103 protein-coding genes and 1 pseudogene (2 of these 104 running past the window's edge) are annotated in these 112718 nt (G+C 73.5%); 39 read left to right on the top strand and 65 right to left on the bottom strand.

The features are described 5' to 3' along the window. From AB0469_RS21315 to AB0469_RS21270, 10 genes are all read left to right on the top strand, one after another. On the top strand, positions 1-231 hold the 3' portion of the coding sequence (locus AB0469_RS21315) for a TetR family transcriptional regulator (RefSeq protein WP_366452980.1). 582 nt of this gene lie to the left of the window's left edge; the window shows 231 of its 813 coding nt (coding positions 583-813); its start codon lies beyond the left edge, outside the window; the stop codon is at positions 229-231. A gap of 418 nt (positions 232-649) precedes the next feature. After that, positions 650-1987: a crotonyl-CoA carboxylase/reductase gene (gene ccrA / locus AB0469_RS21310; RefSeq protein WP_366452979.1), complete on the top strand. Its 1338-nt coding sequence runs from the start codon at positions 650-652 to the stop codon at positions 1985-1987. A 30-nt stretch (positions 1988-2017) separates the two neighbouring features. Beyond that, on the top strand, positions 2018-4087 hold the full coding sequence (locus AB0469_RS21305) for a protein meaA (protein ID WP_366452978.1): 2070 nt from the start codon (positions 2018-2020) through the stop codon (positions 4085-4087). Continuing rightward, entirely contained in the window at positions 4084-5058 is a 975-nt protein-coding gene (locus AB0469_RS21300; protein ID WP_366452977.1) for a CoA ester lyase, read from the top strand. The genes AB0469_RS21305 and AB0469_RS21300 overlap by 4 nt, the downstream gene beginning before the upstream one ends. 5 nt (positions 5059-5063) lie before the next feature. After that, positions 5064-5576, top strand: coding sequence for a MaoC family dehydratase (locus tag AB0469_RS21295; RefSeq protein ID WP_366452976.1), 513 nt, complete (start codon positions 5064-5066; stop codon positions 5574-5576). Positions 5577-5578: 2 nt separating this feature from the next. Continuing rightward, entirely contained in the window at positions 5579-6784 is a 1206-nt protein-coding gene (locus tag AB0469_RS21290; protein ID WP_362146470.1) for an acyl-CoA dehydrogenase family protein, read from the top strand. A gap of 186 nt (positions 6785-6970) precedes the next feature. Beyond that, a complete protein-coding gene (locus AB0469_RS21285) occupies positions 6971-7627 on the top strand; it encodes a phosphatidylserine decarboxylase (RefSeq protein ID WP_366452975.1) in 657 nt (218 codons plus the stop codon). Then, positions 7614-8474: a CDP-diacylglycerol--serine O-phosphatidyltransferase gene (pssA, locus tag AB0469_RS21280; protein WP_237293154.1), complete on the top strand. Its 861-nt coding sequence runs from the start codon at positions 7614-7616 to the stop codon at positions 8472-8474. The genes AB0469_RS21285 and pssA overlap by 14 nt, the downstream gene beginning before the upstream one ends. A 403-nt stretch (positions 8475-8877) precedes the next feature. Beyond that, positions 8878-10428, top strand: coding sequence for an AlkA N-terminal domain-containing protein (locus tag AB0469_RS21275; protein WP_366452974.1), 1551 nt, complete (start codon positions 8878-8880; stop codon positions 10426-10428). Then, positions 10425-10931, top strand: coding sequence for a methylated-DNA--[protein]-cysteine S-methyltransferase (locus tag AB0469_RS21270; RefSeq protein ID WP_366452973.1), 507 nt, complete (start codon positions 10425-10427; stop codon positions 10929-10931). Before AB0469_RS21275 ends, AB0469_RS21270 begins: the two co-directional genes overlap by 4 nt. A gap of 3 nt (positions 10932-10934) precedes the next feature. On the opposite strand, the gene AB0469_RS21265 is transcribed toward AB0469_RS21270, so the two are convergent. The 3 genes from AB0469_RS21265 to AB0469_RS21255 are packed head-to-tail and all read right to left on the bottom strand — an operon-like array spanning position 10935 to position 13689. After that, positions 10935-11363 carry a hypothetical protein gene (locus AB0469_RS21265; protein WP_366452972.1) on the bottom strand — a complete coding sequence of 143 codons (429 nt, stop codon included), beginning with the start codon at positions 11361-11363 and terminating at the stop codon, positions 10935-10937. A gap of 55 nt (positions 11364-11418) precedes the next feature. Further along, a complete protein-coding gene (locus AB0469_RS21260; RefSeq protein WP_366452971.1) occupies positions 11419-11919 on the bottom strand; it encodes an NUDIX hydrolase in 501 nt (166 codons plus the stop codon). Between the two features lie 51 nt (positions 11920-11970). Then, positions 11971-13689 (bottom strand): BCCT family transporter, encoded by a 1719-nt coding sequence (locus tag AB0469_RS21255; RefSeq protein WP_366452970.1) that lies wholly within the window; start codon positions 13687-13689, stop codon positions 11971-11973. 143 nt (positions 13690-13832) lie between these two features. On the opposite strand from AB0469_RS21255, the gene AB0469_RS21250 reads away from it, so the two are divergent. Continuing rightward, positions 13833-14981 (top strand): glycerate kinase, encoded by a 1149-nt coding sequence (locus tag AB0469_RS21250; protein WP_366452969.1) that lies wholly within the window; start codon positions 13833-13835, stop codon positions 14979-14981. Between the two features lie 84 nt (positions 14982-15065). Here AB0469_RS21250 and AB0469_RS21245 read toward each other — a convergent pair whose 3' ends face one another. Next, positions 15066-15662 (bottom strand): cysteine hydrolase family protein, encoded by a 597-nt coding sequence (locus tag AB0469_RS21245; RefSeq protein ID WP_366452968.1) that lies wholly within the window; start codon positions 15660-15662, stop codon positions 15066-15068. 113 nt (positions 15663-15775) lie between these two features. On the opposite strand from AB0469_RS21245, the gene AB0469_RS21240 reads away from it, so the two are divergent. Next, on the top strand, positions 15776-16762 hold the full coding sequence (locus tag AB0469_RS21240; protein ID WP_366452967.1) for a helix-turn-helix domain-containing protein: 987 nt from the start codon (positions 15776-15778) through the stop codon (positions 16760-16762). Then, positions 16759-19563 (top strand): SpoIIE family protein phosphatase, encoded by a 2805-nt coding sequence (locus AB0469_RS21235; RefSeq protein WP_366452966.1) that lies wholly within the window; start codon positions 16759-16761, stop codon positions 19561-19563. The genes AB0469_RS21240 and AB0469_RS21235 overlap by 4 nt, the downstream gene beginning before the upstream one ends. A gap of 14 nt (positions 19564-19577) precedes the next feature. On the opposite strand, the gene AB0469_RS21230 is transcribed toward AB0469_RS21235, so the two are convergent. The 7 genes from AB0469_RS21230 to AB0469_RS21200 form a co-directional block, all read right to left on the bottom strand. Further along, positions 19578-21638, bottom strand: a complete 2061-nt coding sequence (locus AB0469_RS21230; RefSeq protein ID WP_366452965.1) for a SpoIIE family protein phosphatase — start codon at positions 21636-21638, stop codon at positions 19578-19580. Positions 21639-21776: 138 nt separating this feature from the next. Beyond that, a complete protein-coding gene (locus AB0469_RS21225) occupies positions 21777-22262 on the bottom strand; it encodes a DUF3574 domain-containing protein (protein ID WP_366452964.1) in 486 nt (161 codons plus the stop codon). A gap of 86 nt (positions 22263-22348) precedes the next feature. Then, positions 22349-23263, bottom strand: a complete 915-nt coding sequence (locus AB0469_RS21220) for a DNA-binding protein (RefSeq protein WP_366452963.1) — start codon at positions 23261-23263, stop codon at positions 22349-22351. Then, on the bottom strand, positions 23260-24468 hold the full coding sequence (locus AB0469_RS21215; RefSeq protein ID WP_366452962.1) for an MAB_1171c family putative transporter: 1209 nt from the start codon (positions 24466-24468) through the stop codon (positions 23260-23262). Before AB0469_RS21215 ends, AB0469_RS21220 begins: the two co-directional genes overlap by 4 nt. Then, positions 24465-25097: a hypothetical protein gene (locus AB0469_RS21210; protein ID WP_366452961.1), complete on the bottom strand. Its 633-nt coding sequence runs from the start codon at positions 25095-25097 to the stop codon at positions 24465-24467. Before AB0469_RS21210 ends, AB0469_RS21215 begins: the two co-directional genes overlap by 4 nt. A 202-nt stretch (positions 25098-25299) precedes the next feature. Next, positions 25300-26496 (bottom strand): aromatic amino acid transaminase, encoded by a 1197-nt coding sequence (locus AB0469_RS21205; RefSeq protein WP_366452960.1) that lies wholly within the window; start codon positions 26494-26496, stop codon positions 25300-25302. After that, positions 26489-27496, bottom strand: a complete 1008-nt coding sequence (locus AB0469_RS21200) for a DMT family transporter (protein ID WP_366452959.1) — start codon at positions 27494-27496, stop codon at positions 26489-26491. The genes AB0469_RS21205 and AB0469_RS21200 overlap by 8 nt, the downstream gene beginning before the upstream one ends. A gap of 165 nt (positions 27497-27661) precedes the next feature. On the opposite strand from AB0469_RS21200, the gene AB0469_RS21195 reads away from it, so the two are divergent. Further along, positions 27662-28144, top strand: coding sequence for an Lrp/AsnC family transcriptional regulator (locus AB0469_RS21195; protein ID WP_366452958.1), 483 nt, complete (start codon positions 27662-27664; stop codon positions 28142-28144). Between the two features lie 11 nt (positions 28145-28155). On the opposite strand, the gene AB0469_RS21190 is transcribed toward AB0469_RS21195, so the two are convergent. Continuing rightward, on the bottom strand, positions 28156-29037 hold the full coding sequence (locus AB0469_RS21190; protein WP_366452957.1) for a LysR substrate-binding domain-containing protein: 882 nt from the start codon (positions 29035-29037) through the stop codon (positions 28156-28158). A gap of 89 nt (positions 29038-29126) precedes the next feature. On the opposite strand from AB0469_RS21190, the gene AB0469_RS21185 reads away from it, so the two are divergent. Further along, on the top strand, positions 29127-30728 hold the full coding sequence (locus AB0469_RS21185) for an AMP-binding protein (protein ID WP_366452956.1): 1602 nt from the start codon (positions 29127-29129) through the stop codon (positions 30726-30728). On the opposite strand, the gene AB0469_RS21180 is transcribed toward AB0469_RS21185, so the two are convergent. Next, positions 30719-31681 carry an aminoglycoside phosphotransferase family protein gene (locus tag AB0469_RS21180; RefSeq protein WP_366452955.1) on the bottom strand — a complete coding sequence of 321 codons (963 nt, stop codon included), beginning with the start codon at positions 31679-31681 and terminating at the stop codon, positions 30719-30721. The two genes, AB0469_RS21185 and AB0469_RS21180, sit on opposite strands and share 10 nt — an antisense overlap. A gap of 79 nt (positions 31682-31760) precedes the next feature. Here AB0469_RS21180 and AB0469_RS21175 point away from each other — a divergent pair, with 79 nt between their 5' ends. Then, the gene (locus AB0469_RS21175) at positions 31761-32522 is read left to right on the top strand and encodes a GNAT family N-acetyltransferase (protein ID WP_366452954.1); all 762 of its coding nucleotides are present in this window, start codon (positions 31761-31763) and stop codon (positions 32520-32522) included. On the opposite strand, the gene AB0469_RS21170 is transcribed toward AB0469_RS21175, so the two are convergent. After that, positions 32488-33612 carry a helix-turn-helix transcriptional regulator gene (locus AB0469_RS21170; protein ID WP_366452953.1) on the bottom strand — a complete coding sequence of 375 codons (1125 nt, stop codon included), beginning with the start codon at positions 33610-33612 and terminating at the stop codon, positions 32488-32490. The two genes, AB0469_RS21175 and AB0469_RS21170, sit on opposite strands and share 35 nt — an antisense overlap. Positions 33613-33797: 185 nt before the next feature. Between AB0469_RS21170 and AB0469_RS21165 the strand changes: the two genes are divergently transcribed. Then, positions 33798-34523, top strand: a complete 726-nt coding sequence (locus AB0469_RS21165) for a helix-turn-helix domain-containing protein (RefSeq protein WP_366452952.1) — start codon at positions 33798-33800, stop codon at positions 34521-34523. Here AB0469_RS21165 and AB0469_RS21160 read toward each other — a convergent pair. The 3 genes from AB0469_RS21160 to AB0469_RS21150 form a co-directional block, all read right to left on the bottom strand. Further along, on the bottom strand, positions 34520-35029 hold the full coding sequence (locus tag AB0469_RS21160; RefSeq protein ID WP_366452951.1) for an O-acetyl-ADP-ribose deacetylase: 510 nt from the start codon (positions 35027-35029) through the stop codon (positions 34520-34522). The two genes, AB0469_RS21165 and AB0469_RS21160, sit on opposite strands and share 4 nt — an antisense overlap. Beyond that, a complete protein-coding gene (locus AB0469_RS21155) occupies positions 35029-36447 on the bottom strand; it encodes an NAD(P)/FAD-dependent oxidoreductase (RefSeq protein ID WP_366452950.1) in 1419 nt (472 codons plus the stop codon). Before AB0469_RS21155 ends, AB0469_RS21160 begins: the two co-directional genes overlap by 1 nt. A gap of 63 nt (positions 36448-36510) precedes the next feature. Beyond that, a complete protein-coding gene (locus tag AB0469_RS21150; protein WP_366452949.1) occupies positions 36511-37338 on the bottom strand; it encodes an inositol monophosphatase in 828 nt (275 codons plus the stop codon). Between the two features lie 186 nt (positions 37339-37524). Here AB0469_RS21150 and AB0469_RS21145 point away from each other — a divergent pair, with 186 nt between their 5' ends. After that, on the top strand, positions 37525-38535 hold the full coding sequence (locus tag AB0469_RS21145) for a glutathione S-transferase C-terminal domain-containing protein (RefSeq protein WP_366452948.1): 1011 nt from the start codon (positions 37525-37527) through the stop codon (positions 38533-38535). Positions 38536-38577: 42 nt separating this feature from the next. Here the strand turns inward: AB0469_RS21145 and AB0469_RS21140 are convergent, their stop codons facing one another. From AB0469_RS21140 to AB0469_RS21115, 6 genes are all read right to left on the bottom strand, one after another. Beyond that, positions 38578-39591 carry a TIGR03842 family LLM class F420-dependent oxidoreductase gene (locus AB0469_RS21140; RefSeq protein WP_366452947.1) on the bottom strand — a complete coding sequence of 338 codons (1014 nt, stop codon included), beginning with the start codon at positions 39589-39591 and terminating at the stop codon, positions 38578-38580. A gap of 56 nt (positions 39592-39647) precedes the next feature. Continuing rightward, positions 39648-41048: a dihydropyrimidinase gene (gene hydA, locus AB0469_RS21135; protein ID WP_366452946.1), complete on the bottom strand. Its 1401-nt coding sequence runs from the start codon at positions 41046-41048 to the stop codon at positions 39648-39650. 9 nt (positions 41049-41057) lie between these two features. Continuing rightward, positions 41058-42353: an aspartate aminotransferase family protein gene (locus AB0469_RS21130; protein ID WP_366452945.1), complete on the bottom strand. Its 1296-nt coding sequence runs from the start codon at positions 42351-42353 to the stop codon at positions 41058-41060. Next, complete coding sequence (locus AB0469_RS21125; protein WP_366452944.1) at positions 42350-43192, bottom strand: nitrilase-related carbon-nitrogen hydrolase; 843 nt, start codon at positions 43190-43192, stop codon at positions 42350-42352. Before AB0469_RS21125 ends, AB0469_RS21130 begins: the two co-directional genes overlap by 4 nt. A 517-nt stretch (positions 43193-43709) precedes the next feature. Beyond that, positions 43710-45443: a hypothetical protein gene (locus AB0469_RS21120; RefSeq protein WP_366452942.1), complete on the bottom strand. Its 1734-nt coding sequence runs from the start codon at positions 45441-45443 to the stop codon at positions 43710-43712. Positions 45444-45546: 103 nt separating this feature from the next. Further along, positions 45547-45798, bottom strand: coding sequence for a helix-turn-helix transcriptional regulator (locus AB0469_RS21115; protein WP_366452941.1), 252 nt, complete (start codon positions 45796-45798; stop codon positions 45547-45549). Positions 45799-45862: 64 nt separating this feature from the next. Here AB0469_RS21115 and map point away from each other — a divergent pair, with 64 nt between their 5' ends. Further along, complete coding sequence (map, locus tag AB0469_RS21110) at positions 45863-46621, top strand: type I methionyl aminopeptidase (protein WP_366452940.1); 759 nt, start codon at positions 45863-45865, stop codon at positions 46619-46621. Positions 46622-46666: 45 nt separating this feature from the next. Here map and ggt read toward each other — a convergent pair whose 3' ends face one another. Next, positions 46667-48466 (bottom strand): gamma-glutamyltransferase, encoded by a 1800-nt coding sequence (gene ggt, locus AB0469_RS21105; protein ID WP_366452939.1) that lies wholly within the window; start codon positions 48464-48466, stop codon positions 46667-46669. Positions 48467-48567: 101 nt separating this feature from the next. Here ggt and AB0469_RS21100 point away from each other — a divergent pair, with 101 nt between their 5' ends. Continuing rightward, positions 48568-49293: a hypothetical protein gene (locus AB0469_RS21100; RefSeq protein ID WP_366452938.1), complete on the top strand. Its 726-nt coding sequence runs from the start codon at positions 48568-48570 to the stop codon at positions 49291-49293. Here the strand turns inward: AB0469_RS21100 and AB0469_RS21095 are convergent. From AB0469_RS21095 to murJ, 5 genes are all read right to left on the bottom strand, one after another. Continuing rightward, positions 49253-50566: a cytochrome P450 gene (locus tag AB0469_RS21095; protein WP_366452937.1), complete on the bottom strand. Its 1314-nt coding sequence runs from the start codon at positions 50564-50566 to the stop codon at positions 49253-49255. The genes AB0469_RS21100 and AB0469_RS21095 overlap by 41 nt on opposite strands. An 81-nt stretch (positions 50567-50647) precedes the next feature. Beyond that, positions 50648-51157 (bottom strand): hypothetical protein, encoded by a 510-nt coding sequence (locus AB0469_RS21090; RefSeq protein ID WP_366452936.1) that lies wholly within the window; start codon positions 51155-51157, stop codon positions 50648-50650. Next, the gene (locus AB0469_RS21085) at positions 51154-52617 is read right to left on the bottom strand and encodes an ATP-binding protein (protein WP_366452935.1); all 1464 of its coding nucleotides are present in this window, start codon (positions 52615-52617) and stop codon (positions 51154-51156) included. Before AB0469_RS21085 ends, AB0469_RS21090 begins: the two co-directional genes overlap by 4 nt. Positions 52618-52626: 9 nt before the next feature. After that, positions 52627-53307, bottom strand: a complete 681-nt coding sequence (locus tag AB0469_RS21080; RefSeq protein WP_366452934.1) for a response regulator transcription factor — start codon at positions 53305-53307, stop codon at positions 52627-52629. Between the two features lie 41 nt (positions 53308-53348). Next, a complete protein-coding gene (gene murJ, locus AB0469_RS21075; protein ID WP_366452933.1) occupies positions 53349-54995 on the bottom strand; it encodes a murein biosynthesis integral membrane protein MurJ in 1647 nt (548 codons plus the stop codon). 333 nt (positions 54996-55328) lie between these two features. Here murJ and AB0469_RS21070 point away from each other — a divergent pair, with 333 nt between their 5' ends. Both AB0469_RS21070 and AB0469_RS21065 read left to right on the top strand, forming a co-directional pair. Further along, positions 55329-56558 carry an Ig-like domain-containing protein gene (locus AB0469_RS21070; RefSeq protein ID WP_366452932.1) on the top strand — a complete coding sequence of 410 codons (1230 nt, stop codon included), beginning with the start codon at positions 55329-55331 and terminating at the stop codon, positions 56556-56558. A 162-nt stretch (positions 56559-56720) separates the two neighbouring features. Beyond that, positions 56721-58307, top strand: a complete 1587-nt coding sequence (locus AB0469_RS21065) for an alpha/beta fold hydrolase (protein ID WP_366452931.1) — start codon at positions 56721-56723, stop codon at positions 58305-58307. 15 nt (positions 58308-58322) lie between these two features. On the opposite strand, the gene AB0469_RS21060 is transcribed toward AB0469_RS21065, so the two are convergent. The 12 genes from AB0469_RS21060 to AB0469_RS21005 form a co-directional block, all read right to left on the bottom strand. After that, positions 58323-59201, bottom strand: a complete 879-nt coding sequence (locus AB0469_RS21060; RefSeq protein WP_366452930.1) for an amino acid ABC transporter permease — start codon at positions 59199-59201, stop codon at positions 58323-58325. Further along, positions 59198-59842 (bottom strand): amino acid ABC transporter permease, encoded by a 645-nt coding sequence (locus AB0469_RS21055; protein ID WP_366452929.1) that lies wholly within the window; start codon positions 59840-59842, stop codon positions 59198-59200. Before AB0469_RS21055 ends, AB0469_RS21060 begins: the two co-directional genes overlap by 4 nt. A gap of 17 nt (positions 59843-59859) precedes the next feature. Beyond that, the gene (locus AB0469_RS21050; protein WP_366452928.1) at positions 59860-60768 is read right to left on the bottom strand and encodes a glutamate ABC transporter substrate-binding protein; all 909 of its coding nucleotides are present in this window, start codon (positions 60766-60768) and stop codon (positions 59860-59862) included. 12 nt (positions 60769-60780) lie between these two features. Continuing rightward, positions 60781-61524, bottom strand: coding sequence for an amino acid ABC transporter ATP-binding protein (locus AB0469_RS21045; RefSeq protein ID WP_366452927.1), 744 nt, complete (start codon positions 61522-61524; stop codon positions 60781-60783). A 126-nt stretch (positions 61525-61650) separates the two neighbouring features. Continuing rightward, complete coding sequence (locus AB0469_RS21040; protein WP_042810091.1) at positions 61651-62094, bottom strand: DUF6278 family protein; 444 nt, start codon at positions 62092-62094, stop codon at positions 61651-61653. 63 nt (positions 62095-62157) lie between these two features. Beyond that, positions 62158-62937, bottom strand: a complete 780-nt coding sequence (locus tag AB0469_RS21035; RefSeq protein ID WP_366452926.1) for an exodeoxyribonuclease III — start codon at positions 62935-62937, stop codon at positions 62158-62160. 30 nt (positions 62938-62967) lie between these two features. Beyond that, complete coding sequence (locus AB0469_RS21030; RefSeq protein ID WP_366452925.1) at positions 62968-63600, bottom strand: MBL fold metallo-hydrolase; 633 nt, start codon at positions 63598-63600, stop codon at positions 62968-62970. A gap of 24 nt (positions 63601-63624) precedes the next feature. Continuing rightward, the gene (locus AB0469_RS21025) at positions 63625-64215 is read right to left on the bottom strand and encodes a hypothetical protein (protein ID WP_366452924.1); all 591 of its coding nucleotides are present in this window, start codon (positions 64213-64215) and stop codon (positions 63625-63627) included. After that, positions 64212-65372: an ROK family glucokinase gene (locus AB0469_RS21020; protein ID WP_366452923.1), complete on the bottom strand. Its 1161-nt coding sequence runs from the start codon at positions 65370-65372 to the stop codon at positions 64212-64214. The genes AB0469_RS21025 and AB0469_RS21020 overlap by 4 nt, the downstream gene beginning before the upstream one ends. Continuing rightward, a complete protein-coding gene (locus AB0469_RS21015) occupies positions 65369-66217 on the bottom strand; it encodes an ATP-binding cassette domain-containing protein (protein ID WP_366452922.1) in 849 nt (282 codons plus the stop codon). The genes AB0469_RS21020 and AB0469_RS21015 overlap by 4 nt, the downstream gene beginning before the upstream one ends. Beyond that, positions 66214-67251, bottom strand: coding sequence for an ABC transporter permease (locus AB0469_RS21010; protein ID WP_366452921.1), 1038 nt, complete (start codon positions 67249-67251; stop codon positions 66214-66216). Before AB0469_RS21010 ends, AB0469_RS21015 begins: the two co-directional genes overlap by 4 nt. Continuing rightward, a complete protein-coding gene (locus AB0469_RS21005; protein WP_366452920.1) occupies positions 67248-68258 on the bottom strand; it encodes a sugar ABC transporter substrate-binding protein in 1011 nt (336 codons plus the stop codon). The genes AB0469_RS21010 and AB0469_RS21005 overlap by 4 nt, the downstream gene beginning before the upstream one ends. Positions 68259-68401: 143 nt before the next feature. Between AB0469_RS21005 and AB0469_RS21000 the strand changes: the two genes are divergently transcribed. Beyond that, the gene (locus tag AB0469_RS21000) at positions 68402-69406 is read left to right on the top strand and encodes a Gfo/Idh/MocA family oxidoreductase (RefSeq protein WP_366452919.1); all 1005 of its coding nucleotides are present in this window, start codon (positions 68402-68404) and stop codon (positions 69404-69406) included. Positions 69407-69602: 196 nt separating this feature from the next. Here the strand turns inward: AB0469_RS21000 and AB0469_RS20995 are convergent. Further along, a pseudogene (locus AB0469_RS20995) lies at positions 69603-70519 on the bottom strand (DMT family transporter). A 143-nt stretch (positions 70520-70662) separates the two neighbouring features. Beyond that, positions 70663-71280, bottom strand: coding sequence for a dihydrofolate reductase family protein (locus tag AB0469_RS20990; protein WP_366452918.1), 618 nt, complete (start codon positions 71278-71280; stop codon positions 70663-70665). A gap of 181 nt (positions 71281-71461) precedes the next feature. Here AB0469_RS20990 and AB0469_RS20985 point away from each other — a divergent pair, with 181 nt between their 5' ends. Next, positions 71462-72196 (top strand): SDR family oxidoreductase, encoded by a 735-nt coding sequence (locus AB0469_RS20985; RefSeq protein ID WP_366452916.1) that lies wholly within the window; start codon positions 71462-71464, stop codon positions 72194-72196. A 105-nt stretch (positions 72197-72301) separates the two neighbouring features. Here the strand turns inward: AB0469_RS20985 and alc are convergent, their stop codons facing one another. Further along, the gene (gene alc / locus AB0469_RS20980) at positions 72302-73414 is read right to left on the bottom strand and encodes an allantoicase (RefSeq protein ID WP_366452915.1); all 1113 of its coding nucleotides are present in this window, start codon (positions 73412-73414) and stop codon (positions 72302-72304) included. Between the two features lie 2 nt (positions 73415-73416). Beyond that, complete coding sequence (allB, locus tag AB0469_RS20975) at positions 73417-74760, bottom strand: allantoinase AllB (RefSeq protein WP_366452914.1); 1344 nt, start codon at positions 74758-74760, stop codon at positions 73417-73419. 327 nt (positions 74761-75087) lie between these two features. Between allB and AB0469_RS20970 the strand changes: the two genes are divergently transcribed. Continuing rightward, positions 75088-75891, top strand: coding sequence for an IclR family transcriptional regulator (locus tag AB0469_RS20970; protein ID WP_042812829.1), 804 nt, complete (start codon positions 75088-75090; stop codon positions 75889-75891). A gap of 106 nt (positions 75892-75997) precedes the next feature. Here AB0469_RS20970 and AB0469_RS20965 read toward each other — a convergent pair whose 3' ends face one another. Both AB0469_RS20965 and AB0469_RS20960 read right to left on the bottom strand, forming a co-directional pair. Beyond that, positions 75998-76708 (bottom strand): ABC transporter ATP-binding protein, encoded by a 711-nt coding sequence (locus AB0469_RS20965; protein WP_366452913.1) that lies wholly within the window; start codon positions 76706-76708, stop codon positions 75998-76000. Beyond that, positions 76705-77793, bottom strand: coding sequence for an ABC transporter permease (locus AB0469_RS20960; RefSeq protein WP_366452912.1), 1089 nt, complete (start codon positions 77791-77793; stop codon positions 76705-76707). The genes AB0469_RS20965 and AB0469_RS20960 overlap by 4 nt, the downstream gene beginning before the upstream one ends. Positions 77794-77927: 134 nt before the next feature. On the opposite strand from AB0469_RS20960, the gene AB0469_RS20955 reads away from it, so the two are divergent. Further along, positions 77928-79109: a sensor histidine kinase gene (locus AB0469_RS20955; protein ID WP_366452911.1), complete on the top strand. Its 1182-nt coding sequence runs from the start codon at positions 77928-77930 to the stop codon at positions 79107-79109. Positions 79110-79111: 2 nt separating this feature from the next. Beyond that, the gene (locus AB0469_RS20950) at positions 79112-79741 is read left to right on the top strand and encodes a response regulator transcription factor (RefSeq protein WP_042815756.1); all 630 of its coding nucleotides are present in this window, start codon (positions 79112-79114) and stop codon (positions 79739-79741) included. Positions 79742-79775: 34 nt separating this feature from the next. Here AB0469_RS20950 and AB0469_RS20945 read toward each other — a convergent pair whose 3' ends face one another. Continuing rightward, positions 79776-81263, bottom strand: coding sequence for a PLP-dependent aminotransferase family protein (locus tag AB0469_RS20945; protein WP_366452910.1), 1488 nt, complete (start codon positions 81261-81263; stop codon positions 79776-79778). An 88-nt stretch (positions 81264-81351) separates the two neighbouring features. On the opposite strand from AB0469_RS20945, the gene AB0469_RS20940 reads away from it, so the two are divergent. The 5 genes from AB0469_RS20940 to AB0469_RS20920 all read left to right on the top strand — a co-directional run bounded on the left by AB0469_RS20940 (position 81352) and on the right by AB0469_RS20920 (position 86358). Beyond that, on the top strand, positions 81352-81558 hold the full coding sequence (locus tag AB0469_RS20940) for a hypothetical protein (RefSeq protein WP_366452909.1): 207 nt from the start codon (positions 81352-81354) through the stop codon (positions 81556-81558). Then, on the top strand, positions 81513-82157 hold the full coding sequence (locus tag AB0469_RS20935) for a nucleotidyltransferase family protein (protein ID WP_366452908.1): 645 nt from the start codon (positions 81513-81515) through the stop codon (positions 82155-82157). The genes AB0469_RS20940 and AB0469_RS20935 overlap by 46 nt, the downstream gene beginning before the upstream one ends. Before the next feature lie 272 nt (positions 82158-82429). Next, positions 82430-84049: a malate synthase A gene (gene aceB, locus AB0469_RS20930; protein WP_366452907.1), complete on the top strand. Its 1620-nt coding sequence runs from the start codon at positions 82430-82432 to the stop codon at positions 84047-84049. Positions 84050-84328: 279 nt separating this feature from the next. Then, positions 84329-85612, top strand: a complete 1284-nt coding sequence (locus AB0469_RS20925) for a GDSL-type esterase/lipase family protein (RefSeq protein ID WP_366452906.1) — start codon at positions 84329-84331, stop codon at positions 85610-85612. A gap of 95 nt (positions 85613-85707) precedes the next feature. Then, the gene (locus tag AB0469_RS20920) at positions 85708-86358 is read left to right on the top strand and encodes a 1,4-alpha-glucan branching protein (RefSeq protein WP_366452905.1); all 651 of its coding nucleotides are present in this window, start codon (positions 85708-85710) and stop codon (positions 86356-86358) included. A 52-nt stretch (positions 86359-86410) separates the two neighbouring features. Here AB0469_RS20920 and AB0469_RS20915 read toward each other — a convergent pair whose 3' ends face one another. Both AB0469_RS20915 and AB0469_RS20910 read right to left on the bottom strand, forming a co-directional pair. After that, the gene (locus AB0469_RS20915; RefSeq protein ID WP_366452904.1) at positions 86411-87478 is read right to left on the bottom strand and encodes a saccharopine dehydrogenase; all 1068 of its coding nucleotides are present in this window, start codon (positions 87476-87478) and stop codon (positions 86411-86413) included. A gap of 291 nt (positions 87479-87769) precedes the next feature. Next, a complete protein-coding gene (locus AB0469_RS20910; protein ID WP_366452903.1) occupies positions 87770-89716 on the bottom strand; it encodes a hypothetical protein in 1947 nt (648 codons plus the stop codon). A gap of 167 nt (positions 89717-89883) precedes the next feature. Between AB0469_RS20910 and AB0469_RS20905 the strand changes: the two genes are divergently transcribed. Further along, entirely contained in the window at positions 89884-90951 is a 1068-nt protein-coding gene (locus AB0469_RS20905) for an Lrp/AsnC family transcriptional regulator (protein ID WP_366452902.1), read from the top strand. 286 nt (positions 90952-91237) lie between these two features. Here AB0469_RS20905 and AB0469_RS20900 read toward each other — a convergent pair whose 3' ends face one another. The 7 genes from AB0469_RS20900 to AB0469_RS20870 all read right to left on the bottom strand — a co-directional run bounded on the left by AB0469_RS20900 (position 91238) and on the right by AB0469_RS20870 (position 97208). Next, the gene (locus AB0469_RS20900; protein WP_366452901.1) at positions 91238-92626 is read right to left on the bottom strand and encodes a nucleobase:cation symporter-2 family protein; all 1389 of its coding nucleotides are present in this window, start codon (positions 92624-92626) and stop codon (positions 91238-91240) included. 361 nt (positions 92627-92987) lie between these two features. Beyond that, on the bottom strand, positions 92988-94391 hold the full coding sequence (locus tag AB0469_RS20895) for an 8-oxoguanine deaminase (RefSeq protein WP_366452900.1): 1404 nt from the start codon (positions 94389-94391) through the stop codon (positions 92988-92990). A 186-nt stretch (positions 94392-94577) separates the two neighbouring features. Beyond that, positions 94578-95501, bottom strand: a complete 924-nt coding sequence (gene pucL / locus AB0469_RS20890) for a factor-independent urate hydroxylase (RefSeq protein WP_366452899.1) — start codon at positions 95499-95501, stop codon at positions 94578-94580. Position 95502: 1 nt separating this feature from the next. Next, complete coding sequence (gene uraH, locus AB0469_RS20885) at positions 95503-95892, bottom strand: hydroxyisourate hydrolase (RefSeq protein WP_366452898.1); 390 nt, start codon at positions 95890-95892, stop codon at positions 95503-95505. A gap of 2 nt (positions 95893-95894) precedes the next feature. Next, positions 95895-96410 carry a 2-oxo-4-hydroxy-4-carboxy-5-ureidoimidazoline decarboxylase gene (gene uraD / locus AB0469_RS20880; RefSeq protein WP_366452897.1) on the bottom strand — a complete coding sequence of 172 codons (516 nt, stop codon included), beginning with the start codon at positions 96408-96410 and terminating at the stop codon, positions 95895-95897. A gap of 154 nt (positions 96411-96564) precedes the next feature. Beyond that, complete coding sequence (locus AB0469_RS20875) at positions 96565-96960, bottom strand: helix-turn-helix domain-containing protein (protein WP_366452896.1); 396 nt, start codon at positions 96958-96960, stop codon at positions 96565-96567. Then, positions 96957-97208: a hypothetical protein gene (locus AB0469_RS20870; protein WP_042818823.1), complete on the bottom strand. Its 252-nt coding sequence runs from the start codon at positions 97206-97208 to the stop codon at positions 96957-96959. The genes AB0469_RS20875 and AB0469_RS20870 overlap by 4 nt, the downstream gene beginning before the upstream one ends. A 125-nt stretch (positions 97209-97333) precedes the next feature. On the opposite strand from AB0469_RS20870, the gene AB0469_RS20865 reads away from it, so the two are divergent. The 3 genes from AB0469_RS20865 to AB0469_RS20855 all read left to right on the top strand — a co-directional run bounded on the left by AB0469_RS20865 (position 97334) and on the right by AB0469_RS20855 (position 100824). After that, entirely contained in the window at positions 97334-98167 is an 834-nt protein-coding gene (locus tag AB0469_RS20865; RefSeq protein ID WP_366452895.1) for a TIM barrel protein, read from the top strand. A 75-nt stretch (positions 98168-98242) separates the two neighbouring features. After that, positions 98243-99133 (top strand): 2-hydroxy-3-oxopropionate reductase, encoded by an 891-nt coding sequence (locus tag AB0469_RS20860; RefSeq protein ID WP_366452894.1) that lies wholly within the window; start codon positions 98243-98245, stop codon positions 99131-99133. Positions 99134-99366: 233 nt separating this feature from the next. Beyond that, positions 99367-100824, top strand: a complete 1458-nt coding sequence (locus AB0469_RS20855; RefSeq protein ID WP_366453009.1) for a catalase — start codon at positions 99367-99369, stop codon at positions 100822-100824. A 396-nt stretch (positions 100825-101220) separates the two neighbouring features. On the opposite strand, the gene AB0469_RS20850 is transcribed toward AB0469_RS20855, so the two are convergent. After that, complete coding sequence (locus AB0469_RS20850; RefSeq protein WP_366452893.1) at positions 101221-102600, bottom strand: MFS transporter; 1380 nt, start codon at positions 102598-102600, stop codon at positions 101221-101223. A gap of 142 nt (positions 102601-102742) precedes the next feature. On the opposite strand from AB0469_RS20850, the gene AB0469_RS20845 reads away from it, so the two are divergent. Further along, entirely contained in the window at positions 102743-103465 is a 723-nt protein-coding gene (locus AB0469_RS20845; RefSeq protein WP_366452892.1) for a TetR/AcrR family transcriptional regulator, read from the top strand. Positions 103466-103528: 63 nt separating this feature from the next. On the opposite strand, the gene gcl is transcribed toward AB0469_RS20845, so the two are convergent. Then, positions 103529-105316, bottom strand: coding sequence for a glyoxylate carboligase (gene gcl, locus AB0469_RS20840; RefSeq protein ID WP_366452891.1), 1788 nt, complete (start codon positions 105314-105316; stop codon positions 103529-103531). Between the two features lie 268 nt (positions 105317-105584). Between gcl and AB0469_RS20835 the strand changes: the two genes are divergently transcribed. After that, positions 105585-106442, top strand: a complete 858-nt coding sequence (locus tag AB0469_RS20835) for a hypothetical protein (RefSeq protein WP_366452890.1) — start codon at positions 105585-105587, stop codon at positions 106440-106442. A 62-nt stretch (positions 106443-106504) separates the two neighbouring features. After that, the gene (locus tag AB0469_RS20830) at positions 106505-106993 is read left to right on the top strand and encodes a glutathione peroxidase (RefSeq protein WP_366452889.1); all 489 of its coding nucleotides are present in this window, start codon (positions 106505-106507) and stop codon (positions 106991-106993) included. A 58-nt stretch (positions 106994-107051) separates the two neighbouring features. On the opposite strand, the gene AB0469_RS20825 is transcribed toward AB0469_RS20830, so the two are convergent. The 6 genes from AB0469_RS20825 to fusA all read right to left on the bottom strand — a co-directional run. Next, the gene (locus AB0469_RS20825) at positions 107052-108734 is read right to left on the bottom strand and encodes an AMP-binding protein (RefSeq protein ID WP_366452888.1); all 1683 of its coding nucleotides are present in this window, start codon (positions 108732-108734) and stop codon (positions 107052-107054) included. A gap of 45 nt (positions 108735-108779) precedes the next feature. Then, positions 108780-109877 carry a winged helix DNA-binding domain-containing protein gene (locus AB0469_RS20820; protein ID WP_366452887.1) on the bottom strand — a complete coding sequence of 366 codons (1098 nt, stop codon included), beginning with the start codon at positions 109875-109877 and terminating at the stop codon, positions 108780-108782. Positions 109878-109951: 74 nt separating this feature from the next. Then, positions 109952-110206, bottom strand: coding sequence for a DUF6213 family protein (locus AB0469_RS20815; RefSeq protein ID WP_366452886.1), 255 nt, complete (start codon positions 110204-110206; stop codon positions 109952-109954). A gap of 42 nt (positions 110207-110248) precedes the next feature. Next, positions 110249-110671, bottom strand: coding sequence for a CBS domain-containing protein (locus tag AB0469_RS20810; protein WP_366452885.1), 423 nt, complete (start codon positions 110669-110671; stop codon positions 110249-110251). A gap of 122 nt (positions 110672-110793) precedes the next feature. Continuing rightward, the gene (locus AB0469_RS20805; RefSeq protein WP_366452884.1) at positions 110794-112446 is read right to left on the bottom strand and encodes an MFS transporter; all 1653 of its coding nucleotides are present in this window, start codon (positions 112444-112446) and stop codon (positions 110794-110796) included. Positions 112447-112591: 145 nt separating this feature from the next. After that, a protein-coding gene (gene fusA, locus AB0469_RS20800; RefSeq protein WP_366452883.1) for an elongation factor G crosses the window boundary here: on the bottom strand, positions 112592-112718 show its final stretch. The gene runs 1919 nt beyond the window's last position; only the last 127 of its 2046 coding nucleotides appear in the window; its start codon lies beyond the right edge, outside the window — the gene reads right to left on this strand; it ends in the stop codon at positions 112592-112594.

The raw sequence follows: 112718 nt of genomic DNA, 5'->3' as shown, positions 1-112718 counted from the left end.
TGGCTGCGGGCCGGCGGGCAGGGCGACGTGGAGGCGGAGCTGGACCACGCCTTCGCGATCGTCCGCAGGACCTTCGGCTCCGGGATCGGGGCCGGCCGCACCGCGGGCAGCGGGGCGGCCCCGCAGGCGGCGGTGCGCACCGAGGGCGAGGTGCTCGTCGCGGTGGCCCGGACCGACGCCCCGCTCGACGAAGTCATGCGGACCATCGAAGAAGCGCTCAAGAACAAGTAGGCCGACCTCCTCGGCATCGAAAAGCGACCCTCGTCACAGCGGCCGCTCCCGTTCAGGGAGCGGCCGCTCTCGTTTGTCCAAGTTGCCCCTACTCGCGGGTAACTCTGATCGATCATCGCTCATCTGTGCAGGTCAATGGGCAAATGAGAGAAAGTTTTGGCACGCAGTGCCTTGCCGAGTGACACGGGGTGCCATACGTTGAATGCGTCCGGACGTCCCCGCGGTCCACGCCCACTCGGCACGGAACGCGCCCCGGATGCCTGCGTCACCAGGCCCCCGCCCGCCCCACCACAGGCGCGGCCGCACCACCCAGCTCCGCCGGACCGACGGCACCCGCAGCACCCAGCCACACGCTCCCACGCACGCAACGCGTACCCCTCAGCGCACCCTCGACCAGCGCTCAGCCGGAGGCAACACCGTGAAGGACATCCTGGACGCGATTCAGTCGCAGTCCGCCACCGCCGCAGACTTCGCGGCGCTGCCGCTGCCCGACTCGTACCGCGCGATCACCGTGCACAAGGACGAGGCCCAGATGTTCGAGGGTCTCGCCAGCCGCGACAAGGACCCGCGCCAGTCCCTGCACCTGGACCAGGTCCCGGTGCCGGAGCTCGGCCCGGGCGAGGCCCTGGTCGCCGTCATGGCCTCCTCGGTCAACTACAACTCCGTGTGGACCTCGATCTTCGAACCGGTCTCCACCTTCGGCTTCCTGGAGCGCTACGGCCGCCTCTCGGAGCTCACCAAGCGCCACGACCTCCCGTACCACGTCATCGGCTCCGACCTCGCGGGCGTCGTGCTGCGCACCGGCCCCGGCGTCAACTCCTGGAAGCCCGGCGACGAGGTCGTCGCGCACTGCCTGTCGGTCGAGCTGGAGTCCTCCGACGGCCACAACGACACGATGCTCGACCCCGAGCAGCGCATCTGGGGCTTCGAGACCAACTTCGGCGGCCTGGCGGAGATCGCCCTCGTCAAGTCCAACCAGCTGATGCCCAAGCCGGGCCACCTCAGCTGGGAGGAGGCCGCCTCCCCCGGCCTGGTCAACTCCACCGCCTACCGCCAGCTGGTCTCCAACAACGGCGCCGGCATGAAGCAGGGCGACAACGTCCTGATCTGGGGCGCCAGCGGCGGCCTCGGCTCCTACGCCACCCAGTTCGCCCTGGCCGGCGGCGCCAACCCGATCTGCGTCGTCTCCTCCCCCGAGAAGGCCGACATCTGCCGGTCCATGGGCGCCGAGGCGGTCATCGACCGCAACGCAGAGGGCTACAGGTTCTGGAAGGACGAGCACACCCAGGACCCCAAGGAGTGGAAGCGCTTCGGCTCGAAGATCCGCGAGCTGACCGGCGGCGAGGACATCGACATCGTCTTCGAGCACCCCGGCCGCGAGACCTTCGGCGCCTCCGTCTACGTCACCCGCAAGGGCGGCACCATCACCACCTGCGCCTCGACCTCCGGCTACATGCACCAGTACGACAACCGCTACCTGTGGATGTCCCTGAAGCGCATCATCGGCTCGCACTTCGCCAACTACCGCGAGGCGTGGGAGGCCAACCGCCTGATCGCCAAGGGCAAGATCCACCCCACCCTCTCGAAGGTCTACTCCCTGGAGCAGACCGGCCAGGCCGCCTACGACGTCCACCGCAACCTCCACCAGGGCAAGGTCGGCGTCCTCGCGCTCGCCCCCGAGGAGGGCCTGGGCGTCCGCGACCACGAGATGCGCGCCCAGCACCTCGACGCCATCAACCGCTTCCGCAACATCTGAGACGCCCAAGGGCCAGAGGGACAGCCTGAGATGACAGAGCGCCAGAAAGACCGTCCGTGGCTCATGCGGACGTACGCCGGCCACTCCACGGCCGAGGCGTCCAACGAGCTGTACCGCCGCAACCTCGCCAAGGGGCAGACCGGCCTGTCGGTGGCCTTCGACCTGCCGACGCAGACCGGCTACGACCCGGACCACGTCCTCGCCCGCGGCGAGGTGGGCCGGGTCGGGGTCCCGGTCTCCCATCTGGGCGACATGCGGCGGCTGTTCCAGGACATCCCCCTGGAGCAGATGAACACCTCGATGACGATCAACGCCACCGCCATGTGGCTGCTGGCGCTCTACCAGGTGGCCGCCGAGGAGCAGGGGGCGGACATCTCCCGGCTCCAGGGCACCACGCAGAACGACATCGTCAAGGAGTACCTCTCGCGCGGGACGCACGTCTTCCCGCCGGGACCGTCCCTCCGCCTGACGACGGACATGATCGCGTACACGGTCAACCACATCCCGAAGTGGAACCCGATCAACATCTGCTCGTACCACCTCCAGGAGGCCGGGGCCACCCCGGTCCAGGAGATCTCGTACGCGATGTCGACCGCGATCGCCGTCCTGGACTCCGTGCGCGACTCGGGCCAGGTCCCGGAGGATCGTTTCGGCGAGGTCGTCGCCCGTATCTCGTTCTTCGTGAACGCGGGCGTCCGCTTCATCGAGGAGATGTGCAAGATGCGCGCCTTCGGCCGCATCTGGGACCAGGTCACCCGCGAGCGCTACGGCATCGAGGACGCCAAGCAGCGCCGCTTCCGCTACGGCGTCCAGGTCAACTCCCTCGGCCTGACCGAGGCGCAGCCGGAGAACAACGTCCAGCGCATCGTCCTGGAGATGCTGGCCGTCACCCTCTCCAAGGACGCCCGCGCCCGCGCCGTGCAGCTGCCCGCCTGGAACGAGGCGCTGGGCCTGCCCCGCCCCTGGGACCAGCAGTGGTCGCTGCGCATCCAGCAGGTCCTCGCCCACGAGAGCGACCTGCTGGAGTACGGGGACATCTTCGCCGGCTCCCACGTCATCGAGGCCAAGGTCGACTCCCTGGTCGCCGACTGCCTGGCCGAGATCGACCGGATCCAGGAGATGGGCGGCGCGATGGCCGCCGTCGAGTCCGGGTACCTGAAGTCCCAGCTGGTCTCCTCGCACGCCGAGCGGCGCGCCCGGATCGAGTCCGGCGAGGACAGGATCGTCGGGGTGAACTGCTTCCAGCAGACCGAGGAGAACCCGCTCACCGCCGACCTCGACGGCGCCATCATGACGGTGGACCCGGCGGTCGAGGAGCTGACCGTCGAGCGGATCCGGCGCTGGCGCTCCGAGCGCCAGGAGGCCTCGGACCGCCAGGGCGGCGGCGACCCGTTCGTCTTCCCGACCGTCGGCCAGACCCTGGAGCGGCTGAAGGAGGCCGCCGCCGGCACCGACAACCTCATGGAGGCCACCCTCGAGTGCGCCCGCGCCGGGGTCACCACCGGCGAGTGGGCGAACGCCCTGCGCGAGGTCTTCGGCGAGTTCCGCGCTCCGACCGGGGTCTCCTCGGCCCCGGTGGCCGTCGCCGCCGAGGAGGGCACGCCGCTGGCCGCGGTCCGCGAGAAGGTCGCCCGGACGGCGGACGAGCTGGGCACGGGCCGGCTGCGCCTGCTGGTCGGCAAGCCCGGCCTCGACGGGCACTCCAACGGCGCCGAGCAGATCGCCGTCCGGGCCCGCGACGCCGGCTTCGAGGTGGTCTACCAGGGCATCCGGCTGACGCCGGAGGAGATCTCGACGGCGGCGCTGGCCGAGGACGTGCACTGCGTGGGACTGTCGATCCTGTCCGGTTCGCACAGCGCGCTCGTCCCGGACGTCCTGGAACGCCTGCGCACGGCGGGGGCGGGCGACATCCCCGTCATCGTCGGGGGCATCATTCCGAACGCCGACGCCGTGACCCTGAAGGAGGCGGGGGTGGCCGCCGTGTTCACCCCCAAGGACTTCGGCATCACGGAGATCATCGGACGTATCGTCGACGAGATCCGCACGGCCAACAAGCTCCACCCCCTCACCATCGCAGAAAGCACGGAGGTCCCCGCATGACCACGCCCTCTTCCCCGGTCAACCGGCTGCGCCCGCGCCGTTCCTGCCTCGCGGTGCCGGGTTCCAACCCCCGGTTCCTGGAGAAGGCCCAGGGCCTGCCGGCCGACCAGGTCTTCCTGGACCTCGAGGACGCCTGCGCGCCGCTCGCCAAGGAAGGCGCCCGCCACACGATCGTGGACGCGCTGAACAACGGCGACTGGACCGGCAAGACCCGCGTGGTGCGCGTCAACGACTGGACCACCCACTGGACGTACCGCGACGTCGTCACGGTCGTCGAGGGCGCCGGCCAGAACCTCGACTGCATCATGCTGCCGAAGGTCCAGGACGCCCAGCAGGTCGTGGCGCTCGACCTCCTGCTGACCCAGATCGAGAAGACCATGGGCTTCGAGGTCGGCAAGATCGGCATCGAGGCGCAGATCGAGAACGCCAAGGGCCTGGTGAACGTCGACGCGATCGCCGCCGCCTCGCCGCGCCTGGAGACCATCATCTTCGGCCCGGCCGACTTCATGGCCTCGATCAACATGAAGTCCCTGGTCGTGGGCATGCAGCCGCCCGGCTACCCCGCGGACGCCTACCACTACATCCTGATGCGGATCCTGATGGCGGCCCGTACGCACGACCTCCAGGCGATCGACGGCCCCTTCCTCCAGATCCGCGACGTGGACGCCTACCGCGAGGTCGCCGGGCGCGCCGCCGCCCTGGGCTTCGACGGCAAGTGGGTGCTGCACCCGGGCCAGGTCGAGGCGGCCAACGAGGTCTTCTCCCCCTCGCAGGAGGACTACGACCACGCCGAGATGATCCTCGACGCGTACGACTGGTGCACCTCCGAGGCGGGCGGCAAGAAGGGCTCCGCGATGCTCGGCGACGAGATGATCGACGAGGCCAGCCGCAAGATGGCCCTGGTCATCGCGGGCAAGGGCCGGGCCGCCGGCATGGAGCGCACCACCAAGTTCGAGATCCCGGAGGCCTGAGCCCCATGCAGTTCGGACGCACCTACGAAGAGTTCGAGGTCGGCGCGGTCTACAAGCACTGGCCCGGGAAGACGGTCACGGAGTACGACGACCACCTCTTCTGCCTGCTGACCATGAACCACCACCCGCTGCACATGGACAGCAATTACGCCGAGAACACGACCGACTTCGGCAAGAACGTCGTCGTGGGCAACTACATCTACTCCCTGCTGCTGGGCATGTCCGTGCCGGACGTCTCCGGGAAGGCCATCGCCAACCTGGAGATCGAGTCCCTGCGGCACGTGGCGCCGACCTTCCACGGCGACACGGTCTACGGCGAGACCACGGTCCTCGACAAGACCCCGTCGAAGTCCAAGGACGACCGCGGGATCGTGTACGTGGAGACCAAGGGCTACAAGCAGGACGGCACCCTCGTCTGCGTCTTCCGGCGCAAGGTGATGGTCCCGACCGAGACGTACATCAAGGCGCGCGGCGGCGAACAGCCCGGCCGGCCCGAGCTGAAGGAACAGGGGAAGTAGCCATGGCCCGACTCGCCCAGACCGCCGGGCTCACGGACGTCCAGCAGGAGATCCTGAAGACCGTCCGCGAGTTCGTCGACAAGGAGATCATCCCGGTCGCGACCGAGCTGGAGCACCGCGACGAGTACCCGCAGCAGATCGTCGACGGGCTCAAGGAGCTCGGCCTCTTCGGCCTGATGATCCCCGAGGAGTACGGCGGCCTGGGTGAGTCGCTCCTCACCTACGCGCTGTGCGTGGAGGAGATAGCCCGCGGCTGGATGTCCGTCTCGGGCATCATCAACACCCACTTCATCGTGGCGTACATGCTCAAGCAGCACGGCACGCAGGAGCAGAAGGAGTACTTCCTCCCGCGCATGGCGCTGGGCGAGGTGCGCGGCGCGTTCTCGATGTCCGAGCCGGGGCTGGGCTCCGATGTGTCGGCCATCACGTCGAAGGCGGTCAAGGACGGCGACGAGTACGTCCTGAACGGCCAGAAGATGTGGCTGACGAACGGCGGCACCTCGACCCTGGTCGCGGTCCTGTGCCGGAGTGACGAAGGACACCCCGAGGGCACGGCCCCGCACAAGTCGATGACCACCTTCCTGGTCGAGAAGGAGCCGGGCTTCGGGGAGGTCCGTCCGGGCCTGACCATCCCGGGCAAGATCGACAAGATGGGCTACAAGGGCGTCGACACCACCGAGCTGATCATGGACGGACTGCGCATTCCGGCCAATCGGGTCCTCGGGGGGCAGACGGGCCGAGGGTTTTACCAAATGATGGACGGCGTCGAGGTCGGCCGCGTCAACGTGGCGGCCCGTGGCTGCGGCGTCGCTCAGCGTGCGTTCGAGCTGGGTGTCTCCTATGCCCAGCAACGTCACACTTTCGGCAAGGCGATCGCCCAGCACCAGGCCATCCAGTTCAAGCTGGCCGAGATGGCTACCAAGGTCGAAGCCGCCCATGCCATGATGGTGAACGCAGCACGCAAAAAGGACTCCGGGGAGCGAAACGACCTCGAAGCCGGGATGGCGAAGTACCTCGCGTCCGAATACTGCAAGGAGGTCGTCGAAGATGCCTTCCGCATCCACGGCGGCTACGGATTCTCGAAGGAGTACGAGATCGAGCGCCTCTACCGGGAGGCCCCGATGCTTCTGATCGGTGAAGGTACCGCCGAGATCCAGAAAATGATCATCGGGCGCCGCCTGCTCGAGGAGTACCGAGTCCAGGGCTGAAAGTCCCTTTTGCGGTGATTCATCCCACGGTTTTCCGTGGGAGGGTCACCGCCAGTCACTGGCTGGGGGCCATCGACTCGGCTTCTGGCTTGCCCAGTTGTTGCGCGCAACCGATAGCATTCCAGTAAAGCCGCCGTCCCGTCCCCCCGTTTGCGGCGCGGCAATCACTCGCTACGAAGGTCATCCATGCCCCACAGCCAAACCTCTGCACCTCGCGACAGCCGACTCGGCGTACGCCTCGCGCGCGGAGCATCGCCGTGGCTTCTGCCGACCGTTGCCACCGCGGCCCTCAGCCTCGCCCGGGCCCGCAAGTCCGGGCGCTGGGCCGCGGTGGCCGTGCCCACCACCGCGCTCGCGGCGGGCATGCTGTGGTTCTTCCGCGACCCCGAGCGCGAGATCGCCCAGGGCCGCGTCATCTCGCCCGCCGACGGTGTGGTGCAGAGCATCATGCCGTGGAAGGACGGGCGCACCCGCGTCGCGATCTTCATGAGCCCGCTGAACGTCCACGTCAACCGCGCGCCGCTGGCCGGCACGGTGACGTCCGTGGAGCACGTCCCCGGCGGGTTCGTCCCGGCGTTCAACAAGGAGAGCGAGAACAACGAGCGCGTCGTCTGGCACTTCGACACCGAGCTCGGCGACATCGAGATGGTGCAGATCGCCGGCGCCGTCGCCCGTCGCATCGTCCCGTACCTGCCGGCCGGTACCAAGGTGGAGCAGGGCGAACGCATCGGTCTGATCCGCTTCGGCTCCCGCGTCGACATCTACCTCCCGGAGGGCGTCGAGGTCGCGGTCGAGGTCGGTCAGGCCACCACCGCGGGGGTGACCCGAATTGACCGTGACTGACCCCGAGACTCCTGCCACCGGCTGGGTGCCCGAGTCCGCCCCGGAGGAGTCCGCCGAGGACGACATGCCGCTCTCGCTGCGGCTGTCGATAGCGGACACCCTCACCCTGGGCAACGCGACCTGCGGATTCATGGCGGTGTACTTCACCACCACCGGGATCCTCATCCCGCACCTCACCGGCAGCGGCGAGTCCGGCATGGCCCGGCACAGCGCGGCGACCGCGGTGATACTGATGCTGCTCGCGGCGGTCTTCGACCTCTTCGACGGCATCGTGGCCCGCAAGCTGCGCAGCTCCCCGATGGGTGCCGAGCTGGACAACCTGTCCGACCTGATCAGCTTCGGCCTCGCGCCGGCGTACTTCGTGCTGGTCTACGGCATGGTCGCCGACGACGCGCACCAGAAGGTGTCGGCGCTGGCGGCCATCGTGGTCCTGCTCGCGGTCGTGCTGCGCCTGGCGAGATTCAGCTGCGTGACGATGAAGGACGGCATGTTCCAGGGCATGCCGAGCCCCTTCGGCGCGCTGACGGTCGTCTCGATCGTGCTGCTGGAGCTGCCGTTCGTGCCGACCCTGCTGGCGATCGTGGGCGTGGCCTGGCTGATGGTGAGCCGGGTCGAGTACCCGAAGCCGCGGGGTGCCCTCGCGGCGGCGATGCTGAGCTGGATCGTCGGGGCGATGGGCCTCCTCGCCGCCTGGGCGTTCGACGCGCCGGGCGGGCAGCTGCTGCTCCAGACGGGCTGCGCGCTGCAGATCGCCCTCGCGGCGACGATCCCGCTGTTCGCGACGACGCGGCGGGCGAACACCTTCCGCCACAACCGGCGCGAGGCGCGTGCGGCGCAGCTGCCGTAGCGCTGCCGCTCGGCCGTACGTCCGAAGGCCCCGGGGTGCCACTTGGCCCCCGGGGCCTTCGCCGTCCTCCGGGCAGGGCCGCCGTGTCCCGCTGCGCAGAGCCGCTCCCCGCCCCACCCTTCCACCGTTCCCGCCGCACACGCCGGCGGGGCTGCGAACACGGCGCTGCCGCGCCCGGCACGCCGGCGGGGCTGGAATGTGCTCCGCACATCCGGCCCGCGCGGCGTTTGAGCGCACCGGGCGCGGTAGCGCACGGCACGGGGTCCGGGGCGGAGCCCCCGGGAGCGGTGGAAGGGCGGGGAGGGCCGGCTCCGCACAGCGGCGGCCCGGGCCCTCCGGGAGGGCTAGGCTTGATGTCGGAAAACCGCCAGCCCGACGCCCGGGTGACCGGGATGCTGGAGCCATGTACACCGACACCGACCGCTGCGTCAGGGCCGTGCAGTCGAAGGACGCCCGTTTCGACGGATGGTTCTTCACCGCGGTCCGGACGACCGGCATCTACTGCCGGCCCAGCTGCCCGGCCGTGCCGCCCAAGGTCGAGAACATGACCTTCCTGCCCAGCGCCGCCGCCTGCCAGCAGGCCGGGTACCGGGCCTGCAAGCGGTGCCGCCCCGACACCAGCCCCGGGTCGCCCGAGTGGAACGCCCGCGCCGACGCCGTCGCGCGCGCGATGCGGCTCATCCAGGACGGGGTCGTGGACCGCGAGGGGGTGCCGGGGCTCGCCGCCCGGCTCGGGTACTCCGCCCGCCAGGTCGAGCGGCAGCTGGGCGCCGAGCTCGGCGCCGGCCCGCTCGCCCTGGCCCGGGCCCAGCGCGCCCAGACCGCCCGGCTGCTCATCGAGACCTCCGAGCTCCCGATGGGCGACGTGGCCTTCGCCGCCGGGTTCTCCTCCATCCGGAACTTCAACGAGACGGTGCGCGAGGTCTTCGCCCTCACCCCCGGCGAGCTGCGCACGCGTGCGGGCCGGCGGGGCACGGGGCGGGACGGGCCGCGGATCCCCGGGACCATCAGCCTGCGGCTGCCCTACCGGGCCCCGCTGAACCCCGACAACCTCTTCGGGCACCTCGTCGCCACCGCCGTCCCCGGCGTCGAGGAGTGGCGCGACGGCGCCTACCGGAGGACGCTGCGGCTCCCCCACGGTTCCGGGATCGTCGCCCTGACCCCCGGCCCCGACCACATCGGCTGCCGGCTCGCGCTGACGGACCTGCGGGACCTGACCATCGCCATCAGCCGCTGCCGCTGGATGCTCGACCTGGACGCCGACCCCGAGGCCGTCGACGACCAGCTGCGCACCGACCCGCTGCTGGCACCGCTCGTGGACGGGGCTCCCGGGCGCCGGGTGCCCCGTACCGTCGACGCGGCGGAGTTCGCCGTACGGGCGGTCCTCGGCCAGCAGGTGTCCACGGCGGCCGCGCGGACCCACGCGGCCCGCCTGGTGACCGCGTACGGGGAACCCGTCGAGGACCCGAGGGGCGGGCTGACCCACCTGTTCCCCTCCCCCGGGGCACTGGCGGACCTCGACCCCGAGGCGCTGTCCATGCCGCGCAGCCGGCGTACCACGCTCACCACGCTCGTCGCGGCCCTGGCCGACGGCTCCCTGCCCCTGGGCATCGACAGCGACTGGGAGGCGGCCCGCGCCCGGCTGAACGCCCTGCCCGGTTTCGGGCCGTGGACCACCGAGATCATCGCGATGCGCGCGCTGGGCGACCCCGACGCCTTCCTCCCGTCGGACCTCGGGGTCCGCAAGGCCGCCCGGGGGCTGGGGCTGCCGTCCACGCCCGCGGCACTGGCCGCCCGCGCGGCCGGCTGGCGGCCCTGGCGCGCGTACGCCGTCCAGTACCTGTGGGCGACGGACGACCATCCGATCAACCGCATGCCCGTCGATCCCGCACCGCCCGCAGCACCTGTAGCACCTGTAGCACCTGTAGCACCCGTCGAAGGAGCACCGTCGTGAGCAGCGCCAGCAGCACGTCCCACACCGTTGTCGACAGCCCCTACGGGCCGCTCACCCTCGTCGCCACGGACGGCGTCCTCAGCGGGCTGTACATGACCGGACAGCGCCACCGCCCGGCCGAGGAGTCCTTCGGCGAGCGCGTCGCGCAGGAGGAGGAGCCGTTCCCGGAGGTGGTGCGGCAGCTCGCCGCGTACTTCGCCGGGGAGCTGACCGAGTTCACCGTCCCGGTCCGGCTGGAGGGAACCGCCTTCCAGCGCAGCGTCTGGGAGCAGCTCGTCCGGATCCCGTACGGGCAGACCTGGTCGTACGGTCGCCTCGCGGCGGAGCTGGGCAAGCCGGGCGCCTCCCGTGCGGTGGGCCTGGCCAACGGGAAGAACCCGGTCGGGATCATCGTGCCCTGCCACCGCGTGATCGGCGCCTCGGGCTCGATGACGGGCTACGGCGGCGGGATCGAGCGCAAGGTGCGGCTGCTGGAGTTCGAGGGCGGCCGCGGCGTCCGGTAGGCGTCAGACCACGGCCAGGGGGACCAGGAGCGCGAAGCCCGCGCCCGCCTCGACGGCGTAGGCGTACAGCGACGGGTGCTGGACCGGCGCGGCGAGCAGGACCACGCTCTGCTGGGTCGCGGCGGCCTTCACCCAGTCGTCGTCGGCGCCCAGCCGCCCCTGGTACCAGCCCTCGCACGGGCCGGGGCCGGTGACGGCGAGGACGTCGTCCTCGCGGCGGTAGAAGGCCTGCCAGCCCTCGGCGGGCGCGGCCCATGCCTCGAAGTCCTCGAAGGAGGCCCAGCCGCCCTCGCGTATCGCCGTGTCGAACAGCCAGACCGGCATCCCCTCCGGGGACAGCTCACCGCCCGACTGCTCTTCGGTGGTGAAGTGGACCATGGGGAGGGCGTCGGGACCGTCGGCCGTGCTGGGCCAGGCGTACATCGTGATCATCTGTTGATTCTGCCCTGGGTGGAGGGGTTCGGGACAGGCCTGGTCTCGGGCGGTGTCAGGTGTTCCCGGGGCGCCGGCCGTTCTCGAGTTCCACGGTCCCCTCGCCCGACTCCAGGACGCGGCAGGCCTCTTGGGTGCGCCGGCCGAGCGATCCGAGGAGGTACGCCGGGAGTTCGGCGGGTTCGACGAGCTTCCAGGAGAGCAGCTCCTCCTCCTGGAGGGTGAGGGAGGCCAGCTGCCCGGCGTCGAGCACACCGCCGTCGTAGAGGTAGGCGACCAGCGGCGGGCGGCCCTCGCCGACGCTCCAGTCGACGGCGAGGAGGCGGCCGAGGGGGAGGTCGAGGCCGATCTCCTCGGCGCTCTCGCGGCGGGCGGCGGTGCGCGGCGACTCGTTGCGGTCGGATTCGACGGTGCCGCCCGGCAGGGCCCAGCCCTCGCGGTAGTTGGGCTCGACGAGCAGGACGCGGCCCTGCTCGTCGCGGTAGAGGGCGGCCGCGCCGGCCAGCACCCGGGGCAGGCTCGCGATGTAGGTGGCGTAGTCATCCGTGGTGGTCACGCCGCCACCCTAACGGGCGGTCCGGGGCCCCGGGCGGGGCGGGCCCGCGGCTCACCCGTGCGGGTCCGGCCCGTCCTCGCGGTCGCGTCCGCGGGCCGCGGCGGCGCGGCGCGGCCGGGGGCGGCGGCCCTGGCCGGCCTCCTCGACGGCCTCGCCCACCATGGCCCGTACGGCGTCGCGCAGCCCGTGCAGGGCGGGGTGGCGGGCGGGTCCTGCGCCGGGGTCCTCGCGCAGTTCGCGCAGCAGCGCCCAGCACAGCAGGAGCATGACGACGACGAAGGGCAGGGCGACGAGGATGGTCGCGGTCTGGAGGGACTTCAGGCCTCCCGCGACGAGCAGGACGGCGGCGACGGCGGCCATCAGGACGCCCCAGGTGACGACGAGCCAGGTGGGCGGGTGCAGGGAGCCCCGGCTGGTGAGGGAGCCCATGACCAGGGAGGCGGAGTCGGCGCTGGTGATGAAGTAGGTCATGACCAGCGCCATGGCCACCCACGAGGTGAGGGTGCCGAGCGGGAGGGCGTCGAGCATCGCGAAGAGCGAGGCCTCGGCGCCCTCCTTGGCCTTGGAGGCGAGGTCGGCCGCCCCGGTGGAGTCCAGGCGGATGGCGGTGCCGCCCATGACGCAGAACCAGACGACGGTGGCGCCGGAGGGGACGAGCAGCACCCCGATGAGGAACTCGCGGATGGTGCGGCCGTGGGAGATCCGGGCGATGAAGGTGCCGACGAAGGGGGCCCAGGAGAGCCACCACGCCCAGTAGAAGATCGTCCAGGCGCCGAGCCAGGTCCTGTCGGTGAAGGCGCCGGTACGGCTGGCCATGGGCAGCAGCTCGTGGAGGTAGCTGCCGACGCTGGCGGGGATCACGTCGAGCACGTAGACGGTCGGGCCGAGGAGGAAGACGAAGGCCATCAGGGCGGCGGCGAGGACGACGTTGAGGGTGCTGAGCCATTTGACGCCCTTGTGCAGGCCGGAGAAGGCCGACAGGACGAAGGCGGCGGAGAGCGAGCCGATGATGGTCAGCTGGACGGCGGTGGAGTCCTCGATGCCGGTGGTGATGCCGAGGCCCTCGGAGACCTGGAGGGCGCCGAGGCCGAGGCTGGTGGCGGTGCCGAAGACGGTGGCGAACACGGCGAGCAGGTCGACGGCCCGGCCCGGCCAGCCGGCGGCCCGGCGGGTGCCGATGAGGGGGACGAAGGCGGAGCTGAGCCGGTTGCCGCGGCCCTTGCGGAACGTGGCGTAGGCGAGGGCGAGGCCGGCGATGCCGTAGATCGCCCAGGGGGTGAGCGTCCAGTGGAAGAAGGAGTAGTCGAGGGAGGCGCGGGCCGCGTCGCCGGTGCGGGGGGCTGCTCCGCTGGCGGGCGGCGGGGCGAGGTAGTGGGTGAGGGGCTCGCCGACGCCGTAGAACATCAGGCCGATGCCCATGCCGGCGCTGAACATCATCGCGATCCACGCGAGGTTGCCGAACTCGGGCTCGGAGTCGTCGGCGCCGAGCCGGATCCGGCCGAAGCGGCTGACGGCGAGGACCACGCACAGGACGAGGAAGACGTCGGCGGCGGTCACGAAGAGCCACGCGAAGTTGTTCAGCACCCAGGCGAGCGCGGAGCCGGAGGCGGTGTCGAAGGACTCCTTGCCGAGGGCCGCCCAGGCGACGACGGCCAGCACGGCGACCACTCCGGCGGTGACGACCGTCCGGTCGGGGCTGCCGTCCGGAGTGCCGCCGGACCCCGCGCCGGAGGCGTCCGGAGGGGCCTGTTCCAGTGATTCCGCGCTCATGCGGCCACACTATGCAGCCATATATCCCTATTTAGGCGCATGGCGCGCCGCATGTGGCCCAGGCCACTCATGGGCATAGGAGGATCCTCCGGATAAGCTCATGGTGGCGCGACTGCACTGTTCGATAGCAAGGGATTAGCAAGGTGACGGACGGAGCAGTAACTGAGGCCGCGCGCGTGCTCATCGCCGCGGACAAATTCAAGGGCTCGCTCACGGCCGTTCAGGTCGCTGAGCGGGTGACGGCCGGCCTTCGCAGGGCCGTACCCGGCGTGGAGGTCGAGACCCTCCCCGTCGCGGACGGCGGCGACGGCACGGTCGCGGCCGCCGTGGCGGCCGGGTTCGAACGCCGGGAGGTCCGGGTCACCGGTCCCGTCGGCGAGCAGGTCACGGCCGCGTTCGCGTTCCGGGACGGCACCGCCGTGGTCGAGATGGCGGAGGCCTCCGGGCTCCAGCTGCTCCCCGCGGGCACCTTCGCCGCACTGACGGCGACCACGTACGGCTCCGGCGAGCTGCTGAAGGCCGCGCTGGACGCGGGCGCGCGCTCGATCGTCTTCGGCGTGGGCGGCAGCGCCACCACCGACGGCGGCGCGGGCATGCTCGCCGCGCTGGGCGCGGTCTTCCTGGACGCGAACGGCGAACCGGTGGGCCCGGGCGGCGGCGCGCTGGCGTCGCTGGCGTCGGCGGACCTCTCCGGGATCGACCCGCGCTTCGCGGACGTGGACTTCGTCCTGGCGAGCGACGTGGACAACCCGCTGACCGGCCCCAAGGGCTGCGCCGCGGTGTACGGCCCGCAGAAGGGGGCTTCGCCGCAGGACGTGGAGACCCTGGACGCGGCGCTGGGCCACTACGCGCAGGTGCTGGAGAAGGCGATCGGCCCCCGGGCCGCCGAGCTCGCCGCCTCCCCCGGCGCGGGCGGCGCGGGCGGCATCGGCTACGGCGCGCTGCTGCTGGGCGCGAGCTTCCGCCCGGGCATCGAGCTGATGCTGGAGGTGCTGGGCTTCGCCCCGGCGCTGGAGCGGGCCACGCTGGTGATCACCGGTGAGGGCTCCCTGGACGAGCAGACCCTGCACGGCAAGGCCCCGGCCGGTGTCGCGGCCGCGGCGCGGGCCGCCGGCAAGCCGGTGGTGGCGGTGTGCGGCCGGCTGCTGCTGGGCCAGGAGGCCCTGGAGGCCGCCGGCATCCGCCGGGCGTACCCGCTGACGGACCTGGAGCCCGACCCGGCCAAGTCCATCCCGAACGCCGGTCCGCTGCTGGAGCGCGTCGCGGAGAACATCGCCGCCGACGTCCTGTAGTCCCCGGCTCCCGGGCCCGGCATCTCCGCGGGGGTGCCGGGCCCGGGGCGTGTCCGGGGGCGGCCGGCGGGCGGCGGGCATCCGCTACGCGGGCCCGGCCGCCGCCAGCAGGTCGGCGGTGGTGGTCACCCGGGCGAAGCCGCCGCCGTGCAGGTTGACGGCGGTGGCGGCGGCCAGCTGGTCGGCGGTGAGGGCCGGGCCCGCCGGGCCGGCGAGGTCGAAGGTGTGGGTGGCGTCCAGCGGGACGAGCACCTCGTAGCCGAGGTTGCCGCCCATCCGCGCCGTGGTCTCGACGCACATGTTGGTCTGGATGCCGACGAGCACCAGCTGGCGGATGCCCCGGCCCTCCAGCCAGTGCGCGAGGTCGGGGGTGCCGTAGAAGGCCGAGTTGACGGTCTTGGTGATCAGGAGGGACTCCCGCCCGGCCCGCTCGGCGACGAAGTCCTTGAAGGCGTACCCCGGGTGGTCGGCGGCCAGGACGGACCCGGGCCGCAGCGAGGCGTGCCGGACCAGCACCACCGGGCGGCCCGACTCCTGCCAGGCGTCCATCAGGGCGGCGATGTTGTCCTCGGCGTCCGGGTTGTTGCGCGGGCCCCAGAAGGAGGCCTCGTCGAAGCCCTTCTGCACGTCGATGACGATCAGGGCACTGTCGGGGGCGATCTCGATCGCGTTCTCGGTCATGGATCGATCATGTCCGCCGGACGCCCGGTGCCCCAGGCGCTGCGGGGACGCCGAACGATGGGATCCTGCCAGGCTGGCAGGATCGCCGGAGCGGTCTCTGGCAGAGTGGGCGCATGCACCGCGTCGCGATCGTCGCCCAGCCCGGGATCCGCGCCTTCGACCTCGCCGTCATCACCGAGGTCTGGGGGCCCGACCGCAGCCGCTCCGGGGTGCCCCCGTTCGAGCTGCGCCGCTGCGCGCTGGAGCCCGGGCCGATCACGCTGCCCGGCGGGCTCACCCTCGCCCCCGACCGGGGTCTGGACTGGCTCGACGAGGCCGACCTGGTCGTCGTGCCGGCCCTGGCGGAGCCCTGCGACCCGACGCCCGAACCGGTGCTGGCCGCCCTGCGCCGGGCCCACGCCCGGGGGGTGCCGGTGGCCGCACTGTGCGCGGGGGCGTTCGTCCTGGCCGAGGCGGGGCTGCTGGACGGGCGGCGGGCGGTGACGCACTGGTGGCTGGCCCCCCGGCTGGCCGCCCGCCACCCGGCGGTGCTGGTGGAGGAGGCCCCGCTCTTCGTGGAGGACGACGGGCTGTGGACCTCCGCCGGAGTGGCCTCGGGCATCGACCTGTGCCTGCACCTGGTGCGCGAGGCCCACGGCGCGGAGGCCGCCGCCGCCATCGCCCGTTCGATGGTGACGGGCCCCTTCCGCACCGGGGACCACGCCCAGTACCTGGACCGGCCCACCCCGGCCGCCGACCGGACCGCCGAGGCGCTGGCCGCCGTACGCCAGCAGGCCCTGCGCCGGCTGCACGAGCCGCTGGACGTGGCCACCCTGGCCCGCTGGGCGGGGATGTCCCCGCGCTCCTTCGCCCGGCACTTCGCCGCCTCGACCGGAACCACGCCCCACCAATGGGTGCTGAGCCGCCGACTGGACGAGGCCCGCAAGCTCCTGGAGCGCACGGACCATCCGGTGCCCGAGGTGGCCCGCCGGGCGGGCTTCGCCAGCGAGGTCACCTTCCGCCAGCACTTCCGGGCCGCCTTCGGGCGCGGGCCCCGCGCGTACCGCACGGCGGCCGCCAACGCTCCCCTGACCGGTGACAGTGTTAGAAAGGGCTCATGACCGGACGTTCGGGTCGGAACAGGGAGACGCGGCCGGCGAGCCTGCTCGCGCGCATCTCCCTGGCCCGGGACAGTCTCGCCGGTCAGGTGTTCTCGCTCCAGGCCCTGATCGTGCTGCTGCTGATCACGGCCGCCGCCGTGGCCCTGGTCTTCCAGGCCCGCTACGACAGCGAGAAGGACGCCCGCAACCGCTCGCTCGCCGCCGCCGAGGCCTTCGCCCACGCCCCCGGCCTGCCCGCCGCCCTGGACTCGGCGGACCCCACCGCCGAGCTGGAGCCGCTGGCCGACGGCGCCCGCAAGGCCTCCGGGCTCGACTTCATCGCCGTCATGACCCGGGACGGGATCCGCTACACCGACTCCCGCCCCGAGCTGATCGGCAAACGCGCCACCGGCGACCTCTCCCGGGCCGCCGCCGGGCAGTCCTTCACGGAGGTGTTCCGGGGCGCCCCCAGTGACGCGGTCCGCGCCGTGGTCCCCGTGCGGGACGCGCGGGGCAAGGTGGTCGGGCTGGTCTCCACCGGCATAGAGATCGAGAACGTCGGCCATACCGTCGAGGGGCAGTTCCGCCTGCTGATCGGCGCCGCCGTGGGCGCCCTGCTGCTGGGCACCGCCGGCGCCGCCCTGGTCAGCGGGCGGCTGCGGCGCCAGACCCGGGGCCTGGGCGCCGCCGAGCTGGCGCGGATGAACGAGCACCACGAGGCGGTGCTGCACGCCGTGCGCGAGGGCGTGCTCATCGTGGACGCCGACCACCGGCTGCTGCTCGCCAACGACGAGGCGCGCCGGCTGCTGGACCTGCCGCCCGACGCCGAACAGCGGCACGTCGCAGAGCTCGGCCTCGATCCGGGCATCGCCGGACTGCTGCTGTCCGGGCGGGTGGCGACCGACGAGGTCCACCTGGCGGGCGACCGGCTCCTGGCCCTCAACGTCCGGCCCACCGCGCCCTTCGGCGGGCGGCTGGAGGGCAGCGTCATGACCCTGCGCGACACCACCGAGCTCGCCTCGCTCTCCGGCCGCGCCGAGGTGGCCCGCGAACGGCTCCAGATGCTCTACGACGCGGGGGTGCGCATCGGCACCACCCTGGACGTGGTGCGCACGGCGGAGGAGCTGTCGGAGGTGGCCGTGCCGCGCTTCGCGGACTTCGTCACCGTCGAGCTGCTGGAACCGGTGCTGCGCGGGGACGAGCCCTCGCCGGTGGAGGGGATGCACACGCGGATGCGGCGGGCGGCGATGAGCGGGGTGCGCACCGACCAGCCGCTCCAGCCGGTCGGGGACACGATCTTCTTCGCGGTGCCGACGGCTCCGATGGCGGCGGCCCTGGACGCCGGGCACGCCGTGCTGGCCGCCGATCTGCACGCCGCGATGGGCTGGCGGGCGGCCGACGCGCCCGGGACCCGGGTGGCCCTGGAGTACGGGTTCCACTCGCTGATCTCCGTACCGCTCCAGGCGCGGGGCGTGGTGCTGGGCATGGCGAACTTCTGGCGGGCGGCGGACACCCCGGAGGCCTTCGACGAGGAGGACCTCTCCTTCGCGGAGGAGCTGGGGGCGCGCGCGGCCGTCTCCATCGACAACGCCCGCCGCTTCACCCGCGAGCACGCCACCGCCGTGACCCTCCAGCGCAGCCTGCTGCCGCGGGTGCTGCCCGACCTGAGCGCGGTGGAGACCGCCTTCCGGTACCTGCCGGCGAAGGCGGGGGTGGGCGGGGACTGGTTCGACGTGATCCCGCTGCCGGGGGCGCGGGTGGCGCTGGTGGTGGGCGACGTGGTCGGGCACGGGGTGCACGCGGCGGCCACGATGGGCCGGCTGCGCACGGCCGTGCACAACTTCTCGACGCTGGACATGCCGCCCGACGAGCTGCTGGGCCACCTGGACGAGCTCATCGACCGGATCGACCAGCTGGAGGGGGGCGGGGCGGCCGGGGGCGAGGGGCCCGGCGACGGGCTCGGCGACGGGACCGAGGAACCGGCCGCCGACATCACGGGCGCCACCTGCCTGTACGCCGTCTACGACCCGGTGTCGGGGCACTGCGTCATGGCCAGCGCCGGCCATCCGGGACCCGCCCTGGTCCACCCGGACGGGCGGGTGGAGTTCCCCGAACTGCCGACCGGGCTGCCGCTGGGCGTGGGCGGGATGCCCTTCGAGGCGGCGGGGCTGATCCTGCCCGAGGGAAGCCGGCTGGTGCTGTTCACGGACGGGCTGCTGGAGGACCGCGACCGGGACTTCGACGCCGGGCTGGAGCTGCTGGGCCGGACCCTGGCCCGGCCGGGCCGCAGCCCCGACCAGGCCTGTGCGGACGTCCTCGCGGCGATGCTCTTCCCCGCGCCGAGCGACGACATCGCGCTGCTGATCGCCGAGGCCCGGCGGCTGGACCCGCGCCGGATCGCGGAGTGGGAGGTGCCCGACGACCCGGCGGCCGTCTCCCGGGTACGCCGCGCGGCGGCCGCGCAGCTGGAGGCCTGGGGGCTGGAGGAGCTGTCGTTCACCGTCGAGCTGATCCTCAGCGAGCTGATCACCAATGCCATCCGGTACGCGAACGAGCCGATCCGGGTCCGGCTGCTGGACGACCGGAACCTGATCTGCGAGATCTCCGACGGCAGCAGCACCTCCCCGCACCTGCGGTACGCGGCCACCACCGACGAGGGCGGCCGCGGGCTGTTCCTCGTCGCCCAGTACGCGGAGCGCTGGGGCACCCGCTACACGCAGCGGGGCAAGGTCATCTGGGCGGAGCTGTCGCGCTCGGCGGGCGCGGAGCCGCCGCTGCCGCTCGACCTGGACCTGGACGCCTTGGGCGACCTGGCCTGGTGAGGTGAGGGGCGGGCCTACGCGGTGGTGCGGGCCAGCAGGACCGCGACGTCGTCCTGGGGGGCGGGGGGCAGCAGCCCCAGGATGCCGTCGCAGAGCTCCTCCAGCGGCCGGGCGGGCCGGCGCAGGGCCCGGGCGAGCCGGTCCATCCCCTCGTCGAGGTCCCGGTCGCGGGCCTCGATCAGGCCGTCGGTGTAGAGCGCCAGGAGGCTGCCGGGGGGCAGCGGGACGGTTTCGGTGCGGAAGGCGCGGCCGCCGGTGCCCAGGGGGGTGCCGGAGGGGCCCCGCAGGAAGGTGACCGTGCCGTCGGCGGCGACCACGGCGGGCGGCGGGTGGCCGGCGCGGGCGATGACGCAGCCGCCGGTGGCCGCGTCGTGGACGGCGTAGACGCAGGTGGCCATCTCGTCCTCGCCGAGGTCGGAGACGACGGCGTCCAGCGAGCGGAGCATCCGCGCCGGCGGCACGTCGTGCCGGGCGAGGGTGCGCACGGCGGTGCGCAGCTGGCCCATGACGGCGGCGGCGTGGATGCCGTGGCCCATGACGTCGCCGATGACCAGGCCGGTGCGGCCGCGGGGCAGCTGGATGACGTCGTACCAGTCGCCGCCCACGTCGTGGTCGCTGGCCGGCAGGTAGCGGCCGGTGAGTTCGAGGCCGGGGACGCGCGGGAGGGCGTGGTTGGTGAGGCTGCGCTGGAGGGTGAGGGCGGCGTGGCGCTGGGTGGTGTACATGCGGGCGTTGTCGATGTTAAGGGCGGCCCGGGCGACGAGTTCGTCGATGAGGACGCAGTCCTGCGCGTCGAAGGGTTCGCGGCTGCGCAGCCGGGTCACGGCGACGGCGCCGAGCACCTTGCCGCGGGCGACGAGCGGCACCATGCGGGCGGAGCCGAGGGTGGCGAGGTAGGCGCGCAAGGCGTCGGCGCGGGGGTCGGTGATCAGGGCGGGGACGTCGGAGGCGTAGAGGTTCATGGGCACGCCGTCGGCGACGACCCGTTCGTAGACCGTCCCGACCGGGATCTGGAAGGTCTGGCCGGCGGCCAGGCGGGCGGTGGGGGCGTCGGGGTCGGGGAAGGAGGCCGCGAGGCGGCGCATGAGCCCCTGGGTGGCGGCGGCGGCCGCGGCGGTCTCGTCGGGGTCGAGGACGGATTCGAGGAGCTGCACGTCGGCCGAGTCGGCGAGCTGCGGGACCAGCAGGTCGACGATCTCCTGGGCGGTGCGGCCCAGGTCGAGGGTGGTGCCGATGCGGGTGCCGGCCTCGGCGAGGAGGGCGAAGCGGGTCCGGGCCCGTTCGGCCTCCAGCTGGGCGCGCTGGCCCTCGGTGATGTCGATGAGGGAGGCGATCAGGCCGAGGGTGCGGCCGGAGCCGTCCAGGAGCGGGGCGTAGGAGCAGGACCAGGTGTGGTCGTGGCCGGGGTCGGCGGGGGTGCGGCCGGTGCGGCGGACGTCGAGCACGGCGGTGCCCCGTTCGAGCACCTGCCGCATGGTGGCCTCCAGGGCGGTGGCGTTGACCCCGGGGACCACTTCGGTGAGGCGCCTGCCGAGGTGCTCGGCGGCGGAGACGCCGTTCATCCGGGCGAGGGCGTCGTTGACGCGCAGGAAGCGCAGGTCGGGGCCGAGGGTGGCGAGGCCGATCGGGGACTGCGTGAAGAGGCTCTGGAGGGCGGCGAGGGAGTCCCGCATGTGCAGGACCTGGGAGGTCTCGACGGCGATGAGCATGGCGCCCCGGCGGCCCCGCGGGTCGGCGGCGGGCACGATCCACATCTCCATGGCGACGCGGTGGCCGTCGCGGTGGCGGACGGGCAGGGTGCCGACGACGGTCTCGCCCGCCTGGACGCGGCGGGTCAGGTCGTCGGCGAGGGCGCGGTTGGCCTCGGGGACGAGGACGGCGGCGCCGGGGCGGCCGAGGACGTCCTCGGGGCGGTGGCCCAGCAGCTCCTGGGCGGCCAGGGACCACTCCACGACGCGTCCGTCCGCGTCCTCCCGCCACAGGGCGATCGGCAGCAGCTCGCGGAGCACGCCCGCGTACCCGACGGCCGCCTCCGGCGGATCGGGCACCCTGCTCGTCGACTGGTACGTGTCCAATGCACCGACCTCACCCCGAGGGGTCCCCTTCGTACCGATTCACCCTATCCGAGGGCTTGGCGCGGGGCGCTGTGGCGAGGTCGGGGAAGGTGCCGGGGGCCGATCCGCTCCCCCGGCACCGGGCGCGCGCCGGTCCCGTCAGAAGTCCACCAGGGCACGGACGTCGGCCCGGCCCACGGACTCCAGCTCCCAGGTCTTGCAGTACAGGCGCCGGATGTACTCGATGTCGGCGTTGCGGGCGGCGGCCTCGCGCACCGGGTACATCACGGTGAGCTCGTACGATCTCTCGCGGTTGATGTCGCCCTCCTTGTCACGCCACTGGCCCCGCCCCTCCTGGAGGGTCAGCCCGGACGGGAACCGGGGGGTGACGACGTCGGCGACGAACTTGTTGAACTCCTCCTCGGTGATCGGCGGGTTCCCGTTGTGCCGGCCCGTGCCGAAGTAGAGGTGCGTGGAGATGTACGGGCTGCCCTGCTCGACGGCGGGCTGTGCGGTCGGGGCGGCGGAGGCGGAGGCCGCGGGCGTGCCGAAGGCGGCCTGCGAGGCCGGGCCGCCGAAGGCGAAGAGGAGGGCCGCCGCGGCCAGCAGGCCGGCCGCGGGGGTGGAGATCCTTGGGGAGCGCATGTCGTCGTCCTGTCTGTGAGGGGTGCGTGTCCGTGTCGCGTCAGGGGGCCCGCCCGGCGGGGTCGGTCCGGGCGGCCGGGGGCCGGTCAGGCCGGCAGGGATTCCCGGAGGAAGGCGGCCGCGTCCCGCAGTGAGGCCGGCGCGCCGGAGCGGCGGTGCAGGGCGGCCGCGGTGGCGGCGAGCGTCTCGGTGGTGCGGGCCGAGCCGATGCCCGCGGCGCGGGGGGCGACCCGTCCGATGAGCTCCTCCGCCTCCCGCCAGGCCCCGGCCCCGGCGAGGGCCGCGAGGAGCTCCGCGGTGAACAGGTGCCGGTAGGAGGGCCCGGGGGCGCCGGCCGCCTCGTACAGCAGGGGGATGGCCCGGTCCCAGCGGCGCAGCCGGGCCTGGACCCAGCCCTGGTGGCCGAGGAGCTCGGTCTGGTCGATCCACCAGGCCCAGTGCGGGTCCCGGCGGGAGATCCCGTCCAGGAAGCGGCTCTGCGCGCGGGCGATCAGCTCCAGGGGCTCCCGGCCGCCGCCGAGCACGGCGATCGCGTGCGCCCGGCGGATCAGGACGAGGCTGGCGACCCGGGCGGGCAGCGGGCGGGGCCCGGCCACCCGGGCGGCCGCGGCGAGGGCGGCGCGCGGCCGGCCGGTGTGGGTGGCGAGCATGCTGTGGTTGAGCAGGGTCAGCCGGGCCGTCCAGCGGTCCCCGCACAGCCCGGCCAGGGCCAGGGAGCGGGCGTTCATCCGGTGGGCGGGGCGGTAGTGGCCCGCGTCGAAGAGGATCCAGCCGATGACCTCGGCCAGCTCGGCGAGGGCGGCGAGCCGGTCGGGGCCGAGACCGCCCAGGGCGGCGGGGTCCGCCGACAGCTGCGGGACCGCGCGCACGGCCTCCCGTACGGCGGGCACGGCGGCGGCCGCGCCCCGCCCGGCGTCGAGGGCCACCAGGCGTGCGACGGTGCGCAGCGCCAGCGGGACCAGGTCTTCGTGGCCGTCGGGCTCCCGCCCGGGTGCCGTCATGACAGCAGGCCGGCGTCGACCGGCCCGGGACGGCCCTGGCTGAGCCGGTTGAACGACGAGGCCACCTGGCTCAGCCACTCCACCTCGTCGCGGAAGTCCTCGTACGGGGGCCGCGCCGGGATCTCGGAGGCGTCGGCGCGCTCGGCCCGCTCCTCGGCCGGCCAGCTCAGGACGGCGCGCACCTGGAGGGCCTCGCCCAGCGGCGAGGTGGGGTCCTCGGGGAGGTCCAGGGAGCGGGCCACGTGCACGAAGTCCTCCAGGGAGAGCGAGGTGCGCAGGATGAGCTGGCCGTCGCGGATCTCGATGACGCGGCGGTAGAGGCTGTAGTGCGGGTCCCGGGGCGGGACCAGGTCGCGCAGCCAGGACCGGGGCGGGTCCAGCGCGATGTCGGGCGAGGCCTGGTAGAGGGCCCACCACAGGGGCCGCAGCCGGCGGTAGGAGCGGTAGGAGCGGGCCCAGCCCCGGGCGCGGGTGATGCGGATGCCCCAGGAGGGGATGGTCCAGCCGGCGATCTGGAGGAGGGCGCCGACACTGCCGGCCGTCCACTGGATGGGGTCGAGGCCGCTGCCGTCGAAATCCAGGCGGGTCCCGGCGATCTGGACGCCGCGGGTCACGCAGTAGACCAGGATCATGCTGGCGCCGACGGTGACGGTGCGCATGCCGACCTTGAGCCACTGGCGGTTCGCCATGGTCGTGAAGCGCAGCGACAGGCGTACGGTCTCGAACTGTCCGACGGCGCAGATCAGCAGGTAGAAGGACATGTAGAGGGCGTATCCGCCGTGCTGGATGCTGAGCAGGATCGTCGAGGTCGCCGTCTCGGAGTGCGCCACCGGTCCGACGGCGAAGGAGGAGACGACGAGCACGGCGAGCGCGCCGCCGAAGACCAGGACGCGGTTGCGCGCCATGCGCCGGGCCTCGGCGGGCGGCGAGGACCAGTAGACGAGGACGACCTGCTGGGCGGCGGTGAGCACCACGACCGCCGCCTGGGTGATCAGCGAGGTGATGTTGGGCAGCCCGAAGAAGGCGGAGATGTGCAGCCGCAGCAGGTCCAGGTCGACCAGGAAGCTGATGCCGGAGCAGAGGAAGTAGGTGCACAGCGCCCACAGGGCGACGTCGTGCCGGCGCCGCAGCAGGTCCGGGAGCCGGTAGGCGAAGGCCGCCAGCCCGACGAAGGCGCAGACCCAGGCGAGGATCGCGTAGATCACGCGGGCCCCTGCTCGGGCCGGCCCAGGCCGCTCTCGATCCGGGCCACGATCTCGGCGGCCTCGTCCGGCACTCCCCAGGCGGGCTCGGTCCAGCGCTTGTTGGCCCGGGCCAGGATCAGGGAGGCCATGGTCTCGGCCTCCTGCTCCTCGTCGTCGCTGTAGCGCGAGCGCATCAGCACGCTGCGGACGGCCTCGGGGTCCACGTCGGAGAACAGCAGGCCCGCCTCCCCCGCCTCTCGCACCTCTCCCGCACCGTCCGGCTCCGGCGCACCGGGGTCGGCCTGGTCCAGTTGCAGGGACCCTTTGTGGTCGAAGGCGATATGGGCGAGTTCGTGGGCGATGATGTGTTCCTTGTGCGACGCCGAGGCCGCCTTCTCGAAGGCGATGATGTCGAAGTCATCCGTTTTCAGCCATATCCCGAACAGGTGGCGTTCGGGGAAGGCCGTCGGAATCAAATGGATCGGACGCCCGCGCTGCGCGCTGAGATAAGCGTGGAGTTCGTCGATGCCGCAGCCGTGCTCCATGCCCCATTCCGCGAGCAGCCCCTCGCAGGTCCGGCGCACCTTCTTCAGGCGACGCCTGAGCGTCCGGTCCTCCGACGCCGGTAACGCGGAGCCAGGTAACTTCATCCCTCAGTCCTCCGGCGAACCCAGCGGTCGACAACGCGGCCATGATGCCATACGGTCAACTCCCCACCGCGCGCGGTGAGTTCTATCCGGCCATTCTCCAGGTGCTTTCGACCGGGGTTAGTCCGCCGCCCGCTCTTCGCACACGGGGAAACGCGCGGGGAAATCCGCGGTGCGCCGGAATTCGGTCTTCCGGCGCACCGGTTCAGCGGCCCGCGAGCACGCCCGCCACTCCGCGGGCGAGGCAGGGGATCCGCCCGGCCTCGATGCCCGCGATGTTGATCCGCCCCGCGGTGGTCCCGTAGATCGCGTACTGCCGGCGCAGCCGGAGCATCTCCTCCGGGGTGAGGGGCAGCATCGAGAACATCCCCCGCTGCCGGGCGAGCGAGGCCGCCTGCGCCTCCCAGCCCAGCTCGCCCAGGTGGGCGGCCAGGCTCGTGCGGTTGGCCTCGATGCGGCCGCGCATGACGTCGAGCTCGGTCCGCCAGGACGTCCGCAGGCCCTCGTCCTCCAGGATGGCCGTGACGACGGCGGCCCCGTGCTCGGGCGGCATCGAGTACAGGGTCCGGGCGGCGTTCTGCAGGGCCGTCTCGGCGTGCCGGACGGCCCGCTCCGAGGCGCCCAGGACGATGGCGCAGCCCGTGCGGTCGCTGTACAGGCCGAAATTCTTCGAGCAGCTCACGGCGACCAGCATCTCCGGCACCCGCTCGGCGAGCAGGCGGGTGGCCCGCAGGTCGGCCTCCAGCCCGTCGCCGAGGCCGTGGTAGGCCAGGTCGACGAACGGCACCCAGCCGTCACGGGCGGCCAGTTCGGCCAGCGCCGCCCAGTCCTCGGGTTCGGGGTCGACCCCGGTGGGGTTGTGGCAGCAGCCCTGGAGCAGGACGACGTCGTCGCGGGCCGCCGCCGCGAGGTCGCGGAGCACGTCCGCGGCGTCGAAGCCGCCCTCGGCGTCGCGCCAGCCGTACGTGCGGACCCTGAGCCCGGCCGCCTCCAGGATGGGGCGGTGGTTGACGTACGCGGGATCGCTGATCCACACCGTGGCCCCGGGGCGGGTGCGGCAGATCAGGTCGGCCAGCAGCCGCAGCGCGCCGGAGCCCGCGACGGTCTGGACGGCCGCGGCGCGGGCGGCCGGGCCCTGCGGGCCGCCGTCGCCGAGGATCAGGGTGAGCAGCGCGCGGTTGAAGGCGGTGTTGCCGGAGAGGCCCCGGTACTCCTTGGACTCGGAGCGCTCCGCCAGCCGGATCTCGGCCTCGCGGACGGCGGCCATGACGGGCGTGCGGCCCGTGTGGTCCCGGTAGACGCCGAGCACCAGGTTCAGCCGTTCGGCCCGCTCGTCGGAGCCGAACTCGTACGTCAGGTCCCACAGCGGGTCGGTGGGCGGCGGGGGGAGGAGCTCAAGCATCTGCGGGGACCTCGGGACGGGGGTGGGCGGACGGACGGGTACGGGCGGCGGGGCGGCGGTTGGCGAGGACGACGCCGACGGTGATGAGGGGGACGCCGACGAGCACGGCGGCGGTCGGGGACTCGCCCAGTACGGGGATGGCGAGCAGGACGACGGCGACGGGGCTGAGGCTGCCGACGACGGAGCTGCGCTCGGCGCCGAGCCGACGGATGGCGAAGGCGTACAGCAGGCCCGCGCAGAGTCCGACGCCGAGCCCCTGCACCACGAGGAACAGGACGATGTCACCGCCGGCGGCGTGCGCGAGGCCCGTGGGGAGGGCCCCGGTGAGGACCAGCAGCGCGATCACGGCGAAGGAGGGCAGGCACAGCAGCCCGATCGACCCGACGGGGTCGAGGTCCACGTCGCGCAGTCCCACGGTGTACAGGGCCCACAGGCCGCTGGCCACCAGCAGGGTGCCGGCCCCCTCCAGCACGTCGGCGTCGACGGGGACCACGTAGCGCCACACGAGGGCGGCCACGCCGGCCGCGATCAGCGCGAGGCCGGCCACCTGGGCGCCGCGCGGGAGGTCGCGGCCGCGGGCCGCCATCAGGGCGGCGACGAAGAGCGGGACCATGCCGGGGACGATCGAGCCGACGAAGGCCGCCGAGGTCAGGGCCCCGCCGTGCATCGCGGCGAGGAAGAAGGGCACCCCGGCCCCGCAGACGATCTTGACCGCGGCGCCGGGGCGGACGGCGGCGATGCGGCGCCGGCGCCGCCACAGGGCGGGGGCCAGGACGAGGACGGGGACGCCGAAGCGCAGCAGGGCGGCGTCGGCGGGCAGCAGGGTGGAGGCGCCGAGGGCGCGGGCGCTGAGCGCGAAGGCGGCCCAGATCGCCACGGTCACCGCGAGGGCCACCATGCCCTCGGCGTGCGGGGAGAGCCCGAACCGGCCGGTGTTTCCGGCCGGCGGGCCCGCCGTGTCGACAGGCGCGGACGCGCCGGTGGTGTGGGTCGCGACCAAGGGATGCACTCCAGCCTGTGAGAGCGGGCCGGTCCGGCCCGTTCACCGGCAACGTTAGGGCGTGGGCCGGGGCAGCCGATTGCCAGTTCTGTCGTTCGGACATACGTTTGGGGCAGGATCTGCCAAGAATCGCCGAGAAAACACCGAGGGACCCCGGGAGTGGCCATGGACGCCGTCGACCTCCAGATCATCCGGGAGCTGCAGGCCGACGGGCGGCTCTCCAACCAGGACCTCGCCGACCGCGTCCGGCTGTCCCCCTCGCCCTGCCTGCGCCGGGTCCGCCGGCTGGAGGAGGCGGGCCTGATCCGGGGCTACACGGCGGTGGTGGACCAGGTCGCCTTCGGGCTGCCGATCACGGTCTTCGTCCGCATCCGCCTGGAGCGGCACACGAAGGAGGCGGTCGCCCAGTTCGAGCAGCACGTGGCGGTGATCGAGCACATCCAGGACTGCTATCTGATGGCGGGCAGCAGCGACTACCTGCTGCGGGTGGTCATCGAGGACCTGGAGGCGTACGAGGCCCTGGTCCGCCACCGGATCCACGCCATCCCCGGGATCGCCTCGATCGAGTCCAGCTTCGCCTTCGGCAGCGTCAAGCAGTCCCGCACCTATCCCCGGCCCACCCCGGGGACAGCCGCCCGGACCCTCTGAGGCCTCCGGCCTCAGCCGTCGCCGCGGAAGTGCGCGACGGCGAAGTCGGCGAAGTCCCGGACGGCGGCGGGTGCGAAGGCGTCCCGGTCGCGCACGAGCCACAGCACCCGCCGGCTGTCGGGGGTGGCCAGCCGGGCCCAGGCCACCGTCGCGCGCGGGCCGGCCTCCCGTGCCATCGCCGGGAGCAGGGCGACCCCCAGGCCCGCGCCGGCCAGGTCGAGGAGGGCGCCGGGCTCGTTCCCCTCGCAGACCACCGCGGGCCGCAGCCCGGCCCGGGCGAACAGCCGGTCGGCGAGCTCCCGCTGCCAGTGACCGGGCCCGGGCGTGAGGAACGGCTCCCCCGCCAGCTCGGCCACGGCCACGTCCTCGCGCCCGGCCAGCCGGTGCCCGGCGGGCACGGCCAGCAGCACCTCCTCCCGGAGCAGCTCCACCGACTCCAGCCCCGGGCCGGCGAGCGGCTCGGAGGCCAGGCAGAGGTCCGCCTCCCGGGTGCGCAGCAGGTGGGCCATCGCGTCGGCGGGGCACTGGCGCAGCCGCAGGTCGACGCCGGGACGGGCGGCGCGGTGGCGCCGGAGCAGGGCGGCCAGGGTCATCAGGGTCTCGGTGGCCACCGTCACGGCGCCGCTTCCGGCGCCGGCCGCCTCCGCCAGTTCGCGGCGGCCGTCCTCCAGTTCGCCCAGGGCCCGGTCGACGCGGCGCAGGAAGGCGGCGCCGTGCCGGCCGAGGCGGATGCGGCGGCCCCGGCGCTCGAAGAGCTCCACGCCGAGCTCGGCCTCCAGACGGGCGATGGTGCGGCTCACCGAGGGCTGCGCCACGCGCAGTTCGGCGGCCGCCCGGCTGATGTGCTCGTGGCGCGCGACGACCTGGAAGCAGCGCAACGCGAGCAGATCCATTCCCCGCCCCCCTCATCACCGTGGAGGCATCTTTTCATGGCCGAACCGGTCTTGGACCGCGCGAAGGGCGCGCCCCTAGCCTGCGGAGCATGACCGAGAACCCCGAGAACACGTACAACCAGGGCCCTGCGCAAGGGAGTTACGTCGAGGCAGTGCTGGAGGTGCTCGCACGCTCCCCCCACCGCCCGGCCCTGGTGCCGGCACGGGGACCCGCCCTGCTCGCCGGGGAGTTCCGGGACGGGGTCCTGCGGACGGCGGCGGAGCTGGCGGAGCGGGGCGTCGGCCGGGGCTCCACCGTCACCTTCCTGACGGGCAACCAGCCCGAGGCGCTGCTCGCCCGGTACGCGGTGAACCTGCTCGGCGCCCGGGTGGTGTTCCTGGGCGGGGGCACGGCCCCGCAGGCGCAGGCCGGGATCGTCGAGAGCGTCGACACCGCCGTGCTGCTGGTGGCGCCGGGCTCGGAGGCCGCCGCCCGGGCGCTGCTCGCCCGGGTGCGCGTGCCCGCCGTCCTGTCGCTGGGCCCGGCGCCGGCCGGCCAGGAGCCGGCCGGCGAGGACCTGACGGCGGCCGCCGCGCTCCGGCCGGCCCTGCCCGTACCGGGCGGGGCGCGCCCGGAGGACGACTGGTGCGTGCGCTTCACCGGCGGCACCACCGGGAACCCCAAGGGCGTCCGGATGGCGCACGGCCCCTACGCCCGGGCGCTCGCCCTCTACGCGGGCCGGATCCCGGCCGGGAGCCGGCCCCGCGCCCTCGCCTGCACCCCGCTCGCGCACATGGCGGGCATCCTCGCGGACATCACCCTCCTCGCCGGCGGCAGCGTCGTGCTGCGGCCCGCGTTCGACGCGGGCGAGGTGCTCGCCGCCCTCGCCCGCGAGCGCGTCACCGACGTCTGGCTGCTGCCGCCCCTGCTCTACGAGCTGCTGGACCACCCGGACCGGCCCGCGGCCGACCTGTCCGCCCTGCGCCGCGTCTTCTACGGCGGGACCGGAGCGTCGGCGGGGCGGCTGCGGGAGGCCGCCCGGGCCCTCGGGCCGGTGCTGCACGGCTGGTACGGGCAGACGGAGGCGGGCAACATCGCCGAGGTGCTGCCGCACGAGCACGGGGTGACGGGCCCCGGCGGCGTGCCGACGGCGGGGCGGGCGGCGCCCGGCGTCGCCATCGAGATCCGCGGCGCCGACGGCGGGCCGCTGCCCGCCGGGCGGGCCGGGGAGATCGTCGTCCGCACGCCGATGGCGATGAGCGGGTACTGGCGCCGGCCCGCGGCGACCGCCGGGGTGCTGCGCGACGGGTGGATCCGTACCGGGGACGTCGGCTGCCTCGACTCCGAGGGCCGCCTGTACGTCCTGGACCGGCTCGGGGAGCAGATCGTGGTGGTCGGCGGGCACGTCCACCCGGCGGAGCTGGAGGAGCTGCTCCTCGCCCATCCCGCCGTCGCCCGGTGCGCGGTGTTCGGGGTGCGCCGTGCGGACGGGAGCGAGGAGGTGCACGCCGCGATCGTCCCGGTGCCGGGGCGGGACGCGGGGCGGGAGGTGGTCCGGGAGTACGTCGCCCGGCACAAGGGGGCGATGTACGCGCCCCGGGCCGTGCACACCGTGGACCGCATCCCGCTCACCGCGGTCGGCAAGCCCGACAAGCGGCTGCTGGCCCGGACCCTGGGCGGTCCGGGGGGACGGCCCGCGGCTCAGGCGTAGCGCTCGAAGAGGGCGTCGAGGTAGCGCTCCAGCCGGTCCGCCATCACCCGCGGGGTGAGGTCGGTCCGTCCCAGCGCGCGCCAGGGCACGGCGACCTTCTCCGCGTCCGGGGCGAAGGCCAGGGCGTCGAGCAGGCGCCAGTAGAGGTGGTCGGCCGGGTCCTCGGCCAGGGTCCCCCCGGCCGCCGTGTAGCGGTCGGCGAAGCCCATGCCCGCGGGCACCCCGTGCAGCAGGGCCAGGGAGGTCGAGCAGTGGGCGACGTCGAGGTCGGCCGGCCCCCAGGAGGTCTCCACCCAGTCGACGACCCCGCTGACGCGCAGGGCCCCGCCGGCCCCCTCGAAGAGGACGTTGCCGGGGTGGAAGTCGCGGTGCAGGAAGCAGGCCCGGTGCTCCGGGGGCCGGCGGCGGATGGCGTCCGCGGCCCGCCGCCACAGCTCGGGCCGCCCGGTGTGCTCCGGCGGGGCGACCTGCTCGGCGGAGGTCCACGCCTGGTAGGCGCGGGGCCGGTCCGCAGCGGGCACCCGCAGCCGGTGGATGCCCAGCAGCTGCCGGGCCATCAGCTCGGCGCGCGGCCCCTGCTCCTCCTCGTCGACGCGCACGGCCCCGGGCAGCAGGGACATCAGCAGGGAGGGGTGGTCGCAGTGCTCCGCCGTCGGGTCCACGGCCACGAGGGAGGCGGCGGGGACGTCCGTGCCGGCGAGCAGCCGCAGGATCGCCGCCTCGCGCGTCAGCAGGCCCTCGGCGTGGCGGAGGTAGAAGGGCCGGACGAAGGACCGCAGCACCAGCGACCGGGGGCCCGCAGCCCCGCCGGCCAGCTCCAGACGGCGCATCCGCGAGGTCCAGCCGCCCTGGAGCGGCGCGGCGCCCCCGATGCGCTCCCCGTCGGGCAGCGTCCCCTCCACCCAGGCGCGGGTCGCCGCCCAGTCCTGCTCCGTCTCCGCGCGCGTCACCATGGCCGCAGCCTAGTTGCACGCAGCACGGACCGCAGGAAAATCGAGGTGACCACGCGGCCCGGGCGCCTAGGCTCACCCCATGCCCGGCTCGGAGATACAGCAGATCAAGACCTTCCTCGCGGCCTTCGCGCGCCGCAAGGCCGCGCGGACCGTCGACTTCCCCGGCGGATTCGCCGCGCTCGACGACGCGTTCCCGCTCTCGCACGGGAACAACCACGCCGTCGTCGACGGTGCGGTCGACCCCGGGGCGCTGCCGGCCCTGGCGGACGAGGTGCTGGGGCACCTGCCGTACCGCCTGCTCACCGTCCTCGACGACGAGGCCGGCAAGGCCTGCGCCGAACCGCTGCTGCGGGCCGGCTACGCGCACTCCGTCTACCTCTTCATGCTGCACGGGGGTCCGGTGCCGGCGGGCGGCGGGGCGGAGGAGGTGGACCTCGACGCGTTCCGCGTGCCGCTCGCCCGGCGCTGGCGCGGGTTCCTGCCCGAGGCCGGCGAGGAGGTGATCCGCCAGCTCGTCGACCGCCGCGAGACCGGCCGGCGCGGGGCCCACACCGTGCAGTTCATCGGCGCCCGCACACCGGAGGGCGAGGTCGCCTCGTGGGCCGACCTCTACCTGGACCCGGCGTCGGGCACGGCCCAGATCGAGGACCTCGTCACCTCCGAACTCCACCTCGGACGCGGCTACGCCGACGCGGTCCTGGCCTCCGCCCTGCGCCGGGCCGCCGACGCACACTGCGCCACCCGGTTCCTGACCGCCGACGCTTCGGACTGGCCGCGCCACTGGTACGAGCGCCGGGGCTTCTCGGTCATCGGCCGGTGCCACGGCTTCGAGCGGACCTGAGGCCGCACTGTCCGGAGGGGTCGGGCGGCAGCTCGGGCAGGTACTGCTCGAAGAAGACCTGCCCGACCAGCTCGCGGCGGGAGCGCACCCCGGTCTTGGTGAACACCGACTTGAGGTGGTCCTGCACCGTCAGCGGGGACAGGGCCAGGCCCGTGGCGATCTGCGCCGTCGACGCGCCGCGCAGCACCTGCCGCAGCACCTGGCACTCCCGCGGGGTCAGCGCGTACGCCCGCAGCAGCGCGGCGATCCGGTCGGGCGGCGAGGCCGGGCCGACGGACAGGGCGATCTGCGGTGAGGATCCCCCCTCCAGGCGCCAGCCCTCGATGCCCGCCCAGCCGCCCGAGCGGGTGGGCACGCACACCCGGCAGCCGCCGCCCGCACTGCGCAGGGCGGCCGCCGCCACCCCGTACGCGGTGGCCGGCAGCCCGGCGGCGCCGGACGCGGGCACCTCGGCCAGCTCGGCGAACCAGGCCCGGGCCGTGGCCGAGGTGGTGAGCACCTCGTACTCGGCGCTGAGCAGGACCATCGCCCGGGCCTGCGGATCGCGGCCGCCCGGCACGGCCGTCAGCGAATCGCGCAGGGCCCGGCCCAGGGGGGCCGAGAGCCGGCCGGCGAGGTCCGTCTCGGCGGCGGAGAACGGCGGCCCGCCGGCGTCGCGGACCATGACCAGCGCGCCCCACACCCGCCCGGCGTCGCGCAGCAGCACCCGCATCTCGTCGCCGAGCCCCTGCGGACGGTAGATGTCGCGGTAGCGGGTGCTGCGTTCGAGCCGGCCGCCGAGTCCGGTGTGGAGGGTCCCCACGGGCGCGGCGCCCGAGCGGGCGAGGGCGGGCATCTGGAGGGCGTCGCCCTCGCGGTACTCGATGTCGAGCATCCGGGGCATCCACTCCGCGCCCACCCCGTGCCGGTAGACGCCGCCGACGTTGAGGAGGGTGTCCGGGTCCAGCAGCACCCCGGCCCACAGCTCGAAGGGGACCGTTCGCGCCAGTTCGGCGGCTGCCGCCTCCAGCACGGGTACGGGTCCGGTCGCGTCCTGCGCGGCCCGGACCGTACGCCGGTACGCGTTCTGCCAGTGCGTGGGGCCGGTCATGGGTCCTCCTGATCGGCCGCCCGGCGGGGCGGCCATGGACCCAGAATCGGCCAGGGCGCTGAACGTTCGCTAAACGCCTCCGGGCGGCGGCCGCACCCCCAGGTTCCTGGGATGGCGCCGCGGGGCCGCCGTCCGCACACTGCGAAGGACCTCCGGGACCGGAGGAGATGCGTGCGGGGGGAACCATGACGGGGAAATCGGCGGGCAGGGGCGTGCTCGACGGGGCGTTCGCGCTGCTCGACGCGCTGCGGCGGGCGGGCGGGGAGGCGGGGCTGACGGAGATGGCCGTGGCCTGCGGGGTGCCGAAGGGGACGGCGCACCGGCTGCTGGAGCAGCTGGCCGCGCTGGGGGCGGTCGAGCGGCACGGGCGGCGGTACGTGCTGGGGCCGGAGCTGTTCCGGCTGGGGCAGTCCTGGCAGCCGTATCCGGGGCTGCGCACGGCCGCCCGGACACCGCTGCTGCGGGTGCGGATGACGACGGGGGCCAGCGCGGTCCTGGTGGTGCTGCGGGACGGGCTGGCGCTGACGGTGGCCTCGGTGCCGGGGCGCGCCGAGCCGCTGGTGCCGGTGCGCGACGGGATGGCCTTCCCGCTCACCACGGCCGCCGGTCTGGCGCTGACCAGCCGGGAGCGGGGTCCGTTCGTGGACCGGGAGGGCGTGATGCCGGGGCTGTGCTGTGCGGCGCTGCCGGTGCGGGGCCGAGGCGGGCGGGTGGTGGCCGCGCTGGCCGCGCTGGCCCCGGCGGACCAGCCGCCGGCCCCGCTGACCGCGGCGGTCGCGGGGGCGGCGGCCGCGGTGGGCGACCGCCTGACCCGCGCCGACGGCCCCTGGCCGGACTGCCCGGCGCAGGCGTACGCCAGCTGGTCACGACTGCTGCGGCGGACCCGGGGCGGGGAGGCGGAGGGCGCCTAGTCCAGGGCGGCCGCGAAGGCCGCGTAGGCGGAGGCGTCGAAGAGGACGAAGCGGACCTCCTCCACCCGGGTGGGGGTGGTGCGGACGGTCTCGATCGCGATGCGGGCGCCGTCGTCCATCGGCCAGCCGTAGATCCCGGTGGAGATGGCGGGGAAGGCGACGGTGCGGGCGCCGAGTTCGTCGGCGACGCGCAGGGATTCCCGGTAGCAGGAGGCCAGGAGCTCCGAGCGGTCCTCCTCGCGGGACCAGACGGGTCCCACGGTGTGGATCACGTGCTCCGCCGGGAGGCGGCCGGCCGTCGTGGCGACCGCCCGGCCGGTCGGCAGACCCTTGCCGTAGTGGGAGCGGCGCAGGTCCTCGCAGGCGGCGAGGATCTCCGGGCCGCCGCGCCGGTGGATGGCGCCGTCCACTCCCCCGCCGCCGAGGAGCGAGGAGTTGGCGGCGTTGACCACCGCGTCCGCCTCCTCGGCGGTGATGTCTCCCTGGACGAGGGTGATCCGGACCATCAGCGTTCCTTTCGCAGGTGGCGCCAGACGGCCTTGGCCGCGTTGTGGCCGGACATGCCGTGGACGCCGGGGCCGGGCGGGGTGGCCGAGGAGCAGAGGAAGACCGCCGGGTGGGCGGTGGTGTACGGGGAGAGGGTGATCCTCGGCCGCAGCAGCAGCCGCAGGCCCGCGGCGGAGCCGCAGGCGATGTCCCCGCCGACGTAGTTGGGGTTGCGGGCGGCGAGCTGCGGCGGGCCGGCGGTGGCGCGGGCGAGCACGAGGTCGCGGAAGCCGGGGGCGAAGCGCTCCAGCTGCCGTTCGACGGCCTCGGTGAGGTCGCCGTCCCAGCCCGCCGGGACGTGCCCGTACGCCCAGAAGACGTGCTTGCCCTCCGGTGCGCGGCCGGGGTCGGCCAGGCTGGGCTGGGCGGTGATGAGGAAGGGGTTGCGGGGGGCGCGGCCGCCGGAGGCCAGCTGGAGGGCGGCGTCGATGTCGCGGCTGCCGGGCCCGATCTGGACGGTGCCGGCGCGGCGGGGGGCCTCGGCGGTCCACGGGACGGGTCCGTCGAGGGCGTAGTCGAGCTTGAAGGCGGCGGTGCCGTACCGGTAGCCGTCGTAGGCCCGGCCCAGGCGGGCGATCCGGGCCAGCGCGGTCGGCGAGGTGTCGAAGACGTACGCGCGGGCCGGCGGGAGGTCGTCGAGCCGCTTGACCTCGAAGCCGGTGTGGACGGCTCCGCCGAGGTCGGCGAGGTAGCCGGCGAGCGCGTCGGAGACGGACTGGGAACCGCCGCGCGCCATCGGCCAGCCGCCCGCGTGCGCGGCCAGCGCGAAGACCAGGGCGACCGCGCCGGTGCCGATCCCGCTGAGCGGGGCCATGACGTGCGCGGCGAGCCCGGCGAGGAGCGCCCGGGCGCGGTCGTCGCGGAAGCGGCTCAGCAGCCAGGTGGAGGGCGGCAGGCCGGTGAGGCCGAAGCGGGCGAGGAGGAGCGGGTCGCGGGGCAGCGCGGTGTTCGGCAGGGACATGAAGTCGCGGGCGAGGGTGTCCCAGCGGCCGAGGTAGGGCGCCACCAGGCGCCGGTACGCGCCCGCGTCCCGGGGCCCGAAGGAGGCCGCCGTCTGCGCGACGGAGCGGGAGAGCACGGCGGCCGTGCCGTCGTCGAAGGGGTGCGCCATGGGCAGTGGGGCGTGCAGCCACTCCAGGCCGTACCGGTCGAGCGGCATGGTCTTGAACACCGGGGAGCCGATGCCCAGCGGGTGCACGGCCGAGCAGGGGTCGTGCCGGAAGCCGGGGAGGGTGAGCTCCTCGGTGCGGGCCCCGCCGCCCACCGACCCGGCGGCCTCGAACACGGCCACCGAGTGGCCCCGGCGGGCCAGTTCGACCGCGGCCGTCAGGCCGTTGGGCCCCGCCCCCACCACGACTGCGTCGAGAATCGACGGCACTTGACAGCTCCTTCGTCCGACGACGGCCACTGCCCCCAGCTTATTGCGCCCGCCCCCGCCCGCTCAGGCCCCGCCGCGCAGCAGCTCGCGGACGCGGACGGCGGTGGCCTCGTCGCGGCCCACCGCGAAGGGCAGCGCGTTGTCCCGGTCGATCCGGAAGGGCACCCGGTCCACCGTGCTCTGCGCGCCGCCCGCCTCGGCGACCAGCAGCAGCCCGGCCGCGTGGTCCCAGGCCGAGGGCCAGGTGAAGGCCAGGGCGTCCATCTCGCCGCGCGCGACCCTCAGGTACTCCAGGCCCGCCGAGCCGCAGGCCCGGGGGGCGACGCCGGGGACGTCGAGCCGGGACAGGAAGCGCCGGTCCTCCTCGGAGGTGTACAGCGGGTGGGCGGTCGCCACGCGCAGGTCGGCGCCGGGCTCCGGCGAACCGCTGTGGATCCGCTCCCCGTTGACGTACGCGCCCTGTCCGCGCACGGCGGTGGCCAGCACCTCCAGGGCCGGCGCGTAGGTCCAGGAGGCGAGGATCTCGCCGTGCCGGGCGAGGGCGACGAGCGTGCAGAAGTGGGGGTCGCCCTCCACGAACTGCCGCGTGCCGTCGACCGGGTCGACGATCCACACGGGTGCGTCGCCGCGCAGCGCCCCGTAGACCGCGGGGTCGGCGTGCACGGCCTCCTCCCCGACGACGGCGGAGCCGGGCAGCAGCCGGGTCAGGGAGGCCGTGAGGTGCTCTTCGGCCTTGCGGTCGGCGACGGTCACCAGATCGTGCGGGCCGCTCTTCTGGTCGACCTCGTGCTGGGCGAGCTGCCGGAACCGCGGCATGATCTCGACCGCCGCCGCCTTGCGGACGGCCTCTTCCACGTCGGGCAGGCCCTGGGCCAGGAACTCATCGATCATGCCCCCATCACATCACGGCGGGCCGCCGAACCCCACCGACGGCCCGGGGCGGCCGGCCGGACACCGGGTGACGCCGGGGTGAACCCGGCCGGCCGCGGGGCCCCGGGTCCGGCGGCCGGGACGAGGGACGGCGGAGTCCCGCTGGAGCGGCCGCTCGGGGCCGCGGTTCCTGGGTATGGCCCCCGCATGAGCTCTGTAGGCCCCGCCAAGGGGTACACCCGCGACAGCCGCTACATCACCACCCGGATCACCGCCGACGGACGCGACGGTTTCCCGGTGGAGCCCGGCCGCTACCGCCTCGTGGTGAGCCGCGCCTGCCCCTGGGCGCACCGCACGGTGATCACCCGGCGGCTGCTGGGCCTGGAGAAGGCCCTGCCCATGGCGATCGCCGGGCCGACGCACGACAAGCGCAGCTGGACCTTCGACCTGGACCCGGAGGGCCGTGACCCGGTGCTGGGGATAGAGCGGCTCCAGGAGGCGTACTTCGCCCGCTTCCCCGGCTACGACCGGGGCATCACCGTGCCCGCGATCGTGGACGTGCCGAGCGGCGCGGTGGTCACCAACGACTACGCGCAGCTGACCCTCGACCTGTCCCTGGAGTGGACGGCGTACCACCGCGACGGGGCGCCGGACCTGTACCCGGCCGCGCTGCGGCCGGAGATCGACGAGGTCGGCGAGGAGATCTACCGGGACGTGAACGACGGGGTCTACCGCACCGGGTTCGCCAAGTCGCAGGAGGCGTACGAGGAGGCGTACGGGCGGCTGTTCGCCCGCCTCGACCGGCTCTCGGAGCGGCTGGAGCGGTCCCGCTACCTCGTCGGCGACAGCATCACGGAGGCGGACGTCCGGCTGTTCACCTCGCTGGTGCGCTTCGACGCCGTCTACCACGGCCACTTCAAGTGCAACCGGCAGAAGCTGACCGAGATGCCGGTGCTGTGGGCGTACGCCCGGGACCTCTTCCAGACGCCCGGCTTCGGGGACACGGTCGACTTCGACCACGTCAAGCGGCACTTCTACGTGGTCCACGCCCACATCAACCCGTCCGGGATCGTTCCCGCGGGCCCCGACCCGTCGGGCTGGCTCGAACCCCACGGCCGGGAGGCGCTGGGCGGGCGCCCGTTCGGGGACGGCACCCCGCCGGAGCCGCCCTCCCCCGCCGAGACCGTCCCGCCCCTGCGACCGGCGTCACACCCCTGACACGGGCCGGCGGGCCCGGCGCCCGCCGGCGGGCGCCGGGCGTCAGGCGAACAGGGGGATGACGTCGGAGCCGTACGCGTCGATGGCCGCCTCCCGCGCGTCGTGCATGGCGTAGACGGCGAACTGGTCGACGCCCAGGTCGCGCAGGGTGCGCAGTTTCTCGACGTGGGCCCCGGCCGGGCCCAGCAGGCAGAAGCGGTCGACGATCTCGTCCGGGACGAAGTCGGTGGAGGGGTTTCCGGCGCGGCCGTGGTGGCTGTAGTCGTAGCCCTGGCGGGCCTTGATGTACTCGGTGAGTTCGTCGGGGACCATGCCCGAGTGCTCGCCGTAGCGGGAGACGAGGTCGGCCACGTGGTTGCCGACCATGCCGCCGAACCAGCGGCACTGGTCGCGGGCGTGGGCCAGGGCGGCCGGTGAGTCGTCGGCCGTGACGTACGCGGGGGCGGCGACGCAGATGGTGACCGACTCCGGGTCGCGGCCCGCCTCGGCGGCGGCCCGGCGCACGGCCTTGACCATCCATTCCGTGAGGAAGGGGTCGGCGAGCTGGAGGATGAAGCCGTCGGCCTTCTGGCCGGTGAGGGCGAGGGCCTTCGGGCCGTAGGCCGCCATCCAGACCGGGAGCCTGCCGTCCTTGATCCACGGGATGCGGAGCGGCTTGCCGTCGACCTCGGCCTCGCGGCCCTCGGCGAGGTCGCGGATCACCTCGATGGCCTCGCCGAGGCGGGCCAGGGTGTTGGGGGCGCGGCCGGCGACGCGCATGGCGGAGTCGCCGCGGCCGATCCCGCAGACCGTGCGGTTGCCGTACATGTCGTTGAGGGTGGCGAAGGTGGAGGCGGTGACCTCCCAGGTGCGGGTGCCCGGGTTGGTGACCATCGGGCCGATGTGCAGCTTCTGCGTGTTGGCGAGGATCTGGCTGTAGATGACGAACGGCTCCTGCCACAGCACGGCGGAGTCGAAGGTCCATCCGTAGCGGAAGCCGTTGCGTTCGGCGCGCTTCATCAGGCTGATCACCTGCGAGGCGGGCGGGTCGGTCTGCAGGACGAGACCGAAGTCCATGCGTCGCTCCTTGCTGGGGAGTACGGGCGCCGGGGCGTGCGGGCCCCGGGCGCCGCCTAGAGGTACTGGCAGGTGGAACGGTGGACGAAGGCCCCGTGGCCGGCGCGGCCCGTGTACGCGCGCCGGTCGATGACGAGTTCGCCGCGCGAGAGGACCGTGTCGACGCGGCCGGTGATCCGCCTGCCCTCGTACGCGGAGTAGTCCACGTTCATGTGGTGGGTCTCGGCGGAGACGACCTGCTCGGCGTGCGGATCGTAGAGGACGATGTCGGCGTCGGAGCCGGGCGCGATGGTGCCCTTCTGCGGGTAGAGGCCGAACATCCGGGCCGGCGTGGCGCAGGCGATCTCGATCCAGCGGCGCCGGCTGATGTGCCCGTCCAGGACCGCCTGGTGCAGGAGGTCCATCCGGTTCTCCACCCCCGGCAGGCCGTTCGGGATCTTGGAGAAGTCGCCCCGGCCCAGCTCCTTCTGCCCGCGGAAGCAGAAGGGGCAGTGGTCGGTGGAGACCACCTGGAGGTCGTTGGTGCGCAGCCCGCGCCACAGGGCCGCCTGGTGCTCGCGCGGCCTCAGCGGGGTGGAGCACACGTACTTGGCGCCCTGGAAGTCCGGCTCGGCCAGGTTGTCGGTGGACAGGAACAGGTACTGCGGGCAGGTCTCGCCGAAGACCGGGAGCCCCTTGTCGCGGGCCGCCGCCAGTTCCGCGACCGCCTCCTCGGCCGACACGTGGACCACGTACAGCGGGGAGCCGGCGACCCTGGCGAGCTGGATCGCCCGATGGGTGGCCTCGGCTTCGAGGAGGACCTTGCGGACCTCGCCGTGGTGGCGGGGGTCGGTCTCCCCGCGGGCGAGGGCCTGTTCGACGAGGACGTCGATGGCGATGCCGTTCTCGGCGTGCATCATGATCAGCCCGCCGTTGCCGGAGGCCCGCTGCATGGCCCGCAGGATCTGCCCGTCGTCGCTGTAGAAGACGCCCGGGTAGGCCATGAACAGCTTGAAGGAGGTGATCCCCTCGCTGACGAGGAGGTCCATCTCCTTCAGGGTGTGCTCGTTGACGTCCGAGAGGATCATGTGGAAGGCGTAGTCGACGGCGCAGTTGCCGTCGGCTTTGGCGTACCAGGTGTCGAGCCCCTCCCGCAGGGATCGGCCCACGCTCTGGACGGCGAAGTCGACGATGGTGGTGGTGCCGCCCCACGCCGCGGCCCGGGTGCCGGTCTCGAAGGTGTCGGAGGCGGAGGTGCCGCCGAACGGCAGCTCCATGTGGGTGTGGGCGTCGACGCCTCCCGGGATGACGTACTTCCCGCTCGCGTCGATCGTGCGGTCGGCGGTCCAGGCCCCGGCGGCGGCCGAGCCGGTGGCGGCGAGGGCCGCCACGCGGCCGTCCTCGACGAGGACGTCGGCGTGCAGCTCGTCGGCGGCGGTGACGACCAGGCCGCCTCTGATCAGGGTGCGGATGCTCATGTCGGTCCCCTACTCGATGCTGCGGAGCGCCTGTCCGAGGATCTCGGCCCCCTCTTCCGCCTCGGCGACGGTGAGGGAGAGCGGCGGCGCGATGCGCAGCACGCTGGTGTCGTGCCCGCCGCCCTTGCCGATCAGCAGGCCGCCCGCCCGGGCCGCCTCCAGGACCGCGGCGGCCGCCTGCGGGTCGGCGCGGTCGGTGCCGGGCTCGGTGATCTCCAGACCGGCCATCAGGCCCCGGCCGCGGACCTCGCGGACGGCGGGCGAGGCGGCGGCGAGGGCGCGCAGCCGCTCCAGGAGGAGGCCGCCGACGCGGCGGGCGTTGCCCTGGAGGTCGTGTTCCAGGAGGTAGGAGAGGTTGGCGAGGCCGGCCGCCATGGTGACGGGGGAGCCGCCGAAGGTGGAGATGGAGTTGGAGTCGAGGCAGTTCATCACCTCGGCGCGGGCCACGACCCCGCCGATGGACATGCCGTTGCCGATGCCCTTGGCGAAGGTGAGCACGTCCGGCGGGCCGCTGCGCGCGTGGGCCTGCCAGCCCCAGAAGTTGTCGCCGGTGCGGCCCCAGCCGGTCTGCACCTCGTCGCTGATCCAGAGGATGCCGTGCCGGTTGAGGACCTCGCGGAAGGCCCCGTACAGCCCGTCGGGGGGTGAGGTGAACCCGCCGACGCCCTGGATCGGCTCCGCGATGAGGGCGGCCACTCCCCCGCGCGCCTGGCCGAGCACGTCCTCCAGGTCGGCGACGGCCGCGGCGGTGAAGGCGGCGTCGTCGAGGGCGGCGAAGGGGCCGCGGGTGCGGACGGCGCCGTGGACGTAGTACGTCTGGAGCGGGGACAGGCTGGTCGGGGACCAGCCCCGGTTGCCGGTGATGCCGACGGTGGAGAAGGACCGGCCGTGGTAGCTGTTGCGCATCGCCAGGATCTGGTTGGAGCGGCGGTACGTGGTCGCGAGCAGCAGGGCGGCGTCGTTGGCCTCGGTGCCGGAGGTGGTGAAGAAGACCCGGGCGTCCGGGATGCCGGACAGGGCGGCGATCCGTTCCGCCAGCTCGATCATGGGCCGGTTGAGGTAGAGGGTGGAGGAGTGGATGATCCGCCCGGCCTGCTCGGAGACGGCCTTGGTGACCTCCGGCAGGGCGTGGGCGGTCATGGTGGTGAGGATGCCGCCGAAGAAGTCGAGGTAGCGGTTCCCGTCGGCGTCCCAGACGTGGCGTCCCTCGCCGTGGGTGAGCTCGATGGGGCGGTCGTAGTAGAGCGCGAGCCAGTCGGGCAGGACGGTGCGGTGGCGGCTGTGCAGGGGGGTCGGGTTGGTCACGGCTGAACCAGTCCTCCGTAGGCGTCGGGGCGGCGGTCGCGGTAGAAGGCCCACTGCTCGCGGACCTCCTTGATCAGGTCGAAGTCGAGGTCCCGGACGAGGAGTTCCTCCTCCTTGTCGCTGGCGACCTCGCCGACGAACTGGCCGCGGGGGTCGACGAAGTAGCTGGTCCCGTAGAAGTCGTTGTCGCCGTACTCCTCCTGGCCGACGCGGTTGATGGCGGCGATGAAGTACTCGTTGGCGACGGCGGAGGCCGGCTGTTCCAGCTGCCACAGGTACGCGGACAGGCCCCGGGAGGTGGCGGACGGGTTGTAGACCAGCTGGGCCCCGGCCAGGCCGAGTTGGCGCCAGCCCTCGGGGAAGTGGCGGTCGTAGCAGATGTAGACGCCGACGCGGCCGACGGCAGTGTCGAAGACCGGCCAGCCGAGGTTGCCGGGGCGGAAGTAGTACTTCTCCCAGAAGCCTTTGACCTGCGGGATGTGGTGCTTGCGGTACTTGCCGAGGTAGCTGCCGTCCGCGTCGATGACGGCGGCGGTGTTGTAGTAGAAGCCCTCGCCCTCCTTCTCGAAGACGGGGACGACGATGACCATCCCGGTCTCGCGGGCCAGTTCCTGCATCCGGCGGACGGTGGGGCCGTCGGGGACGGGCTCGGCCCAGCGGTAGTGCTCGGGCTCTTGGACCTGGCAGAAGTAGGGGGCGTTGAACACCTCCTGGAAGCCGATGACCTTCGCGCCCTGGGCGGCCGCCCGGCGGGCGTGCGCCTCGTGCTTGGCGATCATCGACTCGGTGTCTCCGGTCCAGGTGGCCTGGACGAGTGCGGCGCGGACGACTTGGGCCATGAGCTGCTCCTCGCGACGGGAACGCCGACTTCTACGCACGTAGACGGTGTCCGTAGGGAGTCGAAGGTAGGCCCCGTCACAGCGTGGGGCAAGACCACCTTGCGCGGTTGGAGTAGTCGATCAAGTTACGTCGCCACACGGTCGATTGCGGTCATCGGACGGGCGGTTCACGCGGGCCGCCCCGGCGGCGCGGCGGACGGACTCCGCGCGGGGGCTCCCGGGGGCGGGCGTACGCGGGAGCCCCGGCATCGCCGCGGGTGCGGTGCCGGGCGGCGCGGCCGGAACGGTCCGGAAGGGGTGGCCCGGGGGTGTCCGCGAAGGAGCGCCGGCCGCCCGGAGGGCGGGCCCCGCGGCGTCATGGGGGTCCCCCCTGATCGAGCGGAGCCGAGAGCTCGGGGGAGCGTGCTCCCGGCGTGCCGGGCGGAAGACCTCGTACCGGACGTGCTCGGTCTTGCGCCCGGTGCGGCGAGCGTGCGTGCCGGACGTCGCGGGGCAGGCGGGACTTCGCGGACACCCCCTAGGTCGCCGGGAGGCCGGCGACGCGCAGGGCGTGGGAGAGGTCGCGGTGGCGGGCGGCGGAGAGGGCGCGGGCGGCCCGCAGGAGGCGCGGCGTCAACCAGTGGGGGTCGTGGCGGGCCAGCGCGGCCGTCTCGTCGGCGGTGCGCAGCCGGACGTAGGCCTGGAGCAGGGACCCGGTCTCGCGGTCGCGGCCTGCCGCGCCGAGGGCCAGGGCGGCTTCGGCGACCTCGGCGGCCGGGCGGGCCACGCCCTGGCGCAGCAGCCGGTCGGCGTCGGCTTCCCGGCCCGCCTCCCCGAGGGCCCCGGCGGCCGCGGCGAGCCGGTCGGGCGGCAGGGAGGCCGTCTCCCACAGCAGGGTGGCCCAGTCGGCGGCCAGCCCGGCGTGCCCGAGTTCCTCGGCGAGGCCGGGGAGCTCCCCGGCGGGCCACAGGGCCGCCTCGCAGAGCAGTGCGTGCGCCTCGCCGCTGCGGCCCCGGGCCCGCAGGGTGAGCAGCTCGGCGACGAAGGCCCCGCGTGCGACCCCCCGGGGCACGGTCCCGGCCCCCTCCGCGGGGAGGGCGTCGCCGGGGGCCTCCCCGAGGGCTGCGGGCGAGCGGTCCGTCCGGGCCCCGGGCCCCGGATCCGGCGGCCGCTGGGCGGAGGCGTCCGCCGGTCTTCCGGCGGGGGCGGCTCCCAGCTCGGGGGCCGGGGGCGTCGGGGTCGGCGGCGTCGCGGTCCGGCCGAAGCGGGCGCCCCGCAGGGCACGGAGGGGCACCGCGGATGCGGCCTCGGCGGGAGCGGGGACAGGGGCCGGGACCGGGGCCGAGGTGAGACCCGGGGCCGGAGCCGGGACAGGGGTCGGGACAGGGACCGGAGCCGGGGGCGCGGTCCGGCCGAAGCGGGCGCCCCGCAGGGCACGGAGGGGCACCGCGGATGCGGCGTCGACGGGAGCGGGGACAGGGGCCGGAGCCGGGGGCGCGGTCCGGCCGAAGCGGGCGCCCCGCAGGGCGCGGAGGGACACCGCGGGTGCGGCGTCGGCGGGAGAGGGGGCCGGGGCGGGAGAGGGGGCGGGGGCCGGGGCCGGGGCGGCGTGGTGTGGCTCGCCGGGCCGGCGGGCGCCGCGCAGCCACCGGCCCTCGGCCCGCCCGACCGGCGGCTCCGGCCGGCCCGACCGCGGATGGGGCCGGCCGGCCGGCGGCCCGGCCGGGTCGGCCGGGGGTAAGGGGCCGGCGGGGTCGCGCTGGCGGGGGACGCCGGGCAGGGAGAGGGACGACAGGCGGGTTTCGAGGTCCGCCTGGCGGGCCGCCGCGCGAGTCGCGTCGTCGCGGGTCCAGGCCAGTTCGCGGGAGAGGGCCTCCGCCTCCGCCGGGTCGGTCGCGCCGCCCAGCCGGGCGCTCAGGTACCGCAGGGCCTCCTCCATGGCGACCCGCTGCTCCGTCGCCGCGGCGAGCAGGATCCCCAGCTCCCGCGCCCCGCCCGGCCGCGCGTCCCACGCGGCGACGGCCGCGGCCCGCAGACCCGCCGCGTGCGCCGCCTCCCGCGCGGACTCCCCGGGGGCTCCCGGGAGGTCCAGCAGGAGGGATTCCAGTACGTCCCACGGCGGCAGGGCGATCCCGTCGAGGCAGGCCCGCATCCCCTCCGGGTCCCGCCGCAGGAACTCCCCGTACCAGCCGGTCCCGGGATCCAGTCTCTGCGTCAACCCCCGCAGATAGTCCGTGAGTTGCCCGATCACCAGCGCAGTCGGCGTCTCCATCCCGGCATTGCATACCACCCGTGTTACGGGCGCACTACGGGAGTCTCAAACCTTGACGGCGAACCCGCGTCCGCCGGAGTGGGGCGGGCGGCGGAGCGCCGCGTCAGGCCGGGACCAGCGCGCAGCGGCGCATGACGTCGTCCAGGGAGAGGCCGAGCGTCCCGGCGAGGGCGGCCACGGTGAAGAAGGCCGGAGTCGGCGCCCGGCCCGTCTCGATCTTGCGGAGGGTCTCGGGCGAGAGCCCGGCGCCCGCGGCCACCTCGACCATGCTGCGGCCGCCGCGCGCCTCGCGCAGCAGCGCGCCCAGCCGCTCGCCGCGCTCGCGCTCTTCGGGGGTCAGGGGGGTTCGCACCATGACCCCATCCTACCCCGCGCGCCCATAACTATCCCGTTAAACTTATACCGGTATAGTTATCGGCATGGTGCACTTGAAAACGGACGAAGCGATCGACGAGATGCGTGCCGCCGGCCGGGTGGTCGCGCACGCCCTGGCAGCCGTGCGGGAGGCCGCCCGGGTGGGCGTGTCCCTCCTGGAGCTGGACGCGGTGGCCCGCGCGGTCCTGCGCGAGGCACGGGCCACCTCCCCCTTCCTCGGCTACCGCCCGCACTTCGCGCCGGTGCCCTTCCCCGGCGTGGTGTGCGCCTCGGTGAACGACGCGATCGTGCACGGCGTCCCCGACGGCTACCGGCTGCGCGACGGCGACCTGGTCAGCATCGACTGCGGGGCCAGGCTGCGCGGCTGGGTCGGCGACGCGGCCGTCAGCTTCACCGTCGGCCGGGCCCGCCCCGCCGACCTGCGGCTGATCGGGACCGCCGAGGCGGCCCTCGCCGCCGGCATCGCCGCCGCCGTCCCCGGCAACCGGATCGGCGACATCGCGCACGCCGTGGGCCGCGCGGCGGGCTACGGCATCCCGGAGGGCTTCGGCGGCCACGGCGTGGGCCGCAGCATGCACGAGGACCCGGGCGTCCCCAACGAGGGCCCGCCGGGGCGCGGCATGAAGCTGCGCCCCGGCATGGTCCTGGCGATCGAGCCGATGCTGATCGCGGGCGGCACGGACGACTACGCCTGCGACCCCGACGGCTGGACCCTGCGCACCACCGACGGCTCCCGCGCCGCGCACGTGGAGCACACGGTCGCCATCACCGCCGGCGGCTCCAGGATCCTGACGGCCCCGTAGGCCGTCCGGCGGGGTGCCGGTACCCGGCCCGCGGGCCGGCCGCGGCTACGGCTTGCCCTGCGGGTGCACGACCATCGCCGAGCCCCCGCCCCGCCGTGTGGTCTCGGCCGCCGCCAGCCAGCGGCCGTCCGGGAGCCGCTGGACGCCCGTCGCGGCGCCGATCTCCGGGTTCTGCCGGAACGCCTGCCCCAGCCCCTCCAGTTCGGCGCGCAGCGGACTGTTCCACAGCTCCGGCTCCAGCTCCGTCGTCGTCTGGTTGCGCTGGCTCGCGCGCGGCGCCCTGATCGCGTCGACCAGCGGCAGTCCCCGGTCCAGGTGGCCGGTCAGGGTCTGCAGGACGGTGGTGATGATGGTCGCACCGCCCGGGGAGCCGACCGCCAGGACCGGGCGGCCGTGGTCGAGGACGATGGTCGGGGACATGGACGAGCGCGGCCGCTTGCCCGGGCCCGGCAGGTTCGGGTCCGGGACGCCGGGGGCCGCCGGGGCGAAGGAGAAGTCCGTCAGCTCGTTGTTGAGCAGGAAGCCGCGGCCCGGGACGGTGATGGCGCTGCCGCCCGTGGACTCGATCGTCAGGGTGTACGAGACCACGTTGCCCCAGCGGTCGGCGACCGTCAGGTGCGTGGTGTTCTCCCCCTCGTAGGTGGTGGGAGCCGCCTGCCCGGTGGTGGCGCAGGGCGCCGGGTCGCGGGGGTCCCCGGGGGCCAGCGGGCTGGTCAGGGTCCGGTCCGGCCTGATCAGGCAGGCGCGCGAGTCGGCGAACCGCTGCGAGAGCAGTTCGCGGGTCGGTACGGGCTGGGCGGCCGGGTCGCCGACCCAGCGCCCCCGGTCGGCGAAGGAGATCCGGGAGGCCTCGATGAACCGGTGCAGGTACTGCGCCTCGGACAGCTTCGACAGGTCGGTGCGCTCCAGGATGTTCAGCGCCTCGCCGACGGTGGTGCCCCCGGAGGAGGACGGGGCCATGCTGTAGACGTCCAGGCCCCGGTAGCCCACCCGGGTCGGGGCCTGCCGCCTGGTCGCGTACGCGCGCATGTCGGCGGCGGTGAGGTCGCCGGAGCGGACGGTCCGGGTGGCGGCGGGGTCGACCGGGGGCTTGCGCACGGCCCTGACGATGTCGTCGGCGATCGGGCCGCGGTAGAGCGCTCCCGTGCCCTTGCGGGCGAGTTCGGCGTACGTGTCCGCGAGGTCGGGGTTCTTGAAGGTGGAGCCGACGACCGGGAGCTGTCCTCCGGGCAGGAACAGCCTGCGGGTGTCGGGGAAGTCCTTGAAGCGGTCCTGGTTGGCCTCGGTCTGGGCGCGGAAGGTGCCGTCGACGGTGAACCCGTCGCGGGCCAGCTTCTCGGCGGGGCGCAGGAGCTGGGACAGCGGCCGGGTGCCCCAGGCGTCGAGGGCGGTCTTCCAGGTGGCGGGGGTGCCGGGGACGCCGACGCTGCGGCCGCTGGTCTGGCCCTCGGCGAAGGGGATGGGGACGCCGTTCTCCTGGAACAGGGTCTCGGTGGCCGTGGCGGGCGCGGTCTCTCGGCCGTCGACGGTCTGCACCCGGCGGGAGGCGGCGTCGTAGTAGACGAGGTAGCCGCCCCCGCCGACGCCGGCCGAGTACGGTTCGGTGACCCCGAGGGCGGCTGCGGTGGCGATCGCCGCGTCCACGGCGTTGCCCCCGGCCCGCAGGACGGCGATCCCGGCCGCCGAGGCGTCGGCGTCGACACTGGCGACGGCCCCTCCGTAGCCCACGGCCACCGGCGCCTTGGCCGGCGCGGCCTGCGGCGGGGGCGGAGCGGCGGCTCCGGTGGACACGAGCGCCCCGGCGAGGGCTGCGAACGCTAACTGACGTGCTGCGCGAGCGCGCATCCGGTTCCTCCAGTCGACTGCCTGTCAGACCTTGGACCGGCAGCCTAGCTTCGGTGCACCCCCCGCGTCAGGGAGGCGGTGCGGCGGCTACCATCCGCCGCATGGACGACGACGTGCGCAACATCGTGCTCGGAGTGGTGGCCACCGCCGTCAGCGGCGGCTTCGGCTGGTTCACCCGTACGTACCTGTGGCGCCGTGCGCTCCGCCGCAAGCAGGCCTTCTTCGGGCTGCCGACCGGTTCGGACTGCCTGTTCGTGGTCAACCGGCAGATGGGCGGCACGGAGACCTCGCTGCACCGCAACGACGCCTTCGCCCTGCTGGAGATATCGGCCCTCATCAAGGACTGCGGGGCGACGGTGCGGATCGTCACCCACGAGGCCCGCCAGGGCTTCGGCGAGCGCGCCGAGTTCTGCGTCGGCGGCCCCGCCTCCAACTCCCGCACGGTGGCGCACCTGCACTCGATGCTGCCGGGGGTGCGCGTCGACCTCTCCCCCGAGCCGGGGCCGGAGCACCGGGGCTCGATCAGCGTCGGCGGGGAGACGTACCTCTGGGATCCCGGCATGGTCGAGTACGTGCTGCTGGCCCGCCTGACGACCGATCAGGGGGCCCGGCCGCTGTTCCTGCTGTCGGGACAGACCGCCAACAGCAACCAGGCGGCGGCCCGTTACCTGGCGCGCCACCACGAGAAGCTGGCGCGCACCTACCGCGGGGCCGCCTTCTGCCTGCTGCTGAAGGTGGTCAACTCCGATGCGTACGGCCCCGATGTGACGGAGCTGGTGGCGGACGTCACCGCCGCGGCGCGGACACCCGCAGCGGCAGCCGCGTGATCCCGTTGATGAAGTTGGAGACCAGCCGGCGCGGCTCGCCGGTGAGCTCGGGGGCGGGCATCGCCGTGCGCCACTCCTCGTAGAGGGTGCGCAGCTGGAGCCGGGCGAAGTGGGCGCCGAGGCAGACGTGCGGGCCGTCGCCGAAGGAGACGTGCGGGTTCGGGGAACGGCCGAGGTCGAGGCGGTGGGGGTCGGGGAAGACGCGTGCGTCGTGGTTGGCGGAGGCGTGGAAGACCACCACCTTGTCACCGGCGCGGATCCGGGTTCCGGCGAGCTCGGTGTCGCGGACGGCGGTGCGGCGGAAGCTGAGCACCGGCGGGTGGACGCGCAGGAGTTCCTCGACGGCGGGGCCGGCCGCGGCGCTGCCGTCGGCGAGCGCGCGGTAGGCGCCGGGGTCGCGGGCCAGGGCGAGGAGGCCGCCTGGGGCGGCGCTGCGGACGGTGTCGTTGCCGGCGACGGTCAGCAGGAAGAAGAACATCTCCAGTTCGGCGGGGTCCAGCCCGCCGTGGGCGAGGGCGGTCATCACGTCGTCGCCGGGGTGTGCGCGCTTGTGCGCGGCGAGTTCGCGGGCGTAGCCGAACATCTCGCCGAGCAGGGCCGGTGAGCGCGGGTTCAGCGGTTTCCCGTCGGGGCCGAGGAGGGGGGCGGGGGCGTCCTCGGGGTCCTGGTAGCCGATGACGCGTACGGTCCACTCCAGCAGCAGGCCCCGGTCGGCGGCCGGGACACCGAGCAGATCGGTGAGGTTGAGCAGGGCGTACTCGTCGGTTACGGTCCGCACCAGGTCGGCGGTCCCGTCCTCGGCGCCGTCCCGGGCGGCGGCCAGGAGGGTGCGGGCGCGCCCGCGGACCCGGCCCGCGAAGGCGTCGACCCGGGCGGGGGTGAAGGCCTGGGAGACCAGGCGGCGGAGCCGGCCGTGTCCGGGCGGGTCCTGGTTGAGCATGGTGCGCCGCAGGAAGGGCAGGTCGGCGGGGTCGGGGTCGCGGATCTGGGTGGCGCCGAGCCAGGAGGAGTACGCGCCGTGGTCGCGCAGGACCCGGACGACGTCGGCGTGCCGGGTGACGGCCCAGAAGCCGGGCCCGGCGGGCCAGCCCAGCACCTCCGGCTCCTCCTGCCAGGCCACCGGGGCCCGGTCGCGCAGGAGCCGGTAGCGCTCGTGCGGGACGCCCGCGGCGTAGAGGCGCGGGTCGAACACGTCGGGCACGCCGGTCGGTGGGCGGGCGCCCGGGGCGGCGGGCACGCCGGGCTCGGCGGAATCGGGTGCGGCGGGTTCCATGGTCCACAAGGTGACGGCACACGGGGCGCGGCCGCAAGGGAGCGGCGCGCGCCCTCGCCGGGCCGGTCCGCCCCCGGCGCCTCAGTGCCCCGCGTCGCAGCGGGCCGGGTCCAGGGCCGTGTCGGTGCCGCGCAGGACCACCTCGTACAGCGGGTCCACCGTGGACAGGGCGCTGCACACCAGCTGGCGGCGGCCCAGCGGTTCGAGGCCGGCGACGGGGAAGGGCAGGCTCACCTCCAGCCGGTCGGTGACCGTCACGCTCACCCCGCCCTCGGCCGCGTCCTCCCCCAGCACCGGCACCCGGGTGCGCAGCCCCGCGTCGTCCTCCGCCGGGCCGGGCCCGCGCAGCAGCCCGATCACGCTGCCCCGGGGCCCGCCCTGGGTGTACTCGGGCTGCGGCGCGGGGGCCAGGCGTCCGTCGGGGGTGACGAAGTAGGCCGTGGCGGCTCCGGCCCGCGCGACGGTCACCCGTGCGGCGGCGCCGCTCTCCACGACCCCGGTGGGCTTGATCCCGCAGGCGGTGGTCGCGAGCAGCGGGGCCATCAGGGCGGCGGCCACGGCCGGGCGGCGCAGCGGCAGCGGCCGGGTCACGGGGCGGCCTCCAGCGGCATGTCAAGGGTGAACACCGCTCCCCCGAAGCCGTCCGCCCCCTCGGGGGCGTTGGCGGCGCTGAGGGTGCCGCCGTGCAGCCGGACGTTCTCCAGGCTGATCGCGAGGCCGAGGCCGCTGCCGGCGGAGCGGGTGCGGGCGGCGTCGGCCTTGAAGAAGCGGTCGAAGATGTGCGGCAGCACCTCGGGGCCGATGCCGGGCCCGCTGTCGGCGACCTCCAGGACGAGCCGCTCCCCCTCGGGGGCGGCGGCGGTGCGCACGGTGACCCGCACGGGGGCGGCGCCGTGCCGCAGGGCGTTGCCGACCAGGTTGGCGAGGACCACGTCGAAGCGGCGGGGGTCGAGGCGGGCGCGGATCCCCTCGGGCAGGTCGGTGGCGACCCGGCCGTCGTCCCAGTGGCGGCGCTGGAGGGTCTTGCCCACGGCCTCGGCGACGTCCACGTCGTCGAGGTTGAGGCCGGCGGCGCGGGCGTCGAAGCGGGAGATCTCCATCAGGTCCTCGACGAGCACGGCGAGCTTGCCGGTCTCGGCGCTGATCAGCCGCAGGGCCTTGGCCGTGTCGGGGTCGAGCTGCTCGGCGTCCTCGTCGAGGACCTCGGTGACGGCGAGCATCCCGGCGAGCGGGGTGCGCAGTTCGTGGGAGACGTCGGCGGCGAACCGGCGGGCCCGGGCCTCCGCCTCCCGCAGCTCGGCCACGGACTCCTCCAGGGCTCCGGCGGTCTCGTTGAAGGTGCGGGCGAGGCCGGCCAGTTCGTCGGCGCCGCGGACCTCGATCCGGGTGTCGAGGCGGCCGCGCCCCAGGTGCTGGGCGGCGCGCCGCATGTCGCGGACGGGGCGCAGCACGCTGCGCGCGGCGAGCAGGGCGGGGATGACGGCGATGGCGAGGCCCGGGACGGCGCCCTGCTTGGCGGCCTGGACCATGGCGTCGACGGTCTGCTGTTCGGAGGAGAGCGGCATGACGGCGTAGAGGACGGCCCCGGTGGCCTCGCGGGCGCCGTTGTGCAGGAAGACGGCGGGCATGCCGATGGTCAGGTAGGGCTCGCCCCGGTCGCCCGTGACCCGCTGGAACGCCCCGTGGGGGTGGGCGACGACCTGGGCGCGGAGGGTGTCGGTGAGGACGTCGGAGACGGGCGCGCCGAGGTCGGCGGAGGAGGCGCGCAGGGTGCCGTACTCGCCGAAGACCACCCAGGGATGGGGTTTGCCGCGCCTGCCGACGTCGTCGACGACGCGCTGGAGCTGGCGCTGGTCGAGCGGGAGGGTCAGGGCCACGGCCTCCAGCTGTTCGCGCAGGGTGCCGACGGCGGTGTCCTGGCTCTGGGTGAGGACGGCGCTGCGCGCCTGCCGGTAGGTGAGGGCGGCGGTGCTGACCGCGGAGATGGCGGCGACCAGGAGGAACGCGGCGATCAGGCGGGTGCGCAGGCCGAACGGCGCGCGGCTGGACACAACGGTCTCCTAGAGCGGCCCGAAGCGGTAGCCGAAGCCCCGCACCGTCTGTATGTAGCGGGGACTGCGGGCGGGGTCCTCGACCTTGTGGCGCAGCCGCCGGACGCAGGCGTCCACGAGCCGGGCGTCGGCGTGGTAGCTGTGCTCCCACACGCTCTCCAGCAGCTGCTGGCGGGAGAAGACCTGTTCGGGGGCGGCCGACAGGTGGAGCAGGAGCTTGAGCTCGCTGGGGGCGAGGGGCAGCCGTTCGCCGTTCTTGGCGACGGTCAGTCCGGCGCGGTCGACGGCGAGCTCGCCGTGGTGTTCGGTCCCCAGGCGGCCGAGGGGGTCGGGGCGGCGGCGCAGGACGGCGCGGACGCGGGCCTCGATGATCTCGGTGCGGGCGGGCTTGACGATGTAGTCGTCGGCCCCGGCCTCCAGGCCGACGACGATGTCGAAGTCGTCGCCGCGCGCGGTGAGCATGATGATCGGGACCAGGCTGGTCTCGCGGATCCGGCGGCAGACCTGGACGCCGTTGATCCCGGGCAGCATCAGGTCGAGCAGGACGAGCTCGGGGTGGAAGGCGCCCGTCAGGGCGAGCCCTTCCTCCCCGGTTCCGGCGGCTCTGACCTCGTGGCCCCTGCGGCGCAGGCCGAGGGCGACTCCTTCCCGGATGGAAGGGTCGTCCTCGATCAGCAGTACGCGTGGCATCCGGTCCAGTATCCCAAGGTGCTCTGCCGCCTTTCCTCCCCCTATCGGCCGGTCTTGCGGCGCAGGGAGTCCAGCAGGTCGGTGATTTCGGCCAGGCGCAGGGGCCTGGCGAGGAGTACGACGACCAGGGCGAGCGCGGCGGTTCCCGCCCCGGCCGCGGCGAACGCGCCGAGTCCGCCGGCGGCGCGGGCGGCCCCGTACCCGGCGGCGGCCGCGGGCAGGCAGGCGGCGAGGAGCCGCAGGTGGCTGCGCAGGGCGGTGGCGGTACGGGGGCCGGTGCGCGGGCCGAGCCGGCGCGAGAGGACGCGGGCGGTGACGGCGGCGCCGCCCATGAAGGCGAGGGAGGTGGCGGCGGCCATGCCGGTGACGGCCCAACGGGCGGGCAGCAGCAGGTAGGCGGCGTAGGAGAGTCCGGCGTTGAGGGCGACGACGACCAGGTTGAGGAGGAAGGGGGTACGGGTGTCGGAGAGGGCGTAGAAGCCGCGGGCGAGCACGTACTGGGCGGAGTAGGCGACCAGGCCGGGGGCAAAGGCGACGAGCATGCCGGCCATGGCGGCGACCCCCTCGGCGGTGACCTCGCCGTACCCGGAGACGCAGTCCATCACCCAGGGGGCCAGCGCGGCGAAGAGCGCCGCCGCGGGCAGGACGAGGGCGGCGCTGGCGCGCAGGGCGTACGAGACGTCCTCGCGGACGGCGCCGAGGTCTCCCCCGGCCGCGGCCGCGCTCATCCTGGGCATGAGGGCGGTGACCAGGGAGACGGTGACGATGCCCTGGGGGACGACCCACAGCTGGTAGGCGCTGGTGTAGGCGGCGTAGCCGAAGCCTGAGCCGCCGGGCGAGTCCTGGACGGTGGTCGACAGCTTGGTCACCACCCAGTAGGCGAACTGGTTGGTGAGCACCAGCATGACCAGCCAGCCGGCGTTGCGCAGGGGGCGGGTGAGGCCGCTGCCGCGCCAGTCGAAGCGGGGGCGCCAGCGGAAGCGGGCGGCGCGCAGGGCGGGGACGAGGGCGAGGGCCTGGACGACTATGCCGGCGGTGGTGCCGAGGCCCAGCAGCCGGGTCTCGGCGGCGGTGAGGCCGTCACGGCCGCCGCCGGAGGCGTGGAGGAAGAAGCCGAAGACGGCGATGATCACGAGGTTGTTGAGGACCGGGGTCCACATCATCGCGCCGAACCGGCCGCGGGCGTTGAGCACTTGTCCGAGGAGGGTGAACAGCCCGTAGAAGAGGATCTGCGGCAGGCACAGGCGCGCCAGGGCGACGACCGTGGCGCGCTGCGCGTCCGTGTACGAGGAGGGCGTGTAGGCGTCCACGACCAGTGGTGCGGCGAGGACGGCGACGGCGGTGAGCGCGAGGAGCGCCGCGGTGCAGGCGGTCAGCAGCCGGTCGGTGTACGCGGCCCCGCCGTCCCGGTGGTCCTTGGCGGCGCGGACGAGTTCGGGGACGAAGACGGCGTTGAGCGCGCCGCCTATGAGCAGCATGTAGAGGATGTTCGGGACCGTGTTGGCGACGGCGTAGCCGTCCCCGAGGAACGCGGTGCCCAGCGCGGCGAGGACCACGGCGGAGCGGATGAAGCCGGTGGCGCGGGAGACGACGGAGCCGGCCGCCATGAGGGCGCCGCTGCGCAGCACCGAGGTCTTCGCCGGAGCCGTTTGCTCCGCTCCGGCCGGCCTGGTGTCGGTGGCTGTCACAGGCGTTCTCCCAGGGGTTCGGGTGTACGGGGTCGAGGGGGGAGGGTACCCGGAGCGGACTGCGAGCCTCCGCCCGGAATTCACTTGCGGAAGATGTCATTCGCCCCTTTCCTCAGAGCCGGAGGTCCTTTATCCGGTTCCGGCACGACGTTCGGCCAGGCCCGCGAGAACCGGTCACCGGCCCCCGCCGGCAGCGAATGTGACCGTATGGCAACCGTTTCGCTGCGGCCCATGTCACAACGGCCCGGACGGACTTTTCCGGGGAATGCGCAACCTAAAGTCGTCCCGTTCACTCCTTCCTTGTGGACGATCAATGCTTCGGAGGGGTTTTTCTTGAGCCGCACACGCCGTACCGCACTTCCGCGCCGCCGGGTCCGCCACGTGGCGCTGGCCGGCACCGCGCTGCTGGCCGCCGCGCTGACCGCCTGTTCGGGCGGCGCCGACGCGGGCGCGGACGGCGGCGGCACCAAGGCCGACGCGAAGAACAAGCCGGCCATGGCCGTCTCGGTGAACCTGGCGGGCGACCAGGTCAAGGCGGGTGAGCCGGTCAAGGTGACCATCGCCGACGGCAAGCTGGCGCAGGTGAAGGTGACGGACGGCAAGGGCGGGGAGCTCGCCGGGCAGATCGCCGCCGACGGGAAGACCTGGACCTCGGGGCGCAACGCCGCGCCGAACACCGACTACAAGGTCGAGGCACAGAACACCGACAGCCAGAACGCGAGCACGCAGTTCAAGACCTCGGCCGCCGACAAGGTGAACAAGGTCTCCATCAACATCTCGAAGGGCAGCACGGTCGGGGTCGCGATGCCCGTCTCCCTGGTCTTCGACAATCCGGTGAAGAACAAGGCCGAGGTCGAGAAGCAGCTGAAGGTGACCACCTCGAACAACACCGAGGGCTCCTGGGGCTGGTTCAAGGACTATTCCGGCAACGACCGGGTGGACTGGCGGCCGAAGGACTACTGGAAGTCCGGCACGGACGTGAAGGTCGAGATGAACCTGAACGGCGTGGACTCCGGCGCGGGCGGCGGGCTCTTCGCCCGCGATTACAGCACGGAGTTCAAGATAGGCAAGGACCGCCGGATCGAGGTGAGCCTCGACACGAAGAAGATGTCGATCACCGAGGACGGCCAGGCCGTGAAGACGGTCCCGGTCTCGGCGGGCACTCCGGGCGGCCAGAAGGCCTCCTGGTCCGGGAAGATGGTGCTGATGGCGAAGGAGGGCACCATCCGGATGGACTCCCAGACGGTGGGCCTGGGCGACGCCTACGACAAGATGGTCGACTACTCGATGCGCCTGACCTGGTCCGGCATGTACGTGCACGCCGCCCCCTGGAACTCCGCCAACTTCGGCCACGCCAACACCAGTTCCGGCTGCGTCGGCATGAGCGACGCCAACGCCAAGTCCGTATACGAGCAGGTGCAGGCCGGCGACCCCCTCGAAGTGGTCGGCAGCGGCTCCAAGGGCAAGGCCGACCTCGGCAACGGCTACGGCGAGTGGAACCTGAGCTGGGACCAGTGGAAGACCAAGAGCGCCCTGACCGGCGGCGGCGCCCAGGCGGGCTGACCCCGGCCGGGGGCGGACCGGGGCGGACCGGGGCGGGCGCCGCGGTTCCTGACGTTCCGCCAATTGTTACCGCTACGTAACTTACTGGCGGGTTACCTTGAGTAAGCCCCTCCCGTTACCGTCGGGTCACCTCCGGACACCGGCGCACGCGAGGAGCGTTCGATGAGAGCCCGCCCCCACACCGCAGCGGCCGCGGCCGCCCTGATCGCGGCGACCGCCCTGGGCCTGGTCCCCCACCAGGCCCAGGCGGCGCCCACCGCCCCGCAGACGTCGGGGCAGCAGTCCTCCGGCGTACGCTTCCACGACATCCCCGGCTCCGGTGGCGTCACCCTCAAGGGCAACGTGTTCACCCCGGCCGGCGCCGAGCCCGGCCGGACGTACCCGCTGATCGTGCTCCCCACCAGCTGGGGCCTGCCGCAGGTCGAGTACCTCGCCCAGGCCAAGGAGCTCGCCGACTCCGGTTACACCGTGGTGAGTTACACCTCCCGCGGGTTCTGGCTCTCGGGCGGGCGGATCGAGACGGCCGGGCCCGCCGACATCGCCGACGTCTCCGCCGTCATCGACTGGGCCCTGGCCCACACCCCCGCCGACCCCGCCCGCGTGGGCCTGGGCGGGGTCTCCTACGGCGCCGGCATCAGCCTGCTGGCCTCCGCGCACGACCCCCGGATCAAGGCCGTGGTCGCGCTCAGCGGCTGGGCCGACCTCATCGAGTCCATCTACTCCGGCCGCACCCAGCACCTCCAGGCGGCCGGGCTGCTCGGCGCGACCGGCTACCTCACCGGCCGCCCCGGGCCCGAACTCCAGCAGGTCCTCGGCGACTTCCTCGGCTCCAGGCTGGAGAACGAGCAGGCGATGATCGAGTGGGGCAGGAAGCGCTCCGCCGCCGGACAGGTGGACCGGATCAACGCCAACGGCGCCGCGGTCATGCTGGGCAACGCCTGGGGCGACACCGTCTTCCCGCCCAACCAGTACGCGGACTTCTTCGAGAAGCTCACCGGCCCCAAGCGCCTGGAGTTCCGCCCCGGGGACCACGCCACCGCCGAGGCCACCGGTCTGTTCGGCCTGCCCAACGACACCTGGACCAACGCCCACCGCTGGTTCGACCGCTACCTCAAGGGCGAGCGCAACGGGGTGGACACCGAGGCCCCCGTCCAGATCAAGTCCCGCAGCACCGGGGGCTACGAGGGGTACGCCGACTGGAAGTCGGTCGGCTCCGGCGGCCACGAGGTGCTCCCCCTCGCCGACAGCGAGCACGTGTGGGCCAACGTCGACTCCGGCGCCGACGGCGGGATCGTCCTCCTCTCCAGCGTCCTCGACCAGTTCGCCAAGGCGCCGCCGGTCGCCTCCATTCCGCTCCTCCCCCGCGCCTTCGCCGCCGTCTGGCAGTCCCCGCGCTACGAGCGGGAGCGCCGCGTGCGCGGCACCGTCCGCCTGCACACCACCGTCACGCCCACCCGGGGCGACGGGACCTTCGTCGCCTACCTGTACGACGTCGGCCCGCTCGGCATCGGCAAGCTGGTCAGCAACGCCCCGTACACCTTCCACGGGAAGGCCCCCGGGCAGTCGTTCGGGGTGGACCTGGACCTCTTCTCCACCGCCTACGACGTGCCCGCGGGCCACCGGCTGGCCCTCGTCATCGACACGGTCGACCCGCTCTACATCGAGCACAACCCGGCCGGCGCGCAGCTGACCTTCTCCTCGCCGCGCACCGACCCCTCGTACGTCTCGGTGCCGCTGCGCGAGCGGTGACCGGGGGCCCGGCGGCTACCTTCCCGGCAGCACCGTGCCCGGTTCGGCGGGAGCGACCACGACGGCCCTGGTCTTGAGGCTGCGCCGCTCCCGCCGGGCCACCCAGGTGGCGAACCAGGACAGCAGCATGCACATCCCGATGTAGATCGGCGAGATGATCATCACGACGGGGATGAACGGCAGGTCGTAGTCGAGGTTCGAGGCGATCAGCTTGCCCGCGTGGAGGAACTCCTCGTAGGTGATCAGGTAGCCGAGCGAGGTGTCCTTCAGGGCCACCACCAACTGGCTGATGATCGTGGGCAGCATCGCCCGGACCGCCTGCGGGGCCAGGACGAAGGTCATCACCTGGGTCTTGCGCATGCCGAGCGCGTACGCCGCCTCGCGCTGCCCCCGATCCACCGAGTCGATCCCGGTGCGGAAGACCTCGGCCAGCACCGAGCCGTTGTACAGGGTCAGCCCCGCCACCAGCGCGGGCAGCGGCTGCACCTTCAGCGCGACGAAGATGAAGAAGATCATCACCAGCACCGGCATGGCCCGGAAGAACTCCACGCACAGCGTCGCCGGCCAGCGCGCGGCCCGGTGCACCGAGAGCCGGCCGGCGGCCAGCACCGCGCCGAGCGCGAGCGAGAGCACCGAGGCGTACAGGAAGGCCTTGAGGGTGTTGCCCAGGCCCCTGAGCAGCAGTTCCTGGATGCCCTTGTAGGTGAAGGGGCTCCACTTGGCCGCGGTGAACTGGTGGGTGTCGAAGAGCAGGTAGAGGATCCAGGCGAGCAGGCCGAGGATCACCACCGTCGAGACGACGCCGTAGACGAAGTGGCGGTGCAGGGTCCTGGGGCCGGGCAGGTCGTAGAGGGCGGTGGACTCCTGGTCTGCGTGCAGCGCGTGCGCGGTCATCGGACGACTCCGTAGCGCTTCTCCAGCACGTGGAAGAGCGCGCTGATGGACAGGGTGATGATCAGGTAGCCCACGGCGATCCAGACGAAGGTCCAGACGATGTTGTAGCCCATCTCGTTGAGCGGCTTGTAGGTGCCCAGGAGCTCGGTGACGCTGAAGGCCCCGGCGATGGCCGAGTTCTTGGCCAGCGCGATCAGCGTCGAGCCGATCGGCGGGATGACGGAACGGAAGGCCTGCGGCAGCACGACCGTGCCCAGGGTCTGCCGGAAGTCCATCCCCAGGCTGCGGGCGGCCTCGCCCTGCCCCTTGGGCACCGTGTTGATGCCCGAGCGCAGCACCTCGCAGATGAAGGCCGAGGTGTAGCAGCCGAGGGTGAGGACGGCGAAGACCTGGAAGGGCAGGACCAGCCCGAAGCGCGGCAGGCCCAGCAGCACGGCGAAGAAGAGCAGGGTGAGCGGGGTGTTGCGCAGCACGTTCACCCAGACCGTGCCGAAGACCCGGAAGGAGCCGACGGGCGCGACGCGGAAGGCGGCCATCAGGAAGCCCAGGACCAGGGCGAGGAGCGAGGAGTAGACGGTGAGCTCGACGGTGCCGAGGAAGCCCTTGCCGTAGAGCGCGAAGTTCTCGGTGAGTACGTCCATGGTGGTGCGCCCTCCCCTCAGCCCGCGGGGTAGCGGTCGATGGCGGGCGGTCGGGGGGCGGGCCGGCCGGAGAGGCCGAGCGTGGCCCCGTAGGCCTTCCTCCAGTCGCCGTTCGCCTCGTGCGCGGCCAGGGCGTCGTCGATGGCGAGGCGCAGGGCGGTGTCGGAGCGGGGGACGCCGACGCCGTACGGCTCCTCGGAGAAGGGCCTGCCGACGACCTTGAGCTCCTCGGGAGCCTTGGCTGCGTATCCGAGGAGGATCGAGTCGTCGGTGGAGACCGCGTCGACCTGGTAGGTCAGCAGGTTGTCCACGCAGACCGCGTAGGTGTCGTAGGCGACGAGCACCGCCTCGGGGTGCTCGCTCTGGAGGCGCTGGTACGGGGTGGAGCCGGCGGCCGAGCAGACCCGTTTGCCGGCGAGGTCCTCGGGGCCCTTGATGTCCTTCTCACCCCGGCGGACCAGCAGGGACTGGCCGGCCATGAAGTAGGGCCCGGCGAAGCCGACCTGCTGCTTGCGCTTGTCGTTGATGGTGTAGGTGCCCACGTAGTAGTCGATCTGTCCGTTCTGGAGGGCGGTCTCGCGGTTGGCGGAGGAGATCGTCTTGAACTCGATCGTCTTGGGGTCGAAGCCGAGCGAGGCGGAGACCATCCTGGCGATCTCGATGTCGAAGCCGGAGTAGGTGCCGGTGGCGGGGTCCTTCGACCCCATGTACGGCTGGTCCTCCTTGGCCCCGACCACGAGGTGGCCCCGCTTCCTCGCCCGCTCCCAGGTGGGCGAGGCGGGCAGCCGGAATCCGGTGTCCACGCGGTAGACGGGCAGGTCCTCGGGCTGCGGCCCCTTGACCGGGGGGCTGCCGCTCCTGCCGCAGCCGCAGAGGGCCGCGAGCAGGGCGAGGACCAGGGCGAGGGTGCGCAGGACGTGTTTCACCGGGGCCGCCCCTCAGTGCTTGAGGATCTTGGAGAGGAAGTCCCGGGCCCGCTCGCTCTCGGGGGCGGAGAAGAACTCCTCCGGGGGCCGGTCCTCGACGATCCTGCCGTCGGCCATGAAGACGACGCGGTTCGCGGCGGAGCGGGCGAAGCCCATTTCGTGGGTGACCACGACCATGGTCATGCCCTCGGCGGCGAGCTGCTGCATGACCTCCAGGACCTCGTTGATCATCTCGGGGTCGAGGGCGGAGGTGGGCTCGTCGAAGAGCAGGGCCTTGGGGTCCATGGCCAGGGCTCGGGCGATGGCCACGCGCTGCTGCTGCCCGCCGGAGAGCTGGGCGGGGAGCTTGTCGGCCTGGCTCGCCAGGCCGACCCGGTCGAGGAGCTCCCGGGAGCGCTTGTCGGCCTCCTCCTTCCCGCGCTTCCTGACCTTGATCTGGGCGAGGGAGACGTTGGCGAGCACGGTCTTGTGCGCGAAGAGGTTGAAGGACTGGAAGACCATGCCGACCTCGGCGCGCAGCCGCGCCAGCTCCTTGCCCTCGGCGGGCAGCGGGCGGCCGTCCAGGAGGATCTCGCCGGAGCCGATGGTCTCCAGGCGGTTGATGGTCCGGCAGAGGGTGGACTTGCCGGAGCCGGAGGGGCCGATGACCACCACCACCTCGCCGCGGCCGACGGTGAGGTCGATGTCCTGGAGGACGTGCAGATTCCCGTAGTGCTTGTTGACGCCCCGCAGCTCGATCAACGGTTCGACGGCCATACGCTGCCCTGCCCCTTTGTGGGTGTGTCGAGGTCAGCGCAAACTATCCAGCCGCCGAAGGGCACTTCACCTCGACACGCCCGAAAGGTACATGAAGCACATAAGACTCCCGGCGGACCGGCCCGGTCAGCCCTCGGAGGCCTCCGCGTAGGCCTGGCTCAGCTCGGGGGAACCGGTCATCGCCCAGGACACCCCCGACCCGACCACGTCGAGCTCCCGCCCCGAGGCCAGCCGGAGCACGGGCCGGCCGTTGGGCCACACCTGCCAGCCGGTCCCCGGGACGGTCCGGACGATCACGGTCCCCAGGTAGAAGCCCGCGTCGCTGCCCAGCCAGGGCACCGCCTCGGGGTCGCGCCGCCAGCGGGGCATCAGCTGGTCGAGCGCCTCCAACGAGGCCGGGGTCCGGTCCAGTTCCAGACCCGCGGCCCTCGCGTGGTCGCGCAGCAGCTCGCACTCCGAGAACAGCTCGGCGATGCCCTCGGGATCGTCCGCGAGGGCGACGGCGACTCCCGCGGGCCCCCGTTCCGTCTCGTCCCGGTGCAGCCAGTTGGCCAGGAAGGGGATGCGCATACCGACCAGCCTGGCACCAGGATCCCCGGCTGGCCACAGGGCGCGCCCCGATCCCGCGGCCTTCTACAGATCGAGGTCGACCACGACCGGCGCGTGGTCGGAGGCGCCCTTGCCCTTGCGCTCCTCGCGGTCGACGTAGGCGTCCTTGACCGCCTTCGCGAAGGGCTCGTTGCCGTACACCAGGTCGATGCGCATGCCCTTGTTCTTGGGGAAGCAGAGCTGGCGGTAGTCCCAGTACGTGTACGGGCGGTCGTACTTCAGGGGGCGCGGCACCACGTCGGAGAGGCCGGCGCCGCGCAGCGCCTCCAGGGCGGCCCGCTCGGCGGGGGTGACGTGGGTGAGCCCCTCGAAGACCGCCGGGTCGTAGACGTCCTCGTCGGTGGGGGCCACGTTGAAGTCGCCGAGGACCGCGAAGGGGCGCGGGCCGGCCGCGTCCTCGGCGACCGCGGTGGTCAGGGCGCGGAACCAGTCCAGCTTGTAGCCGTAGTGGTCGTGCTCGACCTCGCGGCCGTTGGGCACGTACACCGACCAGACGCGCACGCCGCCGCAGGTGGCGGAGACGGCGCGCGGCTCCTGGACGCCCTCGTAGTCCGGGCCGCCGGGGAGCCCGACGACGACGTCCTCCAGCCCCACCCGGGAGAGCAGGGCCACGCCGTTCCACCGGCCGGTGGCGTTGACGGCCGACTCGTAGCCCAGCTCGCGCAGCGCGTCGGCGGGGAACTGCTCGGCCGAGCACTTGGTCTCCTGGACGCAGAGCACGTCGGTGCCGGAGGCCTCCAGCCAGGCCAGCAGGCGGGGCAGCCGGGCGGTGATCGAGTTGACGTTGAACGTGGCGATACGCATGTCCACCAACCTACCGCCCGGCGCCGACAGTCAGAGGGCGGCGCTCTCGCCCGCCCCGAGCCGGCTGTGGGGGGCTCCGCCGAGGCTGTCCAGGGCGCCGTCGTAGATCGGCCGGGCGAGGTCGGCGAGGTAGGCGTCGTGGATGTCGATCGCCCGGCGCGGCTTGACCTCGCGGACGTAGTCGACCACTTCGGAGATCTTGTTCCAGGGGGCGTGCACCGGGAGCATCAGGGTGTCGACGGGCGCGTCCGGCACGGTGAGCGCGTCCCCGGGGTGGAAGAGGGAGCCGTCGACGAGGTAGCCGACGTTGGTGACGCGGGGGAGGTCGGGGTGGATCACGGCGTGCAGCTCGCCGTGGACCTGGACCTCGAACCCGGCGGCGGTGAAGGTGTCGCCGTGGCCGACGGTGTGGACCCGGCCCGGGTAGGCGGCGGCCATCCGCTCGGCGACGCTGCGCAGGGTCCACAGGGACGCCGCCGGGTTGGCGTCCAGGGCGGCGCGCAGCCGGCCCTCGTCGAAGTGGTCGGGGTGCTCGTGGGTGACCAGCAGGGCGTCCGCCCCGAGGCCCGCGTCCGGTTCGCTGAAGACGCCCGGGTCGATGACGAGCGTGTGCCCGTCCTTCTCCAACTGGACGCAGGAGTGCAGCCGTTTGGTGAGCTTCATGATCCCCACCCTATGCCGGGCGGGCTAGGGAACGGTCGTGGAGACGACGTAGACGCGGGGGGCGCGGGGGTTGGTGAAGTCGACGGTGACGTCCCGGGTGGGGCGCGGGTCCTCGGCCTCCAGGGTGACGCCGGACCACTGGTGCTTCGGGCTCCAGCTCCAGCCGGCGACCTGGGCGTCGCGCTCGGAGATCGAGACCCCGGGGGTCAGCGCCCCGCGGCTGGTGCCGACGTCGGCGAGGAAGGTGTCCAGCTGCTGCGGGGTGACCTGGAACTGGGCGTACAGCCGGCTGGTGTGCCAGTTGTTGGTCTCCAGGTAGCCCACGGACGAGGCCATCAGCGGGATCGGCACCTCGTAGATGCTGCGCTGCACCTTGGAGGGCCAGTCCGGGCGCACCTTGACGGCGCCGACCCGGGCGGCCTTGTCCCTGCCGCTCTCGCGGCTCTGCTGCGCCGAGACGAACAGGTAGCCGGCCGGGACGCCGACGAGGAGCAGGATGATGAGCGCCGTGACCCAGCGGCGGCGCACGGTGCTGCGCCGCTCCTCGGCGGTGGGGGGCCGGCCGCCGCCCGCCTCGGGGGAGGAGGCCTGGCGGGGCAAGGTGGGCGGTGTCACTGCTGTTCCTGCTCCTCGGGGGCGGCGCCGGCGCGGCGCCCGGACTGCGCGTAGCGCTCGTACCGCTCGACGCGCCTGCGCGTGGCGCGCCGGAAGCGGCGGGCGACGAGCCGGGCGAGGTCGGCGGCGCCGACCATGCCCGCCTCGGGGCCCAGCTGGGCCTTGGCGATGCGGGCCTCGGGGCGGTAGCCGCGGCCGGTGAGGTGGCGCCGGAAGGCGTCCCGGGCGGGGCCGATGAGCAGGTCGTCGGCGGCGCTGACGCCGCCGCCGATGACGAAGCACGAGGGGTCGAGGGCGGCGGCGAGGTTGGCGATGCCGACGCCGAGCCACTGGCCGATGTCCTGGAGGAGCTCGACGCACATGGCGTCGCCCTCGCGGGCCAGTTCGGTGATGAGGGGCCCGGTGATCTCGTGGACGTTGCCGCCGACCCTGGCGATGATGTTGTGGGCGACCGGGGAGTCGGCGGCGGCCAGCTCGCGGGCCTCGCGGACCAGGGCGTTGCCGGAGCTGTACTGCTCCCAGCAGCCGCGGTTGCCGCAGGGGCAGCGGTGTCCGCCGGGGACGACCTGCATGTGGCCGAACTCGCCGGCCACCCCGTAGCGGCCGCGCTTGACCTGGCCGCCCTCCAGGATGGCCCCGCCGATGCCGGTGCCGAGCGTGATCATGACGAGGTGGTCCTCGCCGCGGCCGGCGCCGAAGCGCCACTCGGCCCAGGCGGCCGTGTTGGCGTCGTTGTCCACCATGACGGGTACCGCGAGGCGGGCCTGGAGGGCGTCGCGCAGCGGCTCGTCCCGCCAGGCGAGGTGGGGGGCGAACAGCACGCGGGAGCGGTCGGCGTCGACCCAGCCGGCCGCGCCGATGCCCACCGCGTGCACGTCGTGCCGGTCGGAGAGGTCGAGGACCAGCTCGACGATGGTGTCCTCGACGACCTTGGGGCTCTTGGACTTGTCCGGGGTCTCGGTGCGGATCTTCTCCAGGATGTTCCCGTCGGCGTCGACGACGCCGGCCATCACCTTGGTGCCGCCGATGTCGATGCCGACGGTCGGGACGCGGGGGGCGGTCAGGTGCGACCGGCGTTCACGGGTCCCGATGGTCCGCAGGACGGTGCCTCGCGCCGACCCGCGGTGGGCGAGCGAGAAGTCCCGGTAGGTGCTCATCGAGTCGTGTCGTCCCTGTCGGAGGCGGTGGCGGGGGCGGTCCCGGACGGGGTGTCCCGTCCCGATTCTGCCACCCGCTGCAGTTCGTGGCTCAGCTCCTCCAGCTCGGAGCCCCCGGCCATCTGCCGGGTGAGCTCGTCGAGGGTGATCGAGTCGCGGGTGTGGCTGCCCGCCATGGTGCCGCGCTTGAGGAGGACGAAGCGGTCGCCGACCAGGTGCGCGTGGTGCGGGTTGTGGGTGATGAGGACCACGCCGAGTCCGGCGTCGCGGGCGGCGGCGACGTACTTGAGGACCACGCCGGACTGCTTGACGCCGAGGGCGGCGGTGGGCTCGTCCAGGACGAGGACCTTGGCGCCGAAGTAGACGGCGCGGGCGATGGCCACGCACTGGCGCTCGCCGCCGGAGAGGGTGCCGATCGGCTGGTCGACGTCGCGCAGGTCGATGCCCATGCGCAGCAGCTCGGTGCGGGTGGTCTCGCGCATGAAGGCCACGTCGAGGCGGCGCAGCGGGCCGCGCCCGCGGGTCGGCTCGGAGCCCAGGAAGAAGTTCCGCCAGACCGGCATCAGGGGGACGACGGCGAGGTCCTGGTAGACGGTGGCGATGCCGCGGTCGAGGGCCGCGCGCGGGTTGGCCAGCGCGGTGGGGACGCCGTCGATCTCGAAGGTGCCGGCGTCGTGCCGGTGGAGCCCCGCGATGATCTTGATGAGGGTGGACTTGCCGGCGCCGTTGTCGCCCAGGACGCAGGTGATCTCGCCGGCCGAGACCTCCAGGGAGACGTCCTGGAGGGCGCGGATGTTGCCGTAGTACTTGCTGACGCCGGTCAGCTTCACCAGGGGCGTGCTCATGCCCGTGCCTCCGCCCGCTTGCGGACCCACGCGTTGAGCAGCGTGGCGAGCAGCAGCATGGCCCCGAGGAAGAACTTGAACCAGTCCGGGTTCCACTGGGCGTAGACGATGCCGTTGCTGGCCATGCCGAAGATGAGGGCGCCGACGGCCGCGCCGATCGCGGAGCCGTAGCCGCCGGTCATCAGGCAGCCGCCGATGACGGCCGCGATGATGTAGATCAACTCGTTGCCCACGCCCTCCCCGGACTGGACGACGTCGAAGGAGAAGAGGATGTGCTGCCCGGAGATCCAGGCGCACAGCGCGACGCCCATGTAGAGGCCGATGCGGGTCTTGACGACCGGGACGCCGGTGGCGCGGGCCGCGTCGGCGCCGCCGCCCACGGCGAAGATCCAGTTGCCGGCGCGGGTGCGCAGCAGGATCCAGGTGGCGACGGCGACCAGGGCCAGCCACCACAGGATGGTGACCTTGAGGGTGACCGAGCCGACGTTCCACTGGGAGGCGAACAGCGCCCGGGCCGAGGGGAAGCCCTCCATGTCGGCGATGGACTTGGTGGAGACGGTTCCGCTGATCAGCTTGGTGAAGCCGAGGTTCAGGCCGGTCAGCATGAGGAAGGTGCCGAGCGTGATGATGAAGCTGGGCAGCCCGGTGCGGGTCAGCATGAACCCGTTGAAGAAGCCGATGGCCAGGGTGACCAGCAGGGACACGCCGACGCCGACCCAGACGTTGGCGGTCATCTGGTAGCTGAACATGGAGCTGACCAGTGCCGAGGTGGTCACCATGACGCCGGCGGAGAGGTCGAACTCGCCGCCGATCATCAGCAGGGCGACCGGGACGGCCATGATCCCGATGGTGGAGGCCGAGTAGAGGACCGTGCTGAGGCTGGAGGCCCGCAGGAAGCTGTCCGCGGCGAAGGAGAAGAAGACGAAGACGGCGGCGGCGCCGACGACCGCGCCCAGCTCGGGGCGGGCCAGCAGCCTGCGCAGGTGCGAGACGGGCGCGAGCCGCTCGTCGGCGGCCGGGGCGGCGGCGCTCATCGGGTGCCCCGCTTGATGTACGACTCCAGCCCGGCGGCCTCGGCGGCGGTGACGATCTGCGGCCCGGTCAGCACCGGGCGGCCGCCGCCGAGCACGTCCCCGTTGTAGCGGTGGAGCCACAGCAGGTCCACGGCCTCGTACCCCTGGAGGTAGGGCTGCTGGTCCACGGCGAAGCCCAGGGCGCCGGACTTCAGGTCGCGGGCGACGGACTCGTTGAGGTCGAAGGTGTCCACTTCGGCCTTGCTGCCCGCGGCCTCCTTGGCCTTGACGGCGGTGGGGGCGAAGGGGGCGCCCAGGGTGAGGATGCCGTCGATCGAGGGGTCGGCCTGGAGCTTGGCCTGGACGGCCGCCTGGACGGAGGGCATGTTGGTGCCCTCGACGTAGAGGTTCTCCATGCTGCCGCCGAAGGTCTTCTTCGCTCCGGCGCAGCGCTGCTCGTGGCCGACGTTGCCCTGTTCGTGCAGGACGCAGACGGCCTTCTTCAGGCCCCGCCTGGTCATCTCGGTACCCACGGCCTCGCCGGCGATCCCCTCGTCCTGGCCGATGTGGGTCAGGGCCCCGTACTCGGCGGACTGGGCGGAGCCCGAGTTGACCGTGATGACGGGGATGCCCGCCTTCACGGCCTTGCCGACGACGTCCTTGAGGGCCTCGGGCTTGGCGAGGCTGACGATGATCCCGTCGACCTTCTGGTCGATGGCGTTCTGGACGAACTGGGCCTGCTGCTGCGCCTGGTCGTCGTGCGAGTAGACGAAGTTGATGTTGTCCTTCGCGGCCGCCTCCTTGGCGCCCTTCTGCACGATGTCCCAGAAGGTGTCCCCGTCGCCCGCGTGCGTGACCATCGCGAAGGTCCAGCGCGGTGTGGACACGGCGGGGCGGCCCGCCTCCGCGGCCTTCGCCCGTTCCTCGGCACGCTTGCCGCCCGTGCTGCTGCAGCCCGCGAGGGAGGCCCCCAGTACCGCCGCGAGCACGGCGCCGACGACGCGTACCCCTGTCCGAACCCTAGCCACGTCCCCGTGCCCTTCCCTCGTCCGTCATGAATCGGTCATTTCCGGTGTCAGCCGCCCAGTATCCGCCACAGTGGACCCTGCGGGGTCATCGGGGCGGGCGCGGGCGGATTGACAGGTCCCCCGTCCGGGGTCACGTTGAGTGCATGCGCATCGGGCTCATCGGAACGGGCCGGATCGGGTCCTTCCACGCGGCCTCCCTGGCGCGCCACCGGGACGCCGGCTCGCTGCTGCTGGCCGACGCCGAGCCCGGGCGGGCCGCGCGGCTGGCGGACCGGCTGGGCGCCACCGCCGCCCCCTCCGTCGACCAGGTCTTCACCTGGGGCGTGGACGCGCTGGTCGTGGCCTGCTCCACCGAGGGGCACGCCGGTCTCGTGGTACGGGCCGCGCGCGGCGGGCTGCCGGTGTTCTGCGAGAAGCCCCTGGCCCCGGACCTGGCGCGGACCCTGGCGGTGCTGCGCGAGGTGGACGCCGTCGGGGGGCTGCTCCAGGTGGGCTTCATGCGCCGCTTCGACGCCGGGTACCGGACCGCGCGGGAACTGGTCCGCTCGGGCGCCCTGGGGCGGCTGCACACCGTCCGCACGATGACGGCCGACCCCGCCCCGCCGCCCGCCGCCTACCTCGCCGCCTCCGGGGGCCTGTACCGGGACTGCCTGGTGCACGACTTCGACATGGCGCGCTGGGTGACCGGGCGGGAGGTCACCGAGGTCTACGCGACCGGTTCGGACGCGGGACCGGCCCTGTTCCGCGAGGCCGGCGACGTCGACACGGCGGCGGCCGTCCTCACGCTGGACGACGGCACCCTGGTCACCAGCACCGGCACCCGCTGCAACGGCGCCGGGTACGACGTGCGGATGGAGCTCGCCGGGGAGCTGGACCAGGTCTCCTGCGGGCTGGACGACCGGACCCCGATCGCCTCGACGGAGCCGCACGGACCGCCCCCGGCGAGCAAGCCGTGGACCGGCTTCCTGGAGCGGTTCGCCCCCGCCTACGAGGCCGAGCTGGCGGCGTTCGTCCGGCTGGTGCGCGGCGAGGGGGCCAACCCCTGCGACGGCCGGGAGGCGCTGGCGGCGTTCCGGGTCGCGGAGGCGTGCGAGCTCTCGCGCCGGGAGCGGCGCCCGGTGCGGCTGGAGGAGCTCGCGGACCTGTGAGGCCCGGCGGGGCCCGCGCGGCGCGGCGGACGGGGGAAGGGGCACGGGCGGCGGCTACCGGCGCGCCGGCGGCCGGGCGCGGCGGGGCTCCGCCGCGGGGTCCGTGTCGTTCGCGCTGGCGTCCGGTCGGGGCATGCAGTCAGGTTAATGCGGGGCCGGGCGCCGGACCCGGCGGAATCCGGCCGCTCGGCCGGGGTCATCCGGCCATGGCGCGGCGGCCCCAGGCGGTGCCGCCGAGGACGAGCGCCGCGCCCGCGGGGCCGGCCGGGCCGAGGTGTTCGCCGCCGAGGGCGGTGCCGGCGGCCGCCGCCCACAGCGGTTCGGTGCCGAGCAGCAGGCTGACGCGGGAGGGCGAGGAGCGGCGTACGGCCCACATCTGCACGAAGAAGGCGAAGAGCGTGCAGAACACGGAGAGGAAGGCGAGGCCCGCCCACTGCGCGGGGCCGAACCCGAGGGCGGTGGCCCACGGGCCGTCGCCGGTGCCGGGCAGGGCGGCCAGCAGGGCGAAGACCAGGACCGCGCCGCCGAGCTGGACGGTGGTGAGCGAGAGGGGGTCGGCGTCCCGGACCGCCTCGGTCCGCGCCATCAGCAGGACGTGCAGGGTACGGGCGAGGGCCGCGCCGAGGATCAGCAGGTCGCCGGCGCCCGGGGCGGTGAAGCCGGCGCCCTGGGTGAGCAGGACGACCCCGGCGACGGAGACCGCGGCGGCCGCGAGGAAGGGCCCCGAGGGGGCCGTGCGCCGTACGGCGGACTCGGCGAGCGGGGTGAAGACCATGGTCAGGCTGATGATCAGGCCGGCGTTGGTGGCCGAGGTGTGCACCACCCCGTAGGTCTCCAGCAGGAAGATCCCGCCGAGGACCAGGCCCAGCAGGCCGCCGCCGCGCAGCTGGGGGCGCTCAGCGCCCGCAGCCGCCGCCGTCCGGCGAGGAGCAGGACGGGCAGCACGAGGGCGAAGCGCAGGACGAGGACCGCGACGACGGTGTGGGCGGCGGTGATGCCCTTGGCGGCGAGGTAGCTGCCGCCCCAGACGACGGCGACCAGGAGGACGGGCAGGTCCGCGAGCCGCGCCCGGCGGGGGGCGAGGGCGGGGGCGGGGGCGGCGAGGCTGGACACCGGGGCGGCTCCGACGGCGGGGAGGGGGTGGAGGCGTCGGCGGCTCGCACGGGTACGGGCCCACGGTAACCGAGTCGATCTTGCCGGTCGAGCGGTCGCCGCCGCGCCCGCCGCCCCGGGGCCGCCCGCGCCCCCGCGGCCGCTCAGTCGGCGAAGGAGCCGAATGTGGCGCGGCCCGTCGGGCGGTAGGTCTGGATGGCCGTGCCGCGCTCGGTGGTGCGCGAGGAGACCAGCTCGAAGGCCGTGGGCAGGCCGCCGGTGGGGAACAGGCGGCGGCCCGCGCCCAGGAACACCGGGAAGACCAGCAGGTTCAGCTCCTCGACGAGGTCCCGGGCCAGCAGCCACTGCGCCAGCTGCCCGCTGCCGTGCACCTGGAGCTCCCCCTCGGTCGCGTCCTTGGCCCGGACGACCTCCGCCTGGAGCTGTTCGCCGTCCAGGACGGTGGCCGGGCCCCAGGCGGGCTCCTTGAGGGTCGTGGAGGCGACGTACTTGGGCAGCCGGTTGAGCCCGCCCGCGACCGGGTCGGCGGGGTCGTCGTGGTGCGGCCAGTACGAGGCGAAGATCTCGTACGTCCGCCGGCCGAGCAGGAAGGCCCCGGCCCGGCCGAAGAGCCCGGTCACGAACTCCCCCATGCCCTGGTCGGCGAAGGGGACGAGCCAGCCGCCGTAGGCGAAACCGCCGCTGGTGTCCTCCTCGGGCCCGCCGGGGGCCTGCATCACCCCGTCGAGGGTCAGGAAGGTGGTGAGGGTCAGCTTTCCCATGGCTCCGCGCTCCTTGCCGTGCGATGTGCGTCCGTTTTCCCTGCACCCGTTCAGACTCGCGCCCGCCCCGGAACTCATCGGTGCGGCGCGCGTGAACGCGAGGTCGGATTCCCGCCAGCGCCACCGGCCCCTTCCGGATTTGATTGAACCAGCAACCAAAAAGCTCTCGGAGGGAACGGACATGAACGGCAACACGGTGGCCCTGGTGACGGGCGGCAGCCGGGGGATCGGGGCCGCCACCGCGCTGCGGCTGGCCGAGGACGGCTTCGACGTCGCGGTGACCTACGTCGACGGGGCCGCGGCGGCGGCCGGGGTCGTCGCCGGGATCGAGGCGCTCGGGCGCCGGGGCCTGGCGGTACGCGCCGACGCGGGCTCCGCCGAGGGACCGCAGGAGGCGGTGGAGGAGGTCGTGCGCGCCTTCGGCCGGCTCGACGTGCTGGTCAACAGCGCCGGCGTCGGGGTGCTGGGCCCGGTGGACGCGCTCACCCCCGCGGACGTGGACCGGGTCCTCGCGGTCAACGTCCGGGGCGCCTTCCTCACCGCCCGGGCCGCGAGCGCGCGCCTGGCCCCCGGCGGGCGGATCATCAGCGTCGGAAGCTGCATGACCCAGCGGGTGCCGGGCCCGGGCGGGACCCTGTACGCGACGAGCAAGGCGGCCCTGACCGGGCTGACGAAGGCCCTCGCGCGGGAGCTCGGCGGGCGCGGGATCACCGCCAACCTGGTCCACCCCGGCCCGACGGACACGGACATGAACCCGGCCGACGGCCCGTACGCGGACGGTCAGCGCGCGCTGACCGCGCTGGGCCGCTTCGGCACCGCGCAGGAGGTGGCCGCGATGGTCTCCTTCCTGGCCGGTCCGGACGCCCGGTACGTCACGGGCGCGGAGTTCTCCGTGGACGGCGGGCACGCCGCGTAGGCGGCGCACACGCCGACGGGCGCACCGCTGCGGCGGTGCGCCCGTCGGGCCGTTGCCGGGCCCCGGGGGTGTCGGCCCCCGGGGCGGTCGGCGGGCGGAGCGGACTCAGCCGCCCAGCTCCTGGTGACGGGCGGCGTGCGCGGCCGCGCCCGCCTCCGTCAGCGAACCGAACAGGCGCAGGCGGGAGAAGCCGCCGTCCGGGAAGATGTCGATCCGTACGTGGGTGCCGACCGCCGGGGCGTCGAGCACGAAGCGGTGGTTGGTGTCGGGCTGCAGGCGGGTGCGCGGCAGGAACTCCGTCCACTCGCCGTCCTCGCCCGTCTTGACGGACAGCGAGGCCCAGCCGGCCGAGTTGCCCTTGAGGTAGGCGGTGTCGATCTCGACGGCGCGGATCTCGGACTCGGCCACGAGCTGGTAGCGGATCCAGTCGTTGCCGTTGTCACGGCGGCGGGCGGTCTCCCAGCCGTCGTCCATCTTGCGGGAGCGGCCCGGGTTGATGGTGTTGGTCGGCGGGGAGTAGAAGCGGTTGGAGGCGTCCTGGACGGAGCCGCCGTTCTCCAGGGCGACGACGTCGAAGGTGCCCAGCACGGCCAGCCACTTCGGGTCCGGGCGGACCTCGCCGTAGACGCGCAGGCGGGCGATGCCGCCGTCCGGGTGCTGGTTGAGGCGCAGGTGCGTGAAGCGCTGCTCGACGTTCACCTCGAAGCCGTTGGCCGCGTGGCCGCCGACCGGGGTGCGCTCGACGAGGGTCGTCCACTTGACGTCGTCGGAGAGCAGCTCCTCCGCGGTCGGGGAGCCCTCGACCGAGGCGCCCTGGATGGACACGGCCTGCGGCATGTTGCCGCGGAAGTGGGCGGTGTCGACGACGATGCCGCGGATGACGCCGGGGGCTCCGAGGCGGATCAGGGCGAAGTCGTGGTCCTCGGCGGTCGGCCAGGGCTGCTCGGCGGAGACGCCCCGGCGGCGGCGGGTCTCCCAGCCGTCCATGATCTTGCCCTTGTGGCCGAAGTGCTCGGGGTCGAAGTGCGCGGCCTCGGCGATCAGCAGGTTCTCGCGCTGGGCGAAGAACTCGTCGTTGGCGGCGATCACACCGGCGCCCAGCTCGCGCGCGGCGAGGTTGGCGTACTGGGTGAACTCGAACTCCGCGGTGCGGTAGTCCGCGTACGGGTCGCCGCCCCCGTACGGGTTCGCGTTACCGGTGAAAGAGGGAATCGCCACTGTCAGTTCTGCCTTTCAAGGAGGAGGCCCGTGGGCTCGGTCGGGGTGCCGTGGTCGGCGATCTGCCTGCCGCGCAGCCAGGTGGACTTCACGACGCCGTGCAGGGTCCTGCCCGCGTACGCCGTGACCTGGTTGCGGTGGTGGAGTTCGGCCGGGTCCACGGTGAAGGTCTCTTCGGGGGCCAGGACGGCGAAGTCGGCGTCGCGGCCGGCCTCGATGGCGCCCTTGGCGGCGAGTCCGGCCAGCGCGGCCGGGGCGGTGGACATCCAGCGCGCGACCTCCTCGAGGGTGCGGCCGCGCTTGCGGGCCTCGGTCCAGATGGCCGGCAGGCCCAGCTGGAGGGAGGAGATGCCGCCCCAGGCGGTGGCGAAGTCGCCGGTCTTCAGGTCCGCGGTGGACGGCGAGTGGTCGGAGACGATGCAGTCGATGGTGCCGTCGGCGAGCGCGTCCCACAGGACGTCCTGGTTCGCGGCCTCGCGGATGGGCGGGCAGCACTTGAACTCGGTCGCGCCGTCCGGGACTTCCTCGGCGGTGAGGGTGAGGAAGTGCGGGCAGGACTCGACCGTGATCTGCACGCCCTCGGCCTTGGCCGCGGCGATCAGCGGCAGCGCGGAGGCGGAGGAGAGGTGCAGCACGTGCACGCGGGCGTTCAGCCGCTTCGCCTGGTCGATCAGGTTCTGGATCGCGGTGTTCTCGGCGTCCTGCGGGCGGGAGGCCAGGAAGTCGGCGTACTTCGGGCCCGGGTTCTGCGGGGCGGACTCCAGGTGGTGCGGGTCCTCGGCGTGCACGATCAGCAGGCCGCCGAAGCCGGTGATCTCCGCGAGCGAGGTGGCCAGCTGCTCCTGGTCCAGCAGGGGGAACTCGTCGACGCCGGAGGGCGACAGGAAGCACTTGAAGCCGTAGACGCCGGCGTCGTGCAGCGGGCGCAGGTCCTTGACGTTGTCGGGCAGGGCGCCGCCCCAGAAGCCCACGTCCACGTGCGCCTTGGCCCGGGCGACCTCCTGCTTGACGCGGAGGTGGTCGACGGTGGTGGTGGGCGGCAGGGAGTTGAGGGGCATGTCGAGGAGGGTGGTGATGCCCCCGGCGGCGGCCGCGCGGGTCGCCGTCCAGAAGCCCTCCCACTCGGTGCGGCCCGGGTCGTTGACGTGGACGTGGGTGTCCACCAGGCCGGGGAGCAGGACGTCGTCGCCGAAGTCCTCGAGCCGGGCTCCGGCCGGTACCTCGGCCCCGTACGCCAGCACGGCCGCGATCTTCCCGCCGGCGACGGCCACCGAGGCGGCGCGCGTCCCCCCGGGGGTGATGACGCGTGTCGAGCGCAGTACCAGTTCCACCGCCACGTCGGCCACCGGAACCTCCCCATCTACTTCCACAGAGCGAAATTCAACGTTCTGTTGACGGAGTCTTCACCCCGATCCGGGGCCCGTCAAGAGCGCCCGGACGGACCGCTGACGCGTGCGCACTGCAATTGGATGTTTCCACGAGATGGAATTAAGATTTCACTATCCAGAATGTAGCTACCACCACCGGCACCCGGGCAGGTAACTTCCCGAGGACGTCCGCCACCAGGACAAACCGCCTCTGACCGGCGGGGACGGCCGAGGCCCGGCTCTAGGGCCGACGTCGACCGACCGGTAGGCTGCTTCCTTGCCTGCCAGCACCGAAAGGACCGCGCCGTGCCGACGTCCAGCGCCAGCACCACCGACGCTTCCGCCAAGCCCACCGCCGCCAGCGGTGGCGTCCAGTCCCTCGAGCGCGCCTTCGATCTGCTCGAACGGATGGCCGACGCCGGGGGCGAGGTCGGCCTCAGCGAGCTCTCCGCCGCGAGCGGCCTGCCGCTGCCGACCATCCACCGCCTGATGCGCACCCTCGTGGCCTGCGGCTACGTCCGGCAGCAGCCCAACCGACGGTACTCCCTCGGGCCCCGCCTCATCCGCCTCGGCGAGTCCGCGTCGCGGCTGCTGGGCACCTGGGCGCGCCCCTACCTGGCCCGTCTGGTCGAGGAGACCGGGGAGACCGCCAACATGGCCCTGCTCGACGGGGACGAGATCGTCTACGTCGCCCAGGTGCCGTCCAAGCACTCCATGCGCATGTTCACCGAGGTCGGCCGCCGGGTGCTGCCCCACTCCACCGGCGTGGGCAAGGCACTGCTCGCCCACACCCCCGCCGAGGACGTGCGCGCCCTGCTGGCGCGCACCGGGATGCCGGCGGCGACCGAGAAGACCATCACCACGCCCGAGGGCTTCCTGGAGGCATTGGAGCAGGTCCGCAAGGTCGGCTACGCCGTCGACGACAACGAGCAGGAGATAGGGGTCCGCTGCCTGGCCGTGTCGGTGCCGAACTCGCCGACCGCCGCCGCGATCTCCATCTCGGGTCCGGCCGGCCGGGTGACGCAGGAGGTGGCCGAGTCCTTCGTGCCGATCCTCCAGGGGGTGGCCGCCGAGCTGTCCGTGGCCCTGCAGAGCCAGACCCCCGCATAGGGCCGTACGCCCGCACGGCCGCGCAGGCACGACGAGAGCCCCGGCGCCCCTCCCCCTGCGGGGGGCGCCGGGGCTCTCGCGCGTGCGGGCCCGGGTGCGGCCGTGCTCAGGCCGCCGCAGCGGCCCCGGAGGGCTCGGCGGGCCTCGCGCCGTGGGTGAGGCGGCCGTCGGTCATGGTCGCCGCGCGGTCCATCCGGTCCAGGTGGGCGTGGTCGTGCGTGACCAGGACGGTGGCGGTGGACCGCTCACGGGTGAGGGTGACCAGGAGGTCGAGGACGGCTGCGCCGCGCTCGTGGTCCAGGGCGCTGGTGGGTTCGTCGACCAGCAGCACGGAGGGCTCGTTCATCAGGGCGCGGGCGATGTTCACCCGCTGGCGCTGCCCGCCGGAGAGCTGGTGGGGGCGCTTGTCGGCCTTGTCGGCCAGGCCCACCGCGTCCAGCAGCTCCAGGGCCCGGCGGTGCAGCTGCCGGGCGGGGCGGCCGGAGAGGTGGGCCATCACCTGGAGCTGCTCGGCGGCGGTCAGCGAGGCCAGCAGGTTCGGCTGCTGGAAGACGATGCCGATCTCCTCGCGGCGCAGGGCCGCCTTCTCGGCGGCGCCGAGCCGGGCGGTGTCCCGGCCCGCGACGAGGACCCGGCCGGAGTCCGGGGTGACCAGGGTGGCCGCGACGGCCAGCAGGCTGGACTTGCCGGAGCCCGAGGGCCCGACGATGGCGGTCAGGGTGCCGGCGGGCACCTCCAGCCCGACCGCGTCGAGGGCGGTCAGACGGCCGTCCCCGTCCGGGTAGGTGAGCGTGACGTCGTGCAGGAGGAGGGTCATCGTGCGCTCCCGAGAGCGGTCAGCGGGTCGACGGCGGTGATCCGCCGGATGGACAGGGCCGCGCCCAGCGCGCCGAGCACGATCATGATCGCGGCGGGGGCCAGCACCGTGGCGGCGTCGAGGACGAAGGGCACGTCGCCGCCGCTGATCAGGGCCCCGATGCCGGACGCGAGCGCGGTGCCGGCTCCGGTGCCGATGGCCAGCATCACGACGGCCTGGCCGAGGGCGTCCTTGAGGAGGTACGGGGTGGAGGCGCCCAGTGCCTTCAGCACGGCGATGTCGGCGCTGCGCTGGATGGTCCACACCGTGAAGAAGGCCCCTATGACCAGTGCGGAGATGGCGAAGAGGAAGCCGCGCATCAGCTGGAGCGAGCCGTTCTCGGCCTGGTAGGACCCTATGGCGCCCAGGGCCTCGTCGACGGTCTGGGTGAGGGTGCCGGCCGCCTTGTCGCCGGCGGCCCAGTCCACGTCCCCGGAGCCGTCGAGGGCGAGGACGGTGGCGGAGGTCTCCGCGGGGGCGCCGGGGTTGCCGATGCGCTGCCAGTCGTGCAGGTCCATCCAGACGACGGGGGTGTGGCTGTAGGCGGCGGTACCCGAGACGGCGGCGACCGTCAGCTCCAGCGGGCCGACCCTGATCCGGTCCCCGGCGGTGACCCCGCCGAGCTCCTTGGCCGCCTTCTCCGCGAGGACGACGCCGCCCCGGCCCAGGCCCGTCCCGGCGGGGGCGAGACGGCCGGCCGTCTCGACGCCGAACACGGAGACGGCGGCGGTGCGCTCCCCGGCGAGGGCGTTGGTGGTGCGGATGCCGAGCGGCTCCGCGACCGTGACGCCGGGGCGCCCGCGCCAGGTCCGCCAGGCGCTCTCGGGCAGCTGGGAGTTGGTGAAGGAGACCTTCTGGTCCCCCGGTGGGACGGCGAAGGCCAGCCGTGAGGCGGGCAGCCCGGTGACGGCCGAGATGTTCTCCCGGGCCAGACCGGAGGTGAGCCCGGACAACAAGCCGACCAACAGCGTGATCAGCAGGACGACCGAGCCCATGAGGGCGAAGCGGCCCTTGGCGAACCGTAGATCTCTCCATGCGACGAACATGTCCCCCACCTTGGTCCTCGGCGGGGGTCCCGGGCATCGCGCCACGGGAGCCTTCCTGGCATCGAAGGAGGCATTCCGATATCGAACTTTCGGTTGACCGGACCCCTCCGCGGCCCCCTTACGCTGGTCGGACGATGTCTTCCGCCACCCCCTCCCGCCCCCCGACCCCCGTCACCCGCGTCCTGCGCCTGTGCCTGCACGCCCTGTTCGCCGGGCTGCTCGCGCTGGCCGCCGGCCGGGCCGTCGCCGACTCCGCGCCCCGGGCCGGGTGGGTCGTCGCCGTCTGCGCCCTGCTGGCCGCCGTGTACGCGGCGGGAGCGCACGCCCCGGCGGTCGGGCGGTCGCCGCGCGCGGCCGGGCTGTGGCTGGCCGGAATGGGCGCGGTGTGGGCCGCGCTGCTGCTCCTCTCCCCCGACGGGCTGTGGCTGGCCTTCCCGCTCTACTTCCTGGAGCTGCACCTGCTGCGGCTGCGCTGGGGGCTGGCGGCGGTCGCGGTCACGGCCTGCGCCGCCATCGGCGGGTTCCTGGGACACAGCGGCGCCGTCACCCCGGGCGCCTTCCTCGGGCCGCTGCTGGGCGGGGCGGTCGCCGTGGCCACCGTCCTGGGCTACCAGGCGCTGTACCGGGAGAGCGAGCGGCGGCGCGAGCTGATCGAGGAGCTGATCGACACCCGGGCCGAGCTGGCGGCGGCCGAGCGGGGCGCGGGCATCCTCGCCGAGCGCGAGCGGCTGGCCCGGGAGATCCACGACACCCTGGCCCAGGGCTTGTCCTCGATCCAGCTGCTGCTGAGGGCCGCCGAACGGGCGCTGCCCGACGACGCCCCGGCCGCCGACCACATCGCCCGGGCCCGGGAGGCCGCGCAGGAGAACCTCGCCGAGGCGCGCCGGTTCGTCCGGGCGCTCACTCCCCCGGACCTGGAGCACGGGTCGCTGGCCGGCGCGCTGGAGCGGCTGTGCTCGGGGGCGCCGGGCCCGCGGGTGCGCTTCTCGGTGAGCGGCCCGCCGCGCGAGCTGCCCACCCCGTACGAGGTGGCCCTGCTGCGGATCGCGCAGTCGGCGCTGGCCAACGTGGTGCGGCACGCGCGGGCGGACCGGGCGGAGATCACCCTGACCTTCATGGACACCTCGGTGACACTGGACGTCGTCGACGACGGGCGGGGCTTCGACCCCGCCTCGGCCCCGTCCGGCGAGGGCGGCTTCGGCCTGCCCGCGATGCGGGCGCGGGCCGAGTCGCTGGGCGGCCTGTTCACCGTGGAGTCCGACCCGGGCCAGGGCACCGCCGTGGCCGTCACCCTGCCGCTGCCCCTGGAGGCCTGACGATGACCATCCGGCTGCTGCTCGCCGACGACCATCCGGTGGTCCGCGCGGGGCTGCGCGCGGTGCTGGACACCGAACCGGACTTCGCGGTGGTCGCGGAGGCGGCCACGGCGGAGCGGGCCGTGGAGCTGGCGGCGTCCGAGCCGGTGGACGTGGTGCTGATGGACCTCCAGTTCGGGGCCGGGATGCACGGTTCGGCGGCCACCGCGGCGATCACCGCACGGCCGGGCGGGCCCCGGGTGCTGGTCCTGACCACCTACGACACGGACGCCGACATCCTGGCCGCGGTGGAGGCGGGGGCCTCGGGCTACCTGCTCAAGGACGCCCCGCCGGAGGAGCTGGCGGCGGCGGTGCGCACGGCCGCGGCCGGGCAGTCGGCGCTGGCCCCGGCGGTGGCGCTGCGGCTGATGGACCGGATGCGGACCCCGGCGGAGGCGCTGACGAAGCGGGAGCTGGAGGTGCTCCAGCTGGTCGCGGACGGGCTGTCGAACCAGCAGATCTCCAAGCGGCTCTTCCTCAGCCAGGCCACGGTCAAGTCCCACCTGGTGCACGTGTACGCCAAGCTCGGCGTGGACTCCCGTACGGCGGCGGTGGCGGCGGCCGCCACCCGCCGGCTGATCCGTACGCCGTAGTCCGTACGCGGGGGCCGCACTCCCTGGCCGCGGCTCACGCGACCCAGTAGGGCCGGTCCACGCCCGGGGCGAGCGGCACGCCGTCGTGGAAGGCGGCCGCCAGGAGGCGCACGCCCTCGTCGAGGCGGTCGGGGGGCAGGGTGTACGGGATGCGCAGGCGGTGCTCGAAGGTCCCCGGGTCGACGCCGAAGCGGGCGCCGCGGCCGATGTGCACCCCGGCGGCGGCCGCCCGCTCGGCCAGGGCGGAGCTGACCGGCTCGCCGAGGTCCACCCAGAGCGAGAGGCCGCCGGGCGGCAGCCGCCAGGACCACTCCGGGGTGTGCCGCTCCAGGGAGCCCACCAGGGCCGCGCGCTGGATCCGCAGCTCGGCCAGGCGCCGGGGCAGGCACCGGTCCAGGCCCTCCAGCAGCGGCAGGGCCACCACCTGGTCGAGGACGGAGCCGGTCATGTCGGCCGACACCCGTACCGCCGTCAGCTCGTTGACCAGTTTCGCGGTGGCCCGGATCCAGCCCACCCGCAGGCCGCCCCAGTGGGTCTTGCTGAGCGAGCCGATGGTGATCACGTGGTCGGCCGCGGAGCGCGGGGCGAGCGAGGCCAGCGGCGCGGGGGCGGGGACGTCCAGGGCGATGTCGGCGATGGTCTCGTCGACCACCAGCCAGGTCCCGGTGGCCCGGGTCGCCGCCAGCAGCCGCAGCCGGTGCTCCTCGGGCATCAGGGCGCCGGTCGGGTTGTGGAAGTCGGGGATGGTGTACGCCAGCCGGGGGACGGTCTGGTGGAGCGTGGATTCGGCGGTCTCCATGTCCCAGCCCGCGTCGGAGACGGGGATGGAGCCGGTGCGCAGCCGGGCGTGGCGCAGGGCGTCGAGGGCGTTGGCGTAGGTGGGGCTCTCGGTGACGACCCGGTCGCCGGGCCGGCAGAGCAGGCTGACGACCAGGGCGAAGGCCTGCTGGGCGCCGGCCGTGACCAGGATCTGCTCGGGGCGGGTGGGCAGCCCGCGGCGGGTGAAGCGGTCCGCGACGGCCGCGCGCAGGTCGGGCAGGCCGAAGGGGTGGTAGCCGGGGCTGCGGGCGAGTGCGGGCAGGCGGGGCGCCGCCCAGGCGAGGGCTTCGGTGAGGCTGTCGGCGGGGGCGCCCATGGCGGCGATGGCGAGGTCGATGCCGGGTTCCCCGTCGGCCCGGCCGCCGACGCCGCCGACCAGGAGGTGGGCGCCGACCGGCCCGTGCCCCTCGGGGAGCTCGGTCCAGGTGCCGGAGCCGCGCCGGCTGCGGACGTAGCCGCTCTCGCGGAGCAGGTCGTAGGCGGCGGTGACGGTGGCGCGGCTGGCTCCGACGGCCTCGGCGAGCTCGCGCTCGGCGGGCAGCCGGACGTGCAGGGCGACCCGGCCGTCGAGGACCAGGGTGCGCAGGGCGTCGGCGAGGGAGCGGTAGCCGGGGCGGGCCAGCACCTCCGGCGGGAGCATCGCGGCGAGCTGCCGGCTGCCGACCGTCCTGTCCGCCGTATGGACCACTCGCCCGTTCGCCATGCCAACCTCCCCTGATTGGCTCTGACGTCCAGGCCAATCCGGGTCCAGACTCGCGGTATTGGCCCGCCCTTGGCAAGGAGCATCCGCAATGCCGTACCAAGCCCTCACCGACCGTGACGAACGGGCCCTGCTCGCCGCCGCCGAGAACCGGATCTCCGAGCCCCTGCGGATCGGTGCCGCGCTGGCCTCCGTACGGCACCTGCTCGCGCGGCGCTCACCCGCACGGCGCAAGGCGCGAGAATCGCTCGCATGTCAGCAGCCGAACACCCCCGCACCCCGCCCGCTCGCCCGGTGACCGCCGAAGGGCCTCCGGTGGTCGCGGGCCTGCTCCTGGCCGCCGGCGGCGGCCGCCGGCTCGGCGGGCGCCCCAAGGCCCTGCTCCCCTACCGCGGCCGCCCGCTCGTGGAGAACGCCGTCCGCGTGCTGCGCGAGGCCGGCTGCGGCCCGGTGCACGTGGTGCTGGGCGCCTCGGCGGCGGAGGTCCGCGAGCGCGCCGACCTGGCGGGGTGCGTGGTCGTCGACAACCCGGACTGGGCCGAGGGCATGGGCTCCTCCCTGCGGGTGGGCCTGGCCTCGCTGGCCGGCACGGGGGCCCGCGCGGCCCTGGTCTCCCTGGTGGACCAGCCGGGGATCGGGCCGGAGGCCGTGGCCCGGGTGCGTGCGGCCTACCGGTCCCCGGCCAGCCTGGCGGCCGCCGCCTACGGGGGCGAGCGCGGGCATCCGGTGCTGTTCGGGGCGGACCGCTGGGCGGACATCGCGGCGACGGCGACCGGGGACCAGGGCGCGCGGGTCCACCTGAGGAACCACGCCGACGAGGTCATGCTGGTGGAGTGCGGGGACGTCGCGGCCGCCTTCGACATCGACACCCCGCCCGACCTGGCGCGTCTCGTCTGAGCCGGGCCGGGGCGCGGCCTGAGCGGGCTGTGACCGCGATGGCACCGAGGGCCACGGGCGAGCGGGATCTGTCGACTCAGAGAATCTCGACATCAACAAACCATTGAACTTCCACCATGAGGAAATTACTATCCACTGGTCAGAAGCGCCCGAACCCCCAGACGGCGCCCGCGACCGTTATCCGGAACTCTCCACACCCGACGGCACTGCGTGCCGTCTCGCGCGAGCATTCCCCGCGGCCGCCAGGCACCGCCGCTGAAGGAGTGACAGATATGTCCGCACCAGCGCCGTCCCCGCTGGCCATCGTCGACGCCGAGCCCCTGCCCCGGCAGGACGAAGTCCTCACCGATGCGGCCCTCGCCTTCGTGGCCGAGCTCCACCGGCGGTTCGCCCCCCGCCGCGCCGAGCTCCTCGCCCGACGCGGCGAGCGGCGCGCCGAGATCGCCCGCACCTCCACGCTCGACTTCCTCCCGGACACCGCACAGGTCCGCGAGGGCGACTGGAAGGTCGCGCCGGCCCCGGCCGCCCTGAACGACCGCCGCGTGGAGATCACCGGTCCGACGGACCGCAAGATGACCATCAACGCCCTGAACTCGGGCGCCAAGGTCTGGCTCGCCGACTTCGAGGACGCCTCGGCTCCCACCTGGGAGAACGTGGTCCTCGGCCAGCTCAACCTCATCGACGCCTACGAGCGCCGCATCGACTTCACGGACGCGCGCACCGGCAAGGCCTACGCCCTCAAGCCCGCCGAGGAACTCGCCACGGTCGTCATGCGCCCGCGCGGCTGGCACCTGGAGGAGCGCCACCTCCGCTTCGAGGGCGGCCCGGCCTCCGGCTCCCTCGTGGACTTCGGCCTCTACTTCTTCCACAACGCCCAGCGCCTGATCGACCTCGGCAAGGGCCCCTACTTCTACCTCCCGAAGACGGAGTCGCACCTGGAGGCCCGCCTCTGGAACGACATCTTCGTCTTCGCCCAGGACTACGTCGGCATCCCGCAGGGCACCGTCCGCGCGACCGTCCTGATCGAGACCATCACCGCGGCCTACGAGATGGAGGAGATCCTCTTCGAGCTCAAGGACCACGCGGCGGGCCTCAACGCGGGCCGCTGGGACTACCTGTTCTCCATCGTCAAGAACTTCCGCGACGGCGGTGAGAAGTTCGTCCTGCCGGACCGCAACGCGGTCACCATGACGGCGCCGTTCATGCGCGCCTACACCGAACTGCTCGTCCGCACCTGCCACAAGCGCGGCGCGCACGCCATCGGCGGCATGGCGGCCTTCATCCCCTCCCGCAAGGACGCCGAGGCCAACCGGATCGCCTTCGAGAAGGTCCGGGCCGACAAGGACCGCGAGGCGGGCGACGGCTTCGACGGCTCCTGGGTCGCCCACCCCGACCTGGTCCCGATCGCGATGGCCTCCTTCGACGCCGTCCTGGGCGAGAAGCCCAACCAGAAGGACCGCCTCCGCGAGGACGTCGCCGTCGCCCCCGGCGACCTGATCGCGATCGACTCCCTGGACGCCCGGCCCACCTACGAGGGCCTGCGCAACGCCGTCCAGGTCGGCATCCGCTACATCGAGGCCTGGCTGCGCGGCCTGGGCGCCGTCGGCATCTTCGGCCTCATGGAGGACGCCGCCACCGCCGAGATCTCGCGCTCCCAGATCTGGCAGTGGATCAACGCCGGAGTCGTCTTCGAGAACGGCGAGCGCGCCACCGCCGAACTGACCCGCACCTTCGCCGCCGAGGAACTCGCCGCGATCCGCGCCGAGGCCGGCGAGGAGGCCTTCGCGGCCGGGAAGTGGCAGCAGGCGCACGACCTCTTCCTCAAGGTCTCCCTGGACGCCGACTACGCGGACTTCCTGACCCTCCCCGCGTACGACCAGCTGGTCGGCTGACACCCCTTCTTCGGCTGAATCGCACAGCAGTCGAAACCCACCCGGCCCCCGCCGCCCCCTCCGGGCAGCGGGGGCCGGGGCGTTCCCGCACGCGCGGCCGTTCGCCGAGGGCCCGGTCCGTATACGCGCCTGCGAAGTCCCGCGGGCCCCGCCGGCCGGCGGGGCCGTGCCCGGACCGGCCCCGGGGACCCTCCCGACGCCCGACCGACCGGTCGGGCGTTACGCCATCGTAATCCGACTGTACCTAGCGGTAACAAGCGGGCCCGTGCCACCTTTCCGATGCCACCGGCGCCGGCGGTACCCCCACTTTCCAAGCCACGCACCGAAGTTGTCGGCAACTTCGGCGTGGCCGACCGCAGGAGTTCCGCAGTGATCGGATTCCGCAAGGCCGGCAAGGACCGGGCCGCCCGAGGCCGTGTGCGACGACTGGCCGGCGCCGGGATGGTCGTGCCGCTCGCCGCCGGCGCGCTGCTCGTCGGCGGGGCCGGGCCGGCGGCGGCCGGGCCCGGGACGGGCCCCACCGCCGTCGTCTCGATGGGCGACAGCTACATCTCCGGCGAGGCCGGACGCTGGAAGGGCAACAGCCTGACCAACAGCGGGAGCAGGAACGGCACTGACCGGGCGTGGGTCAGCGGCGGCACCTACGACCCCGCGAAGGTCTACGGCACCACGGCGGGCGGCTGCGACCGCTCGGACTCGGCCGAGGTGCTGAGCGCGGGCGCCGTCGCCGAGACGGCCGTGAACCTGGCCTGCTCCGGGGCGACGTCGCAGAACGTCTTCCGCGCCTCCAACGGGGGCGTGTCCTACAAGGGCGAGGCCCCGCAGGCCGACCAGCTGGCGGCCGTGGCCGCGAGCCGCAACGTGAAGGTCATCGCGCTGTCCGTCGGCGGCAACGACCTGGGCTTCGCCGACATCATCAAGGAGTGCGCGCTCGACTTCGTGCTCTGGAACTCGTACTGCTACGACGACCAGCAGGCGGGCGTCGACGCGAAGATCGACGGGGTGATGGCGGACGTCGGCAAGTCCGTGGACGAGATCCGGGCCGTGATGCGCCAGGCCGGATACGCGGACTCCTCGTACCGCATCGTGCTCCAGTCCTACCCCTCGCCGATCCCCCGGGGCGCCGAGAACCGGTACACCCAGAGCGACTGGAGCCGGCTCAACAGCGGCGGCTGCCCCTTCTGGAACCGCGACTCGGACTGGGCCCGGGACTCCCTGGTGCCGCAGCTGGCGAACCGCCTCAAGCAGGTCGCGGCGGCCAAGGGCACCCAGTTCCTGGACCTGCGCGACATGATGCAGGGGCGCGAGGTCTGCGCCAGGGCCAGCAAGCAGGTCACCTCGGCGGTCCCCGCGTCGGCGAAGACCAGCGAGTGGGCCCGCTGGATCGACAACAACGAGACCCAGGGCATCATCCAGGAGTCCATGCACCCGAACTACTTCGGCCAGCTGGCCGTCGGGCGCTGCCTGGCCCTGGCCGTGGCCCAGCCCGCGGACTCGGCTTCCAGCTGCAAGAACACCGCCGGGGGCGACCAGAGCGGGATGTACCTGACGTCCGCTCCGTAAAACGGTGGGGAGCCGAGGGGGCGGGCTGTCATGATCGAGCAGGACCGCCCGCCCCCTCGGGGAAGCCCCGCACCGCCGAAGGAAGTTGACCGGACATGGCCGTCATCCACCGCACCACCATGAAGCCCGGCAAGCGCGAGCTGCTCACCGGCTGGCTCCCCACCCGGCCCTGGTACGCCGGCGCGTCCGCGGCTCCGGAGCTGGTGGCGGCCGGCGGGTTCCGGCTCGACGACCCCGAGGGCGAGGTGGGCATCGAGTTCATGCTGGTCACCGACGTCTGCGACGCGGAGCCCGTCACCTACCTCGTCCCCCTGACCTACCGCGGGGCACCGCTCGAAGGCGCCGGGGAGGGGCTCGTCGGCACTTCCGAGCACGGGGTGCTGGGCACCCGCTGGATCTACGACGGGGCCCACGACCCGGTGCTCACCGAGCGGCTGCTCGCCCTGCTGAGGGGCGCCGCCGAGCCGCAGCAGCAGAGCGTGAGCGACGCCCCCGACCCGACCGTCGTCCCCGAGACCGCCGAGGACGCCCTTCCGGCCGGGGCGGCCGTGGTGGCCGTCGAGGACGGGCCGGAGGGCACCCGCCTCGCGGTCGAGGCCGGCGGGCGCCGCCTCGCCCTGGAGCTGGTCCGCGTCCTGGAAGCCGGCCGGACCGACCCCGGCGTGCTCGGCCGCGTCACCGCCGGCTGGGAGCTGCCGGACGGCACGCGGCCGCGCGGGCCCCTCGCCGTCCTGCGCGAGGGCTGATCCGGACCCGCGGGGAGCGTCCGGGCCCGCGGGGAGCGTCCGGGCCCGCGCCCTACGCCGCCCGGTCCGGGCCGGTGAGCGCCTCCATCGCCGAGGTGAAGGCCGCCCGGCAGCGCAGCCAGTCCGGGTCCGGGGCCGGGGAGTGCAGGTCGACGAGCTTGGGCAGCAGGTCCGCGGAGAAGGCGCGGGCCGCCTCCGCCGGGAGCAGCGAGGGCAGGTTGTCGATGGCGATCACGTCGACCGGCCGGGAGCCGCCGCGCAGCCGCCGGGCCGGGACCGTCCAGTCGGTGAGGCGGTCGTAGACCGGCAGCAGGTGCAGTTCCGATCCGGTGTCACAGGTGATGTCGGCGATCACCGACAGCCGGCCGGCCCGGCCCTCCAGGTCGGCCGGGGTGAGGAAGGGCGGCACGGGCCGGGTGGTGAGCACCGCGTTGACCAGGATGTCGTGGTCCAGCAGTGCGGCCCGGTCCAGCCGGCGGGTCGCCTCCCGCCCCCAGCGGGTGACCGCGATCCCGGCGGTGGCCAGGGCGTCGCAGGCGCCGCGTCCGCTGCGGCCGCCCGCGCCGATCACCAGGGCCCGTAACCCGTCGGCCGGCGCGTCCCGCAGGCGGGCGTCCAGCTCCGGGCGGGGCGCCGGGACCAGGGGGGCGGCCAGCCGTCCCCGTGCGTGCAGGGCGGCCAGGGCGGCGCCCGCGTACCCGGCCCAGTAGCCGAAGGCGGCCAGCCGGCGGCCCTGCGCGTCGGCCAGGTACTCCAGGTCGAGCAGGGTCCCGCCGCCCGCGGCGAACCGCCGCAGCAGCCCGGGGGCCTGGGGCTGGCCCTTGTAGGCGTGCCCGAAGTAGACGTGCCGGTGGTGCAGGGACTCGGGCGCCCGCGGGAGCTCCTTGAGGCCGAGGACGTACGCCGACCCGGGCGCGGCCTGCGCCCAGGATCCGGCGGGCGCGGTGCGGCAGCCGGCGGCGGCGTACGCGTCGAGCGGGAAGACGCGGTGGCCGGAGTCCTCCACGGTGATCCGCACGCCCCGGCGGACGAGGAGCCCGGCGTCGTCGGGTGTCAGGGGCGCGCGCCGTTCGGTGGGTCGGGTCTCGCTGCGCATCCACAGCTGCGGGGTTTCGGCCATCGCTGTACCACCTGTCCGGTCAGAGGGGTGGGGGCGAGCCAGCGCTCAAGCGATGTCTTTCCGCGTCCCTTACGCCGTACGCCGGATCGGCGCGGCAACTCCGGGCCCCCTGGCACCCCGTGCCCCGCAGGTCCTCCCCGGCCCCAGGCCCGGCCGCCGCCCGCCCTCCGGGGCGGGTCCTGCGCGGGCTCCGGGCCGGACCTCCCCGGGCCCCGCGGCCCGGCCCCGACCGGCCCCACGCGGGCGTCCCCGGCTCTGCGGCCCGGGGGTGCTGCCCGGCCCCCGGCCGGCTCACAGCTCCGGCAGGAGTTCCCGCAGCGGGGTCCGGGTGCCCTCCGCGTAGGCCGTCCGCAGGGCCTCGGGGGTCAGCTTCAGCCGCAGGACCCGTTCCGCGCGCGGGGCGCAGGCGGACGCCGGGCGGTACCCGGAGACCGCGCCGAGCAGCCGGGCGGACAGCTCGTAGCGGCCCAGGTCCGCCTCCAACTGGGCGAGCAGCTCCACCGAGAGGGCCTGGCCGAGCCGGTCGCCCAGGGCCAGCTGGGTCTTCAGCGAGCGCAACAGCCAGGTGCGGGCCAGCGCGGGGCGGCCGTCACGGCGCTGGAGGAGGGCCTGCGCGTAGCCGGTCCAGGAGCGGGCCCACAGGTCGGTGCCGTCGCCCGCGCGGGCGCCGAAGGGGTGGGCGTCCGGGTCGGTGCGCGCGAGGGCCATCTCCAGGGCTGCCTCCAGCGCCTGCCGTCCGGGCCCGAACTCGGGCTCCTCCGGGAGCTGTTCGAGGGCGTCGCGGTACTCTCCGGCGGCCTCGGCCGGCCGGTCCCGCCACAGGGCGACGGTGCCCCGGATGTGGGCGAGGTAGGCCAGGACGGTGTCCTCCCCCTCCTGCACGGCCGCGGTCCAGGCCTCCACCAGCAGCGGATCGGCCGCCTCCGCCTGGCCGAAGCTCGCGACCAGCCAGGCCGCCAGCCACAGTGCCCGGGCCGGACGGGGCGCCGGGTGGAGCGCCAGGGCCCGCTCCAGGTGCCCGCGCCCTTCCTCCACCCGTCCGCAGGCCGACCAGAGGAACCACAGCGACACGGCCACCTCCAGCGCGGCGGCCGGGCCGGCCGGCGCGTGCGGGTCCATCGCCAGCCGCAGCTCGGGCAGCTCCCGCAGGGCCAGGGCGCGGGCCTCCAGCTGTGCCCCCGACCGCCACAGCTGCGCGGCGCGTTCGGCGGTGATCCGGCAGCGCTCGTGGTGGCGGCGGACCGCGGTGGCCCCGTCGCCGTGCGGGTCGAGGGCCAGCCGCCGGGCCGCGTAGGCCCGTACGGTCAGCGGCAGCCGGTAGCGGCCGGCGTGCCCGGGCTCCGCCAGCAGTGCGGGGGCCAGCCGCCGCAGGGTCCGGACGGCGTCACCCGGGCCGAGCGCACCGAACCCGCACACCTCGGCGACGGCGGCCTCGTCGAAGGAACCCGCGAAGACCGACAGCCGCTCCCACAACAGCCGCTCCCCGGGCGGGGCCAGACGGCACAGGCGCAGCGCGTCGGCACCGCCCGCCCGGCCCGCACCGCCGGCGAGGAACTCCAGCGGGTCGGCCGTCAGCCGGCGCAGCGCCTCGGCGGGCTCGTGGCGGCGGGCCCGCGCGGCAGCGAGCTCCAGCGCCCCCGGGATCCCGTCCAGCGCCCGGCACAGGGCGGCCACGGCCCCGGCGTTGTGCTCGGTGAGCTCGAACCGGGGGGCGGCGCCGCGCGCCCGCTCCACGTAGAGCCGTACGGCGGTGGAGAGGGCCACTCCGGCGACCGCGCAGGGTGCCGCGGGGTCCTCCGGTGCGGCGGGCAGCGCCAGCGGTCCGACGGCGAGCAGGGCTTCCCCCGCCACCCCGAGGACCTGCTGCGACGTGGCCAGAATCCGTACCCCCGGCCAGCGCGCGAGCAGTTCCCCCGCGAGCTGCCCGGCCCGTCCGCCGAGGTGCTCGCAGCCGTCCAGGACCAGCAGCGCCTCGCGCCCGGCCAGTGCCGCGCCCAGTTCCGCGGCCGGCCCGCCCCCGGGCTCGGGCGGCACCCGGGACAGGTCGGCCCACACGACGTCGGCGCCACGGCCGCCGCAGAGCTCGCGGACGGCGCGCACGGCGATCCGGGTCTTGCCCACCCCGGCCGGGCCCGTCAGCGTGACCAGGCGTTCCGAGGCCAGCAGGGCCCGGGTCCGCGCCACTTCGGCGGCGCGCCCGACGAGGCTGGACAGCTCGACGGGCACCGCTTGACGCACGCTCGAGCCGGGCTCCCCCATACGTCCTCCCGCTGCTGTCCTGGGGCTGCACACATCCGTGCCGTCCGGCACCGTCCTGCGATGCGGCGGTTCGGCGCACGAAGAGAGATGATCAGTCGAAAGTCTGGTCAACCGGTCCGGTGCCGGGAAAACCGCCAGGGGTAAGTATGAACTCGGCCATTTCCTCCATTGACGACACCGACCGGGCACTCGTTCACGCCCTCCAGCTCGCGCCCCGCGCCAGCTGGGAGCGGCTGGCCCCGGTGCTCGGGGCCCGCCCGGAGACCCTGGCGCGCCGCTGGGAGCGGATGACGTCCGCCGGGGAGGCATGGGTCTCGGGGCTGGGTCTGCGCACGGGGAGCCAGGCACCCTGCATGGCGTGGGTGGAGGTGATGTGCGCGGCGGGCACCTCCCCGGCGGTGGGCGCGGCCCTGGCGGGCGACGCGCACACCATGGGCGTGGAGCACACCACCGGCGGCCGCGACCTGCTGGCCTTCGTGGCCCTGCCGGACCTGCACCTGCTGTTCCGCTACCTGTCCTTCCGGGTACAGCGGATCCCGGGGGTGACCGGCACCCGCTCCTCGATGGTCACGGTGGTGCACTCGGCCCCCGACCGCTGGCGGATGGACCACCTGTCCCCGGCCCAGGCCACTCTGTTGACGGGGCGTACGCGGCGCGCCCCGGGGGCGCCGGGAGCGGCGGCGCCGCCGGTGGCCCCGGTGTCCCGGGAGGACCGTCCGCTGGTGATGGCGCTGGCCGCGGACGGGCGGCGCAGCGTGGCCTCGCTGGCGCGGGAGTCGGGGATGAGCGAGTCGACCGTCCGCCGTCGGCTGAGCCGGCTGGAGGCGGGGCAGAGCCTGCGCTACAGCTGTGCGATGGCGTCGGGGCTGTCCGGCTGGCCGGTGTCGGCGACCCTGTGGGCGGAGGTGCGCGAGCACGAGGTCGCCGACTGCGCGGCGGTGGCCGCGGGGCTGCGCGAGACGCGGACCTGCATGTCGGTGAGCGGCACCTGGAACTTCATGATCAGTGCCCGGCTGCGCACCGTGGAGGGGCTGGCGCGCTACACCGCCGACCTGTCGCGCAGGCTGCCGGGGCTGCGCATCACCGACACGGCGGTGGCGCTGCACGTGCGCAAGTCGGAGGCGCAGGAGCTGGACCAGACGGGGCGGCGGGTGCGGACGGTCCGGCCGGACATCTGGACGGACCCGGCGCCGGGGGTACCGGACCGGACCTGATCCGGTGGCGGGGACGCGGACCGGTGGCCGGGACGCGGACCGGTCCCGGGGCGCGGGAGCGGTCCCGGGGCGCGGGAGCGGTCCCGGGGCGCGGGAGCGGTCCCGGGGCGCGGGAGCGGTCCCGGGGCGCGGGAGCGGTCCCGGGGCGGAGGGCGGCGGGAGCCCGTGACGGCGCCCCCGGACGGGCGGGCGGCGGCGGGTACGCCACACCCGCAGTGGGTGGCGTACCGGCCGCCGCACGCCCGCCGGGGGCGGGTGCGCGCGGGCCCCGGGGTCCGCGGGCCCTTCAGTGCGCGAAGGCCGGTTCGGCGGCGGGATCGGGCGCGGTCCTCCTGGCTCCGAGGTGGTTGAAGGCCAGGTTGAGCAGGATCGCGACCACGCAGCCGGTGCTGATGCCGGAGTCGAGGACGACGAGGAGGTCCTTGGGGAAGGCGTGGTAGAAGTTCGGCGCGGCGATCGGGATCAGGCCGATGCCGACCGAGGCGGCGACGATGAGGGCGTTCTCGCCCTTCTCCATGGCCGCACCCGCCAGGGTCTGGATGCCGCTGGCCGCCACCGAGCCGAAGAGCACGATGCCGGCGCCGCCGAGGACGGGCAGCGGGACGACCCCGATGACGGAGGCGGCCACCGGACACAGGCCCAGCAGGATCAGGATGCCACCGCCCGCGGCGACGACGAAGCGGCTTCGGACCTTGGTCATCGCGACGAGCCCGATGTTCTGCGCGAAGGCGCTGCACATGAACCCGTTGAACAGGGGGCTGAGTGCGCTGCCGAGGGTGTCGGCGCGCAGGCCGCCCTCGATGGTCCTCGCGTCCGCCGGACGGCCCACGATCCGGCCGAGGGCCAGGATGTCGGCGGTGGACTCGGTCATGCAGACCAGCATCACGATGCACATCGAGACGATCGCCGCGACCTGGAACTGGGGGGCGCCGAAGTGGAAGGGCGTCGGGAAGCCGACGAGGTCCGCGTCGCGGACGGCGTCGAAGTTCGCCATGCCCAGGGGTATCGCGACGAGGGTGCCCGCGACCAGGCCGAGGAGGATGGAGATCTGCTGGAGGAACCCGCGCAGGAACTTGCGCATCACCAGGACGATCGCCAGGGTGAGGGCCGCCATGCCGATGTTCTTCATGGAGCCGTAGTCGGCGGCCGTGCGGTTGCCTCCCTGGGACCAGTTGAAGGCCACGGGGAGCAACGAGACGCCGATCAGGGTGATGACGGTGCCCGTGACCACGGGCGGGAAGAACCGGACGAGCCGGCCGAAGTAGGGGGCGGCGAGGAAGCCGACCAGTCCGGCGACGATGATCGCGCCGAAGATGACGGGGATGGCGTCGTGCCCCTGCCCCTTGCCGATGGCGATCATCGGGGTGACTCCGGCGAAGGAGACGCCGTTGACGAAGGGGAGTTTGGCGCCGATCTTCCAGAACCCGAGGGTCTGGAGGAGGGTGGCGAGCCCTGCGGTGAAGAGGGAGGCGCCCATCAGGAAGGCGGTCTCGGTCGCCGAGAGGCCCACGGCGGGCCCGACGATCATGGGCGGGGCGACGACACCCGCGTACATGGCGGCCACGTGCTGGAGGCCGCTGGTGAACATGCGGAGCGGAGGCAGGGTCTCGTCGACCGGGTGCTTCTCCTCCGGTACTGCGACTGCGTCTTTGCGGAACCTGGGCGCATCGGCCACGGCTTCCTCCGGTCGGTTAAACACGTCGGCAGGGACGTGGGTGTCAGGGAGGTGGTGCGAAAGCGGTGCTGCTCGAGCCTGTGTGCAGTTGTGGGTGGAGCTACTTCTCGTCCCAAGGGGTGCGGAATCGATTCGCCCAAAAACCGTTTCCACGCGGTGGATCCAGCCCGGTCAGGGCTGGGGGTGCCGTGGCGGTGGCGCGGATGGCGCGCCGTGCTGGAATGGGGTGTCACGCGTCACCGCCCCCGGGGGCGCCGTCGGATCTCTCCTCGGGCGCTTCCCGGGAACGGCTGCCGCGGACCCCGCTCGGGTCCGCGGCGGCCGGCCGGGGGCCGTCCCCCCCGGCCGGACTCCGTGGGGATCAGCCCTGCGCGGAGATGCGCGCCAGGCGCTGGGCCTCCTCGCGGGTGGACACCGCGATGGCGTCCTCGTCCGCGAAGAGCAGCCGGTTGTTCTCGACGATCTGCTTGCCGTTGACGAACGAGGCGGTGACCGGGGCGGCCGCACCGAAGACGAGCGCGGTGACCGGGTCGGCGATCGAGGAGTGCAGGAAGGTGTTCAGGTTCCACAGGACCAGGTCGGCGCACTTGCCGACCTCGAGCGAACCGATGTTGTCGGCGCGGCCGAGGACCTGGGCGCCGCCGTAGGTGCCCAGGCGCAGCGACTGGCGGGCGTTGAGCGCGGCCTCGCGGTGCACCGGGTTCAGACGGTTGATCAGCAGCGCGTTGCGCAGCTCGGTGTGGAGCTCGCCGGACTCGTTGGAGGCGGTGCCGTCCACGCCGAGGCCCACCGGGACGCCGGCGGCCAGCATGTCCGGGACGCGGGCGATGCCGGCGGCCAGACGGGCGTTGGAGGACGGGCAGTGCGCGACACCGGTCCTGGTGCGGGCGAACGCGGCGATGTCGGAGTCGTTCATGTGGACGCTGTGCGCCATCCACACGTCCTCGCCGAGCCAGCCGGTCGACTCGAAGTAGTCGGTCGGGCCCATGCCGAAGAGCTCGTGGCAGAACTTCTCTTCCTCGACGGTCTCCGAGCCGTGCGTGTGCATCCGCACACCGAGGCGGCGGGCCAGTTCGGCGCCCTGCTTCAGCAGCTCGGTGGAGACCGAGAAGGGGGAGCACGGGGCGACGGCGACCTGGGTCATGGCGTCGAAGGAGGCGTCGTGGAACTTCTTGACGGTCGCCTCGGTGTCCGCGAGGGCACCTTCGAGGGTCTCGACCGCGTGGTCCGGCGGCAGGCCGCCGTCCTTCTCGCTGCGGTCCATGGAGCCGCGGGCGAGGGTGAAGCGGACGCCCATCTCGGAGGCTGCGCGGATGATCGCGCCGGAGAGGTCGCCGGAGTTCTTGGGGTAGACGTAGTGGTGGTCCATCGCGGTGGTGACACCGCCGCGGGCCATCGCGGCCAGGGAGCCCTGGGCGGCCGTGTACGCCATCTGCTCGTCGATGCGCGCCCAGGTCGGGTACAGCGCGACGAGCCAGTTGAAGAGGTTGTGGTCGGTGGCCAGGCCACGGGTGATCCACTGGTAGAAGTGGTGGTGCGTGTTGACCAGACCGGGGGTCACGAGGTGCCCGGTGCCGTCGATGCGGCGGACGACGTTGTCGAGGTTCTCGGGGGCCTTGCCCGCGCCGACGAACTCGATCCGGTTGCCGGCGATGACGACGTGACCCGAGGCGTACTCGGTGTCGTTGGCGTCGACGGTCGCGATCGCACAGTTCTCGATGACGATGCGCTCTACGGCGCCGTCATGGGCTGCCGATGCTGTCATGGGACTTCCTCGTGCTTTCAGTGGCGGTGCGGGCGCGGCAAAACCCTGGGGATTTGAGTGCCGGAGCCGGGGGCCTGACAGCTGACAGTACTGCCGCCCCGTGTGATGCGTCCGGGTGCCGATTCAGGAAGCTGTGGGTGTGTCGCCCCGGGGCCACTGCGGAGCCCCGGGACGCGCGTGCACTGCTCAGAGGTTGGTCATGTCCACGGGGATACGGGCGTCGGCGCCGTCGCGGAGGACCGTCGCCTCGATCAGACCGTACGGACGGTCCGCGGCGAAGTAGACCTCGTTGTCGTTCTTGAGGCCGAAGGGCTCCAGGTCGACGAGGAAGTGGTGCTTGTTCGGGAGCGAGAAGCGGACCTCGTCGATCTCCGAACGGTGGTTGATGATGCGCGAACCCATCTGGTACAGGGTCTGCTGCAGCGACAGGGAGTAGGTCTCCGCGAAGGCCTGGAGCATGTGCTTCCTGGTCTCGGCGTAGGACTTCTCCCAGTTGGGCATCCGCTGCTCGTCGTCCGACCAGTTGAAGCGCCAGCGGCCCGACACCTGGGTGGCCAGGATGCGGTCGTACGCCTCCTGCAGGGTCGTGTACTTGTCCTTCACGTAGCCCCAGAACTCCGAGTTGGTGGAGTTCATGACGATCAGGTCCTTGAGGCCGGAGATGACCTCCCAGTTCTGGCCGTCGTACGTGATCTGGACGACGCGGGTCTCCATGCCCTTGCGGACGAAGGAGTGGTTGACCTCGTCGGAGCCGATGAACTTGGAGTTGGCGTCCGAGGTGGCGATCCGGTCCCAGGCGTACTCCTCGATCCGGATGCGCGCGCGCTGGATCGGCTCCTGGCTGTTGACGAACCAGCGCGCCAGGTGGATGCCGAACTGCTCGGCGGACTCGATGCCGTACTCCTTGGCGAACGCGTACACCGTGTTCTTGGTGGTGTCCGTCGGAAGGACGTTGGCGTTCGAGCCGGAGTAGTGGACGTCGTCCATGTCGCCGGAGAGGGCGACCGAGACGTTCAGGTCCTTGATGTGGTGCGTGTCGCCGTCCCGCGTGATCTTGACGACGCGGTTCTCTGCTTTGCCGTACTGGTTCTGGCCCAGAATCGTGGCCATGCTAGCTCCCTCGGTAAACGGAGTAGCCGAACGGGTTGAGCAGCAGCGGTACGTGGTAGTGCTCGCCCGGGTTCACCGCGAAGGTGATGGTTACCTCGGGGAAGAACGCACCGCTGTCCCTTACGCGGGGGGCGTCCTGCTGCGCCTCGGCTTGCTTCTTTGAGAAGTACGTCTCGGTCTCGAAGTCGAGACGCACGTGTGTGGTGCCCTCCGGCAGGGCCGGCAGGTCCTTGCAGCGCCCGTCGGCGTCGGTGGCGGAACCGCCCAGGGCCGCCCACTCTCCGCCCTGGCCCGCGCGGGCCGACAGGGAGATGGCGACGCCCTCGGCGGGGCGGCCGATGCTGGTGTCCAGAATGTGCGTGGACACCGACGCGGTGGTCTCGGTGCTCATGTTCACTCTCCTTCTGCGAGCTCGACGAGTCGGGTCAGACGGATCCGGTTGATCTTCACGAGCTCGCCGCGGGCGATCTCCCGCTCCTGCTGCGGCGTGTTCTCGATCCGGACCTTGACCGCGTCCCGCATGAACTCACCGGTGGCACCGGTGGCGCAGATGAGGAACACGTGGCCGAACTTGTCCTGGTAGGCCAGGTTGAGTTCGAGGAGCTCGTTCCGGAGCTCCTCCGAGGCACCGGCCATGCCACGCTGCTCGCGGGCGGAGGTCGGGTCTCCCGGCTTCGGCCGGCCGATCGGCGCGTGGCCTCCCATCGCCTCGCCCAGGTCGTCCGCGGTGAGTTCCGCCATGGCGGCCTCGTTCGCGGCGAACAGGGAGTCGGCGGTGGCGAAGGGGCGCTGGGCGAGCATCTTGCTCCCCCACGCCGAACTGGCGCACACCTCGTGCAGCTCGGCCGTGGCCTCGCTGTCGTCCAAGGCGTTGAACCGGGTCAGACCCGGGGTCGGGCTCGAAGTCACGGTAGGCCTCCGTGGCCTGTTGTTGCTTTGACGGGCTGCGCATAGCTAACGCCCTCGGCAACACGGCGTCAACACTTTGTTGAAATTTCCCGTACACAAAAGCCGCCGCCCGGGTGAATTGGGCGGCGGCTCGTGACCGTCGGTGGAGCGTCCCTCACTCCTGGCTGTTCTGCTTCCCCGTCTTGCCGGGGTTTTCCCGGTTCAAATAGTTGTAGACCGTGAAACGGCTGACGCCCAGGGCTCCCGCGACCGTTTCCACACCGTGGCGCACGGAGAAGGCGCCCCGCGCCTCCAGTATGCGTACCACGTCCTGCTTGGACTTCCGGTCGAGCCGGGCCAGCGGCATGCCGTGCCGTCGCTCCAGCGCCGCAAGGATGTGGTCCAGCGAGTCGGACAGCTGCGGGAGCCGCACGGCCACCACCTCCTCGCCCTCCCACGCCAGCACGACGTCGTCGGGCTCGGCCCGGGCGGGGTCCATCAGCTCACCGCCCATCGCGTCCACCAGCGGCTTGACCGCGGCGACGAACGGGTGGTCGCGGGGTTCGGTCATGCTCCGCCCTCCCCGATCACGTTGAGCTGGAGCGAGACGCGCGTGGCGCCGGCGTCCAGCGCGTCGCGCAGCAGCGCGGCCACCGCGCCCAGCACCCGGTCGGAATCGCCCTCGGCGGTGTTGCCGAAGGGACCCACGTCGACCGCGTCCAGCTGGGCCTTCTGGATGACCTCACGGGCGGCCACCGCGTGGGCGGGGGCCTCTTCCAGGTCGAAGGGCTCGGTCGTGAACTCCACTCTCAATCGCACACCGCCAAGCTACCCGGCAGTCGTGAGATTCCGGGAGTCGGCACTTGACAAGTCCGACGGTCGGCTTGCAGTCTTCCATCAAGCAGAAAATAACTTCCGCAATACGGAAGGAGCGCACACCCCTCATGGGATACTCGGACCAGCGCTTCGATGTGAACCTTTCGATCCTCTTCACGGAACTCCCGCTCCTGGAGCGCCCCGCGGCCGCCGCCGCGGCGGGCTTCACCGCGGTCGAGCTGTGGTGGCCCTGGATCGAGACCCCCACCCCCGCTCAGGAGGAGCTGGACGCCCTCAAGAAGGCCCTTGAGGACGCCGGCACCCAGCTGGTGGGCCTGAACTTCTACGCCGGCCAGCTCCCCGGCCCGGACCGCGGCGCGGTCTCGGTACCCGGCGAGGAGTCGGACCGCTTCAACGCCAACATCAACGTCGCGGCCGACTTCGCCGCCTCGGTCGGCTGCAAGGCGCTCAACGCCCTCTACGGCAACCGCGTCGAGGGCGTGGACCCGGCCGTCCAGGACGAGCTCGCCCTGAAGAACCTGGTCGTCGCGGCACAGGCCGCCGACCGCGTGGGTGCGGTCCTCCTGATCGAGACCCTCAACAAGCCCGAGTCGCCGCTCTACCCCCTGGTGAGCGCCCCGGCCGGCATCGAGGTCGTGGACAAGGTGAACGAGGCCACCGGTCTCGGCAACGCCAAGTTCCTCCTCGACCTGTACCACCTGGCGATGAACGATGAGGACCTCTCCGAGGTCATCGAAAAGTACGCCGCCAAGACCGGACACGTCCAGATCGCGGACAAGCCGGGACGCGGTGCCCCCGGCACCGGCGAGCTGCCCCTCGAGGACCTCCTCGACCAGCTCAAGAAGGCCGGCTACCAGGGCTTCGTCGGCCTGGAGTACAAGGCCGCCGACGCCGCCGCGTCCTTCGACTGGCTGCCGGCCGAGGCTCGCGCCGCCAAGTAAGAGGACGAAGTCCGGGCGATCAGCCAGGCACCTCACGCACTTTTCGTATAAAGCTTGAAGAACAAGGACCTCATCATGAGCAACCTCCCGAAGATCGCCTGGATCGGCCTCGGCATCATGGGCTCCCCCATGTCCGAGAACCTCCTCAAGGCCGGCTACTCGGTCACCGGCTTCACCCTCGAGCAGGACAAGCTGGACCGCCTGGCCGCCGCCGGCGGCACCGCCGCCGGCTCGATCGCCGAGGCCGTCGCGGACGCCGACGTCATCATCACGATGGTGCCCGCCTCCCCGCAGGTCGAGGCCATCAACTACGGCCCGAACGGCATCCTGGAGAACGCCAAGTCCGGTGCGCTGATCGTCGACATGTCGTCGATCACCCCGCAGACCTCCGTCGACCTGGCGAAGAACGCCGCCGAGAAGGGCATCCGCGTCATCGACGCCCCGGTGTCCGGCGGCGAGGCCGGCGCCATCGAGGCCGTCCTGTCGATCATGGTGGGTGGCGAGCAGGCCGACTTCGACGCGGCGCTGCCCATCCTCGAGACCCTCGGCAAGGTCATCGTCCTGTGCGGCCCGCACGGCTCCGGCCAGACGGTGAAGGCCGCCAACCAGCTCATCGTCGCGGTGAACATCCAGGCGTGCGCCGAGGCCGTCGTCTTCCTCGAGAAGTCCGGCGTGAACCTCGAGGCCGCCCTCGACGTCCTCAACGGCGGCCTGGCCGGCTCCACGGTCCTGACCCGCAAGAAGGACAACTTCCTGAACCGCGACTTCAAGCCCGGCTTCCGGATCGACCTGCACCACAAGGACATGGGCATCGTCACCGACGCCGCCCGCAACGTCGGTGCCGCCCTGCCCGTCGGCGCGGTCGTCGCCCAGCTGGTCGCCTCCCTGCGCGCCCAGGGCGACGGCGGCCTGGACCACTCCGCCCTGCTCCGCGCGGTCGAGCGCCTCTCCGGCGCCCAGGTCTGATCCCCCGCGGCCCGCTCCCCCGGGCCGCCTCCCCCCGCACGAACGGGGGCCCGAGTTTCCGGATGGTGCCGGTGCTGACACCTGTCCTGTCGCGCCCAAGCGCCGGCACCGTCCGGATTACCTCCCCATTCTTTCTTTCAACAAACTGTTGACGTCGCGTTCACGCCGAAATTAGGCTGTTCCGCATGACGGAAGACGCTTTCCGTCAGCAGTTACCCGTACGGAAGGTCACCATGTCGAAGCGCACGCTGACGACCGAGTCCGGCGCCCCGGTCGCCGACAACCAGAACTCCGCCACCGCCGGCGTCGGTGGCCCGCTCCTGATCCAGGACCAGCAGCTCCTCGAGAAGCTCGCCCGCTTCAACCGTGAGCGCATCCCGGAGCGCGTGGTGCACGCCCGCGGCTCGGCCGCGTACGGCTACTTCGAGGTGACCGACGACGTCACCGCCTACACCTCGGCCGCGTTCCTCTCCGAGGTCGGCAAGAAGACCGAGACCTTCCTGCGGTTCTCCACCGTGGCCGACTCCCTCGGTGGCGCGGACGCCGTCCGCGACCCGCGCGGCTTCGCGCTGAAGTTCTACACCGAGGACGGCAACTACGACCTCGTCGGCAACAACACCCCGGTGTTCTTCATCAAGGACCCGATCAAGTTCCCCGACTTCATCCACTCCCAGAAGCGCGACCCCTTCACGGGCAAGCAGGAGCCGGACAACGTCTGGGACTTCTGGGCGCACGCCCCCGAGGCGACGCACCAGATCACCTGGCTGATGGGCGACCGCGGCATCCCGGCGTCCTACCGCCACATGAACGGCTACGGCTCCCACACCTACCAGTGGACCAACGCCCAGGGCGAGGCCTTCTTCGTCAAGTACCACTTCAAGACGAACCAGGGCATCCGCTGCCTGTCGGGCGAGCAGGCCGCCGAGCTCGTCGGCAAGGACGCCAACTCGCACCAGACCGACCTGCTCCAGGCCATCGAGCGCGGCGTGAACCCGAGCTGGACCCTCTACGTCCAGGTCATGCCGGCCGCCGAGGCCGCGGACTACCGCTTCAACCCGTTCGACCTCACCAAGGTGTGGCCGCACGCCGACTACCCGCTGCAGCGCGTGGGCCGCCTGGTCCTCGACCGCAACCCGGACAACGTCTTCGCCGAGGTCGAGCAGTCCGCGTTCTCCCCGAACAACTTCGTCCCGGGCATCACCGCCTCGCCGGACAAGATGCTCCAGGGCCGCCTCTTCGCCTACGCCGACGCCCAGCGCTACCGCCTCGGCGTGAACCACACCCAGCTGCCGGTCAACGCCCCGAAGGCGACGCAGGCCGACAACTACGGCCGCGACGGCGTCATGGCGCTGCGCAACGGCTCGCGCCACGACAAGAACTACGAGCCCAACTCGTACCAGGGTCCGGCCGAGACCGGCATAGCCCTGGGTGCCCCGAAGGCCGTCTCCGGCTACACGGGCACCCACGAGGCCCCGGCCCACACCAAGGACGACGACTTCTTCCAGGCCGGCGAGCTGTACCGCCTGATGTCTGAGGCCGAGAAGCAGCGTCTGGTGGCGAACATCGCGGGCGGCCTGTCGCAGGTCACCCTCGAGGACGTCATCGAGAAGAACCTGGCTCACTTCCACGCCGCGGACGCCGACTACGGCAAGCGCGTCGAGGAGGCCGTGCGCGCCCTGCGCGACGCCTGAGCCCCACAGATGTACCGGGGGCCTGACGGGAGGTCAGGCCCCGGGTGCTGAGCCCGCACCGCGGACCCGGATGAGGGGTGGTACGCGGTGGGGGCCGGACGAGGACCGTGGCAGGCGAGCGAGCCAGTGCGGTGGTCATGGGTTCCGAGGCCCGTCTCTTGACCTGAGGGAGACGGCGCCGGAGTTCTCGTCGCCCGCCCGCCACGGTCCCAGCCACTCCTCTGTATAGGGGCCGCGCACAGAGTCCCCTATATAGAGGAGAACCGACACCTCCCCCAGTCTCCGCCCGGCGGTGCGAACGTCCTGTCGCGCCAGCCTCGCTCCGTCGGGCGGTCACCACCAGAGCGCCGAGTCACGGACGGTCCCGTGACTCGGCGCTTTGCCGTCCTCCCCTTCCTACCGGGCGCGTGCCGTGCGCGGCAGGCGTACGGAGAGCAGCAGGGCGACGGCCAGCAGTCCGGCCGTCGCCAGGGCCGTGCCGCCGAGTGCGGCGCCCGGGCTGCTGCCGTGGTCGGCGAAGGCGGACCAGACGGTGACCAGCAGGGCCACGCCCACGGCGTTGGCCAGCTGCTGGACGGCGTTGAGCACCCCGGAGGCGGAACCCACCTCGGGCTCGGCCACACCCGCGAGGATCACGTCGAACAGCGGCGGGATCACCAGGCCCATCCCGAGCCCCGTGACGAAGGTGCCCGGCAGCAGCCGCCAGCCGTCCACCGCCCCGCCGGCGGTGGCGGCCAGCAGGCCCAGGCCGAGGGCGGTCAGGACGATGCCCGCCTGGATCACCACCCGGCCGTGCTTCTGCGCCAGCCCTCCCGCCGGGCCCGCGGCGAGCGCGATCCCCAGGGCCAGCGGGGCCACGGAATACCCGGCCCCCGCCGGCGAGAGGCCCAGCGGCCCCTGGAAGAACAGGGACAGGACCAGCATCAGGCCCGTGAAGGCGGCGAAGAAGGCGACGGCGACCGCGATCCCGCCCGTGTAGCCGCGGTCGGCCAGCAGGGCCGGGGCCACCAGCGGCGAGGGGCGCCGCCGCTGGAGCCGGGCGAACAGCCAGAAGCCCAGCGGCCCGGCGGCCATCAGGCCGAAGCTCCAGGCGGGCCAGCCCAGCTCCCGCCCCTGCACGAGGGGGTAGACCAGGGCCCCCGAGGCGGCCCCCGCCAGCAGCATGCCCGGCACGTCGAGCCGCGCGCCCCCGTCGGGGACCGTGCGCGGGATCCAGCGGACCGCCCCGGCCAGCGCCGCCAGGCCCAGCGGGACGTTCACCAGGAAGACCAGCCGCCAGCCGCTGCCGAAGAGGTCGGCCCCGGTGAGCAGGCCGCCCAGGACGGGGCCGCCTACGGCGCAGATCCCCATCACGGGCCCGAAGAGGCCGAAGGCCCTGGCCTGTTCGGGCCCCTCGAAGACCTCCTTGACGATGCCGAAGCCCTGCGGCAGCAGCAGCGCGCCGAAGGCCCCCTGGGCGGCGCGTGCGGCGATCAGCCAGGCGGGTCCCGGGGCGGCGGCGCACAGGGCGGAGGCGAGGGTGAATCCGGCGGCGCCCAGCAGGAAGAGCCGGCGCCGGCCGAAGCGGTCCCCGAGCCGTCCGGCGGTGATCAGCAGGACGGCGAAGGGCAGGGTGTACGCGGCCTGGAGCCACTGGGTGGTCGACGGGCCGCCGCCCAGATCGGCGGCGATCGCCGGGGCGGCCACCCCGGTGACCGTCGCGTCGAGCAGGTCCATGACCTCGGCGGCCAGGACCACCGCCAGGGCGGGCCGGCGGTAGGGATACGGGTGGTTCACGACAGGGGTCCCCCAGAAGCATCGTTGCGGCAGCACGGACGGCACGAACACCACGCCACGAACACTGTTCGTCACAAACGCTGTTCGTCACGAACAACGTTCGCTACGAACACCGTTCGTTGTCAAGTGCTAGCCTGTTCCCATGCAGACGCCCCCGCCCCGCCGGAGCACCCGCTCCCGCCCCGCCAAGTCCCCGCTCAGCGAGGCCGCCGTCGTCGAAGCGGGCCTGCGGGTCCTGCGGCGCGAGGGGGTGGACGCCGTCACGATGCGCAAGGTGGCGGCCGAGCTCGACACCGGCCCCGCGTCCCTCTACGTGTACGTCTCCCAGCGCGGCGAACTGCTGCGCCTGATGCACGACTCCGTCATCGCGACCGTGCCGCTGCCCGCGATCGATCCGGGCCGCTGGCGCGAACAGCTCACCGCCCTGATCACCGACGTGGTGCGCGCCCTCGGCGCACATCCCGGCATCGGCCGGGTCTCCCTGGGCGACATCCCCACCACCCCGGCCTGGCTCGGCCTCTTCGACCGCGTCCTCGGGCTGCTCCTGGCGGGCGGGATCGAGCGGCAGCGCGCGGCCTGGGGCTGCGACCTCATCGCCCTGCACATCGGGGCGGTCACCTACGAGGTGGACTCCGCAGGCCCGGCCGCCGGCGACGGCGAGGAGGCCCTCCAGGGCGCCCTCGACGCCCGCCACGCCCGGGTCGGGATCGAGGAGCGACTCGCCGGCCTCGACCCCGCCCGGTACCCGCACCTGGCCGCCGCCGCGGCCGAACTGTCCGCCGGACCGGCGTCGGCGCGGCTCGCGCTCGGCATCGACGTCCTGATCGGCGGCCTGGCCGGCGGGCCGGCCGGCGGGCCGGCCTGAAACGCGGACCGGCCCCCGCACCTCCGGACGGAGGGACGGGGGCCGGTCGGCTGCTGCGGGTGATCAGACCTGGAGGGCCTTGATCGCGGTCGGGGCGTGGCCCGGCTCGGTGGCGAGCTCCTCGAACTCGGTGACGTCGCTCATGTCGACGGTCTTGCTCATCGCGATGTTGGTGACGCGCTCCAGGATGGCCTCGACGACGACCGGGACCTGGAACTCCTGCGCCAGCTTCTTGGCCTCCTCGAAGGCCTCGCCCAGCTTGTCCGGGTCGGTGACGCGGATGGCCTTGACGCCCAGGCCCTCGGCGACCTTGACGTGGTCGACGCCGTAGACGCCGATCTCGGGGGTGTTGATGTTCTCGAACTCGAGGTTGACCTCGAAGTTGATGCCGAGGCCGCCCTGCGCCTGGCGGATGAGGCCCAGGTAGGCGTTGTTCACGAGGACGTGGACGTAGGGGACCTTGTGCTGGGCGGCGACCGCCAGCTCCTCGATCATGAACTGGAAGTCGTAGTCGCCGGAGAGGGCGACGACCGGGGTCTCGGGCTGTGCGGTGGCGGCGCCGATGGCGGCCGGGATGGTCCAGCCGAGCGGGCCGGCCTGGCCGCAGTTGACCCAGTGGCGCGGCTTGTAGACGTGCAGGAACTGCGCGGCCGCGATCTGGGAGAGGCCGATGGTGGTGACGTAGCGGGTCTCCGGGCCGAACGCCTTGTTCATCTCCTCGTAGACGCGCTGCGGCTTCATGGGGATGTTCTCGAAGTGCGTACGGCGCTGCAGGGTCGCCTTGCGCTCCTGCGCGGAGGCGGCCCAGGCGGAGAAGTCGGGGAGCTTGCCCTCGGCCTTGAGCTCCTTGGCGACCTCGATGAAGAGCTCCAGGGCGACCTTGGCGTCGGAGGCGATGCCGAAGTCCGGGGCGAAGATCTTGCCCAGCTGGGTGGGCTCGATGTCGACGTGGACGAACCTGCGGCCCTTGGTGTAAGCGTCGAGGTTGTAGCCGGTGTGGCGGTTGGCCCAGCGGTTGCCGATGCCGATGACGGTGTCCGACTCCAGGAACGTCGCGTTGCCGTAGCGGTGGGCGGTCTGGACGCCGACCATGCCCGCGGCCAGCTCGTGGTCGTCCGGGATGGTGCCCCAGCCCATCAGGGTGGAGATGACCGGGATGTTCGTCAGCTCGGCGAACTCGACCAGCAGGTCGGAGGCGTCGGCGTTGATGATGCCGCCACCGGCGACGATCAGCGGACGCTCGGCCTCCAGCAGGAAGCCCAGGGCCTTCTCGGCCTGGGCGCGGCTGGCCTGCGGCTTGTAGACCGGCAGCGGGGTGTAGGTCTCGGGGTCGAACTCGATCTCGGTCAGCTGGACGTCGATCGGCAGGTCGATCAGGACCGGGCCCGGACGGCCGGAGCGCATCAGGTGGAAGGCCTGCTGGAAGACGCCGGGGACCTGGGCGGCCTCCAGGACCGTGGTGGCGGCCTTGGTGACGGGCTTGGCGATCGTGGCGATGTCGACGGCCTGGAAGTCCTCCTTGTGGAGCTTCGAGACCGGCGCCTGACCGGTGATGCAGAGGATCGGGATGGAGTCCGCGATGGCGGAGTACAGACCGGTGATCATGTCCGTGCCGGCCGGGCCCGAGGTGCCGATGCAGACGCCGATGTTGCCCGCCTTGGCACGGGTGTAGCCCTCGGCCATGTGCGAGGCGCCCTCGACGTGACGGGCCAGCGTGTGCGCGATCCCGCCCACGTTCTTGAGCTCGCGGTAGAACGGGTTGATCGCGGCACCGGGCACGCCGAACGCCTGTTCGACACCCTCGAGCTTGAGGATCTCAACGGCGGCAGCGGCGGCTGTCATACGAGGCATCAGGTTCTCCTGCGGGTCTGGCGGTCAGACTTTTTCCGGCATCCGGAATTTTTGTTCTGCTATACGAAACAAGCTAAGTGGCGGCTTCCCGCACGTCAAGGCGGTGGGGCACCCCGGAACCCACCAAAAGCCGCATCTCTTTCGGTGAGTTGCACAAATGACCGGGCCCGGGGGGTGAATCGGCGGGAATCGGCGGGCTCGCCCGCCGCGGTGGTCGCCGGTGGTGGAGCATGGACCCACGCACAGCTACGGAGGGGGTCCAGGGCTCATGGCGGAAGCGGTACCGGTGCGCTGCCCGGCGTGCCAGCGCGAGAACAACTACGTCTCCCCGGTCTTCCCGTGCGCCTGCGGGAGCCCGGTCACGCCGCCGCTGGACCTGACGGCGGCGCCGCTGCCGCTGACCCACCGGACCTGGCAGGACAGCTGGGTGGCGGTGCGGTGCGGGTCCTGCGGGCGGGAGAGCGAGTGGCCGCACCCGGAGGTCGGCTGCGGGTCGTGCGGCACGGTGGTGCTGGTGCCCGTCCGGCAGCCGGGCCGGCCGGAGACCGGGGCGGAGGACACCGGGGCGCGGGCGGGTACCGGGGCCGGGGCGGAGCCGGGGGCGGGGGCCGGGGCGCCGGACGGAGCGGGCCCGGGGGACGGCGTACGCCGCGACGGGCCCCCGGCGGGCCGGGCGCCGGCCGGCGCGGGCGGCGGATCCGCCGCGGCGGCCGCCACTGCGGCCCGGGGTCCCGTCCCCCGGCCGCCGTTCCGGCCCGTGACCATCCGTACCGCCCGGGACGCGGTGGCGGCGGCCGCCCTGTACCTGCGCTGGCTCGGCTTCCGGGACGTCCGCCAGCCCGACGGGGTGCCGATCCCCTCGGCGGCGGTGGACCTGCGGGCCCCGGGCGTGGTGGCACAGGTGGACCCGACCACGGCGCCGGCCGGGCTGCGGGCCGTGGAGTGCGTGTGGCTGAATGGTCTGACGGCCTCGGCGACCGCCGTCTACTTCGCCCTGGCCGGCTACACGGAAGAGGCCCGGGGGCGCGCCGACGACCTGGGGATACCGCTCTTCGTCATGGACCTCACCGGCATGCCGCAGCCGGTCAACGACCCGGCGGACGCACTGGTCGGACGGGGGGCCTAGGCTCGGGGGCTGTTCGCACGTGTTGTCCGATCGTTTCGCCCCTGCCTGCCGAGGAGAGCCCGATGAGCCTGTACGACATCCCGCTGACCACCCTGGACGACGAGCCCACCAGCCTGGCGGCCCACCGCGGCAAGGCCGTCCTGCTGGTGAACACCGCCTCCCAGTGCGGGCTCACCCCCCAGTACTCGGGTCTGGCCAGGCTCCAGTTCAAGTACGAGGAGAAGGGCTTCACCGTTGTCGGCGTGCCCTGCAACCAGTTCGGCGGCCAGGAGCCGGGCACCGCGGAGGACATCCAGACCTTCTGCGCGGCCGGCTTCGGCGTGACCTTCCCGATGCTGGAGAAGACCGAGGTGAACGGCGAGAACCGGCACCCGCTCTACCAGGAGCTGGTGAAGACCCCGGACGCCGACGGTGAGGCGGGCGACATCCAGTGGAACTTCGAGAAGTTCCTGATCTCCCCCGCCGGCGAGGTCGTGGCGCGCTTCCGCCCGCGCACCGAGCCGGAGGCCCCCGAGGTCATCGCCGCCATCGAGGCGCAGCTGCCGGCCTGACCCGCGGCCGGCCCGGACGGGCGCCCGGCGGACCGGGCGCCCGGGGGCCGGGCGGACCTCATCCCGCCAGATCGGCCTCGTCGTACTCCTGGGTGGAGCCGGCGGCCGTGAGGTCCCGCAGCTCCACGCGGCGGATCTTCCCGGACACGGTTTTGGGGAGCTCGGCGAACTCGATGCGCCGGATCCGCTTGTACGGGGACAGGACCGCACGGGAGTGCTCGAAGAGCAGCCGCGCGGTCTCCTTCCCGGGCTCCCAGCCGGCGGCGAGGGTGATGTAGGCCTTCGGCACGGCCAGCCGCAGCGCGTCCGGCGCCGGTACGACCGCAGCCTCGGCGACCGCCTCGTGCTCCAGCAGGGCGCTCTCCAGCTCGAACGGGCTGATCTTGTAGTCGGAGGCCTTGAAGACGTCGTCGGCCCGGCCGACGTAGGTGAGGTAGCCGTCGGCGTCGCGGGAGGCGATGTCCCCGGTGCGGTAGAGCCCGTCCGCCATGGCCTCGGCGGTGCGCTCGGGGTCGTCGCGGTAGCCGGTCATCACCCCGGCGGGGGCGCGGCGCAGGTCCACGCACAGCTCCCCCTCGTCCGGGGACTCCTTGCCGGTGACGGGGTCCAGCAGCACGATCCCGTACCCGGGCGCGGGGCGGCCCATGGACCCCGGCTTGACCGCGGCGCCGGGGAAGTTGCCCACCTGGAGGGTGGTCTCGGTCTGCCCGAACCCGTCGCGGATGGTGATGCCCCAGGCCTCCTTGACCCGTTCGATGACCTCGGGGTTCAGGGGCTCGCCGGCCGCCACGGCCTCGCGCGGGGGCCGGCGGAGCGCGGTCAGGTCGGACTGGATCAGCATCCGCCAGACGGTGGGCGGGGCGCAGAAGGTGGTGACCCCGCCGCGGTCCATCTCGGCCATGAGCCGCTGGGCGTCGAAGCGGGTGTAGTTGTGGACGAAAACGGTCGCGCCGGCGTTCCAGGGGGCGAAGAGGTTGGACCAGGCGTGCTTGGCCCAGCCGGGCGAGGCGATGTTGAGGTGGACGTCACCGGGGCGCAGGCCGAGCCAGTACATGGTGGAGAGGTGCCCGATGGGGTACGAGGCGTGGGTGTGCTCGACGAGTTTGGGGCGGGCGGTGGTGCCCGAGGTGAAGTAGAGCATCAGCGGGTCGGAGGCGAGGGTGGTGCCGTCGGGGCGGAACCCGCTGTCGGCCCCGTCCATGTCCGCGAGCCGCAGCCAGCCGGCCGGGACCTCGTCCCCGGCGGCGATCCGCGTGTAGTCGCCCGCCACCTCGTCGAACTTGGAGGTGTCCTCGACGCGCGCGATCACGTGGCGGACGTTGCCGCGCTCGATCCGGTCCCGCAGGTCGGCGGGGCCGAGCAGCGGCGTGGCGGGGATGACGACGGCGCGCAGCTTCATGGCGCCGAGCATCACCTCCCACAGCTCGCGCTGGTTGCCCAGCATGACCAGGATCCGGTCGCCGGCGGCGACGCCGCGCTCGCGCAGCCAGGTGGCGGCGGACCCGGACCTCAGCCGCATCTGGTCGAAGGTGACGGCTGCGGTGGTCCCGTCCTCCTCGACGATCCGCAGCGCATCGGCGCCGTTGCCCTCCGCGATGCGGTCGAACCAGTCGAACGCCCAGTTGAAGCGCTCGGGGCGGGGCCAGGTGAACCCGTCCCGGGCGGCCTCGTACCGCCCTCGGTGGGCGAGCAGGAAGTCCCGTGCGGCCAGGAAGCTCTCGGTGGCGCTGTTCTCCGTCATGGGAGGCATCGTGCCGCGCCGGACCGGCCCTCCACCAGGGCGGCGTCAGCCTCGGATTGACCCGAAGCGCACCTTCCCGGGGCCTTCGCCCATGGCGGCGAGCATCGCCTCGCCCTCGGCGGCGATCTCCTCCTTGACCGCGCCCGCCACCTCGCGGAACAGCTCCACGGTGACCGTTCCCGCCCCGCCCGCCCACACCCCGCCCAGGAACCCGTCGACCATCAGCACGCACCGGCTCTGGTTCCCCCGTGCGTTCAGCCCCTTGAACTCGGGCGGGACGACGCGGGTCCGGTCGGCGTGCGAGAGCAGCACGTTGTCGAACTCGGGGAGGAAGCGGGGCGGCGCCGGAGTGTCGGGGTCGGGGCGGGGCGCGTCGGGCAGGTCGAACAGCTCGGCCCCGTTCTCGTCGCGGAAGGTCACCAGGCGCGGGCGCAGCCGCTCGAAGGCCTCGCGGAGCCGGGTGATCCCGGCCCAGGTCTGCATGTCCTTGACGGAGGCGGGCCCGAAGGCACCGAGGTACCGCAGCACCAACGCGTCGATCCCCTCCGGATCCTCCCTCAGGGACTGCCCCACCCACGTCTCCAGGGTGGTCAGCCGCACCTGCCCGCTGCGCCCCCACACCCCGCGCGGGGTCACCTGCACGAGCGGCAGCAGGCAGCGCGCGGCCACGGCCAGCGACTGCGGGTCCGCCCCGGGCCACTCCCGCAGCAGCTCCTCGCGGATCTCCCCCATGGTCCGCGGCTCCTCCTCGACGAACCCCCGGGCCCGCTCGGCCAGCACCCCGAGATCGACCCCGGCCAGCCCCTTCCGGAAGTACCCCACCTCCCGGTCCCGCGCCGCCTGCACCAGGGGCCTCACCGTCAGGGCGTCGGCCACCGTGTGGGTGTGGATGGTCGACCGCATGGTCACCATCCGCACGACCTCCCGCTCCTCCATCAGCCGCCCGAGCTCCCCGGGCCGGAACCCGGCGAGCCGCGCGTACAGCTGGTAGTAGGGCGGTCTGACGTTCTGCGCCTGCAGCCCGAGCAGGTGCGCGACGGCGTCGTGCGCCGACATCGCGGAGCGGCTCAGCAGCGACTGGCGTGCGAGCGTGGCGCGGTTGAGCGCACGGACGCCGAGAACGGAACGCGAAGAAGAGGCCATACCCGCAACCTAACCTCCGTTGCGGACAACTTCTGTCCGCAACCTCGGCGCCATGCCCTACGCGCCGCATCCCGTCAGGGCGGCGGTGCGTCCTCCTCGTCGCCGTCCGCGAGGGGCATGAAGCCGATGCATTCCACGTCGATCTGGTCGGCCAGTTCCACCAGTGCTTCGGCCAGGCCGAGGGTCGTGCCCGGGTCGAGGTCCGTCCCGCCGTCGTACACCGACTCCAGCCAGCCGCCCGCGAGGCGCCGCAGCAGGGCGGTGACCTCGTCGGCGGGGATCAGCAGACCTCCGTCCGCCACCGAGACCAGGGGTACGTACGCGTTCATGGCGCCACCTCCTCCGCTCCGTGCTGCGCCGGACGGCGCACGTCAGCTGTCGGGCCCGGCCGCCGCGATGGCCGCGAGTGCCGAACCGGGGTCCTGCTCCACCACGAGGTCGCCCAGGCTGAGGACGCCGACGAGCTCGCCTTCGCCGGTCACCACCGGCAGGCGGCGCAGTGCCTTGCGCCGCATGAGGGCGATGGCCTGGTCGACCCCGTCGTCGGGGCGGACCGTGACCGGGTCGGTGCTGCAGACGGCCTGGACGGTCGTCTCGCCGGGGTCCCGGTCGTCGGCCATGGCGCGGACGACGAGGTCCCGGTCGGTCAGGATGCCGCGGAGCCGGCCCTCGTCGACGACGAGGACGTCCCCGATGTCGGCGTCGCGCATCACCCGGGCCGCCTCCGCCAGCGAGGTCGCCTTCTCGACGGTCACCGGATTCCCGGTCATCACCTCACGCACACGACGGGCCATGGTTCCTCCCAGTGCCGGACACGGTCCCACCTGGCAGTTACCCGCCCCGGGCCGGGGCAATCGCCGCCGTCCCGGAGCCGGTGGCCGGCGGGCGGACGGTGCGCGCCGGCAGCTCGGGCGTCTCAGGCGGCGGGCAGGACTGCGTCGAGGCGGCGCAGCGCGGCCCGGCGCTGGACCAGGGCCAGGCCCGCCACGCCCGCGCCGAGCGCCAGCCAGCCCGCCGGTCCCGCGGCCATCACGGCGCCGGTCAGCAGCAGCGGCCCGACGGCCTTCTGGGCGGACGGGGAGATGCCGGCCACCCCCAGGTACGAGGCCCTGGCCTGCTGGGGCGCGAGGGAGACGGCCAGCTCCCAGGAGCACACCGAGCGCACCAGTTCGGCTGCGGTGACCAGGACCGCCGCGCCGAGCAGGGTGGCGGAGGCGGCCCAGGGGCCGTGGGCGGGGGTGAGCGCGAGGAGCGCGCAGGCGGCGAGCAGGAACAGCCCGTACCAGGCGACGGCGCCGGCCGCCTGGCGCGGGGTGCCCACCTTCGCGGACACGGTGAGCTGGAGGACGACGACGAGGACGGTGTTGACGGCGAGGAAGACCGGGACGACGGCGTGCGGCGCGTCGGTGTGGTGGACGAGCCACAGGGGCAGGCCGACGTTGAGGAGTGAGTCGTCCAGGTTGAGCGGCATGTCCAGCAGGACGAAGCGGAGGTAGGCCCGGTCCCGCCACGGGCTCCTGCGGCCGGAGGGGGCCTCCCCGCCAGAGGGGGCTTCGCCGTGCGGGGTGGTGGCCTCCGCCGGCCGTGCGGGGGTGACCAGGCGCCCGCGGCCGTGCGGTTCCCGTGTGCGCCACACCAGCGCGGAGGCCACCAGGAAGGACAGCGCGTTGCCGAGGATGAGCACCTCGTAGGCGCCCCGGGTCCCCACGGCGAGGCCGATGGCGGCGATGCCCGCGCCCACGGCGTAGCCCGCGTTGGCGGCGCTGCGCGACAGGGCCTGGTAGGTGGCGCGGCGCTCGCCCGCCACCCGGGTGGCGAAGAGCATTTCCAGGGTCTTGGCCGCGCGGTCGCCGAGATGGGTGAGGGCGACGATCGCCAGGAGCAGCTCGAAGCGGGTGACGGCGAGCATCGCGCAGAGGGCGGCCAGCCGCAGCAGGTGGCAGGCGATCAGAAGGGGGCGGACCGGGAACCGGTCGGCCAGGTGGCCGGCGACCGGGGAGCCCGCGATGCCCGCGATCGCGCCGACGCCGAGCATGAGGCCGAGGCGTCCGGCGTCGAGGCCGACGACGAAGGTGAAGAAGAGGACGGAGGAGGCGGCCCAGACGCCCGTGCCGGTGCGGTCGAGGAGCTGGGCGAGCAGCATGATCCGCGCGTCGCGGCCTCCGGGCGGCCGCCGCAACTGCGCGATCAGCCCACCCGACGCCGGTCCGCCCGCCGGTTCCGGCTCCGGACCCTCGGCCGCACCCGGCGCCGCGACGACCGCGCCCGGGACCGGACCCGCCACCGGCATCGGGCCCGGATCCGTGGCCGTACCAGCCTCGGCCCCCGCGTCCTCGGCCGCACCCGGCGCCGCGACGACCGCGCCCGGGGCCGGACCCGCAGCCGGCTTCGGGCCCGGATCCGTGGCCGTGCTCGTCCCCGTGCCGCCCGTGACCGTGTCGCCCCTCGGGGCCTCGGCCGGCCGCGGGCCCCCGAGCGCCCCGGCGTCTCCGCCGGGAGCGGGGTCCGCCCCGGCGTCCTTGCCGTCGGCGGTGTCCTTCTCCTGGCCTGCCGTGCCGTGCCGCCCCATGTCGGGTCTCCGCCTTCCCCCGTCGAAAGTATCTCGATGTCGAGATACCAGGCGGTAGCCTGCCCTCCCGACTATCTCGACGTCAAGATATTTCGGCCCCTGTCCCGCCCCGGCCCGGAGGGCGGGGCGGGACAGGGGCCTTCGCCTAGCGCGTCAGGAGCGTCGCGGCCACCCCCGCCGGGACCGGGGCCAGGCCCGCCGGGCGGGTGGTGAAGGTGCCCCGGCCCTGGGTGCGGCCGCGCAGGCGGGACGCGTAGCCGAAGAGTTCGGCC

The sequence above is a fragment of the Streptomyces sp. NPDC093801 genome (assembly GCF_040701585.1).
Taxonomy (GTDB): domain Bacteria; phylum Actinomycetota; class Actinomycetes; order Streptomycetales; family Streptomycetaceae; genus Streptomyces.
Note: the sequence above shows the minus strand (reverse complement) of the source record. Positions and strands in the feature narration are given on the sequence as shown.

Bases quoted from the DNA above. Each gene is read 5' to 3' on its own strand.
- AB0469_RS21305 (WP_366452978.1), top strand. From the start codon at position 2,018: ATGACAGAGCGCCAGAAAGACCGTCCGTGGCTCATGCGGACGTACGCC.
- AB0469_RS21300 (WP_366452977.1), top strand. From the start codon at position 4,084: ATGACCACGCCCTCTTCCCCGGTCAACCGGCTGCGCCCGCGCCGTTCC.
- AB0469_RS21295 (WP_366452976.1), top strand. From the start codon at position 5,064: ATGCAGTTCGGACGCACCTACGAAGAGTTCGAGGTCGGCGCGGTCTAC.
- AB0469_RS21290 (WP_362146470.1), top strand. From the start codon at position 5,579: ATGGCCCGACTCGCCCAGACCGCCGGGCTCACGGACGTCCAGCAGGAG.
- AB0469_RS21285 (WP_366452975.1), top strand. From the start codon at position 6,971: ATGCCCCACAGCCAAACCTCTGCACCTCGCGACAGCCGACTCGGCGTA.
- AB0469_RS21275 (WP_366452974.1), top strand. From the start codon at position 8,878: ATGTACACCGACACCGACCGCTGCGTCAGGGCCGTGCAGTCGAAGGAC.
- AB0469_RS21265 (WP_366452972.1), bottom strand. From the start codon at position 11,363: ATGATCACGATGTACGCCTGGCCCAGCACGGCCGACGGTCCCGACGCC.
- AB0469_RS21255 (WP_366452970.1), bottom strand. From the start codon at position 13,689: ATGAGCGCGGAATCACTGGAACAGGCCCCTCCGGACGCCTCCGGCGCG.
- AB0469_RS21245 (WP_366452968.1), bottom strand. From the start codon at position 15,662: ATGACCGAGAACGCGATCGAGATCGCCCCCGACAGTGCCCTGATCGTC.
- AB0469_RS21240 (WP_366452967.1), top strand. From the start codon at position 15,776: ATGCACCGCGTCGCGATCGTCGCCCAGCCCGGGATCCGCGCCTTCGAC.
- AB0469_RS21235 (WP_366452966.1), top strand. From the start codon at position 16,759: ATGACCGGACGTTCGGGTCGGAACAGGGAGACGCGGCCGGCGAGCCTG.
- AB0469_RS21225 (WP_366452964.1), bottom strand. From the start codon at position 22,262: ATGCGCTCCCCAAGGATCTCCACCCCCGCGGCCGGCCTGCTGGCCGCG.
- AB0469_RS21220 (WP_366452963.1), bottom strand. From the start codon at position 23,263: ATGACGGCACCCGGGCGGGAGCCCGACGGCCACGAAGACCTGGTCCCG.
- AB0469_RS21210 (WP_366452961.1), bottom strand. From the start codon at position 25,097: ATGAAGTTACCTGGCTCCGCGTTACCGGCGTCGGAGGACCGGACGCTC.
- AB0469_RS21205 (WP_366452960.1), bottom strand. From the start codon at position 26,496: ATGCTTGAGCTCCTCCCCCCGCCGCCCACCGACCCGCTGTGGGACCTG.
- AB0469_RS21195 (WP_366452958.1), top strand. From the start codon at position 27,662: ATGGACGCCGTCGACCTCCAGATCATCCGGGAGCTGCAGGCCGACGGG.
- AB0469_RS21190 (WP_366452957.1), bottom strand. From the start codon at position 29,037: ATGGATCTGCTCGCGTTGCGCTGCTTCCAGGTCGTCGCGCGCCACGAG.
- AB0469_RS21185 (WP_366452956.1), top strand. From the start codon at position 29,127: ATGACCGAGAACCCCGAGAACACGTACAACCAGGGCCCTGCGCAAGGG.
- AB0469_RS21180 (WP_366452955.1), bottom strand. From the start codon at position 31,681: ATGGTGACGCGCGCGGAGACGGAGCAGGACTGGGCGGCGACCCGCGCC.
- AB0469_RS21175 (WP_366452954.1), top strand. From the start codon at position 31,761: ATGCCCGGCTCGGAGATACAGCAGATCAAGACCTTCCTCGCGGCCTTC.
- AB0469_RS21170 (WP_366452953.1), bottom strand. From the start codon at position 33,612: ATGACCGGCCCCACGCACTGGCAGAACGCGTACCGGCGTACGGTCCGG.
- AB0469_RS21165 (WP_366452952.1), top strand. From the start codon at position 33,798: ATGACGGGGAAATCGGCGGGCAGGGGCGTGCTCGACGGGGCGTTCGCG.
- AB0469_RS21160 (WP_366452951.1), bottom strand. From the start codon at position 35,029: ATGGTCCGGATCACCCTCGTCCAGGGAGACATCACCGCCGAGGAGGCG.
- AB0469_RS21150 (WP_366452949.1), bottom strand. From the start codon at position 37,338: ATGATCGATGAGTTCCTGGCCCAGGGCCTGCCCGACGTGGAAGAGGCC.
- AB0469_RS21145 (WP_366452948.1), top strand. From the start codon at position 37,525: ATGAGCTCTGTAGGCCCCGCCAAGGGGTACACCCGCGACAGCCGCTAC.
- AB0469_RS21140 (WP_366452947.1), bottom strand. From the start codon at position 39,591: ATGGACTTCGGTCTCGTCCTGCAGACCGACCCGCCCGCCTCGCAGGTG.
- hydA (WP_366452946.1), bottom strand. From the start codon at position 41,048: ATGAGCATCCGCACCCTGATCAGAGGCGGCCTGGTCGTCACCGCCGCC.
- AB0469_RS21125 (WP_366452944.1), bottom strand. From the start codon at position 43,192: ATGGCCCAAGTCGTCCGCGCCGCACTCGTCCAGGCCACCTGGACCGGA.
- AB0469_RS21120 (WP_366452942.1), bottom strand. From the start codon at position 45,443: ATGGAGACGCCGACTGCGCTGGTGATCGGGCAACTCACGGACTATCTG.
- AB0469_RS21115 (WP_366452941.1), bottom strand. From the start codon at position 45,798: ATGGTGCGAACCCCCCTGACCCCCGAAGAGCGCGAGCGCGGCGAGCGG.
- map (WP_366452940.1), top strand. From the start codon at position 45,863: ATGGTGCACTTGAAAACGGACGAAGCGATCGACGAGATGCGTGCCGCC.
- ggt (WP_366452939.1), bottom strand. From the start codon at position 48,466: ATGCGCGCTCGCGCAGCACGTCAGTTAGCGTTCGCAGCCCTCGCCGGG.
- AB0469_RS21100 (WP_366452938.1), top strand. From the start codon at position 48,568: ATGGACGACGACGTGCGCAACATCGTGCTCGGAGTGGTGGCCACCGCC.
- AB0469_RS21095 (WP_366452937.1), bottom strand. From the start codon at position 50,566: ATGGAACCCGCCGCACCCGATTCCGCCGAGCCCGGCGTGCCCGCCGCC.
- AB0469_RS21080 (WP_366452934.1), bottom strand. From the start codon at position 53,307: ATGCCACGCGTACTGCTGATCGAGGACGACCCTTCCATCCGGGAAGGA.
- AB0469_RS21065 (WP_366452931.1), top strand. From the start codon at position 56,721: ATGAGAGCCCGCCCCCACACCGCAGCGGCCGCGGCCGCCCTGATCGCG.
- AB0469_RS21060 (WP_366452930.1), bottom strand. From the start codon at position 59,201: ATGACCGCGCACGCGCTGCACGCAGACCAGGAGTCCACCGCCCTCTAC.
- AB0469_RS21055 (WP_366452929.1), bottom strand. From the start codon at position 59,842: ATGGACGTACTCACCGAGAACTTCGCGCTCTACGGCAAGGGCTTCCTC.
- AB0469_RS21045 (WP_366452927.1), bottom strand. From the start codon at position 61,524: ATGGCCGTCGAACCGTTGATCGAGCTGCGGGGCGTCAACAAGCACTAC.
- AB0469_RS21040 (WP_042810091.1), bottom strand. From the start codon at position 62,094: ATGCGCATCCCCTTCCTGGCCAACTGGCTGCACCGGGACGAGACGGAA.
- AB0469_RS21035 (WP_366452926.1), bottom strand. From the start codon at position 62,937: ATGCGTATCGCCACGTTCAACGTCAACTCGATCACCGCCCGGCTGCCC.
- AB0469_RS21030 (WP_366452925.1), bottom strand. From the start codon at position 63,600: ATGAAGCTCACCAAACGGCTGCACTCCTGCGTCCAGTTGGAGAAGGAC.
- AB0469_RS21020 (WP_366452923.1), bottom strand. From the start codon at position 65,372: ATGAGCACCTACCGGGACTTCTCGCTCGCCCACCGCGGGTCGGCGCGA.
- AB0469_RS21015 (WP_366452922.1), bottom strand. From the start codon at position 66,217: ATGAGCACGCCCCTGGTGAAGCTGACCGGCGTCAGCAAGTACTACGGC.
- AB0469_RS21010 (WP_366452921.1), bottom strand. From the start codon at position 67,251: ATGAGCGCCGCCGCCCCGGCCGCCGACGAGCGGCTCGCGCCCGTCTCG.
- AB0469_RS21000 (WP_366452919.1), top strand. From the start codon at position 68,402: ATGCGCATCGGGCTCATCGGAACGGGCCGGATCGGGTCCTTCCACGCG.
- AB0469_RS20990 (WP_366452918.1), bottom strand. From the start codon at position 71,280: ATGGGAAAGCTGACCCTCACCACCTTCCTGACCCTCGACGGGGTGATG.
- AB0469_RS20985 (WP_366452916.1), top strand. From the start codon at position 71,462: ATGAACGGCAACACGGTGGCCCTGGTGACGGGCGGCAGCCGGGGGATC.
- AB0469_RS20965 (WP_366452913.1), bottom strand. From the start codon at position 76,708: ATGACCCTCCTCCTGCACGACGTCACGCTCACCTACCCGGACGGGGAC.
- AB0469_RS20960 (WP_366452912.1), bottom strand. From the start codon at position 77,793: ATGTTCGTCGCATGGAGAGATCTACGGTTCGCCAAGGGCCGCTTCGCC.
- AB0469_RS20955 (WP_366452911.1), top strand. From the start codon at position 77,928: ATGTCTTCCGCCACCCCCTCCCGCCCCCCGACCCCCGTCACCCGCGTC.
- AB0469_RS20950 (WP_042815756.1), top strand. From the start codon at position 79,112: ATGACCATCCGGCTGCTGCTCGCCGACGACCATCCGGTGGTCCGCGCG.
- AB0469_RS20945 (WP_366452910.1), bottom strand. From the start codon at position 81,263: ATGGCGAACGGGCGAGTGGTCCATACGGCGGACAGGACGGTCGGCAGC.
- AB0469_RS20940 (WP_366452909.1), top strand. From the start codon at position 81,352: ATGCCGTACCAAGCCCTCACCGACCGTGACGAACGGGCCCTGCTCGCC.
- AB0469_RS20935 (WP_366452908.1), top strand. From the start codon at position 81,513: ATGTCAGCAGCCGAACACCCCCGCACCCCGCCCGCTCGCCCGGTGACC.
- aceB (WP_366452907.1), top strand. From the start codon at position 82,430: ATGTCCGCACCAGCGCCGTCCCCGCTGGCCATCGTCGACGCCGAGCCC.
- AB0469_RS20925 (WP_366452906.1), top strand. From the start codon at position 84,329: ATGCCACCGGCGCCGGCGGTACCCCCACTTTCCAAGCCACGCACCGAA.
- AB0469_RS20920 (WP_366452905.1), top strand. From the start codon at position 85,708: ATGGCCGTCATCCACCGCACCACCATGAAGCCCGGCAAGCGCGAGCTG.
- AB0469_RS20915 (WP_366452904.1), bottom strand. From the start codon at position 87,478: ATGGCCGAAACCCCGCAGCTGTGGATGCGCAGCGAGACCCGACCCACC.
- AB0469_RS20905 (WP_366452902.1), top strand. From the start codon at position 89,884: ATGAACTCGGCCATTTCCTCCATTGACGACACCGACCGGGCACTCGTT.
- AB0469_RS20895 (WP_366452900.1), bottom strand. From the start codon at position 94,391: ATGACAGCATCGGCAGCCCATGACGGCGCCGTAGAGCGCATCGTCATC.
- pucL (WP_366452899.1), bottom strand. From the start codon at position 95,501: ATGGCCACGATTCTGGGCCAGAACCAGTACGGCAAAGCAGAGAACCGC.
- uraH (WP_366452898.1), bottom strand. From the start codon at position 95,892: ATGAGCACCGAGACCACCGCGTCGGTGTCCACGCACATTCTGGACACC.
- AB0469_RS20875 (WP_366452896.1), bottom strand. From the start codon at position 96,960: ATGACCGAACCCCGCGACCACCCGTTCGTCGCCGCGGTCAAGCCGCTG.
- AB0469_RS20865 (WP_366452895.1), top strand. From the start codon at position 97,334: ATGGGATACTCGGACCAGCGCTTCGATGTGAACCTTTCGATCCTCTTC.
- AB0469_RS20860 (WP_366452894.1), top strand. From the start codon at position 98,243: ATGAGCAACCTCCCGAAGATCGCCTGGATCGGCCTCGGCATCATGGGC.
- AB0469_RS20855 (WP_366453009.1), top strand. From the start codon at position 99,367: ATGTCGAAGCGCACGCTGACGACCGAGTCCGGCGCCCCGGTCGCCGAC.
- AB0469_RS20845 (WP_366452892.1), top strand. From the start codon at position 102,743: ATGCAGACGCCCCCGCCCCGCCGGAGCACCCGCTCCCGCCCCGCCAAG.
- gcl (WP_366452891.1), bottom strand. From the start codon at position 105,316: ATGCCTCGTATGACAGCCGCCGCTGCCGCCGTTGAGATCCTCAAGCTC.
- AB0469_RS20835 (WP_366452890.1), top strand. From the start codon at position 105,585: ATGGCGGAAGCGGTACCGGTGCGCTGCCCGGCGTGCCAGCGCGAGAAC.
- AB0469_RS20830 (WP_366452889.1), top strand. From the start codon at position 106,505: ATGAGCCTGTACGACATCCCGCTGACCACCCTGGACGACGAGCCCACC.
- AB0469_RS20825 (WP_366452888.1), bottom strand. From the start codon at position 108,734: ATGACGGAGAACAGCGCCACCGAGAGCTTCCTGGCCGCACGGGACTTC.
- AB0469_RS20820 (WP_366452887.1), bottom strand. From the start codon at position 109,877: ATGGCCTCTTCTTCGCGTTCCGTTCTCGGCGTCCGTGCGCTCAACCGC.
- AB0469_RS20815 (WP_366452886.1), bottom strand. From the start codon at position 110,206: ATGAACGCGTACGTACCCCTGGTCTCGGTGGCGGACGGAGGTCTGCTG.
- AB0469_RS20810 (WP_366452885.1), bottom strand. From the start codon at position 110,671: ATGGCCCGTCGTGTGCGTGAGGTGATGACCGGGAATCCGGTGACCGTC.
- AB0469_RS20805 (WP_366452884.1), bottom strand. From the start codon at position 112,446: ATGGGGCGGCACGGCACGGCAGGCCAGGAGAAGGACACCGCCGACGGC.